Genomic DNA, 115,047 nt, shown 5'->3' with positions numbered 1-115,047 from the left:
GTCGACCGCGTGAAGGCCATGCTGGACGAGCGGAAAGTCTTGAACAACGAGATTTCTGCGCTGAAACGTGAACTTGCCAAAGCAGCTGGCGCTGGCGCCGAGGCGAAGGAGGTGAATGGCGTCAAATTCCTCGCTTTGAAAGTTGCCGGCGTGGCGGGCAAGGATTTACAGTCCTTGGTGAATGAACAGAAAGACACGCTTGGATCGGGTGCTGTGCTGATCATCTCGGACAATGATGGCAAAGTTGCTGTTGCAGCGGGTGTGACTGCGGATGCGACAGATCGTGTGTCGGCGGTTGATTTGGTAAAAGCAGCTGTGCCCGCACTTGGCGGAAAAGGCGGCGGTGGTCGACCGGAACTGGCGCAAGGCGGTGGGCAGGATTTCTCTGGCGCGGATGACGCCATTGCGTCCGCTGAGGCTGCGATCAGCGCCTGACCATATTTCGTTGCAAATTTCCAAGGGCCGCGTATCGTCACCACGATATGCGGCTTTTTCATGCAGGAGACAAAATATGCCAGCCCTTTGGATCGCCCACGTAACCGTTACAGATGAAGAAGCCTACAGCAAATATGCAGCCCTTGCCGGTCCGGCGATTGCCAAACATGGCGGGCATTTTATTGCCCGCGCCGGGCGGTATGTTCAGCTTGAGGGAAAAGACCGGCCGCGCAATGTTGTGGCGAAGTTTCCAAGCGTCGAAGCCGCTGAGGGATGTTACCGCTCGCCGGACTACCAGGAAGCGCTGAGCCATGCGCGTGGGGCATCAGAGCGTGAGTTGCTGATTGTTGAGACGAGCGAGTAGGGGGCGCTGCCCCCCTCGGGACATTGTCCCTCACCCCTTGGGATATTTTCAGAAAGAAAATGGGGGCGCAGAAAGAAAAAGGGGCCGTGTGGCCCCTTTTTTATTCCGCTTTACTGATCGGCCGAACGCGCCCGTCGTTTGCGTTCGTGCGGGTCAAGATAGCGTTTGCGCAAGCGGATCGAACTTGGCGTAACCTCGACCAGCTCGTCATTGTCGATATAGGCGATCGCCTCTTCCAGGGACAGCGTGATCGGTGTGGTCAGGCGCACAGCCTCGTCCGTGCCCGAGGCGCGTACGTTGGTAAGCTTTTTGCCCTTCAGCGGGTTCACTTCCAAGTCGTTTTCACGAGAGTGCTCGCCGATGATCATACCTTGGTACACATCAACCTGTGCGCCGATAAACATGCGGCCACGGTCTTCGAGGTTCCACAGCGCAAACGCAACTGATTGACCGTCGACCATTGAGATCAGAACGCCAGCACGACGGCCCGGGATGTTGCCTTTATGCGGGGCCCAACCGTGGAAGACGCGGTTCAGAACACCAGTGCCGCGTGTGTCGGTCAGGAACTCACCGTGATATCCGATCAGGCCACGTGATGGGACATGGGCGATGATCCGGGTTTTGCCAGCGCCGGCGGGCTTCATCTCGGTCATCTCGCCTTTGCGTACGCCTGTGATTTTCTCAATCACGGCGCCAGAGTACTCATCGTCAACGTCGATTGTAACTTCTTCGATGGGTTCGATGGTTTGGCCATCTTCTTCGCGCATCAGAACTTGAGGGCGCGAAATTGACAGCTCGAAACCTTCTCGGCGCATGTTTTCGATCAATACGCCCATCTGAAGTTCGCCGCGGCCTGCGACCTCAAAAGCGTCTCCGCCGGGTGTATCGCTGATTTTGATGGCGACGTTTGATTCTGCCTCTTTCATCAAGCGTTCGCGGATCACGCGTGACTGGACTTTCTTGCCATCACGCCCTGCCAGAGGGCTGTCATTGATCCCGAATGTGACCGAAATGGTGGGCGGGTCGATGGGTTGGGCGTCCAACGGTTCGTCAACCGCCAATGCGCAGATCGTGTCGGCAACAGTGGCTTTGGACATCCCGGCTAGTGACACGATGTCGCCAGCGACCGCTTCATCAATGTCTTGTTGGGCCAGGCCGCGGAACGCTTGGATACGCGTCACACGGAACTGTTCGATTTTTTGACCAACGCGCGACAGGGCCTGAACTGTGGCTCCCACTTTAAGGCGGCCGGTTTCCACGCGGCCCGTCAGCAGACGGCCAACAAAGGGGTCGGCGCCGAGTGTCGTCGCCAGCATGGTGAAGTCTTCGTCCTGATGGGCCAATTGGCGTGGGGCAGGGACGTGGTTTACGATCAGATTGAACAGCGCATGCAAATCCTTGCGTGGGCCATCCAGCTCGGCGTCAGCCCAACCACTGCGGCCCGAGGCGTACATATGCGGGAAATCCAGTTGGTCATCATCTGCACCAAGGCTGGCAAACAGGTCGAAGCATTCGTCCAGTGCGCGGTCCGGTTCGGCGTCAGGCTTGTCGACCTTGTTCAGCACCACGATCGGACGCAGTCCCAATGCCAGCGCTTTTGAGGTCACGAATTTCGTTTGTGGCATTGGACCTTCAGCGGCGTCTACCAAGAGAACGACACCATCAACCATCGACAGGATACGCTCAACTTCGCCACCAAAGTCGGCGTGGCCGGGCGTATCAACGATGTTGATCCGCGTGCCTTTCCATTCAACAGATGTGGGCTTGGCGAAAATGGTGATGCCGCGTTCACGCTCCAGATCGTTTGAATCCATCGCGCGCTCGGCCACGGTCTGGTTGTCCCGGAACGCGCCGGATTGTTTCAGAAGCTCATCAACAAGTGTCGTTTTGCCGTGGTCAACGTGTGCGATGATCGCGATATTGCGCAGGTCCATGGGGCCACCTTAAGGGGAGAGAGTTTTTTAACGTGTTAGAAGTTAGGGGCGCGCATAGCCCGGTTGCGGCACGAAAGCCACCCCCAAAAGTCGCGATGGGGCAAATTCGGCGGCTCTAGTGCGTGCCAGAGCGCGAATAAAGGTGAATAACCAGAATGCCGCCGATGATCATACTCAGGCCCAACACCGCAGGCAGGTCAAGTTTCTGACCAAACATGATATAGCCAATGATCGCAATCAAGACGATGCCAAGCCCCGACCAGATCGCATAGGCAATCCCGACGGGCATGAATTTCAGGGCCCAGCCAAGTAGGAAAAAGCTTATCGCGTAGGCGACAACGACAATCAGTGAAGGTCCGAGTCGCGTGAATTGCTGGCTGGCTTGGAGCGCGGTCGTCCCGATGGTTTCAGCGATGACGGCGAGGATCAGGATGAAATATGGCATGGCGTACCCGTATTTGTTTGGTTCAGGCTGGCCGTCCGGCTGCATTGGGTCAAGCGTCTAAAGCGGCAATTCGGTCGTCTCTTTCAATTCCTCCATCACGAAACTGGCCGAGACGTCGCTGAGTTCAATCTTTGATATTAGATGTTGGTAGAGGCGATCGTAGTCGGCCATATCCGCCACGCGCGCATGGATCAGGTAGTCCAGATCCCCGGTCATCCTATATGCTCCCAGTATCTCAGGCATGGTTCTGGTGGCGCGGGCGAAATCTGTCAGCCAACTGGCGGCATGTTGCGATGTTCGTATTTGTATAAAAACTGAAAGGCCAAGCCCAAGCTTCGTTGGGTCCAGTACGGCCACTCGTTTGCGAATGACACCCTTGTCGTCGAGTGCGCGAATACGACGCCAGCAGGCGTTGCGTGACAAGCCCACCCGTGCCCCAAGGTCCTCGAGGCTTAGGTCCGCGTTCTTCTGTAGTTCGCCCAGAATTTTCCGGTCTATGTTGTCAATTTCCACCATATCTAATGATTAGTGGGAAAATCTCACATATGGAAGAAAAATACGCGCAACATCGGGAAGCATTCCAACCATTCATGCTGTTTGATCGTGGTAACGCGACAGGAGACGAACATGATCAGCAAAGTATTTTTGGACCACCCGCAATCAGTTGATGAAACATATCTGGAACACGCCCGGTTTGCCGCTGGCTTTTCGTTTTGGCTGTTTGTTGCGGCCGGTGCGGCCCTTATCCATGCGGTGATCCCCATGGCTTGCGAAAAGACAGCAAGCCGGATCACAGCGCGGCTTTACAATAAAACCCACAATCGGGGTCAGTAAGGGCGTAACATATGTGCCGTTGGGCCGCTTATGCTGGGCGTCCGATCTTTCTGGATGAGATCGTGACCCGCCCGGAGCATTCGTTGATTGTACAAAGTCAATCAGCGACAGAATGCAAAACATCAACAAACGGGGACGGATTTGGGCTGGCGTGGTACGACGCGCAGCCAAATGCTGGGCATTATCGCGATATCTACCCGGCATGGTCGGACCCCAATTTGCGGTCTGTTTGCGAACAGGTGCAATCGGGGTTGTTTTTGGCCCATGTGCGGGCATCAACCGGGTCCGCCATCAGCCGCAACAATTGCCATCCGTTTACGCATGAGCGCTGGAGTTTCATGCATAACGGCCAGTTTGGCGGGTTTGAGGCCTTCCGCAAACAGGCGGATATGGCCATCCCCGACGCCCTTTACGCCAGTCGCAAAGGGGCGACTGACAGCGAAGTCCTGTTCTTGTTGGCATTGGGCGAAGGGCTCGACAATGACCCCGCAGCTGCGTTGGAGCGTGCGGCACGGAAATTGGCAGAGCAATCACGCGCGTCCGGGACATCGCCGTATATGCGCCTGTCGGTGGCAATGTCAGATGGCAAACGCCTGTGGGCCGCGCGGGCGTCAAGCGACCACATCGCGCCATCGGTTTACTATCGCTGGTCGGCCAGTCGACACGGATGGGCAGTCGTCAGCGAGCCACTAGAACACAGCGAGGAGGGCTGGATCGAACTTGCGCCCGGACATATCGCCTGTTTCGACGGTGCTGACGTCACCATCGCGCCGTTTCAGCCCTGATCCCAATCTGGTTTGCGTTTCTCGATGAAGGCTTGGATGCCTTCTTCGGTGTCGCGCATCATCATGTTCTCTACCATGTTGGCGCCAGTGAACGCATAGGCCTCCTCGAGTGACATTCCGGCTTGTTCATAGAACCCGGTTTTGCCAATTTTCACGGCGGAACCGAGTTTGGAGGCGACCGTCTGCGCCAATTCATCCGTCGCCGCGCGCAGTTCTTCCTGCGGCACGACGCGATTGACCAGCCCAACTTCAAGCGCGCGATCTGCGTCGATGAACGCGCCCGTGGTTAGCATTTCGAACGCGACCTTGCGTGGCACGTTGCGGGTCAGTGCGACCATCGGTGTTGAACAGAAAAGACCGATATTCACGCCGTTCACGCCAAATCGAGTCCCCTCGGCCGCTACGGCCATATCGCAAGTGGCCAGCAACTGGCACCCGGCGGCGGTGGCAATCCCGTGCGCCTCGGCGATGACGGGTTGGGGCAGGCGGGGGATCATGCACATGACGTCCGAGCAACGCTCAAACAGGTCTTTGAAATAGGCGGCGCCTCCATCGTCGGATGCGCGTCCTGCGGTCATCTCTTTCAGATCGTGACCGGCGCAGAACGCCTTTCCAGCGCCCGTCAGGACAATGGCCCTGATCGACGTATCTGTTGCCAAGGCCTCGAACTCTGCTTTTAGGGCGGCCAGCATCGCATCTGACAGCGCATTCAGCGCGCCGGGGTTGTTCAGCGTTAAGCGTGCAACTGACGCTGCGTCCTCTCGGATCAGAATCGGGTCTGCCATCTTGTCCTCCCATGCAGTCCAGAGCACGATAGGCGGGAAGATCTCGGGGGGAAACCATGCAATTGAAAATGTCACGCGACGAACTTCAAGCTTTTATGGAAAGCGAATTCCCGCAAGTTGCCCCCGATTTTGAGATCGCGGGTGTGGCTCCGATGCAGATCACGGTGCGCAGCCGTATTGGTGATAAAAACCTGCGGCCCGGAGGCACAGTTTCCGGCCCGACGATGTTCGCACTAGCAGACGTATCAATCTATCTTGCCATCTTAGCAATGATAGGACCTCAAGCGCTGGCCGTGACGACCAATTGTTCAATCGACTTCATGCGAAGGCCGGCTGCGAACACCGATCTTGTGGCCCATGCAAGGATACACAAGCTGGGTCGGGTCTTGGCTGTCGGTGATGTATTGATCCATTCTGAAGGGGGTGATGCCCCTGTTGCCCGCGCCAGCCTGACATACTCGATCCCGCCCAAACGCAGTTAAGTGCAAAAAAAATGGCCGGGGTTTCCCCCGGCCCAGGAAGGGGTCTTCTAAAAACGTTTCGAGATAGACTTGATACACAAGTTTGTTCGAAACGCGCACAGCACTGCTGCCTCATACTGCGTTTCGGTTTCACCCTGTCGCAGGCTAAAACTGAAACGCATAAAACGCTCTTTAGGGTTGCCAGAATGGCTTCTCGGCCTCAATTCCGGCTTCGGTCTGTGTAACGCCGATATCCTCCAACAGGTGAGGCTGCAGCGTCTTTAAAGCCTGTCGCATCTTTCGCCGTTGCGACCACTTGGTGACGGTGACGGCGACCAGCAAGGCAATTTCTGCCAATGCGGGCAAGTTGCTGCGTGTGTCGAGGAAGGCGAGCCGGTCATGCCGGTACGTGTCTCCATATTCCATCAGTATCTCCAAGATATTGTATTGATACAAATTGGCGAATGTGCCAATAATGAATTGATACAAACGACTCGCTTACGAAACAATTGGAACATTGTAATGGATACAATTTTTTCGGCAGACCTGATGGGCGGACAGGGGCCAAAATATCAGCGACTTGTCGACGGCATTACGCAAGCCATTCAAGCGAGCAAACTTGAGGAAGGGTGCAAGTTACCCCCGGTGCGAGAACTGGCTTGGACCCTTGGCATTACGCCGGGCACCGTTGCACGCGCGTACTCAATTTTGTCTGAGAAAGAGTGGGTGAAGACCGAGGTTGGACGCGGCACCTATGTGTTGGGACCACCAGCTATGCCTATTGCGCCGTCGGTGCCGCGTGCGCCTCGTCGTGCTAATGCGAGCAATCCAAATAGCGGGTTGTTGTTGCATGACGAGCCCGAGAATGACTTTTTATTCGCCCCACGCCTTCCAGATGTAGGGCAGGTCAAGATCATTCGGGATGCGATATTGGCCACCAGCGATCTGCCCGATGCCCTGCTTCTTAGGTATCCGTTCCGCACGTCACAATCGCCCCTGCGCGCGGCGATCCATGCTCATATCCCGGAAGAAGAACGGCGTGGTATCGACGCCAACAACATCATCGTGACGAACGGGGGGCAGAATGCGATCATGCTGTCACTTCAGACCTTGCTGGCCGAAAAACAGCGCGTTGTCATGGTTGAAGAAAGCTCTTACCCGGGGTTGCGCCGCGCGGTCGAGCTTTTGGGGGCCGACGTCGTGGCCGTGCCTATGGATGATGACGGAGTAGATCCTGTTGCGCTGGATGCTGTGGCGCAACAATCGGGTGCTTGTCTTCTGTTCACAATGCCCGAAGCCCACAATCCGACTTGTACCGTCACCAGTAATGAGCGCCGGTTGGAGGTTGTGCAAGTCGCGCGAAAGCGCGGTTTTCATTTGGTTCAGGATGATTGTTATCGGTTGGGGCCGGCGCGCGGTCCTAGTTATCGCACGTTATTGCCCGAGCAATCCTGGTTCATCTCGTCCTATTCCAAGACCATATCGCCGGCGTTGCGTGCGGGATATGTGGTCACGCCAGAGGGGTGGGCATGTAAGTTACGCCGGGTGATGGACGTGAATTACTTCGGTGTCTCATCGCCTTCCGCCGAAATATTACATCAAGTGCTGATCCACCCTGACACACCCGCGATGATGCAGGCCATGCGCGCTTGTAACAGGCAATATATCGAAGTCGCACTGAATGTGCTGGGCCGTTTTAAGCTGGGGTGGAGCCACGATGTGCCGTTCTTCTGGCTCCATCTTCCGCGCGGGTGGCGCGTGACGGCGTTCTGTCAAATCACCGAAGCAAAGGGCATTCGGGTCCGCCCGGGCGATGACTTTGCGCTCAGGTCGGGGCCATCGCCACAGGCCGTACGCATTTCAATCAACGGACAAATGCCCCTTCAGCGGTTCAGAACGGTGCTGGAAGACATCGCCACATTGCTGGACAACCCGCCGGAATCTATGAGCGCGTAAGCCCGGAACGGGTCATTAGTGTGGGGTAAAATGATACCGTAATTGTAAGCTGTTGTTATTGCTATATTATTTACACATAACTTCGCTTGACCGCGCGCACAAAATCACTAAAACCACCCCATCCGAAACCCAACTAGGGCTGAACAAATGAAAACCTTCTCTGCAACGCCTGCAGATATCGATAAAAAGTGGATCATCATCGACGCTGAAGGCGTTGTTCTTGGCCGCCTTGCGTCGATCATCGCAATGCGTCTTCGTGGCAAACACAAAGCCTCGTTCACACCGCATATGGACATGGGTGACAATGTCATCGTGATCAATGCGGACAAAGTTCAAATGACCGGCAAGAAGCGCACCGATAAAGTGCACTACTGGCACACCGGTTATCCAGGTGGCATCAAGTCACGCACAGCGGGTCAGATCCTTGAGGGCAAATACCCTGAGCGTCTGTTGACCAAAGCCGTGCAACGTATGCTGCCAGGCGGCCCACTGAGCCGTCAGCAAATGACAAACCTGCGCGTCTATGCAGGCACCGAGCACCCCCACGAGGCGCAAAGCCCCGAAGTGCTGGACGTCAAATCCATGAACCCTAAAAACACGCGTGAGGGCTGATCATGACTGAAGAGATCAAGACACTCGAAGACCTGAACGCAGTTGCTGAAGGCACCGAAGCTGTGGTTGAGATTGCAGCCCCTCGTGAGCCCGTCCGCGACGATCTGGGCCGTTCATACGCCACTGGCAAACGTAAAGACGCTGTTGCACGCGTTTGGATCAAGCCGGGTTCCGGCAAGGTCACCGTAAACGGCAAAGAAATGGGCGAGTATTTCGCACGTCCCGTTCTGCAGCTGATCGTTCGTCAGCCCGAGCAAATTGCCGGTGTTGAAGGCGAGTTTGATGTGGTTGCCACCGTCAAAGGCGGCGGTCTGTCCGGTCAAGCTGGTGCGGTTAAGCACGGCATTTCGAAAGCTCTGCAGCTTTACGAACCCAGCTTGCGTGGCGCCCTGAAAGCCGCAGGCTTCCTGACCCGCGATAGCCGCGTTGTGGAACGTAAGAAATACGGTAAGCGCAAAGCGCGTCGTTCGTTCCAGTTCTCGAAGCGTTAATACTTCGGTTAAGCAATTTGAATTGGGGCTGCCGTTGGGTGGCCCTTTTTCTTTTATGCGCGTGTGTTTCAAGGGTTTTTCATGTTGCGAGGGGCAGGGTGATGGCCTATATCCCGACCAGACCTAGCGTCAAAGGCACCCGTAGCTCAGCTGGATAGAGCGCTGCCCTCCGAAGGCAGAGGCCAGAGGTTCGAATCCTCTCGGGTGCGCCAACATTCTTCGGTTCGTTTTGATACAGATGTATACGCAGGTCCGCTTCCAGGCATCTCCATGGGTCCGGCATCTCGATACGTCACTGCGATCACGAATGACCCCCGCCTGTACAAGGAGGGCTGGGTGCTAGGCCTGTGATCCTGCTTGTGAGGGTTGGGGCCTTAGACACGTCGCAGCCATGACCTGATACGATCAGTCCAGGGTTGAACTCCGACACCAGTGTAACGCCCTGTAAGGTACAAAACGTCCGTTCGTGAGTATTGGACACCGCGGAGTATGTGTTCGTGATCGAGTCCGAAGCCAGCCTGCCGAAGCTCGGTCTTCACGTCGTCTATTGTACCGTGATCACGAGTATCTACGGTATTTCCTTCACTAAGGTTCCACAACTCGTTGGTGTCCGGGATGATGTCCAGAGAAAGAACCAACTTTGCACCGCGGTTGCTGTTGGCCGCCATTTGACGGATGACCGATCTGCGCATCTCAGCCGGCATGTGTTCGATTACGGATACGGAGTAAATGATGTCAAACTTGGTGCCCAAATCGACTTTGGCCATATCAGCATTGAATGACTTAATACGCGGGTCAAGTTGTGAGTAGTCTAGGTATCCCCACTCGTTCCATGTTTCCATGGGTTGTTCGTTACGAATGATCTGGTGAAGGTCCACAGTTGTCACCTGCGCCCCGAAATCGGCTAGTTTGAACGGAATACAGCTTACACCAGCCCCGACGTCCAGAGCAGCTTTACCCCGACAGTCCCTGAGATGATCGACAAACCACGGATATTCATGGGTTCGGATCACCGTAACGGGGAAGAACCCAATCTTTTCCTGACTATAGGCGATCAGGTCGGTCAGCTCGGCCCCTTCATCAGCGATCTCGTGGCCAACGGCCAGTTCGGGAATCCCGATGTCATTTAGTGAACGCCGGCTTCCAAGATTTTTTTCGATAAAATAGAGCGTTACATCGCGGTATGTCAGCAATTCTACTAGGCGCGTGACCTCGGGCTTGGAAGACAGATAGTCTTTGATGGTACTGGTATCGAACGAGATACCGTGATCACCTATCCCGCTTGTATGCGTGCTGAGGATAACGCCTTTTCTCGCAACTCGGAGCAAGTCGTCTGCAAGCGCCCTCGCATCGGCCAATGACGGCTGATGAATTAGGACATCAACACAAAGAGTATAGTCAAAACTCTCGTCTCCATACGCGGATGACGTTTTGTTTTCAAAACGTGTGGAGGGGTACTTGGACTTTGCGGTTTGGATTGCTGCCGATGATATGTCGCTGCCGGTGTAGGACGCGACAAGGAGAGGGCCGACAACCTCAAGATCGCCGCAGCCGACATCCAAAATTGTGTCCGTTCCAATCGCCTTGAAGAGCGTCCGTAGTTTATTTCGTTTCAGCTCTAGCACTTCATTTCTTGATCCAACACCACTGCCGAGTTCAGGGAACTTCTGGTAGCGGAAATCCCAGAATAACTCGTTTGAAAAGTCGTCCCGCCGCGCTGAGCTTAGCTGATTCCTCGCGACAGAAATCTGTTGGTCCAACCAGTCCAAGCCTGTGTCCATTGGCAAACCATGCGGATCAATATGTCCATGGTAGTGCAAACCCAAAATCTTTTGGCATTCGACCGGTTCTAGAAGGTCGTGCGGAAGATGAGATGGGAAGTTTTCGGCTATTGTAAGTGGTTCGACGTTCAACCCCAAATCGGCCACGGCCATTCCCATCCCGACCTGGTCGGCGTGATGAGAGAAATTTTTCATTAAGCCCGCATTATCCAGGCAGAGAGTGGAAAAGCCTCGCCACTTCTCTGCTACCTTTTCAATCATAGATCTTGGGATGACGTATAAGCCGCCGTTGTAGTTCGTACTGAAGGTTGTGTCCGACGGGCACAGTTCAAGCGGCACTTCCTCTACCTTATCTCGCAGGTTGGCCAGTTCGAACAAGGTGTCCCAGATTGTGGTGGGTGGGTTCGGAAGGTCCACAGGCTTCGCTCGAAATCTGTTTGGGACTACGAGTTCGGCTGGATCTGCCAGAAACAGAAGATCGGCATCAGACAAGATTACAAAGTCTGCTTCGATGAATGTGGGGGATTCAAGTTGCAATATCTTATTGCAATATCGTGCGTCACCGTCGCCGAATGGCCCGATCTCAACAAGAGTTGCGCCAAGGTCCTCAAACTGCTTCTTCACGCCGTCGCTGAGCGCGCCCGGACTGAAATGAACGAACGGTCTCGCAATGGAATTCGATGACTGCAACGAAAGTAGCCAGTTCCATGCTTGCAGGCGAAAATGTGGCTGATCATCAACAAAACATGAAATATGGATAACCGAATTTTCTGTTGCCGAGGATGGATTGTGCTGCATTGTCGCTTTCCGGTGTGTGATTTGGTGTGGAGTGATCAGGAAATATGCTGTGGGTTGTATGAAGCTGTATATCTCAAATTAGAACGTGGTCCAGTTGCCATTGGTCAAAGGGGTTATGACCTCCGATCTTGGCACACGATCTACGCCTCTGCGAATCCTGGTTGGACAGGTGCGACTCGTCTGGCGGCAAAGCCGGTGCCGCGGGACTATCGGTGATGTAGCCTCACAAAATTCCGCACGATCGTCGCAGGCGCATAAACATTTGCAGCGTGAACCATCTCGATCAGCGAACTCGCTTCGTCCGGAGGGAAGTATCCGTGGTGCTTGTAGATGCCGATCCGTGTTTCGAAGTTATGCGCGTCGGCTTCTGGGTGGAACTGGGTTGCATAGACATTTTTGCCGTGGCGGATCATTTGAAACCGGCAGGTGGGCGAGCTTGCCAGTTGAGTGCAGCCATTAGGCAGAAATTGAAGGGCTTCCTTGTGGCCGACGAATGCTTCGAACTTTTCCGGCACACCGTTCAGAATGGGGTCAATTTTACCAGCCTCGGTGACCTGACACTTGCTTGCGCTGACCGCTTCGCCATAGTTCGATTTTGTGACCGACCCTGGCTCTAGGTGGTGTCCAAGAATTCCGATCCCGTAGCAGCAGCCGAGAAATGGAAAGTCCTGTTGGGTGATCTGCGGCATTAGCGACAGGCACGCTGCCTCTATCCGTGCTTCGAGCGGCGATTTCTGCTCTGGTGTATCCGAGACGCAGCCGGGTCCGCCTCCGACGATGACACCGGAGTAATCCTCAAGGCACAGATCACTCGGGATATCTTGTTGATCAAGCCGGATACGATGGGTTTGCGCCTCCGTTAGCCCGCCCTTGTCTAGAAAAGCATGATATTCGTCTTCTGACGCGTCGGTCTCGGGGCGCAGTTGCAGGATCAGAAAGGGTTTCATTTGTACCTCGTTAGATATCCGGGTGACGATGTCAAACGAGATGTCGTGGGTCAATCAAATGTCGTTATGCCAACGAAAAAAGCGCCCCAAGACAGAGCGCTTTGACCAGTCAGAAGTGCGAATGGGAGGTTAGCGACCCCAAGTGCGGATCACGCCGCAATCCATATGTACAAAGTTCGACCCGGAATACTTGCCGACACCACCGCCATTGCAGGCAACAGCCGCGCGGAAGATCTGGTTGACGGACCGGGATTTCAGCCGAAGATCAGCTGCTTGCCCCTTCATATGCAACGAGTTTTTAGCCACGCCGCGCGACCGCGAGCGTAGCATCGCGTTGGTCTTGGGTGAGCGATAGCCCGACAGCATTGTGTAGGGTTCGGGCGCGTCCATCAGGCCATGCGCCGCTGCCATGATGTCGATGGTCCGGGTGTCAATCTTGGTGGCTTGGTCTACACGCCAGTCACGCATGAAATAGTTGATCTCTTTCAGAGCGTCTTTGATGTACTTGCCTTCGATCCAATAGATCATATTGATCGTTTCGCCCGTGCGGCCAGAATACATTGCCAGCCTGCGCACATCTCCGCCACCGCGCAGGAAGCCGGCGGCATTGGCGTAGATCGGAGCGGACGTCACTACTGTGGCGGCAAAAGCCCCCAGCAATCTGCGTCGTGAAATAAGAGATTTGGATGCGACCGAGTTATCGTTCGTCATAGTTTTAGCGTGTCCCATCGCTGCCTGTGTTCACCGTGCAACATGGATCGTTGTCCAGTTGGATAAACATTGTTTTCGCCTCTTCCCCAGGCCTGTCAGTCTTATGCCACAACTCGAATCGGGGGCCAAGCAAAGAATTCAACCGCTTAACAGGTTCAAGAAAAATCGGCAGAATTTTGCTGAAACCGGTGAAAATCGAGTTAACCGTGATCAAAACGCGCCAATAGGTGGAGTTCTGGACACGCTGTCGTTCTTCTCGGCGAGATTTCGTCTTTGTGAATAGACGCCGCCGGTCAGAATGTGGAATATCTGGCTTCACTACAGGTGATTTTCTATTGGGCGAGATTATGATTGCGAACGCGCTGCCACGACGTTGTACCACACAGTTTACGGCTTTATTTACTGCTATATTCGGTATTCTTCTTCTAACTTCGGGTTCAGCCGTACAGGCGCAGACCAAAGTATCGGCTTTCGCACAGGCCGTTGCAGAAGCCGCCGCGCAAGATGAAGAAATCGCAGCGTTTTATCGCACCAATGGGTATCAACCGATTTGGACGGGCACGGGCCCGCGGGACAAATCCCGCCGCGTGGCGCTGTTAAAGGCTTTGTCAAACGCCGATGATCACGGATTGCCAGATTACGATACAGCCGTTCTGAAGACGCGGTTGAAAAACGTGAACAGCGTGCGAGAGCTGGGCCGAGTTGAGGTCGAGATGTCCCGCCTGTTTGTGTCATATGCGCAAGACGTCAACAGTGGCATATTGATCCCGGCGCGTGTCGATGGCGATATCGTACGAAAAGCGCCGCGTAAAAGTGGCGACGCTCTGCTTACTGCTTTCACAAAGTCCAACCCACGCGGTTTCTTGAAGTCCTTGGCGCCACAATCTCCGGAATATGCGCGGTTGATGAAAGAGAACTTGCGATTGGAGAAGCTGGTTGCCGACGGCGGGTGGGGGCCAGCGGTGCCGGCCAAATCACTGAAGCCCGGTCAGGCAAACGCATCGGTGATTGCTCTTCGCAACCGTTTGATTCGTATGGGATATCTGAAGCGTTCTGCCAGCAAAACCTATGATGCCTCGATCCAGAAGGCAGTCCAGCTGTTTCAAGAAGATCACGGTCTGACGGCCGATGGCGTCGCCGGCGAGGGTACGATTAAGCAGATCAACGCTCCGATCGAAAAGCGTATGGCCTCGATATTGGTGGCGATGGAGCGGGAACGCTGGACCAACATGCAGCGTGGAAAGCGCCATGTATGGGTGAATCTCACGGATTTCACTGCGAAGATCATTGACCGAGGCCGTGTGACCTTTGCGACCCGATCAGTCATTGGGAAGAACAAGTCTGATCAGCGCAGCCCAGAGTTTTCGGATGTGATGGAATTCATGGTTGTGAACCCAACATGGAATGTTCCACGCTCGATTGCGACGAAAGAATATCTGCCGATGCTCAAGCGCAATCGAAATGCTGTGAGCCATCTGAAACTGATTGATCGGCGCGGCCGGGTTGTGAACCGGGCAGCGGTCGACTTTACGGCGTTTACTGAACGCAGCTTTCCATTTGCGATCAAACAGCCACCGTCAAGCCGCAACGCTCTTGGGTTGGTGAAGTTCATGTTCCCCAACAAATACAACATCTATCTGCACGATACCCCGTCAAAGAACCTGTTTGCTCGCGAAGTTCGCGCCTTCAGTCATGGGTGTATTCGCCTAAGTGATCCATTTGATTTTGCCTATGCCTTGCTTGCCAAGCAAAGCAACGACCCGGAAGGGACGTTCAAGAAAGCACTGAATTCCCGCAAGGAAACGCGGATCAATCTGGACGAACCCGTGCCGGTGCATTTGGTTTACCGGACAGCAATTGCCCCTGCGAAAGGTCGCATGAACTATCGTCGCGATATTTACGGGCGGGATGGCAAGATTTGGGCGGCACTGAAGAACGCCGGGGTGGCGCTTCCGGCCACGGACGGTTAAGTCCTTAGGAAGACACTGGGCCGTGCGTTCTGGTGTCCTTTAAGGAGGCCATATGCAGTTCACTCTTTCACAGATAGCCACCGCGCTGAACGCCGAGGCTCTTGGCGACCCCGACATCCTTTTGACAGGTGCCGCCGAGCCGTCCGATGCGGGTCCAGAGCATCTGGCACTGGCCATGGACCCGAAATATGCCGACGGTATTACTAATGGCCGTGCGCGGGCAGCGTTGTTGTGGGAAGGGGCCGATTGGCAGGCCTTGGGCCTTCGGGGCGCGATTTGCCTGAGCCGTGGCAAGACCGCGATGCCTTTGCTGACGCGAACGCTGGACCCAGGTTTGGGGATTGCCGAGGGAATACATCCATCAGCGGTCGTCGACCCAACCGCCACGATCGGAAAGGGCGCACGCATCGGACCGCTGGCGGTAATCGGTGCGGATGTGATCATTGGTGAACGAGCACAGGTTGGAGCGCACGCTTCGATTGGCTATGGCACCGTGATTGGGGATGACCTGACTTTGCACCCCGGCGCACGTATTGCGCATTTGTGTCAGATCGGGCACCGCTACATTGGCCAATCGAACTCGGTTATTGGGGGTGACGGGTTTTCATATGTCACCATGGACAAAGAAAGCGCAGTGGAAAGCCTGCGTCATGGCATGGCCGAAGGCGAGGCGCAGGCCTCGGTCGAGGGCAGTGCGCATTGGGCACGGGTGCATTCGCTTGGTGGGGTCGAGATTGGCGACGATGTCGAACTTGGCGCGACCTCAACCATTGATCGTGGCACCATCCGCGCCACCCGGATCGGACGCGGGACCAAGATCGATTGTCAGGTTCAGGTGGGTCACAACGCCGAGGTCGGCGAGGACGTGATGATGTGCGGCAATGTGGGCGTGTCAGGCTCGGCCCGGATCGGCAACCGGGTGGTGCTTGGTGGCAAAGTTGGCGTCAGCGACAACATTTTCATCGGAGACGATGTGATCGCAGGTGGCGGCACAAATATATACACTAACGTGCCCGCAGGGCGTGCAGTGTTGGGCAGCCCCGCCGTGAAGATCGAGACCGAGATGGCCATCCGCCGCGAATTGCGCCGCCTTCCACGCTTGGCTGAGACGCTGCGTGACCTTCAGAAAACTGTTTCAAAACTGGTGGACAAGGGCTAGAAAACCCGCGAAGCGCGAAAGGAAATCCCATGTCGGACGGTATCAAAAGCCGCGTCATTGAAATTCTGGCAGAACAAGCAATGCTAGAGCCTAGCGACGTCTCGCTTGATCAATCGCTTGAGGATCTGGGTATCGATAGCCTTGGGTTGGTGGAAAGCATTTTTGCGATCGAAGAGGGCTTCGATATCTCGGTGCCGTTTAATGCCAATGATCCGACCGAAAGCGATTTCGACATCTCGTCTGTTGCCGCGATAGTCCGTGCGGTCGAAGGACTGGTCGCCGAGCAGGCGGCCTGAGTGTGACCCAACACATGCGCCGCGTTGTCATTACAGGTCAAGGAACGATCAACGCCCTTGGGCGCAATGTTCCCGAGACGCTGGAGGCGATGCGCGAGGGACGATGTGGTATCGGCGATCTTGAGTTTCAGGACGTTGAGCGCTTATCGATCCGCATCGGCGCACAGATTAAAGGCTACGAGCCAGAAGATTGCTTCAACCGTCAACAGATCGCGTTATACGACAGGTTCACCCAATTTACGCTTCTGGCTGCACGCGAGGCGATCGGCCAGTCCGGGTTGAGCTTCTCAGGCGAACTTGCGACCCGCGCGGGCGTGGTGCTTGGCACGTCGGGCGGCGGAATGAACACGCTCGATGAAAACTATCGGACGGTTTATGAGGATGGCAAAAACCGGGTCCATCCCTTTGTCGTTCCCAAACTGATGAACAACGCCGCCGCCAGCCATGTATCGATGGAGTGGAACCTTAAGGGGCCGAGCTTCACAGTTGCCACCGCCTGCGCCAGCTCGAACCACGCGATGGGTCAGGCCATGCAAATGATCCGTGGCGGTATGGCCGAAGTGATGATCGCTGGCGGGTCAGAGGCAATGCTGTGCTTTGGTGGGATCAAGGCATGGGAAGGGCTGCGCGTGATGTCACGTGATGCCTGTCGTCCGTTCTCGGCAAATCGCAACGGTATGGTGCAGGGCGAGGGCGCTGCTGTTTTTGTGTTCGAAGAATATGAACACGCTCGCGCCCGTGGCGCAGAAATTTTGGCCGAGGTGGTTGGCTTTGCGATGACCTCGGATGCTGCTGATATCGTCATGCCGTCCAAGCAAGGCGCGTCGCGTGCGATCGCCGGGGCCATGAAAGACGGGGGCTTAAACCCGGAAGATGTGAGCTATGTGAATGCCCACGGCACCGGGACCACGGCCAATGACAAAACGGAATGTGCGGCGGTCGCCGATGCTTTCGGGCATCACGCTGACAACTTGATGATTTCGTCCACCAAATCCATGCACGGTCACTTGATTGGCGGTACTGGTGCGGTTGAACTGCTGGCCTGCATCATGGCGCTCCGTGAAGGCGTAATCGCGCCCACAATAGGTTATGAAGAACCCGACCCCGAATGCGCACTGGATGTTGTGCCCAATGTCGCGCGCGATGCAAAAGTGGATGCGGTGTTGTCAAATGCGTTTGCCTTTGGCGGGCTTAACGCGGTTCTTGCATTGCGATCCGCTGCTTAACACAAAGATATAATACGAAAACGCCGCCCCTTAGGACGGCGTTTTGCTGTCTTAAAGCTCGCGACTACTGCGCGGGAGTTGGAACAACCAATTCGTCATATGCGCCAGTGAAACCGGTCAAGGACATAGACAGGTTGACCTTTTGGTCGGGTGCGGCGGCCGGAACAATAGAAACGGTGGCCTTAGCTCCGCGTTTGAAATTGTCGACCTCGGCCTGAGTAAAGCCGATATTGGCCACACATCCGGGCTGTGCGCAGAACCGGAACGGATAGCGACGCCCTTGGCCACCATCGACCGAGATTGTCAGCTGCTGCGTCAAAAGGGTCTCGAGCGGTACAACAACGGTTGCGCCGGCGACGGCTTGACCGCCAGCCGGAAGGCGTCCCATCGAAATCTCGGCCACGGCGTTGCCAGTTTCATCTTTCAGAAGCTGGTACATCTGGCAGGGATCGTCACCCTGTCCTTCGGGCAGTGCGATGCATTTACTTTCCCAGTCACCGACGACCTTTTCGACATAAGTCTGACCGGGCTGGCGGCCATCTGTCACCGGTTCGCCAAGATCAACGGTAGGCTGTGCGGGGGTGGCCTCGGCCTCGGTTGTGTCGGCGGCGGGGGCCTCGGTGCTTGTTTCCTGCGCAAGTGTGGGGGACGCCAGTGCCATAAGTACAATCAACGGCACGGTTTTCATCAGCTCTGCCTTCATGTCAGTTCCTTGTTAACTGTTGAGGTCTCGTATCGCGATTGGATAACACGATGTCGCGGGGCTGTCAGGCCCCAAACCGGGCTTTAGATTGGCGCCAGGGCAGGGGTGCCGCGATTGGGCAGAAGATTGCCGAAATTGACAGAAGCGGTTTGCGGGAAGGTCCAGTATGTTACTGTTAAAAATAGAAAAGGGCCCGCAAGCAGACCCTTTTCAATGTTCTCTCCCTGCCGGACTGACCGGCTTATGGGGCAGACGCTATGTCACTTGGTCGCAGGGGTCAAGTAAATTTATGCAGGTGATTTAAGCGCAGGGTTTAGTCGTTGAAAGAAAGCTCTCGTTTTCCGGGTAAACGTGCTAATGCCCTGATCATGTTAAAAAAATACCTCGCCCGAGGGCGAGGCCAGTCTGACAGGGAGGATGTCGCCCCAAGGTCATGGACACTTGGGGTAAAACCACTCTGGCACAGACTGGTTAATTTTGTATTGTTTGCCCCAAGAGTTCTTATGGCCGGGGAGGCACGCGGATGGATGGTGCAATTTTTATTGGTGGTGGGGGTGACGAATATGGCACCAAACAAGGGCTGCTGCTGAAATATGCGAACCGCCACGGCCTTGTCGCAGGGGCCACCGGTACGGGTAAGACTGTCACGCTGCAGATCATGGCCGAGAGCTTTGCCGCGCAGGGCGTGCCAGTGTTCATGTCGGACGTAAAAGGCGATTTGGCGGGTCTGGCTAAGGCGGGATCAGATACGTTCAAACTGCATGATGCCTTCACCAGCCGCGCGCAGAAAATCGGGTTTGACGATTATCGCTACGAGGCGTTCCCAGTGACGTTCTGGGATCTGTTTGGCGAACAGGGACACCCCATTCGCACCACTGTGACCGAGATGGGACCCTTGCTTCTGGCACGTCTTTTGGAGCTGACGGACGCGCAAGAGGGCGTCCTAAACATCGCCTTCCGCGTGGCCGACGAGCAGGGTTTGCCGCTTCTTGATCTGAAGGATCTACAGGCGCTTCTGGTTTGGGTCGGTGAAAACGGAAAAGAGCTGTCGCTGCGCTATGGAAACGTATCGACCATGTCAGTGGGTGCCATCCAGCGCGCGCTTCTTGTCCTGGAAAACCAGGGTGGCCATAAGCTGTTTGGCGAGCCGGCGCTTGACCTCGCCGATATTATTCGCACCGACATTGATGGGCGTGGCCGCATTTCGATCCTTGCGTCTGACAAACTGATGGGTGCGCCGCGTCTATATGCGACATTCTTGTTATGGCTGCTCTCGGAACTGTTCGAAGAACTGCCAGAAGTCGGCGATCCCGATAAGCCGAAGCTGGTCTTTTTCTTCGACGAAGCCCATTTGTTGTTCGACGACGCACCTAAGGCGCTGGTCGATAAGGTCGAGCAGGTTGCCCGTTTGATCCGCTCCAAAGGGGTGGGCATCTATTTCATCACCCAAAACCCTGCGGATGTTCCCGAGGATATTTTGGGTCAGCTCGGGAACCGTGTGCAACACGCGCTACGCGCGTTCACTGGGAAGGATCGCAAAGAGCTGAAGCAGGCCGCCGAGACCTATCGCGACAATCCACGGTTCTCGACCGAAGATGCAATCCGCGAAGTTGGTGTTGGCGAGGCGGTGACGTCATTTCTGGAGTCCAAAGGCGCACCCGGTGTGGTCGAGCGTACGTTGATCCGCCCCCCAAGCTCTCAGCTTGGCCCAATTGATCCGGGGGAACGGAAAGCCCTGGTTGAAACGTCGCCAATCGCCGGGAAGTATGAAACGCTGCAAGACCGAGAAAGCGCCTATGAGGTGCTGACCAAACGGGCGACCGACGCTGCAAAAGAAGCAGAAGAAGCAGAGCGTCGCGAAAAGGAAACTGAGACCCTGACATTGCGCGACTTTAACAACGGGCGCAGATATACCGGCACCGAAGATCGCAAATCAACGTCGCGCAGACGGTCACGCAAGGCCGATGAGGAAGGGTTTGGTGAAGCCGTTGTGAACGTTGTGATCAAAGAGCTGAAAGGCACGACCGGCAAGCGCATTGTGCGGGGTATATTCGGATCTCTGTTCAAAGGGCGGTAAAACGCGAAGGCGCGCCATATAGAGCGCGCCTTTTCAACGATTTGGGGCTCACAGAATAGTATATGTGATCTTCGAACCATCGTTACGAATAAAGGTTGCTTTATCACCTTTGACCACAACGGTCTGACATTGAGAGCCCTTCCATTTTTCGGGCGTCACGATTGTGCGACACCATTTCCCATCGCGGATTTCCCAGGTGCCGGTCGTGTTATTGGTTCCGGTCAGACGACCATCAGCATGGGACGTATAACGTTCGTCTTCGTAGGCCAGCGTCTTGCCGGATAATGCCGCGGTAAGAGCGCTGCTCTTATCGCTCGCACTCATCGATTTCATCTCGGCAGATGTGTCGCCGCCCATCTGGCAAGCCGTGAGAAGTGTGCACAGCACACCAATCTTTAGGACCGTATATTTCATAAAATCACCTTTGAATATGTTTAAGAATAGGTGCCTTTATTAACAAACAATGCCTTTTGTTGCAATTTTGGGCACAATTCTGTGACTTCAAATGTTATTGGTGCGTAAGAAATGACAGTAGCAAGCCAGCCATCAACACACACTACAACGGTTGTATCTTAAGCTCAGCCACGCGGTTGCCTTCGCGTCTTAGAACTTCAAATCGGAAGCCGTGAAACGAAAAGACCTGTCCCTCGCTTGGGATCATTTGTGCCTCGTGAATCACCAATCCTGCGACCGTGTTGGCTTCGTCATCTGGAAGGTTCCAATCATTGGCGCGGTTCACATCGCGAATGGTGGCGGCACCATCAACGACATAGTGGCCATCGTCTGATGGCTTGATCTCAGGCTCGGATTGTACATCAAACTCGTCGACAATCTCGCCCACGATCTCTTCCAAAATATCCTCGAGCGTGATCAGCCCCTCAAGCGAGCCATATTCATCGACAACCAGCGCAAAATGCGTGTGCCGCTTCAGAAACTCGCGCATCTGGTCATCAAGTGTCGTGGTTTCCGGGATGAAATAGGGCTCCATCGCCACTTGCAGCACGTCGAACTCTTCAATGGGCTTGCCATCCGATTGGGCCGAATACATTGCTCGGCTCAGATCCTTGGCGTGCATCACACCGATGATATTCTCCGGCTCGTCGCGATAAATAGGCAGGCGGGTGTGGCGCGAGGCAAGGATTTGCTCCAACACCTCGACCGCTGGGGCTGACGCGTCGATCATCTCGATCTGGCTGCGGTGAAGCATGATCTCTTCCACCGCGCGGTCGCCAAGATCAAGCGCCCCCAGCAAGCGGTCACGATCTTCCTTCTCCACCGCTCCTTCCGAATGACCCAGCGCGATGGCGCCCATGATCTCTTCGCGAACGGCAAGGATTTGGCTATCAGGATCGGTTTTGATGCCAAAAAGACCAAGCACGCCACGGGTGATGGCCCGGACGGCTGCAACAACCGGTGAGAACAACAATATGATGATCGAGATGGGGCCAGAGGCCAACGACGCAGCATCCTCGGAATTTGTGATGGCATAGGTCTTGGGCAAGACCTCGGCAAAGATCAGAACCAGCAGTGTCATGACCAGAGTGGCAAGCGCGACCCCGCTGTCACCAAAAAGACGTGTGAATAGCGCCGTCGCCAACGAGGTCGCGAGGATGTTGACAAGGTTGTTGCCGAGCAGGACTGATCCGATCAGACGCTCGTTGTCCTCGGTGATCGACAAAGCGCGTTTCGCGCCACCGTCACCTCTATCGGCACGGTTGCGCAGCTTACCGCGAGACGCCGCAGTCAGCGCGGTTTCAGAACCCGAAAAGAAGGCCGACAGCACAAGAAGGGCAGCGATTGCCGCGCAGCTGATCCAAAACCCAGTGTCCATAATGTTCTCGTTCGCCTATTTCGTTCCTACGATAGTCTTATGTAGGGCAAAGCTGTTGCATTCAAGGGATGGGCTAGAAACGATCACCCGAGCGGACCGCAATCTGGTGCTGCAATCCGTCCGCAGGCGTTTTTCTTGTCTCAAATATCCTGGGGTGAGCGGCCGTGCCGCGAGGGGCAACGCCCCTTTATCCTTAACGTCTTTGGCTCTGGGACAAAGGACGCAACCCAAATAATTACGCCTCGTCGCCAGAACACGGCAACGAGGCGCAAATGTGATTGAATGATACCCTTCTGTTACGACGTAATATCGTAGGCCCGTTCTCCATGGACAGATAGATCAAGCCCGTTGGTCTCGGTCTCCAGATCGACGCGAAGGGGCAGGAACAGACTGACCAGCTTGATCAGAGCGACCGTGACAACGACCGTGAAGATCCCCACTATGACCAGCGCACCGAACTGCGCGACGAACGTGCCCTGACCAAGAACGGCGATCATGATGGTGCCGAAGATGCCACCGATCCCGTGCACCGCGAAGACGTCCAGCGTATCGTCGATCTTGAGCTTGTTGCGCACAAGGTTCACGGCCTCCTGACACAGAATGCCGGCGACCGCACCGATGAAAAGGGCCGCGATAGGTCCGACAAACCCGGATGCAGGCGTGATCGAGGCAAGCCCGGCAATCGTGCCCGTGACAATGCCCACAAGGCTTGCTTTGCCGTATTTGATCCGCTCCCACAGCGCCCAAGTCAGTGACGCGGTCGCAGCCGAAATATGAGTGACCGTGATCGCCATCGCGGCCCCGCCATCGGCGGCAAGTTGCGAACCGCCGTTGAAGCCAAACCAACCCACCCAGAGCATGGCTGCGCCCACAAAGACCATCCATGGCGCGTGGGGTGGGGTGGTGCGGTGTTTGCGGGGTCCAAGGAAGATCGCGATCAATAAAGCTGCGATCCCGGCGGTCTCATGCACCACGATGCCGCCTGCGAAATCGCGCGTACCGATTGGGCCGAATATGCCACCATCTGCCATCGCGCCACCGCCCCATATCCAATGGACAACAGGCGCATAGCACAACAGCATCCATAGGCCCGAGAAGACGAGGACGAAGCCAAAGCCAACGCGCTCGACATACGCACCGACGATCAGCGCGGGGGTAATAATGGCGAAGGTCATCTGAAAGGCGAAGAACAAAACTTCGGGCAGGGTACCCGACAAGCTGTCCGCAGTGACGCCCGACAGGAATGCCTTGTCTAAACTGCCAAACCAGCCATGCGTCGCGTCCCCAAATGCGATCGTGTAGCCGAAAGCCAGCCATAGAACGCTCATCAAGCAAGCAATGGCATAGACTTGCATGAAGACGCTCAGCACGTTGCGCGCGCGCACAAGCCCGCCATAGAAAAGTGCCAGCCCCGGCAATGACATAAACAGCACGAGTGCTGTCGCCGTGATGATCCAAGCGGTATCTGCCCCGTTCATAATCCCCTCCTTCGCGGGTTTGGTATTGCCCGGTTTTGTGGCTCAAGTGGGATGTGGAAGGGATGGTGCGCGCCGATTTATCAGGCATTCGCGGCCAAAAATCTCGGATTGCTCAAAAAATGATCGCGCAGAGGCGTGCTTGGTGATGATTTAGGCGACTTGAGAACTGAGTTTCAGTCAGCGCCTATGGTTCGGGCAGCTTCGATCAATCGTGTTATGGCGTGGTTTGCGGCGGCGCGCCGGACGGCGTCTCGGCCAAGTGCGCCAAATTCGATGGTCTCGGTGTGACACCCGTTTGGGCCTGCGATACCAAAGCATACCCGACCTTCGGGTTTGTGATCCGACCCGCCGGGACCAGCGACCCCGGTGATCGAGGCGGCCAGATCGGCGTTGGACCGCGCAAGCGCCCCCATCGCCATTTCACGCGCCACCTCTGGCGAGACTGCGCCATGCGCCTCAAGCGTCGTGGGGCTCACGCCCAGCATCTGGCATTTGGCGTCATTGGAGTAGGTGATGAAGCCACGTTCATACACATCCGAGCTGCCTGACACTTCGGTCAGCCATGCGCCGACCATGCCACCCGTACAGCTTTCTGCTGTGGCAATCTTCACGCCGTTGCGGCGACACAGATCAAGAAGCGTGGCGGCGTCGGTGGTCACATCAGCACCATATGCGCGCCATAGGCTGCGATGATCACAGTGACGGCGGCTGCGATGCCCGCATAGACGTCGTCCATCATCACACCCGTTGCGTCCCCGCGTCGGTCAGCCTTGCCAATCGGCCCGAACTTGGTGATGTCAAAAAACCGAAAGGTGAGGAACCCAATGATCCAGCCGGGATAGAGCTGCAGAATATCCGCGCCCATCATCTTGGCCCCAAACGAGACCGGGAATAACGCGATCCACATGCCGACCACCTCGTCGATCACGACCTCGCTTGGGTCATGATCGTCTGAGCCTGCGGTGTAAGCCTCGGTCGCTTTAAGACCGACCAGATAGGCGACAATGGTGGCACCTGTCAGCGCGATAGGTCCGCCAATCATGTGCAAAATCCAAGCGGCGGGCAGGGCGGCAAGACTGCCCCAAGTGCCTGGGGCTGGTTTCAATAACCCCACGTTGAAAAATGTCGCGATCAGCTTGGCGGTCGATTTCTGCATCATATTAGTCCTTGATCAGCGTTGCGGTGGCGATCGACGCGATCCCTTCGCCGCGGCCGGTGAAGCCCAAACGCTCTGATGTTGTCGCTTTGACCGATATGCGGTCGACCTCCAGCCCCATTATGCCCGCCAGCGCGTCGCGCATAGCGTCTGCATGGGCCCCAATCTTCGGATGTTCGCAGATGAGCGTCACGTCGGCGTTTGAGATGCGAAACCCGCGTTCGCTGGCCAGTTCCACCGCATGGCGCAGGAATATGTCACTTTCAGCGCCTTTCCATTGCGGATCCGAAGGTGGGAAATGTTGCCCGATGTCGCCCTCTGCCAACGCGCCATAGATTGCATCGGTCAGTGCATGCATCCCTACATCGGCATCCGAATGGCCTTTAAGCGTCCGATCATGCGGAATGTTTACCCCGCAGAGGATCACATGATCGCCATCTGTAAACGCGTGCACGTCAAACCCGTTACCAACGCGAATATCCATGGCCCCATCCTTTTGTCGTTCCCGAAGTAAGCGATCCGCGCGCGCGAAATCATCGGGTGTGGTAATTTTTATGTTTGCTTCATCGCCCAAGGTGATGGCGACGTCCAGCCCAGCGGCGCGGGCAACTTCGACGTCGTCGGCCGCATTGCCATTATGGTTGCGATGGGCCGCCAGGATCGGGGCGAAGTGGAATCCTTGAGGCGTTTGTGCCCTATAAAGCCCGTCTCGCGATTGCGTGCCCGACACAATCCGATCAACGCCGCGCCACAGTGCATCTGTCACCGCAAGGGCAGGGGCCGCGCCTTGCGCATGCGCCAAAGCCTTGATCACGTCGTCGATCACTTTGGCGCTGACCAATGGACGCGCAACATCATGTATCAAGACCAGGTCAGGTGCATTGGCCTCTAACGCTTCAAGCCCGGCCTGAACGCTCGCGTCTCGTGTTGCCCCGCCATGCACCAATTCGACGTCAAGTTCTCGGGCCATGTCCTGATCATCTGGGTGAATGACCAATATGCATCGCGAGATATCGGGGTGTGACTGGAACGCCGCGATTGTGTGATCGGCCACGGGGACACCTGCCACCTCTCGCCACTGTTTGGGCTTGCCCGCTCCGGCGCGGGTGCCGCGGCCTGCGGCGACGATGATGGCTGCGATTTCCATGCCCTTGTTTAGGCCGTGCTGAAATGAAGGACAATGGGGTGAGTATTTGGGCAATTGTTGCTTAAAAAATAGGCAGAAGACAAACGAGCCACTCGCACAACCCATGAAATGTTGATATTTCACAAGGCATCACCGACGCTCGCCCCATTGCACAAGGATTAGGCATGCCAGTCAACATCAAGGACATCCCACTGGAGCCGCCGGTTCTGCTGGCCCCGATGGCCGGGATCACGGATCTGCCGTTTCGCAACCTTGTTGCCAGTTTCGGTGTCGGGCTTGTTGTGTCGGAGATGGTGGCAAGTCAGGAAATGGTTCAGGCCAAGCCCGGTGTGCGTGAACGCGCTGAGCTGGGGTTTGGTCATGCCAATACCTCGGTGCAACTGGCTGCGCGTGACGTCTATTGGGCCGGTGAGGCGGCGCGTATGGTCGAACAAAACGGCGCCAAGCTGATCGACATCAATATGGGCTGCCCTGCGCGCAAAGTCGTGGGCGGCATGTCTGGCTCGGCGCTGATGCGTGATCTTGATCACGCTCTGCGATTGATCGAAGCGATCGTGGCCGCTGTGTCCATTCCTGTGACGCTGAAGACCCGGTTGGGTTGGGACGACAGTACCCTGAACGCACCAGAACTGGCGAGCTTGGCCGAGGGGGCAGGCATTCAGCTGATCACCATCCATGGTCGCACCCGGTGTCAGTTCTACAAGGGTCATGCCAACTGGGCCGCGATCCGTCCGGTGAAAGACGCGGTGTCGATCCCCGTCATCGCAAACGGCGACATCTTAGACACCGCCACAGCCAAGCGCGCGCTTAACGACAGTGGCGCAGACGGTGTAATGATCGGGCGCGCAAGTGGCGGCCAACCGTGGCTGCTGGCGCAAGTCGCTCATGATATCTGGGGCACGCCGGCGCCGGTTATCCCGCACGGGCAGGCATTGGCCAATATGGTGGTCGAACACTACCGCGCGAGCCTTGATTTCTACGGGTCCACGCTTGGGGCGCGGGTCATTCGTAAACATCTTGGCTGGTATATGGATCAGGCCGGGACGCCCCCCGATCTGCGTCGGACGATACTGTCTGGCCGCGAAACGTCTGAGGTGATCGCGATGTTGCCCGACGCCATCCTTACGGAACGGAGGGCTGCATGAACGCAGACACACATCTGTGGTCCGCTTTGCCTGTCCCTGCGCTTGAGCTGGATGAGACAGCATGCGTCCTGCGTCTGAACACAGCAGGAGAAGCGTTTCTGAATACCTCGGAACGCAGTGTAATCGGGGCCAAAGTTGATGCGGCTGTAAAGTTGTCCATCGATCTTGAGGACGCCGTCGCGCGCGTGCGGACAACGCGCGGACCGTTCTATGTGGATGGTGCAAAGCTGACATTGGCGGGCGGCGAGCTGCGCGAAGTCAATGTGCAAATCGCGCCATTGACCAATGCTGACACAGGTGCAGAGCATATTCTTATTTTGCTGCAGCCCAAAGGTGGTGCTGAACATCTTGGGATGGTGCAAGGCTCAAAAGTGGCAGCGCGGCAGGCCATCGGAATGGCCGAGATGCTGGCACACGAAATCAAGAACCCGCTGGCGGGAATCACCGGGGCGGCGCAGCTGTTGTCGATGTCTTTGCCTCCGTCGGATCAAGAAATGACCGATCTTATTGTGGCGGAAAGCCGTCGTATCGTTGCATTGCTGGATCAGGTGGAACAATTCGGTGATCTGCGTCCACCCGCCTGCGCCTCGGTCAATATCCACGATATTCTGGACCGTGCCCGTGCCACCGCTCAGATCGGATTTGCGCCGGGAATGAAGATAACCGACAGCTATGACCCGTCGCTCCCGGAGGTTTGGGTTGACGGAGACCAGATGCAGCAAGTGTTCTTGAATTTACTCAAGAACGCCGCGGAAGCCACCGGCGGAAAAGGGAAAATCGAGATACGGAGCTTTTATGAGGCTGGTCTGAGGTTGCGTCTGCCAGACGGTGGCCAAGCCAGCTTGCCCCTTCAGGTCGAGGTGATCGACAACGGCCCCGGACTGCCGCCTGACATTGCCGATCACGTCTTCGATCCCTTTGTTTCGGGGCGTGAAAACGGCACGGGTCTTGGCCTTGCTCTTGTGTCGAAGATTCTGACTGATCATGGCGCGTTGATCGCCGTCGACAGCAGGCCTGGCCGCACCGTGTTTCGCATATCTCTGCCTGTTGCCACACAACACACCCGCAAAGGAAACTGACCATGGATGGCACCGTTCTTGTTGCAGATGACGACCGCACGATCCGAACTGTGCTGACGCAGGCGTTGACCCGCGCTGGCTGTCGGGTGCACGCAACCGGGTCTATGGCGACGCTGATGCGCTGGGTGGAGGATGGGCGCGGAGATGTTGTGATCTCGGACGTTGTGATGCCCGACGGAAATGGGCTTGAGGCGTTGCCTCGTATTGCGACGCTGCGCCCCAATCTTCCGGTGATCGTGATTTCGGCGCAAAACACTATCATGACAGCCATTCAGGCCGCCGAGGCCGAGGCGTTCGATTACCTCCCGAAACCGTTTGACTTACCGGATCTTATGAAACGCACGGCGCAGGCGTTAGAGCGCAAACGGCTGCGCGCGCCTGCTCTTGATGCAGCAGAGCCAGCATCGTCGAACATGGCCACGGATTTGCCGTTGGTGGGCCGGACCCCTGCGATGCAGGACCTTTACCGTCTGGTCGCACGGGTCTTGAATGTCGATTTGCCGGTGTTGATCACCGGGGAAAGTGGTACGGGGAAGTCGCTTATTGCACAGGCGCTTCACGATTTCTCGGATCGAAGCGAGGGTCCGTATATCATCGCGACCCCCGATGACCTTGCCCCGTCCGATGGCGTCGCCGAGGTGGTGCGTCGGGCGCGTGGAGGCACAATCTTGTTTGACGGGGTTGGTGATCTGGACGGCGAGGCACAAGCGCGCCTGTCGCGGCTCTTGGACAGTTTGGAGCAGGGTGGGCCAAGGGTGCTCGCGATCTCGCAAGGTGATCTTGCCAAGGCCGCAGCGCATGGGCAATTTCGGGAAGACCTTTACTATCGTTTGGCCGGTGTGGTGATCCCGGTGCCAAGCTTGCGCGAGCGGCTTGAGGATATTCCGGCGCTGTCCGAACATTTTCTGGCCCGCGCAGCCCGCGAAGGCTTGGCCGAACGCCGCTTTTCCGGCGATGCGATGGACCGCCTGCGCGCCTTTCCCTGGCCGGGCAACGTGCGGGAGTTAGAGAACCTTGTGAACCGATTGGCCGTCACCAGTACAGAGGATGAGATCACCGCAGCAGAAGTTGACGTTGCTCTTGGTGGCGCGGCCGCCACATCAGTCATGCCCACGGATTTATCGGACGAACGTCTGTCCGACTCAGTCGCGCGCCACCTTCAGCGATACTTCGATTTGCACGGTGGAACATTGCCGCCACCGGGCCTCTATCAGCGAATTTTGCGCGAAATGGAGCTGCCTTTGCTAGAAATCGCCTTGGACGCAACCGCGGGTAATCAGGCTAAATGTGCTGATTTATTGGGAATCAACCGCAATACCTTGCGTAAAAAGCTAACCGAGCTTGAAATCGAGGTGACACGCCGCCGCAAATTGATGTAAAAGGGCAACAAGCGTGGCAAACGGGCACAAGACCCGGCCACAAAGGCGGTCGCCGCGGCAACGCGGCCTAGAGTAGTAGGGGCGAGCACAGTGGCGCGACGCGCGGTGCGGAAGTCAATGTTGGACACATATTTGTCCTCGCGCTGGTGGCGCCAATTTGGCTCCTATGGCGCGTTCGGTATGATTGTGCTGGGCCCCGTTTTGGCCATCGCAACATTTCTGGCGCTGGGGCCGTTTACCCAACGTGCCGACAGCAACACGCTGCGCCTTATCCTTCTGGCAGATGTGATCTATGTGATTATGGTGGCCGGGCTTGTCTTGGCAGGTCTCGGGCGCATGATCGTCGCGCGTCGTCAGGAAAGCGCTGGATCCCGACTTCACCTGCGGTTGACCATGGTATTCGCCGTGATTGCGCTTAGCCCGACAATCTTGGTCGCGATCTTTGCCATGCTCACCCTGAATATGGGGCTTGAGGGTTGGTTTTCGGACAGGGTGCGCACTGTGGTTGGTAATTCGCTATCCGCGGCTCAGGCCTATAAGCAGGAAAGCCAAGACGGACTTGTGCAAGATGGCGATGCCATTGCGAATTTTCTGGAACGGCAACGACGCACACAGCTTTTGGTGACAGATGCCGAACTCGGTGCGCTCCTTAAACAAGGACAATCGCGAATTCAGCGCGGCCTGCGCGAAGCTTATGTCATTGACAGTCATGGGGAAATTCGGGTCCGTGGCACCGGATCTTACCTGTTTGACTATGAAAAGCCGACGTCTGATGAGCTTGAACGCGCCTTGTCCGGCGAAACCGTGGTGATCGAGGATTGGACGACCAACGAATTTCGGGTGCTGATCAAACTTGATAACTTCTCGGATCATTTGATCCAGCTGACCCGTGATGTGAACGGGGATATTCTGGACCTCGTGGATGAAACGCAAGAAGCGGCGCTGGTTTACAATCAACTTGAAAGCCAGCGCGATCAGCGATTGTTTCAATTTGGCCTTATATATCTGGGCTTTGCGGTGATCCTGATTCTGGCAGCGATCTGGATGGGCATGTGGTTTGCCGAACGGCTTGCCCGCCCTGTGGGGCGTCTGGCTGGCGCTGCACAACGGGTCGGGGCGGGCGACCTTGATGTCCGGGTTCGCGAAGAAGAAGGCGACGACGAGATCGCCATGTTGGGCCGTTATTTCAACCAAATGACCACTCAGCTGAAGGGGCAGCGCGACCGCTTGCTGGAAAACACCGAACAGATCGAACGCCGACGCCGTTTGTTTGACAGCGTGTTGGGATCTGTCACCGGGGGCGTCATCGGTCTTAACGACGCTGGGCTGGTGACATTCGTGAACCGCGCCGCCGAGCAGTTGTTGGAAGTGAGCGACGAGAACGGACAGGAACACGAATTGTCCCTTGTCGTGCCCGAGTTCCAGCCCCTTCTTGACGAGGTAAGGGCAGGACGTCGTGAAACCGCACAGAAAGAGCTTCACCTGACGCGCGGTGGTAAACAAGAGAACCTGCTGGTCCGCATTGCTACCCGTCGTAACAACGAGGGCGGGCTTGAAGGCTATGTTGTGGCGTTTGATGACGTGACCGAGCTTGTGTCCGCCCAGCGCATGGCGGCATGGGGCGATGTGGCCCGCCGCATTGCGCATGAGATCAAGAACCCACTTACACCCATTCAGCTCTCGGCCGAGCGGATCAAACGAAAGTTCAGCAAGGTTGACGGGATCGATGTTGAAGCACTTGAGCAATATACAGAAGTGATCGTGCGCCAGACCAATGACCTGCGCCGGATCGTTGACGAGTTCTCAAAATTCGCGCGAATGCCAGAGCCGGAGCGCCGTGCAACCGACGTGGTCGGGTTGATACGAGATGCGGTGCTGTTGCAGCAGGCTGGGCAGGAAGGTGTCGACATCAAAGCCGACCTCATGGACGGCCCAATTGATCTTGAGATCGATGCGACGATGATCGGTCAGGCGTTGACCAACTTGATTAAGAACGCCGGTGAAGCCATTGAGACATTGCAAGAAAAAGGCGCACCGGCGGAACACACCCCTGAGGTGCGCGTTGCCATGCATGACGCCACTGGCGGGATCGAAATAACCATCGCCGACAACGGGATCGGCCTGCCAGAGGATCGGGCCAAACTATTCGAACCGTATGTCACCACACGCGAAAAAGGCACCGGTCTGGGGTTGCCTATTGTTAAGAAAATTATCGAAGAGCATGGCGGGCGTCTGACCCTTGAGGACGCGCCCGTCTTTCACAAGGGCGGCACACATTTCGGTGCCATGGCCCGTATCTATCTGCCGATGGAAGCAGCCTCGGCGGGACAGTCAAACAGGGGGCAACATGAGCGATATTCTGATTGTCGATGACGAACGAGACATCCGGGAACTGATCTCGGATATTTTGGTGGACGAAGGATTTACCACACGGCTGGCGGGAACGTCAGATGAGGCGGTTGCGCAGGTGAAGGCAGAGCTGCCTTCGCTTATGATCCTGGACATTTGGTTGAAAGATTCCGCGATGGACGGGATCGACATCCTGAAGATGGTAAAGCGGGAGCACCCGGAGGTGCCGGTGGTCATCATCTCGGGCCACGGCAATATCGAAATTGCCGTCGCCGCGATCAAGCAGGGTGCCTATGACTTCATCGAAAAGCCTTTCAATATCGATCAGCTGATGGTCGTGATTGGGCGTGCGATGGAGACAAGCCGCTTGCGACGTGAAAACACGGAATTGAAACGCAAGGACACGCATCCCACTGACATGATTGGATCAAGTGCGGCGTTCAAGTCATTGAAATCTCAACTTGATAAGGTAACCAAGTCCAATGGTCGGGTGCTGTTGACCGGGGCCGCCGGTGCAGGCAAGGAAATGGCTGCACGCTATGTTCATGCCAATTCCGACCGGGCGTCCGCTCCGTTTGTTGTGGTGAACTCGGCCTCGATTGATGCGGACCGGATGGAAGAGGTGTTGTTTGGGCGCGAAAGCGCAGAACGCGGGATCGAACAGGGACTTCTAGAGGAGGCCAATGGTGGCGTCCTCTACTTTGACGAAGTGGCCGACATGCCGCTTGGTACGCAGTCCAAAATCCTGCGAGTCCTCGTCGATCAGCGTTTCCAACGCGTCGGTGGATCGGACAAGGTCTCGGTTGATTTGCGGGTCATTTCCTCGACCAATCGCGAACTGCAGGAAGAAATCGACGCGGGTCGGTTCCGCGAAGAGCTTTATCACCGCCTGAACGTGGTGCCGATTGTTGTGCCGCCACTGGGCGAACGTCGCGAGGATATCCCAGAGCTTTCTGAGTATTTCCTGGAAATGTTCAACCGTGACCAAGGACTGCCACTGCGCGCGTTCGCAGAAGACGCGCTTGCGATGCTTCAGACAATGCAATGGCCGGGCAATGTCCGCCAGTTGCGCAATCTGATCGAGCGTGTGCTGATCCTTGGCGAAGGCGCTGGCGACATTCAGGCGACCGATTTGCCGGGGCAGGAAAGCACCGGCGAGGATGCCGGTGAACAAGGCGTCGTGGTCTCGGGTGCACTTGCCATGATGCCGCTGCGTGAGGCGCGCGAGGCGTTCGAGCGTGAGTACCTGCTGACCCAAATCAATCGATTTGGCGGGAATATTTCACGCACGGCGAATTTCGTAGGCATGGAGCGCTCGGCCTTGCACCGTAAGCTAAAGTCGCTGGGTGTGGTTACCGGATCGAAAGCGGGCGCGCGCGTGGCTTATGTTGCCGGTGAAGACGAAGAGATGGAAGCCGAAGCTTAAGCAACCTGTCATGCAGGGGCGTGTGCGGGCATTGACCCTGCCACGGGCTTCTGCCATGGATTTTGACGTGACATCAGGGAGAACCGGATGAAGGTCATCATTTGCGGTGCCGGTCAGGTGGGCTGGCAAATCGCACGTCACCTTTCCAGCGAAAAGAATGACGTGACGGTGGTTGATAACAACGCCGAACTTGTGGCGCGAGCAACCGACACGTTGGACGTGCAAGGGATTGCGGGGCATGCGTCCTATCCCGATGTGCTTGACCGGGCAGGCGCGCGGGACGCGGACATGATCATCGCGGCCACTCATTCGGACGAGGTCAACATGGTCACTTGTCAGGTGGCCCATTCGGTCTTCGCCATCCCGCGAAAGATTGCCCGGCTCAGGGCGCAAAGCTATCTGGATGTGATCTATTCCGACCTTTATCGCCGCGACCATTTGCCGATTGATGTTGTGATCAGCCCAGAGCGTGAGGTGGCCCAGGCGGTGTTGAAACGTTTGCAAGCGCCCTCGGCCTTTGACATCGAAAGCTTTATGGAGGCGCGCGTCCAGCTTCTAGGCATTCAGATCACCGAAGATTGCCCGGTGGTCAACACGCCGCTGCGTCAGTTGACGGACCTCTTTTCGACGCTCAGCGCGGTGGTGGTTGGCATTCGGCGCGAAGGATCATTGTTCGCACCAGAGGCGGGCGACCAACTTTTCCCCGGCGACCAGATATACGTGTTCACGAGGACCGAGGACGTGAACCGCACGCTCGAAGTGTTCGGCAGGTCAGTAAAACGGCAAGAACGTGTGGTCATTCTGGGCGGCGGCAATGTGGGTCTTGCGGTGGCGCGTGAATTGGAAAGCCGCACCGATCGTATTCGGGCCAAGGTCGTCGAATACAATCGAACTGTGGCTGAACAGGCGGCCGATGCGCTAGAGCGCACGGTTGTTCTGCACGGCGACGGGATGAACATGGAACTAATGAAAGAGGCTGGCGTCCCCCGCGCCGACGCAATTCTGTCGGTGACAGATGACGATAAGGTCAATCTTCTGGCCTCGGTCCGGGCCAAGGCTGCCGGGTGTCCCATGTCGATCTGTTTGATCAATGATCCGTCGCTTGTGAACCTGATGGAGCCTTTGGACATCGACGCCTATATCAACCCGCGCACTCAAACAGTCAGCTCGATCCTGCGCCATATTCGTCACGGCAAAGTGCGCGAGGTCTATTCGCTGGGCGATGCCGAAGCGGAAGTGATCGAAGCACAAGTGCTGTCGACCTCGCCCATTGCCGGGCAGGCTGTGCGCGACATTGATTTTCCCGAAGGCGTATTGGTCGGTGCGATCCTTAAGGGTGAAGAGGTGGTAAAGCCCACCGGTAAAACCCGCATCGACGAGGGCGATGTAATCACCCTGTTCTCGATGGCCGCAGATATTCCAGAAGTGGAGCGTCTGTTGCAGGTCACCATCGACTTTTTCTGACGCCATATCGCGCTGAAAGCTTCTGACATGATGGCTCAAATCGCCAAACTGCCGCTTCTTGTGATCCTTATGGGGATCAGTTCGCTTGCGATGCTTTTGCCGGCTGGGTTTGGTTGGATGATCGAGGAGTTCTATCCCGCCCGTGTCTTCCTGTATGGGGCGTTATTATTTGGGTTCCTGACATCGTTTCTGGCGATGGCCATGGCGGGCCGTCCCAGGTCAAACAGACATGGGCGACACTTGTTGGCGCTGTTGGGTCTGTTCGTCCTTTTGCCGCTGATGCTGGCGGTGCCGTTTCATCAGGCGGTGCGCACGACATCGTTTCTGAATGCCTATGTCGAAATGGTTTCAGCCCTGACCACCACAGGAGCCACACTGTTTGACGATCCCGACCGGTTGGCGCGGTCGGTTCATTTGTGGCGCGCACTTGTGGGCTGGATGGGTGGTTTCTTCATCTGGGTCGGTGCGATTGCGATTTTGGCTCCCATGTCTCTTGGTGGGTTTGAGGTACGCGCGCGGTTTGGTGCAAGAGGGCAAGCCGCCTCTCGCGATACGCGCTTCGGGGCGGGGGTCAGCCAGATCACCCGAGTTGCAGATTTCTCGGAACGTGTTCGGACTTATGGTGTGCGTCTCTTGCCAGTCTATGTCGGGCTGACGTTGGCCTTGTGGATTGCGCTGATCCTGGCCGGAAACTCGGCATATATTGGGCTGTGCCATGCGATGTCGACATTGGCCACCAGCGGAATATCCCCGGTGGATGGTCCGGTGGGCGGGCAGTCGGGCTATCTGGGCGAGATGTTGATCGCCGTCTTCTTTGTCTTCGCCATTTCGCGGCTGACCTTTACATCGGACATGCACGGGGCCGAGCTGCGCCGTCTGACGGACGATCCGGAAATCAGGCTGGCGTTGGTGATCGTCATTCTTCTGCCCTTGTTTTTGTTTCTGCGTCACTGGGTCGGGGCCTATGAGGTCGATGAAGAGCAGAACTGGATTGCCGGGTTGGCGTCGCTTTGGGGAAGCTTCTTTACGGTGCTATCCTTCCTGACGACCACCGGTTTCGAAAGCGAGGCATGGACCGTCAGTCGCAACTGGTCGGGCCTGCAAACACCGGGTCTGATCTTGATGGGGCTGGCCTTGATCGGCGGCGGTGTGGCGACAACGGCAGGGGGTGCCAAGCTGATGCGGGTCTATGCGCTTTATGTGCACGGGCTGCGCGAGATGGAGAAACTGGTTCATCCATCGTCAGTCGGAGGATCGGGGACAGAAGCCCGTCATATGCGGGGGCGTGGGGCCTATATGGCGTGGGTGTTTTTCATGCTTCTGGCCATGTCTGTGGCGCTTGTGATGGCGTTGTTTGCACTGATGGGGCAAGATTTTGAAAGCGCAATGACGCTGACCATCGCAGCCCTAACAACGACTGGGCCAATTGCGCTGGTCGCAGCGTCCGAGCCAATTTATTACAGCGTGTTAAGTGATCCCGCCAAAATCGTTCTGGCGGGCGCCATGGTGTTGGGACGACTTGAAACACTGGCAATTGTTGCATTGATCAGCCCGGAAATCTGGCGGCGTTGACGCTGTCGGTCCAACTCGGCCAATAACGCCTTCATAGCATCTATGTGGTTTGATCGCCATACCCCCGATTGTCGGGTGCAAAAAGGGGCTGGAAAAGGTCAAAATGGCAAGTCATAGTGTCGCTTAGGTGTAATCCTGCCGGAGGACCGGCTGCACGATACAAAAAAGGAAAAAAGCGATGGCTGCCGATAAGCAAAACCTTCAGGATGCGTTCCTGAACCATGTCCGAAAATCTAAAGTTCCTGTAACGATCTTTCTGATCAACGGCGTCAAGCTGCAGGGCGTGATTTCATGGTTCGACAATTTCTGCGTTCTTTTGCGCCGTGATGGCCAGTCGCAGCTTGTGTACAAGCACGCAATCTCGACCATTATGCCCGGCCAACCGATCAACCTTTATGATGGCGAAGAAAGCTGAGCGATCTTGTTGACCGTGGAGAGGTGCCCACGCGGGCATGGGTGCTCCACCCGGAATTAATCGCAGATCAGGACCGTCGTGCACCCGCGCCGGCCCTTGAAGAAGCCGTTTCCCTTGCCGCTGCCTTGCCCCACCTTGACGTGCTGGGGCAGGAGGTCGTTCGCCTACGCACACCCCATCCCGGCAAACTTTTTTCCAAAGGCAAGCTGGAGGATTTGGGCCAACGTCTTCACGCAGCCGAGGTTGAGCTGGTGTTGGTCGATGGGGCCGTTAGCCCTGTTCAGCAGCGCAATCTTGAGAAAGAGTGGAAGGTCAAGATCCTTGACCGCACGGGCCTGATCCTTGAAATTTTTTCGGACCGGGCACGCACTCGCGAAGGGGTTTTACAAGTCGAAATGGCGGCGCTGTCCTATCAGCGCACGCGACTGGTTCGCGCCTGGACCCACCTTGAACGCCAGCGTGGTGGTTTGGGCTTTGTCGGTGGCCCCGGCGAAACTCAGATCGAGGCCGACCGTCGCGCCATCGACGATCAGTTGAACCGTCTGCGCAAACAGCTTCAGAAGGTCGTGAAAACCCGCGAGCTGCACCGTGCCGCGCGCGCCAAGGTCCCGTTTCCGATTGTGGCCTTGGTCGGCTACACCAACGCAGGAAAATCGACACTCTTCAACCGGATGACCGGGGCGAAAGTATTGGCGAAAGACATGCTTTTTGCGACCCTCGATCCGACCATGCGGCAAATCGAATTGCCCGCGATTGGCAAGCAGCCGGATGAAGGCGGTGGTCGCAAAGTGATCTTGTCAGACACTGTGGGCTTCATCTCGGACCTACCAACGCAGCTTGTCGCCGCCTTCCGCGCCACGCTTGAGGAAGTGCTGGCCGCGGACCTGATCTTGCATGTGCGTGACATCAGTCATGATAGCACGGACGAACAAGCGCGGGATGTAGAAACCATCATGGCCACGCTTGGGGTTAGTGAAGACACGCCTCAGCTGGAAATTTGGAACAAGATGGACCAGCTGGATGCCGATGCGCGTGACGCGAGGATACGGGAAGCGGCGCGCAATGAACACGTTCTGACCTTGTCTGCTTTGACGGGCGAGGGGTTTGACGATCTGGTCGCCGCGATTGACACCGCCCTCGATGCGCCGCGACGGACGGAGGTGTTGCATCTCTCATTCTCGGACGGGCGCAAACGGGCGTGGCTTTTTGACAAGGGGATTGTCGAGGCGGAAGAGCCGGGCGAAACCGGATGGGATATCTCCGTCACGTGGACCGACCGCGAAGCGGCGGAATACGCGGCACTTTAGTTTTATTTTGGCAGCAACTGCGTTACCCCGACCGACGCCGCGCGCGCCAAGGCCGGGTCAAGCGACATGGGTGTGTATTCTCCACGCCGCCACAATTCGCCCAGATCATCATAGTGCCGCGACAGCGGATGCCCCGATTGTCCGGTCGCAATCACGAACAGCGAAGAGTTCGGATCCGCGAAGTCATAGACACCGCGATACCCGGCGCCGTGGACATTGCGAAACGGGTTCTTGCCCGTGCCCGCCGTGCGACCACGTTGCAGCGTATTGTCGCCGCCTGACGTCGACTGACGGATGTTGACGAACCATTTCAGGAACGGCACATCGCCCAGCACTGGGTGCTTGTGAACGACCTCATGATAATCCCCCCAGCGTAGGCTTTCCTGCGATCCACCTGCGTTTTCCGTAAGCCAAAGGACGGCGTCATCAAGGGCCGCGCGGGCAATGTCTGTGCAGGTTTCCTTAGGCGCAGATTGGATCACATCGCACCAAACACTTGCCCCGTCGATATCGCGAAACACACGCTCGATGAACAGGGGTTCCAGATGCGGGAAGGCATGTTCCAGGGGGCCAAGTTCGTCGCGGATCAGGCGGCTTTGCAGGGCGCGCAACCACGCCGAATAGATCAGCGGCTCGGGCATGTGCTCGTTCATCTCGCCGTTCCAGTCGGCCAGCAATTGCAAGGCCTTCTGCCTCTCACGCTCGGGCGTGCCTTCGGGGGCGGCCTCGCCAGTGAACCATAGATCAGCCCCAACGAGCGGCAATAGCGTACGTGCGGTGACCGACACTGCATCAAGTTGGGTTTCGATAAAGCTGTCACGGGTGTGAACCTCGCGCGCTTGCATAAGGCGTGTCCAACGCTGCACACGCTGGCTGTCGCCCCAATTATAGCTCATGTGATTGGGAAAGGGCCGGTCCACGATCTTGTTGTTGGTGTTGCCAACGATCCCGCCACGCGGCTGTACAAATTCGGGGTTGGCGCTGTAGCTGAGTTTGCCTTGCCAAAGGTTTTCAGACCGCCAGCCGGGGCTTGGCATACGGCCCCGGGTCTGGTTGCGCACGTCACGCTTCGGCATCGCGCCGATGACTTTCATTGCGATCTGTTCTTTGTCGGCCAATGTCAGCGTCAGGCTGGGCGCGACGTAATCTGCACCTGCGGCGATCCCCTGCATCACAGTTTTCGCGCGCATCAACCCAATGGCCGCGCTCATCGAGCGGTCATCCGCCGTCAGCAGCGTCCAGTTGACTGACATGACATGTCCGGGTGGCGTGATCAGACCCAAATCGAACAGCGTGCCCGGCAGGATCGGCCCGTTATCTGACCATTGCAGATCGAAAGTGACGGGGGCCTCGTCCTTGATCTTTACGATCGACCCGCGACTTTTCAGGCGTTTGTATCCATCAGGCGTTTTAACTTCGGCAGGGTTGTCGGGGTTTACCTGTTCAACATGCACATCCTGATCGTCCAGATAGGACGACGTGATACCCCAGCCAAACTCGTCCGAGCGTCCGGCCAGCATGGCCGGCATGCCGGGAATCGTCGCGCCAATCACCCCGCCTGTCGACAGCTCCAACCGGGCCAGATACCAAATTGCTGGTGCATTAAAGCTGAGATGCGGGTCGTTGGCCAAAAGCGACCCGCCTGCGGCGGACCTGGAAGGCGCGGCGGCCCATGCGTTAGAGGCCCCAGCGAACCCTCGTTTGGGTGCGGGCCAAAGATCAGGTGTGTCTGAAGTCGGTGAAAGATGCGCGAACTGTGGCGTGGGCACTTCAAAGAGCGACGCATAGTCGGGCAGGGCGGCCACACCAGTGCCGGGAATGTCAGGCAGCACGTCTTTCACCCGCTCTTCTGGCAAGGCGAGTGTCACGCGGGCACGCAGAACCTCGTCCTGAAGTTGTCCTGCCAGTTGAACCCCCATCAATTTCAGGACCGCCAGACTGTCCGCTGGCCGCCACGGGGATATTTCATTTGAGAACATAAAGAACTCGGGCGCGCCACGTCCAAGGGCTTCGGTGTTCACACGCGACAAATAGGCGTTCACCCCCGCGCTATAGGAATTCAGAGCGGATTTCGTGTCTTCGTCCTGAACCGCGACCGCCTCTTTGGCCAGCGCATAGATATCAAGGCGACGCATCAGCTCATCGACCTTCAGTGTCCGACGGCCAAACACCTCTGACAGGCGCCCCTGCGCGGTACGGCGCATCATCATCATCTGCCACAAGCGGTCTTGGGCATGGGCATATCCAAGGCCAAAGAAGACGTCATCGTCATTCTCGGCGAAGATATGAGGGATATTGGCGTTGTTGCGCACAATCTCGACCGGGGCTTTGATGCCAGCCGTTTGGCGCGTGACGCTATAGTCTGGCAGGGACTGCGCGGCCAGATAATAGACCAGCACAAGCGCCAGACTAGCCAGAACCAGCAAGCCCGCCACAATGCGGATCATCCAAAGAACGACCTTGCCCATAGTTTCGCCTACCATTCCATCTGTCTTTGCAAGCTCTCGTTGACCTTGCGCGTTCTTGCGGTAACTACTGTGCCACACAGGGGAATTCAACGGAAGGAAACCGTCATGGCGAAATGTGCGTTTTTGGGGCTTGGTGTCATGGGCTATCCGATGGCCGGGCATCTTGTGGCACAGGGCCACGAGGTCACAGTTTACAACCGGACCGCAACGAAGGCAGAGGCATGGGCGGCCGAACATGGCGGTGCATGGGCGAACACGCCGCGAGAAGCGGCTGAGGGCGCTGATTTCGTGATGGCCTGCGTGGGCAATGACGATGATTTGCGGTCGGTCGTTTTGGGGGATGACGGTGCGTTGGCTGGGATGTCCGACGGCGCGATTTTTGTGGACCATACGACCGTATCAGCTGCGGTGACCCGTGAACTTTATGGCGCGGCAAAGACCGCAGGCGTGTCATTCGTCGACGCTCCGGTTTCCGGCGGGCAGGCAGGCGCTGAAAACGGTGTGCTGTCAATTATGTGCGGCGGTGATGAGGCGGCGTATAGCGCGGCTGAAACCATCATGAGCGCCTATGGCCGTACCGTGAAGCGTCTGGGTGACAGTGGGGCCGGGCAATTGACCAAGATGGTCAACCAGATTTGCATCGCGGGCTTGGTGCAAGGCCTGTCCGAAGGGCTTCACTTCGCGGAAAAGGCGGGGCTTGATATTCGCGAGGTTGTTGACGTGATCCAAGGCGGCGCTGCAGGCAGCTGGCAGATGGTCAACAGGCATAAGACGATGGCGGATGATCACTTTGAGCATGGGTTTGCCGTAGACTGGATGCGTAAGGATCTGGGGATTTGTTTGGCAACTGCAGATGAGAACGGCGCGTCGCTGCCGGTCACCGCACTGGTTGATCAGTTTTATAAGGATGTACAGAAGATGGGCGGCGGTCGTTGGGACACGTCCAGCCTGCATAAACGCTTGAAGTCTTTGGGTTAAGCTATTGTAGCAAAACAAAAAAGGGCGGCAAGGCGCCGCCCTTCGAAACTTGGAAATGTGTAAAGATCAGGGAATGATCCGCGTGTATTTTGCACCCTCGACTGATGCGCCTGCGATAAGACCTGCCTGACCAAAGACCATGGCCACGACGGGTTCGGTCGCAGTGATCGTATCGGCCGAAATGCGATCCCCTTCGGTTTGGAAAACGTATTTGATATCCGCGGATGCAACCCACCCAGAGGCTTGGCGGAAGTCCTGCAAAGCTTCTTCTGTCATGAAGAACAGCACATGCGCATATTGCTGTGCCCCGATTTGAAGCCCGGCACTGGCTTGTGCCAGCAAGTAGTAGTCAACCGTTACGCCATTGATGCGCAGTGCACCGCGACCGTATGCGCCGCCCAGTCCGAAACCGGCTTCGGTAATCAACGGCATCACAAGTTGGCCAGTCGACTTCTCAGCCAATTCGCGCGCGCCCGGGTAGTTGCTGTAAAGATAGTTCAGGGTGCTGTCGACGCGAGCGTCGATCCGTTCGCCGTCGCGTGATCCCACGCCGTTGTCACAGGCTGCAAGGCTAAGACCTGCGCCGCCTGCTGCGATCATGAACCCTCTGCGGGAGAAGTTGTTTGTCTGCATTGTATCGCCTCTTGATGTGCGCCCAGAAAAACTGGGGCGCCATGGTTTGCTCGTTCGCGGCTCTTTGTCCGCGTTGCCACAAAATATAGCGGAGCGGCGGACGTCTGTCACCTACCACGCGTATAAAGTGCGGAAAATTGCCGGAAATCTGAGGGTTGGCCTAACCGTCGTTCAACATACGCGCGACGCGGGGGGCGAAATAGGTCAAGATACCATCACATCCGGCGCGTTTGAACGCCATCAGGCTTTCCATCATCACCTTGTCGCCATCAAGCCAACCATTTTGGACTGCGGCCATCAGCATCGCGTACTCACCGGACACCTGATAGGCAAATGTAGGAACGCCAAACGTGTCTTTCACCCCGCGGCAAATATCGAGATACGGCATGCCGGGTTTGACCATGATCATGTCCGCGCCCTCGGACAGGTCACGCTCGACCAGTCGCATTGCTTCGTCGGAATTGGCTGGGTCCATTTGATAGGTCTTTTTATCGCCCTTTAACGCACCTGATGCGCCAACCGCATCACGGAACGGACCATAAAACGCCGAGGCGTATTTAGCTGTGTAGCTCATGATCGTGACGTTGCGGTGGCCTGCGGCTTCCAGTGCGCGACGCATGGCTCCTATCCGTCCGTCCATCATGTCAGATGGGCCAAGAATGTCTGCGCCAGATTCAGCCTGTGCCAGCGCCATTTTTACCAGAGCTTCGACGGTTTCATCGTTCAGAATCTCGCCGTCCCGTACGATCCCATCATGGCCATTGGCGTTGTAAGGATCGAGCGCGATATCGGTCATCACGGCGATCTCTGGCACGGCGGCCTTAATGGCGCGGATGGCGCGGTTTGATAGGTTGTCGGGGTTCCAAGCTTCTTCGCACGCTTCGGTCTTCAAAGCCGGATCGGTATTCGGAAAAATACAGATCGCCGGAATGCCCAGCCCAGCGGCCTCTTGCGCGGCTTTAACCAGCAGGTCGATAGATTTGCGGGTCACACCCGGCATCGAAGAAATCTCTTCTTCGTGGTTTTCACCCTCGACTACGAAGACCGGCCAGATCAGATCGCTCACACTCATCGTATTTTCACGCACCATATCGCGCAACGCCGCACTGGAACGTGTCCGACGCAGTCGTGTCATAGGAAAGGGGGCAACGGTGGTCGAATGTGGACTGCGGCTCATCTGGCTCTCCTGTGGCTCGGTCGGCGGCTTGGCCGTACGCTTGGGCTTGAAACTTCCTGCCATGGGAATGCATCTATCACAAGTGCGCAATCTGTCCCTGTTCGGTGCATTTGCGGGGTGGTGTTAGGGCCGTGTGGCGGCTAACGTGCGCGTAGTGATCACTCGGGCTGAGCAGCCATCCGCCGCACAACGTTTCGGCAGGAAAAACCAAAGGATAAATACGTGGATTGGTATTCCACCGTTTTCGAAATCATCGACATGCGTTCGTTCTCCAACCTATGGTATTGGATTGCGCTTGCGGTGGCTTGGTCAAGTGTCAGCCACTGGGTGATGGGCGTGCCATTTGACATGATCCAACGCGCCTCACGCCAAGGGGGTGAAGCGCAAATTGATCTAGAGGATATGGTCCGCATCAACAGCAACCGGCTGCTTTATATCGCGGGTATGTCAGGGCTGTGGATGCTGGGAATATCAGCCGCCATCTTTACGTCACTGGCTATTTTGGGCTTTTGGTACAAGGTCGAATTTGCGCAAGCCGTGTTCTTGCTGTTGTTCCCGTTCTCGCTGGCTGGTCTTATGTCGCTGAACACCGCAGCGGTTATCCGTGAACGCGACCTAAGCGGGGATGATCTGCATAAGCGCCTGCACCGCCACAGGGTTCAGACGCAGTTTCTGGGCATGGCTTCCATTTTTGTGACCTCTCTTTGGGGAATGTTTCAAAACCTGAGCCTTGGCGTTTTGCGCTAACCCCGCGCTCTTGCACACGCGCTGACAGGCGGGTAACTCCCCCATATGGACAAGCTCATTCTTTCTGGTGCCCCCGAGGGCTTTGACGCGACGCTGCTGATCAAAGAGCTGGCACGCGGTGACGGACCCGTGGTGCATGTGGCGCGGGACGACAAGCGATTGGCCGCGATGGAGGCAGCCCTTCGCTTCTTCGCGCCTAGCGTCACCGTTATTCGCTTTCCTGGTTGGGATTGTCTGCCCTTTGATCGTGTGTCGCCCAACGCAGATGCGTCCGCTGCGCGCATGGCGACGCTGGCGGGCCTGGCCACTGGGCAGATCAATGGCAAGTTTGTTCTTCTGACCACGTTGAATGCGGCCACCCAGCGCATCCCAGCACGCGCGCTTTTGCAAGAAACGGCGTTCTCCGCACGGGTGGATTATCAGATCGACGTGGACGAATTGCGTGCGTTTCTGGTGCGAATGGGGTTTTCCCAAGCGCCGACCGTTATGGAACCCGGAGATTTCGCGATCCGGGGCGGCATCATCGACATTTTCCCACCGGGCGATGAGGGGCCCGTGCGCCTTGATCTGTTCGGTGACGTTCTGGACGGCGCAAGGCGCTTTGATCCGATTACACAGCGCACCACGGATACACTGAAGGGTGTCGACCTGTCACCGGTGTCCGAGGTTATTCTAGACGATGCAGCCATCACCCGGTTTCGCCAAAACTACCGGATTGAATTTGGGGCGGCGGGCACCGACGATCCTCTTTACGAGGCTGTCTCAGCTGGTCGCAAACACCAAGGGATCGAACATTGGCTTCCGTTCTTTCACGAACGGCTAGAGACGATCTTTGACTATGTGCCCGGCGCGTCGGTTGTGTTGGATGATCAACTTCCTTCGGCACGGATCAGCCGGTGGGAGGCGATCGAAGATCAGTATGAGACGCGCAAGATCGCGATGAACGCAAAAAACCGGATGGATACTGTTTATAAACCATGCCCACCGGGTCTTTTGTATTTGGATGACGCCGCATGGGACAGTGCGCTGGTTGATACCCGCGTGATCCAGCTGTCGGCTTTGCCGCAAGCAACCGGGGCAGGGGTGCTGGATGGCGGTGGTCGAATAGGGCGCAATTTCTCGCCCGAACGACAGCAAGAGAATGTGAACCTTTTCAGCGCCTTGACCGACCATATCGGGGCGAAGTCTGACACTCCGGTTGTTGTTTCATCTTATTCGGATGGTGCGCGTGAGCGATTGCAGGGGCTGTTGGCCGACGAAGGGCTAACCGAGACCACGATGATCACCGATTTCCGCGATGTGCCGGACAATATCGGTGGAGTTTTTCTGGCGGTTTGGCCGCTGGAGCACGGTTTTGAGGGACCAGACCTGACCGTTATCTCGGAGCAGGACGTGTTGGGTGATCGTCTGATCCGTGCGCCCAAGCGCAAACGCCGGGCTGAAAACTTCCTGACTGAAGCGCAGAGCCTGTCGCCGGGCGACCTTGTCGTGCATGTCGATCACGGTGTGGGCAAGTTCAACGGGCTTGAAACCGTGACAGCCATGGGCGCGCCGCATGAATGCCTCGCCTTGGAATACATGGGTGGGGATCGCCTGTTCCTGCCCGTCGAAAACATCGAGCTTTTGTCGAAGTACGGGCAAGATACAGGGCTTTTGGACAAGCTGGGCGGTGGCGCTTGGCAGGCCAAGAAAGCCAAGCTGAAAGAGCGCATTCGCGAGATCGCTGACAAGCTGATCCGCCTTGCGGCCGAGCGCGAGTTACGAAAAGCCCCCGTTCTGGACGCACCGCACCACGCGTGGGAAGAATTTTCCGCCCGGTTCCCTTATCAGGAAACAGACGATCAGCTGGGCGCGATCGAGGATGTGTTGAATGACCTGTCCTCGGGGCGCCCGATGGATCGTCTGGTCTGCGGTGATGTGGGCTTCGGCAAGACCGAAGTTGCCATGCGCGCGGCCTTTGTGGCAGCCATGTCCGGCCAACAGGTGGCCGTAATTGCTCCAACGACACTTTTGGCCCGACAGCACTATAAAAGCTTCGCGGAACGGTTCCGCGGGTTTCCCATTCAGGTTGGGCAACTCAGCCGATTTGTCGGCCAGCGCGAATCCAAACTGACCCGCGAGGGTATGTCGCGCGGCACGATGGACATCGTCGTCGGCACGCATGCGCTTTTAGCGAAAGATGTGCGGTTCAAGAACCTTGGCCTGTTGATCGTGGACGAGGAACAGCGCTTCGGGGTCGGACATAAGGAGCGGCTGAAAGAAATGCGATCAGACGTGCATGTCCTGACGCTGTCGGCCACGCCCATTCCGCGCACGTTGCAAATGTCACTGTCTGGGGTGCGGGACCTGTCGATTATTGGTACGCCACCGGTAGATCGCCTTTCGATCCGCACCTATGTGTCGGAGTTCGACAGCGTGACGATCCGCGAGGCGCTCTTGCGAGAACATTATCGCGGTGGGCAGAGCTTCTTCGTGGTGCCGCGCATTAAGGATTTGCCGGAAATTGAGGAATTCCTAACCAACCACGTCCCCGAAGTGACCTATGTAGTGGCCCATGGGCAGATGGCAGCGGGCGAGTTGGATAGCCGGATGAACGCGTTTTACGACGGCAAGTTTGATGTGCTTCTGGCCACGACGATTGTGGAAAGCGGCATCGACATTCCCACGGCGAACACGATGGTCATCCATCGCGCCGACATGTTCGGTCTGGCGCAGCTTTATCAAATTCGTGGGCGGGTCGGCCGGTCAAAAACCCGCGCCTATGCGTATCTTACAACCAAGCCCCGGTTGCGCCTGACCCCAACTGCCGAAAAACGGTTGCGCGTGCTTGGGTCACTGGATGCGCTGGGGGCGGGCTTCACGCTTGCCAGCCAAGACCTTGATATTCGTGGCGCGGGTAATCTGGTGGGCGAAGAACAATCCGGCCAAATGCGTGAAGTGGGGTACGAGCTTTATCAGCAGATGCTGGAAGAGGCGATTGCCAAGATCAAAGCGGGTGAGCTGGAGGGTCTAAGTGAGGCGGACAGCACATGGGCACCGCAAATCAATCTTGGTGTTCCTGTTCTTATTCCAGACACTTATGTCCCTGATCTTGATGTTCGTCTTGGTCTCTATCGTCGATTGTCCAGCCTCTCGACCAAAGTGGAGCTTGAGGGCTTCGCTGCTGAATTGATTGACCGGTTTGGCCCGCTTCCAAAAGAGGTCAATACGCTGATGTTGGTTGTCCGCATCAAAGGAATGTGCAAGCGCGCGGGCATCGCCAAATTGGACGGTGGTCCCAAGGGCGCGACCATTCAGTTCCACAACGACAAGTTCGCCTCGCCCGAGGGGTTGGTCGAATTCATCCATGCGCAAAACGGGCTGGCCAAGGTGCGCGACAATAAGATCGTTGTGCGGCGCGACTGGCGTAAGACTTCGGACAAGATCAAAGGGGCGTTTGCCATTGCGCAAGATCTGGCGATCAAGGTGAAAGAGGCCAAGCAGAAGGCCAAAACATCCGATAAGGGTTCAATGGCCTAACGTCACGCGACCCTAGTTCAGGTTATCTTTATCCAATCGCATAAACGCCAGCGCGGCGCCCGAGCAAAGGGTGACACCAAGTAGCAGCGGGAAAGGCGTGCCATTGAACGCAAGCCCTACTGGGGCAGCAATCGCAATTGCGACCATAGTGGGAACCGCACCGATCACTGCGCTGGCAGTCCCGGCAACGTGGCCCAAGGGTTGAATGGCCAACGCATTCAGGTTTCCAAAGCTTAGCCCATTCAGGAAAAACAGGGTGGTGGACCAGGCGCAAAAGAGCCACAGCGCGAGCGCACCGTCGGGTGCGAATAGCCACCAGATCAGCAACGTTAGGGTGGCCAACACCGTTTGAACCGCGAACCCAAACTCGGCAAGGCGGCGCATCCCAAGACGCAGGACCAATTTTGCATTCATAAAGCCTGACGCGGCAGAAAATACGGTGACCAGCGCGAAGTAGTAGGGAAACCGTGTTCCAGCCCCCAAGACGTCGACGAATATCTGCTGAGCCGAACTAATATAGGCCATGAGTTGGGCGAATGCCAACGTGATCACCGCCATATAGATCAGCGTCACTCGGGTGCTCAGCACCACGCGAAACGCGGTCAGCATTGGACGAACCGAAAGGGGTCTGCGCCGCTCGGTCGCCAAGGTCTCAGGTTGTCTGATCAAAAACCACGCCAGAATGACGGATGCTAGGATGATGTAGGCGGTGAACATCTGTCGCCAGCCAAAGCCCAACACGATCCACTGGCCAATCATTGGGGCGACGGCGGGGACGAAAACGAAAAACCCAAAGGCCATTGAGTTGACGCGCGCCATTTCGCGGCCTTCGTAAAGGTCTCGGGTCATCGCCATGCCGCAGGTGCGCGGCCCGGCGGCTCCAAGTCCTTGGACGAAGCGCCAGAACAGGAGTGCTTCGAGCGTTTGCGCCCACAAGGCGGCGAAGGCCGCGAGCATGTAAAGCAACATGCCCATGGACAAAGAAAACCGTCGCCCCATGCTATCGGATAGCGGCCCAAAAATGAGCTGCCCCAGACCAGCGCCGATCACGAACGAACTGATCAGAAGTTGGGCCGTGTTCACATTATCGGGCACCAGACGTTCAGCAATTTCCGGTAGGGCCGGCAGGATCGAGTCGATGGAAAAGGCAACCATCGAGAAAAGCGCCGCCATGAGCAGAACGTATTCTCGCAGGCGCAGAGGCTCCTGCGGTGGGAACCGCTTTGTATTCACGCGGGGTTGCTTTCGGCCAGCTGCGCGGTAATTTCGTCGATGGCGTTGGCCCAAAGATCAGTGGGCTGCGCGCCAGCAATGACATGTTGATTGGCAATCACAAATGTCGGAACCGAGCGTACACCCTTATGGCGTGCGTCGGCATCGCGGGCCTGTATATCCTCGGCATCGGCGTCCGTTTCCAACAGGCGCGCAACGACATCGCCATCCATACCGATGGATGTTGCTATTTCTATCAGCTGCGCCGCCTCGCTAATGTCTTTGCCGTCCACAAAATACGCTTTGAACAGCTGATCGACAGCAGCGTTTTGTTTTTGCTCAATCCCGGCCCAGTGAATCAGCCGATGGGCATCCAGCGTGTTTGGTGTGCGCTTGATCGCTTCAAGGTTAATCTCAAGCCCTGAAGCTTCGGCTTCTGTTGCGACCGGAAGATAAGCCTTTATTGCGGCGTCTTTTCCGCCGAACTTGCCCTCAAGGTAGGCACGACGATCCATGCCGTATTTCGGCATTTCGGGGTTCAGTTGGAATGGGTGCCACTGAACCTGAAACGGATGATCAGGGCGGGAGGCCAATGCGCGATCTAGACGGGCTTTGCCGATGTAACACCATGGGCAAATTGGGTCAGAAAAAATATCGAGGCGGATCATAACAGTCTCCCTTACGGAAAGCTCTATCGGGGATTGAGGTGGATGGGAAGTGCCGCTGATCACAGTTGCGTCAGTTTACCGGTTTCGTAAAGCCTGCGCAGTCGTGAACGCAACAGCTTGTTGTTCGCGCCGCGGGGCAAGGTGGGCACTGGGATGAACAGTCGCGGGCACTTGTAATGCGCCAATCGCGCATGGGCGTGGTCGGATAGGTTGGTGGGTATGGGGGCATTTGTCTCGGATGTATAGAAACAGGCGATGACCGTTGCGTCGTCTTTCACGGCGACCTCGGCGCAGGCCGTTTCTTGAATGGCAGGGTGCTGGGTCATGATCGCTTCAACCTCGATCGGCGAGACGCGAAAGCCGCCTGCGTTCATCATGTCGTCGGACCGCCCGTCGAAGCGGATCGAGTGGTCGGATCCCATCGTTGCTATGTCGCCCGTTAAGAACCAATCGCCATGATATCTATCCATTGTTGCCTTTTTCGCTCCGACATAGTTCAGCATCAGGCCGGGATCGCTTCGATGGATGGCAAGAACACCGGGTGTGCAGCGCGGCGTAATCCGACCATCTTCGTCCAAGATGGCAAGATGTCGCCCCGGTTGCGGGTAGCCCAGTGTATCGGTGGGCGCTGGGTGATCGGGCGCGCCTGACACGAAGGTCGAACATTCGGACATGCCAAATGCCTCAAAGATTGGGGTGTTCGTGGTGGCTGTCCAACTGGTGCGAGTTGTTGCAGGCAACTTCTCTCCTGCGGATAGACCGTGACGCAACGTGGGCTGGCTGGGCAATGGGTGGCGCAGCATTTGGCGATACACCCCCGGCGCCGCAGCAAAGATTGTGGCCTGCTCGCGCGCCAGAAGTTTGCCTAACTGATCAGGCGTGGTGCCGGCCACTGGGATCACCGCCGTCGCACCCACAGACCACGGGTCCATCAGCCCAGTGCCAAGCGTATAGGTCCAGTTGAACGCACCGGCGTGCATCACCCTGTCGTCAGAGGTCAGCCCATACCAGCCTTGCCACATCATCTGCCGCGCCCAAATTGCGCGATGTGCATGCAAGACCGCACGGGCCTGCCCGGACGTTCCGGATGTAAAGACGATATAGCCCGGCCGTTCAGGATCGCCCATGTGAAAAGGGGCTGGTCGGTGTTGGGCAAGATCATGCAAGGCGTCGGTGTCGATCACCGAGGTGGATTGACCTTCTGGCAGCGAGATCCCCGGTTCCGCTATGATCATTGCTGGCGAAACGAGGCGAGACATTTTTGTGATTTCGGCACTGGTCAATTGGGACGATGTGGGGACGGGCACCAACCCTGCCGCCAACGCACCAAGAAAAGCCAATGGGAAATCGACGCTGTTGCCCAGACGGAGCAAGATGCGATCACCGGGCGACAGGCCCAGCGACAACAATCCACCCGCCACACCACGCACGGCACGTTCCAATTGCGCATAGCTCCAATGTGTTTCATTCCGCCCATCCGGCGAGACGACTGACAGCGCTGTCTTGTCCGCCATCTTACTTGCATGGGTTAGGACATAAGCCGCCATGTTGAAGGAAGTGGGCGGAGGCGCCAAAGGCGCAGTGGGACGAAATTCGGACAGCATAAGCGAGATGTGCCAAGGGCCGCGCGAAGTTGCAAGCCCGTCCGGTTGCATCGCGCCGGTTTCGGTGTATTGAAAGGATATGACAAAGCCCTACCAACCCAGCCTTATCCGCATGGCCCGCGAAAATGGCGAGGAGATACCCGACCCCAACCCCTTGGACTTGGGTGCGCGGGTGCGCGAGCTGCGCAAGTCCCATGGCTGGACGTTGGAACAAGCTGCTGGGCAGGCGGGTCTTGCACGATCGACGCTCTCTAAAATCGAGAACGGGCAGATGTCGCCGACCTATGAGGCGCTTAAGAAGCTTGCTGTCGGGCTGGAAATATCTGTCCCGCAACTGTTCACGGCCCCAAAGGCCGCGCAGGTGTCGGGCCGAATGGCGATCACCAAAACCGGCGAGGGGGCGGCACATGCCACCACCACCTATGAACACGAACTATTGGCCGGTGCGCTAACAAAGAAAACCATGCTGCCATATCGTGCCCGCGTTCGCGCGCGGTCATTTGAAGAATTTGACGGCTGGGTGCGCCATGATGGCGAAGAGTTCCTTTATGTCCTGACCGGGTCCATCCGATTGATCACGGAGTTCTATGAACCCGTTGACATGAAACGGGGCGACAGCGCGTATTACGATGCCTCAATGGGCCACAACGTGATCTCAACCAGCGCCGATGACGCCACAATCCTGTGGGTAACGTCGTTGACATAGAGTTGTGTGATCAGCTTGGGGGATGAAAAGAAACGGCGCGACCATTTGCAGATGGCCGCGCCGGTTGCTTGTTGCTGATCAGGCGATCACTCTTCGTACCACCAGATCTCGGGCTGGAACCCAAGATAGTCGCCATACATCGGGATACGCTCTGGGAAATGAAGTTCTTTTGCGTGGGCAACCCACGAGACGTCGCGATACCAGATCGGAATGACATAGCGTCCAGCCATCAACAGACGATCCAGCGCTTTGGTGGCTGCGCGGAAGTCTTCTTGGTTCTGTGCGTTTGGTATGGCCTCGATCATCGCGTCGATGGCAGGGCTTTTTGCCCCCATTAGGTTCCGGCTCCCGGGTTCATCGGCCGCCGCGCTGCCCCAGTTGAACGCCTGTTCATTGCCGGGGGACAGGGACGCGCCGCGTTCGATATACGTCATGTCGTAGTCAAAGGCGCGGGTGCGTTCCTTATATTGTGCGGAATCAATCGACGTGATGGTGGGCGTGATCCCCATGCGGTCCAGAGCCGCGACAAAGATATCCATCGTCTGCCGTGTCTCGTCAGCGCCTTGCTGCAAGACGATCTCGAAGGTGAAGGGTTCGCCCGCCGCGTTTTTCATCACGCCGTCCTGAACGGTCCAGCCCGCTTCCTCCATCAAGGCCATGGCTTTGCGAAGACCTGCGCGGTTGCGCTCGGATCCATCGGATATCGGCAATGCATATCCTTCAAGCGCACCGGTGGGCAGGTCCGCGGCGAACGGCTCTAACAACGCGCGCACTTTTCCTTCGGCTGGTGCTCCGACTTCCATACCCAGAACCGAGTTGTCGAAATAACTTTGAATGCGTTTGCGGTCGCCGTCATTGATGGTTTGGTTGATGAACTCGAAGTTGAAAGCGTTGATCATCGCATCGCGCACGCGCAGATCAGCGAATTGAGGGCTTCGTGTGTTCATCACATAACCCCAAAGTCCGGCTGGCCGTTGGTGAGGGATTTCAGACAGAACGACATCGCCTGACTTGACCGCTGGAAAATCATATTGCGTTGCCCATTTCTGGGCGTTGAATTCGCGGTAGGTGTTGGCCTCGCCGGCTTTGAATGCCTCGAACGTAACGCCGCTGTCGCCGTAATAGTCGAACCGGATTTCATCTAGGTTGGCCTGGCCGCGCATGAATGGCACATCTTTGCCCCAATAGTCAGGATTTCGGGTCAATGTCAGATAGCGACCGGGTTCGAAATCTCCGATAGTGTACGGCCCGGACGTGATCGGAAGAACGTCAACGCCCGATTTCTCGAAATCCTTGCCCCCCCACTGCGCCTTTTTAAGGATCGGACGTAGCCCGGCCAAAAGCGCGAGTTCGCGATTGGGCTCCTTAAAGGTGAATTTCACGCTGTGGGGGCCGGTTTGCTCCATCGACGCAACCGCGTTCCAGAACCCCTGATATCGTCCATGACCCTTTGTGCCGAGCGTCTCGTAAGACCACATTACATCGTCGACTGTGACCGGCGTACCGTCAGAGAATTTAGCCTCGGGCCGCAAGGTAAATTCAACCCATGTCCGATCGTCGTCCGTCTCGACCGTTTCAGCCAGCAGGCCATAAAGGGTGAACGGTTCGTCCCAACTGCGGCCCATCAGGCTTTCAGCCAGCATGAAACGAAGCTGCCAAGGGGTCTTCCCTTTGCGGATGTAAGGATGCAGCGAATCAAATCCGCCGGCTTCGGCAAATACGATCTTGCCTCCCTTGGGCGCATCGGCATTCACATGGGGCAGGGACGTGAAGTCCGCTGGCAAAGCAGGTTCACCATACATAGCGATGCCATGTTTGGGTTCAGCATGGCCGGTTTGAGCCACAGAAAGGGTCAGCACTGCCGCCCCGATCAACATGCGTAGTTTGGGAAATGTGGATGAACTCATTGGCGCAATTTTCCTTTACGTCCCTGTTTTGTTTTCGCAGCGTTTGGCCTAACTGCTCCGACATGAAATCGAAGCGAAATGCACAGACCCTGTCTGATGTTGTAGGCAGTCCAAATTCAGTTTGTGACTCAACATGATCCTGAAGCGCTTTCGGAAACCTTAGAGGGGGAAAATAACCTTTTCAAACTTTTAGCTTGGAACACGGCGTCCGACCGCTTATAAAGAGGGCACTGCTCGATAGGTTTCTTGCCTGTATGAAACCTGCCTCAATAACTTAACGCCCGCTTCGTGCGGGCGTTTTTTTTATGGCTGAAATGCCGTTGGGGCAGATGAAAGAGCTGCGAGAGAATCGGTAAGACAACCGACTGTCACAAAACCAACCTTCTGACGGGGAAAATGGCGATTGTGAAACCACTGGTTTACCCACAGCAATTGGGTATGCTGCACTGCAACATCAGTCTCACGAGGAATGCATCTCATGGCAATCACCACATCACTGGCTGGCAAGACAGCCGTCATCACGGGTTCAAACTCCGGCATCGGATTTGGAGTGGCGCGCGAACTGGCGCGTGCAGGCGCCGATGTGGTGTTAAACTCTTATACGGATAATGACGACGACCACGCTTTGGCCAAGGGGATCGCCGACGAGTTCGGCGTAGATGCACGCTACATTCAGGCCGACATGTCCAAGGGCGATCAGTGTCGGGCTTTGATCGAGAAATCCGGTCAATGCGACATCCTTGTCAACAATGCAGGCATTCAGCACGTCGCCCCGGTCGAGGATTTCCCGTCAGCAAAGTGGGACGCAATCATTGCCATCAACATGAGTTCGACCTTTCACACAATCGCGGCAGCCTTGCCGATGATGCGCAAAGCCGGTTGGGGACGGGTGGTCAATATCGCGTCAGCGCACGGCCTGACTGCGTCGCCCTATAAGTCCGCTTATGTCACGGCTAAGCACGGTGTTGTCGGCTTGACCAAGACGATCGGGCTGGAAACTGCTCAGGAGCCGATCACGTGCAACGCGGTTTGCCCGGGTTATGTGCTGACTCCGTTGGTTGAGGCGCAAATTCCTGATCAGATGAAAACCCATGGGATGGAGCGTGAGGAGGTTATTCGTGAGGTGATGTTGGAGCGCCAACCCTCCAAAGAATTTGCCAGCGTCGAGCAACTAGGCGGCACCACAGTATTTTTGTGCTCGGATGCTGCGGCGCAAATTACCGGAACCACGATTTCGGTCGATGGCGGCTGGACGGCGCTTTAACCCGGTATGGCAAAACCTAAACGGATCAATCTGGCCCTTCAGGGCGGCGGCGCCCATGGGGCGTTTACCTGGGGCGTTCTTGACCGCCTGTTGGAAGACGAAGGGATCGAGATCGCTGCGATCTCTGGCACATCGGCGGGCGCGTTGAATGGTGCGGCACTGAAGGCCGGGCTGGTGATGGACGGAAAGGGGAAGGATCGCGACGGGGCGCGGGCATGTCTTGATGACTTGTGGCATTCCGTGGCTGGTGTAAATGATCTGCGCCTGACCTCGTGGTTTGCACAATTCGCGCCACATAACGAGCTGATCAAAACGGCGATCGAAGCCTCTCCTATGTTCACCTGGGCCGACATGGCCAGCCGTGTGGTCAGCCCCTATGCCTATGGACCGTTTTATCTGAACCCGTTGAAGCCTGTCGTGGAAGCGTTCGATTTTGGCGGGGTTTGTGCCGATATCGGCCCCAAGCTTTATGTCTCGGCCACGAATGTGCGATCGGGAAAAATTCGGGTGTTTGACGGTGAGGATATCACCACGGACGCCATCCTTGCTTCCGCATGCCTGCCGACTGTGTTTCAGGCGGTCGAGATTGATGATCCCAAAACCGGTCAGCGCGAGGCTTTCTGGGATGGGGGGTACACAGGCAACCCTGCTTTGTTTCCTTTGTTTAACCCCGCGTTGCCCGCCGATGTGGTGGTCGTGAATATCAACCCGCTTTACCGTCCCGAGGTACCCAAAACGGCGGCTGATATTCAAAACCGGGTGAACGAGATCAGCTTCAACTCGTCGCTTCTGCGAGAGCTGCGCGCGATCAACTTTGTGAAACGCCTGATCGCCGACGGTCGCTTGGCGTCCGGCCAAATGCGCGACGTGTTGGTTCACATGATCTCGGATGACGATTTGATGCGTGACCTAAGCACAGCGACGAAGCTTGTTCCTTCAGCGGTGATGATGGGGCGCTTGAAAGAAGCCGGGCGCAACGCCGCAGATCAGTTCTTGAACACGCATCGAGCGGACTTGAACATGAATAGCACGGTCGATCTGGAAGAGATGTTCGGTTAAAGTGATGCGGGACATACACGAGACACCGGTTTGCCTCCAAGCGTTCACAACATTGATGGATCATGCAGCGTTTTGGTCTCAGCCGGTCTTCGGTTGAAAACGACCCGCATTAATGGATGGCCCCGGTCACGACACCTCGGATCAGCCCCGCAGCAATTGCCCACATTGTTAGCCCGATGATCACATCCAGCACGCGCCAGGCGCTTGGTTTTTGCATGATGGGTGCCAAAAGCCGTGCGCCATATCCCAGCGTGAAGAAAAAGACGAAACTGGAGGTAACGGCGCCGGTCCCAAAGGCGATGCGTGTGGGCCAGTCAGGATACGAGGTCGAGATCGCACCGATCAGCCCCAGCGTATCAAGATAGACATGCGGGTTGGCCCATGTGAAGGCGGCAGCGATGGCAATAACAGCACCGAGAGAGCGTGATTTGCCCTCAATCTCCATCGCGTAGTCACCCTTGAGGGCCGCGAGAAATCGCATCAGACCGTAGACGACTAGAAACGCCGCGCCAGCCAGCGCCATTAAAAGGGGCAACCACGGCAGCGCCTCGACCAGAACGCCGAAACCCGCCACGCCGGCGGTGATCAACAGCGCATCTGATACGGCACAGAACAGGCACAGCCAGAACACATGCTGGCGCATTAGCCCTTGTCGCAACACAAATGCGTTTTGTGCGCCAATCGCAAGGATAAGCGAAAACCCCGTTGCAAAGCCGGTCAGCGCGGGCGCCGCGAAACCGATCATTTTCCTGTAATCTCCGCAGGTTGCGACGGGTCTTTCGCGTTGGGATAGACCAGGCCTGCGGAAATAACGAGCTTGGCGGCATCCTCGACCGTCATGTCAAGTTCGATGACCGAATGGCGCGGGACGAATAGCAAGAAGCCCGAGGTCGGGTTGGGCGTCGTGGGCAGGAAAACTGACATGATATCCTCTTCGACGGGGACGCGTGCGTCGATCTCTCCCTTCGCCTTGGTCGAGATGAACGCGATCGCCCAAATGCCCTTGCGCGGATATTCAACAAGACAGGCCTTGTCGAATTTGGTCTCGGTCGATTGGCTGAACACCGTTTCGGCGATCTGTTTGATGCCGTTGTAAAGCGAGCGAATAACCGGCATCCGGTCCACAAGGCTTTCGCCCCACGCCAGAAACGAGCGCCCGATCAAACCCTTGGTGACCCAGCCAACCAATACGGTGAACAACAAGAACACCACGACTCCAAGACCGCGAATGTTCACGCGGACATCTTCGCCAAACAGCATCTTGAACCATTCGCTGTCGCCAAACATCCAATTGATCAGCGCATCCGGGTGATAGCTTGCCGGAACAAAGGGCAGAACCCAGCTATCGATCCATCCCACAAAAGTCCAGATCATCCACATGGTCAGCGCAATAGGAACCACGACCACAAGCCCCGCAAGGAAGTTGTTGCGCAGACCTGTAAATGGGCGCAGCTTGCGCTTTGCGTGTTCGTCCTGTTCGCTCATTAAAACCACATTCCCCGGTGTTACCTCGCGGAACTTAGGCACTCGCCACCGGATCGGCAATAGCTTGCCAACTGAAAGAGCTGCAATATTAGGGGTATTTCAAGGCGTTGTGCTCAAAAAGGTCTGTGGCATCGTCGTATCAAGGCTGGACGGGCGCGAAGGCGGAGCCTATCAAAATGAAAAGATGTGTGGGGGACGCCATGCGCGCGACAGAAGAAATCACGATTGAAACCATGACCGAGGCTGACGCAAAGGCCGAATTGGAACGTTTGGCCACGCTGTTGGCCACAGCCAATACGGCCTATCACACACAGGACGCCCCAGACCTTTCTGACGCCGACTATGACGCGGCCAAACGACGTAATGCAGCGATCGAGGCCCGATTTCCGGACCTGAAGCGCGCCGACAGCCCGTCAGAGCGGGTCGGCGCTGCCCCCGCAGATGGGTTTGGCAAGATCACCCACGACGTGCGGATGTTGTCGCTTGGCAATGCGTTCACGGATGAGGACGTCACCGAGTTTGACACCCGCATCCGCTCGTTCCTGGGCAAAAGCACGGGCGACCAGATTGCATATACGGCAGAACCCAAGATCGACGGTCTGTCCCTGTCGATCCGCTATGAGAGTGGCAAGATGATCTATGCGGCAACCCGTGGTGACGGGGCAGTGGGCGAGAACGTGACCGAAAACGCTCGTACAATCATGGACATCCCCAACACGCTCACCGGTGCGCCAGATGTGCTTGAGGTGCGCGGCGAGGTCTATATGTCACACGAGGATTTCGCGGCACTCAACGAGCGCCAGACAGCGCGCGGTGGCAAGGTGTTCGCCAATCCGCGTAACGCCGCCGCTGGATCGCTTCGTCAGTTGGACGCGACAATCACCGCCGAACGGCCTTTGCGCTTCTTTGCCTATGCCTGGGGCGCCCTGTCTGCGCCGCTGTCTGACACGCAGTTGGGGGCCGTTGATCGGCTGGCCGCATTTGGGTTTCAAACCAATCCTCTGACCAAGCGGTTTGTTGATCTAAACAAGCTGATTGCGCATTACCATTCGATCGAGGAACAGCGGGCAACACTGGGCTATGACATTGATGGCGTGGTCTACAAGGTCGACGATCTTGGCTTGCAAGCGCGTCTTGGATTTCGATCAACCACCCCCCGCTGGGCCATCGCCCATAAATTTCCTGCAGAGCGCGCTTGGACCCGGTTAGAGGCGATCGACATTCAAGTGGGCCGTACCGGTGCACTCAGCCCGGTTGCACGGCTTACGCCGGTGACGGTAGGGGGTGTGGTCGTCTCGAACGCCACGCTCCACAACGAGGACTACATCGCGGGGCGTGATAACAAGGGCGATGTGATCCGCGACGGTAAAGATATCCGCGTCGGTGATTGGGTCGAGGTCTATCGCGCGGGCGATGTGATCCCCAAAATCTCGGATGTGGATTTGAAGAAACGTGAGAAGGGCGCAGAGGCATATATTTTCCCAACCATTTGCCCGGAATGCGCATCCGATGCCATCCGCGAAGAAGGCGATGCTGTCCGCCGCTGTACTGGTGGGATCATCTGTCCCGCACAAGCCGTTGAGAAGTTGAAACATTTCGTCAGTCGTGGTGCGTTCGATATCGAGGGGCTCGGGGCGAAGCAAGTCGAGATGTTCTATCACGACGAAATGCTACCGATCCGCGAACCCGCAGATATATTTACTCTGGCCAATCGCGATGCGGGGACGCTTGCGCGGTTGAAAAACCGCGATGGCTGGGGGGATAAGAGCGCAGAGAACCTGTTTGCGGCGATTGAAGAACGACGCGTAATCCCTTTGAATAAAGTGATATTCGCGCTTGGTATTCGCCATGTAGGGGAAAGCGCCGCCAATCTTCTCGCCCGTCATTATGGCACTTGGAATGCATTCGAGGCTGCGGTGACGGCAGCGCAGCCAGAGACGCCCGCGTGGGAAGAACTTGTATCGATCGATGGTGTGGGTGGCGTTATGGCCGGATCACTTGTCGCTGCGTTCTCGCAAAAGGCTGAGCGTGCATCAATTGATCGGCTGGCCGCGGAGTTGCATATTCAGCCCGTCAAAGCTCCGGCCTCAGATGGAAGCCCGGTTGCCGGGAAAACCGTGGTTTTCACCGGAAGTCTTGAAAAAATGACCCGCGCCGAGGCCAAGGCACGCGCAGAAAGCCTGGGAGCGAAAGTGTCTGGATCGGTTTCGTCCAAAACGGACTTGCTGGTTGCGGGTCCGGGGGCTGGCTCGAAAGCCAAGAAAGCCGCGGATCTTGGTATCGAAACCATCGACGAGGATGGCTGGCTGGAACTGATCGGGGACGCATGATCCATGGCAACGCGCCCCGAAATTCTATTTCCCCTTTTTGCCGATCTGGAAACTTTAGGTGGCATCGGAGGTAAGACCGCCAAAGCACTGGGAACATTGGGAATAGAGCTTCCTCGCGACCTGTTGTTTTGGCTGCCTCATGCGGGCATTGATCGCAAATTCCGCGCCTCGATCACCGAGGTTCAATCCGGAGAGATTGCGACGGTCGCAATTAATGTTTTGCAACATAAGCCCGGTCGTACGCGTTCGGCCCCTTATCGGGTCGAGGTGCAAGATGCGCTGACCGCGTTTGAACTGGTTTTTTTCCATGCAAACGGAAATTGGCTGCAAAAACAGCTTCCAGAGGGTGAAAAACGCATAATTTCGGGAAAAATCGAGGATTTTGACGGAAAATTGCAGATTGTTCACCCGGATTTCATACTTCCGGTCTCAGAAGTGGATGAAATTCCAGACTATGAGCCAGTCTATCGGCTGGCTGCGGGCGTCACTGGTCGCGTGATGATGAAAGGCGTGGGCGAGGTTTTGACGCGCCTGCCAGTATTGAAGGAATGGATCGACCCTGAGTTAAAATCACGTGAACACTGGCCTGATTGGAACGAAGCCCTGCGGACCGCCCACGCACCAGAGGGGGCGGATGACTTGTCCCCACAGTCGCCAGCACGTCGTCGTTTGGCATATGACGAGTTCTTTGCTCATCAGCTAACGCTCGCCCTTGCGCGTGCCAAAGTGCGACGGGGCAAAGGCCGCGTCAGTCTTGGGACCGGAGAGCTTCAAGCCAAGGTCATGGCGGCTTTGCCGTACACGCCGACAAACGCACAGACCCGAACGGTGGTAGAAATTACCGAGGATTTGGCCTCGGGCAAGCGTATGAACCGACTTTTGCAGGGCGACGTGGGCTCTGGCAAAACACTCGTCGCACTTTTGTCTCTTCTGGTCGCGGTAGAAGCAGGCGGGCAGGGCGTGATGATGGCGCCGACAGAGATCCTTGCCCGACAACATCTGGAAGGTCTGCGCCCACTGGCTGAAGCCGCCGGTGTAGTGGTCGAGATTCTAACCGGGCGCGATAAAGGCCGCGAACGGCGCGCTAAGTTGGAAGCACTTAAGATTGGCGACATTCATATTCTTGTGGGCACCCACGCGGTGTTCCAAAAGGATGTGGAGTTTCATGACCTGCGACTGGCGGTTGTCGATGAACAACACAGGTTCGGTGTATCGCAACGTATGGAACTGGGCGCGAAGGGACAGGCGTCGGATGTGCTGGTGATGACCGCCACCCCCATCCCGCGCAGTTTAGCACTGGCTCAGTACGGCGACATGGATGTCTCGGTGCTGGATGAAAAACCGCCGGGACGTAAGCCGATCAAGACGGTGCTCGTCTCTTCTGGTCGGATTGATGAAGTTGTCGACCGTCTTCGCAAAGTGATTGCCGACGGGGCGCAGGCCTATTGGGTCTGTCCGCTTGTTGAAGAAAGCGAGGTCATGGAACTGACCGCTGCTGAAGAACGGTTCAAACATCTGCGCGCCACGCTGGGCGAGGGTGTTGTCGGGATGGTTCACGGCCAAATGCCGCCTGCCGAAAAAGACGCCGCCATGGCCGCCTTTGTTACGGGCGAGACGAAGTTATTGGTGGCGACCACGGTGATTGAGGTCGGGGTCGACGTGCCCAATGCCTCGATCATGGTGATCGAGCGGGCTGAACATTTCGGGTTGGCGCAGTTGCACCAATTACGAGGACGCGTTGGCCGGGGGCAGGCGGCGTCGACCTGCCTTTTGATGTATCAACCACCGCTGACCCAAGGCGGCGAGAAGCGGTTGGCGGTTATGCGGGATACCGAGGATGGGTTTGTGATCTCGGAGTCAGATTTGGAAATGCGTGGCGCCGGCGACGTGCTTGGCACCGCTCAATCCGGGCTACCACGGTTTTGGGTGGGCGATCTGGAACATCAGGCTGGCCTGATGGCCGTGGCACAAAAGGACGCACGCTTGCTGTTGCACCAAGACCCCGACCTGACCACGCCAAGAGGGCACGCGGCGCGCGTGTTACTTTGGTTAATGCGGCAGGACGAAGCGATCCGTTTGATTTCAGTGGGTTAGCCTGTTTGTTCTCATAAGTTCACAAATGTTCTTAAAAAGTTCTTTACAAAGCGTTCCTATCTATGCGAACAAAAGGGCAACAAAGGTGAAGGCGACCAACAAGGTTCCACATCGACAGAGAGCAGGAGTTAGACATGTTGAAAGACGTTAAAGCCGTATTATCCCGATCCTCCGCCACCATCTGGCAAGATGCGATCGGTGGAATGTCTTTGCTTGTTGTGCTGTTTGGCGCGCTTCATCTGCCCGGGGTGATCTGACCCCAACCCAGTTTCTGCCAGCTCAGGGTTTGGACACTGCATCATGTCCCAATTTCGATGCGTCCAGACGGTTCACTGCCCGTCACCTGTCCTCGTTTCGGTGTTTTTGCCTCATTCCTGCACCGATGCGTTCCTATCCCGAGCCGCAACTTGCCGCCGCCTCCCTGCCAGGAGCGCGGCGGTTTTTTTTAGATCGCGTCGATTGCGCTGAGTGTGGCGTCGAACGGAAGAAGGATCGAGGCATGGCGGTTCTTGAACTCACGCGCTGGCAGCAGGACTTCGTAGCCTTCGAAGGGGGCTGATGGAACGGGTCCATCTTGCGCCAACATTGAATGAAGTTCATCGCGCCCGCGTTGCACGGTATCCCGGTCCAATCCAACAACGGCTTTGCCCAAGATTGAAGCTGATGCCTGACCCAATGCGCAGGCTTTTACATTCTGTGCGAATGTGCTGACCTTATCACCTTCAAGCGTCAGGCCGACAGAAACGGTCGACCCGCAAAGCGGCGAGCGCGCCTTTGCCTCGCCATGTGGCGCATCAAGCGCGCCCAAATGAGGGATCGACGCGGCCAAGGCCAGAATTTGCTTCGAATAGAGCTTGATCAGATCGCCATCGCTCATGCTTCTTACCTTTCGCAGCGCGTCATCCGGGATTACATAGGGGGATGACAGGCAATTGGAAAGGACGGGTCATGAATTTCGACGCAGGCAGCTTGAAATACGACGAAAAGGGATTGGTCCCTGCGATTGCACAAGATGCGACGACCCATGAAGTTCTTATGTTGGCGTGGATGAATGAAGAGGCGGTGCGCAGGACACTGGATACGGGTCGTGTGACTTACTGGTCTCGGTCGCGTCAGTCGTTTTGGATCAAGGGCGAAACCTCTGGCCATGTTCAGGAACTTGTTGATTTTCGCTATGATTGCGACCGCGATTGTATCTTGGTGACGGTCAATCAAACTGGCGCGGCCTGTCACACCAATCGACGCAGCTGCTTCTATACGGCAGTTCGAGATGGCGAAGATGTCGAGCTGATGAAGCCAATGGGGTAGCCGCGCCGGGGGTTTTGCACCCCCGGACCCCCGCAGGATATTTCTAACAAGAAAAGACCGGGGTTAGAGGCCGATCATTTGGCGGATATCTTCTGGGGTTTTGCCTTCTGTGCGATAGGTCGAGATGGCGCGTGCATCATCCCGTTTGGCAAGGCGTTTCCCGTTCTCGTCACGGATCAGGCGATGGTGGTGGTAGGTGGGTGTGGGGAGGTTCAAAAGCCTTTGAAGCAGGACGTGTATCTGCGTCGCGGGTTGTATGTCTTTGCCACGGATCACATGAGTGATGCCTTGGGCAGCGTCATCCAAAACAACGGAAAGATGATAAGAACCCAGAAAATCGCGACGTGACAGAACGATGTCTCCAACTTCGTTGACCATCGCGCGTGACTGGGTGCAGATTTTCGCGTCGTGACCCGAGGCGCTTTCAGTGTAGCAATATTCGGGGTGGTCGGCTGCGCTAAGAGCATCTTGCATGTCCAACCGAAGAGCCTCGGATTGCGGAAAGCGCGAGGTTCGATCGGTTTCTTCCCGGCACGTACCCGGATAGATCAATCCATCTGGTCCGAATGCAGGCTCTGCACCCTCTTGGGGCGCGCTTGTTGCGTCAGCGATATCGCGTCGCGTGCAGGTGCACGGATAGAGCAAGCAACGGTCCCAGAGTGCATGTAGCGCGCGTTGATATTCCGAAAGCCGATCTGACTGGCGCATCGGCGGCTCATCCCATGTGATGCCAAGCCATGTCAGGTCATCATAGATTTGATCCTCCCAATACGGGCGAGATCTTGTGGTATCAATGTCCTCGATCCGCAGAAGGAATTTGCCGCCCGCCGCCCGCGCCAAGTCATGGGCGAGCAATGCGGAATAGGCGTGTCCCAGATGCAAAGGGCCGGTTGGGCTGGGCGCAAATCGTGTAATGTACTCCGTCATTTACACCTCGACCTTCACGAAAAATTTGCGAGCCAGTCGGTCCATTCGGCTTTGGCGCGATCCGTATAGGCTTTGTACCGATCCTTACGCCCTCGACGCCCGCCTTTCAGCCCATCTACGGGTTGGAACAGGCCGAAATTCACATTCATCGGCTGGAAGGTCTTGGCCTCGGCACCACCAGTGATGTGGTGGATCAGCGCGCCCATGGCGGTGTCTTGTGGAACCGCGGGCAGATCATGCCCAAGGATTTCCGCGGCAGCCAGGCGACCGGCCAAAAGCCCCATGGCCGCACTTTCCACGTAACCTTCAACACCCGTCACCTGACCTGCAAACCGAAGGTTCGGACGGGATTTCAGGCGCATCTGGTTGTCCAGTAGCGTGGGGGAGTTCATGAACGTGTTGCGGTGGATGCCACCCAGTCGCGCGAAAGATGCGTTTTCCAAGCCGGGAATGGTTTTAAAGACCTCGGCTTGCGCGCCGTATTTCATCTTGGTCTGAAAACCGACGATGTTGAACAACGTCCCAAGAGCATTGTCGCGACGAAGTTGGACAACGGCGTATGCCTTTTCGTCCGGCTTATGCGCGTTGGTCAGGCCGACCGGTTTCATCGGACCAAAGCGCAAAGTTTCGCGTCCACGTTCGGCCATCACCTCAATCGGCAGACAGCCATCGAAATAGGTGGCGGTTTCGCCTTCGTGAAACTCGGTCTTGTCTGCAGCCAGAAGCGCGTCGATGAACGCCTCGTACTGATCCTTGGTCATCGGGCAGTTCAGATAAGCTTTCTGCTCTTCCTCGGTCTCGCCCTTGTCATAGCGTGACTGTGCCCAGACCACTTCCATGTTGATGCTGTCGGCATAGACGATGGGGGCGATGGCATCAAAGAAGGCTAGACGGTCGGTGCCGGTTTCACGGGCAATCGCTTCGCCAAGTGCAGGCGAAGTCAGGGGGCCGGTCGCGAAGATCCAGTTACCATCAGAGGGTAGCTCAGTGACTTCGCCATATTCCACAGACACGTTTGACAAACCGCGCAGTTTGGCGGTGACGTTTTGGGCAAAGGCCTCGCGATCCACGGCCAGAGCACCACCGGCGGGCAGGCGGTGTTTGTCAGCGCTTTCCATGATCAAACCGCCGGCTTGACGCATCTCCCAATGCAGAAGGCCCACCGCGTTTTGTTCGTCATCATCTGATCGGAAAGAGTTTGAGCATACCATTTCGGCAAAATCGCCCGATTGGTGGGCGAAAGTCTCAACGGACGGGCGCATTTCATGCAGCACCACGTCGACACCCATGCGCGCCGCTTGCCATGCTGCCTCGGATCCGGCCATGCCGCCGCCAACGATGTGTAATGTCTTATCTGTCATGCGCCGCAGATAGGCGACTGGATGGAAAAAGGGAAGAGCCGCATTAGTCTTTTGGCTGCATCAGGTCCCATGGGTTGCCGTGAAGGTCTTCGAATACGACGACGGAGCCATAGGGTTCATGACGCGGGGCTTCGCGAAACGTGACGCCGTATTGGGTCATGTGCTGGTACATTTCGTCGAAATTATCGGTGAAGAGGAAATGACCAACCCGTCCGCCAGCTTGTTTGCCGATCATATCAGCCTGATCCCCGACAGCCCGAGCAATCAGAAAGGCGGTTTGGGCGTCTTTATGGGGTGCCATGCGGACCCAACGCTTGCCGTTGCCCAAGTCGGCATCCTCCAACAACACAAAGCGAAGGGCATCGCGAAACCACGCGATTGCACGGTCATAATCGTCGGTTAGGAAGGCAACGAGGGCCAGGCTATTTTGCATTTTTCCCTTCAAGAACCGACGCAATTCTTTCCAAAGCAGCTACCTGTCTTTCCATAATGTCAAAGTTCTTTTCCATTCTTAAGGCGTGTTCCTCAGCTTGCCTGTTTGAGACTCCTAGATGCTTTTCAGAATTCTTCCGACTAGAGTGTGTTTGCCATATTGTGAGTACGGCAATCGCTGCCAAGAACAATACCCAAAAGGTAATACTGGAAATCACTCGCTCGTACCCTCTGATTCATCCTCTGAGCTTTCAACAATCCGCGCTACTGAGACGACTTCTTCGCCCTTGCCGGTGTTGAACACCTTCACCCCGCCCGCGCTGCGTGACCGGAAGCTGATCCCATCCACAGGGCAGCGGATTGATTGGCCCTTAGAGGTCGCGAGCATGATCTGGTCTTCCCGCTCAATCGGGAAACAGGCTACGATATTGCCGCCCTTCATGGCGCCCACACCTTGCCCGCCACGTCCGCTGACACGGTAGTCATGGCTTGATGTCAGGTTGCCGATACCAGTCTTGTTGATTGTGACAAGCAGGTCGTTGGCCTCAAGCATTTCCTGGTAGCGCTCTTCGGGAAGATCGCCCGAAACTTCGTCGTTGGCATCCTCGTCCGAGGGATCGCTGCCCAATTCTGTGCGGAACCGCTTGATAAAGGCGTTACGCTCATCCGGGGTGGCGTCAAAGTGGCGAATAACCGATGCCGAGATGACTTCGTCGCCTTCATTCACCAGCTTGATCCCACGCACACCTGTTGAGGCGCGCGAGTTGAACACGCGGGCGTCAGTGACCGAGAAGCGGATGGCGCGACCGCCAGACGTGACCAGCATTACATCATCGTTTTCGTCGCAAATGCGCGCGTTGATCAGGCGGGTGCCTTCGTCGTCGCCTTCGAACTTCATCGCGATCTTGCCGTTGCGCATCACATTGGTGAAATCTGACAAGCGGTTACGACGCACCGAGCCTTTTGAGGTTGCAAAGATGATTTGCAGGTCGTCCCAGTCTTTCTCGTCCCGGTCAACGGGCAGGATCGCCGCGATAGAGACGCCGGTTGGGATCGGCAGGATGTTGACGAGTGGTTTGCCTTTGGCGGTGCGTCCGCCTTGCGGCAGTTGCCAGGTCTTCAGTTTGTAGGCCATGCCGTCATCGGTGAAGAACAGCAATTGCGTGTGCGTGTTGGCGACGAAAAGCGTGGTGATCGCGTCTTCATCCTTGGTCTGCATGCCTGACAGGCCCTTGCCACCGCGCTTTTGCGCCCGGAAATCAGCCAGCGGCGTACGTTTGGCCCAGCCAGACGCCGTAATGGTTACCACCATGTCTTCGCGTTCGATCAGGTCTTCGTCGTCCATGTCACCGGACCAGTCGACGATCTCGGTGCGGCGGGGGACGGCGAAGGCTTCTCTTACTTCGGCAAGCTCGCCTGAGATGATCGACATGATCCGCTCACGTGAGCGAAGAATATCCAAGTAATCTCTGATCTTTGCAGCGAGTTCTTGAAGTTCGTCTGTGACCTCTTTCACGCCCATTGCCGTCAGACGTTGCAGGCGCAATTCAAGGATCGCGCGCGCCTGCGTTTCGGACAGGTTATAGGTCCCGTCTTCGTTCATCTTATGGGTCGGATCGTCGATCAGCTGGATGTATTCCGCAATGTCATGGGCCGGCCAGCGACGGTCCATCAGTTTGGCGCGCGCATCGGCTGGATCTGCCGAGGCACGGATCGTCGCAACGACCTCGTCCACATTGGAGACAGCCACTGCCAGACCACACAGCACATGGCTGCGTTCACGTGCTTTGCGCAGCTCATAGGCTGTGCGACGTGTGACAACTTCTTCGCGGAAGTGTAGGAAATAAGTCAGAAAATCCCGCAGTGTCAGTTGTTCAGGGCGACCGCCGTTTAGGGCCAGCATGTTGCACCCAAACGAGGTTTGCATCTGTGTGTGACGGAACAGCTGGTTCAGAACCACCTCGGGTGTCGCGTCGCGTTTCAGCTCGACCACCACACGCACACCGATCCGGTCGCTTTCGTCCTGCACACTGGAAATACCCTCCAGCTTCTTGTCGCGCACACCTTCGGCGATCCGTTCGATCAGGGTCGCTTTGTTCACCTGATATGGGATTTCATCCAACACGATGGCATAACGCTCTTTGCGGATTTCCTCGATCCGCGTCTTGGCGCGCATGATGACGCTGCCTCGACCTTCTAGATACGCCTTACGCGCGCCGGAACGTCCCAGCATGATCCCACCGGTGGGGAAATCAGGGCCCGGAACATATTCCATCAGCTCCTCTGAGCTAAGGTCAGGCTTTTCGATCAGTGCTTGCGTCGCATCAATCACTTCGCCCAGATTGTGCGGCGGAATATTGGTGGCCATACCAACAGCAATACCACCAGCGCCATTGACCAGCATGTTCGGGAAACGTGCGGGCAGGACGGTCGGCTCAAGGTCTTTGCCGTCATAGTTGTCTTGGAAATTGACAGTGTCTTTTTCGATATCGGCCAGCAGAGACGCCGCCGGTTTGTCCATCCGAACTTCGGTATAGCGCATGGCCGCCGGGTTATCACCGTCCATCGAACCAAAGTTACCCTGACCATCCAAAAGGGGTAGGGACATCGAAAAGGGCTGCGCCATCCGCACCAGCGCATCATAGATCGCGCTGTCACCATGCGGGTGGTATTTCCCCATCGTGTCGCCCACAGGCCGGGCCGACTTGCGATAAGGCTTATCGTGACCGTTATTCGTCTCGTACATCGCATAGAGGATGCGCCGGTGGACCGGCTTCAACCCATCGCGCAAATCCGGGATCGCCCGGCTGACGATCACGCTCATCGCATAATCGAGATAGGAGGTCTTCATCTCCTCTTCGATGGTGATCTGGGGGCCGTCATAGACGGGGCGCTCAGGGGGCATTTCGTCCATGTTTTCCGGGGTATCAGGAGTATCTGTCACGTTGTCCGCCGTTTTGGTGCGTTTCACACAATATATAGTTCCAGCGACTATATCATCGGCTTCGCGCAAGGGGCAACCAAAAGCACCAAAACAGCACCCTAAATCGGCGAAAAAACTCGTCTTTTTGCATGGCTTGACCCCTTGGCTTTCCAGCGTAAGTAAAGGAAGATCAGCCAAGCGATTATGAGAGAGCCAAATGTCCAAGCCCCGCAGCATTTTCGAGGACGTCAGCGACGACCAAACCAAACCCCGTAATACTCCCCAAACCGGCGCGATCGAGCGTGGGTCAGGCGGAGGAGGAGCACGCGGCATGGTGCGACTGTGGCTTATGCTGCTGTTTGCTCTGGTCGCGGCGATGGTGATTGTCGGCGGGCTGACACGACTGACGGATTCGGGGCTTTCGATCACCGAATGGGCGCCGATCACCGGAGCCATGCCGCCCATGAATGATGCAGATTGGGCCGTCGAATTCGAGAAATACCAGCAAATCCCCGAGTTCACGCTTCAAAACAAAGGCATGGACCTTGCCGCGTTCAAAAGCATCTATTGGTGGGAATGGGGGCATCGTCAGCTAGGCCGGTTCATCGGTCTGGTTTGGGCGCTTGGGTTCTTTGGCTTCCTGGCAGCCCGTAAAATCCCCAATGGCTGGACCGGACGGCTGTTGCTGCTTGGCGCATTGGGCGGGCTGCAAGGTGCGATCGGGTGGTGGATGGTCTCATCCGGCCTGTCGGGCGAGATGGTGGACGTCGCCTCTTACCGGCTTGCGATCCATCTTGGGCTGGCCTTTATCATTCTGGGCCTCATCACGTGGTATATCCTGATGCTTGGCCGGAAAGAGGCAAGCCTGATGGCCGCGCGGCGAAGCCGTGAGACAAAACTCTTCGGCATGGCGACGGGCCTTATGCATCTGGCTCTGTTGCAAATTCTTTTGGGCGCTCTGGTGGCAGGCATTGATGCAGGGCGTTCCTTCGTCGATTGGCCTTGGATGGCGGATCAGTTTTTCCCACCGGACGCGTTCGAAATCTCGCCTATCTGGCGGAACTTCTTTGAAAACGCAGGTCTGGTGCAGTTTATGCATCGCATGGTGGCCTATCTTTTGATGATCTATGTGCTTGTGGTTTGGCGCGTGTCGCGCAAGTCCGGCAACCAGTTGGTACGTTTTGGCTTTACGCTTGCGGCGATCATGGTATGTGCGCAGGCTTTGCTGGGGATCGTGACGGTTTTGAATGCCTCGCCTTTGGAGTACGCCATCACACACCAGATTGGCGCGTTGCTGACATGGGTTTTGATCCTGAACGCACGTTTCGGCGCGGGTTATCCGGCCGAACAATCCATTCGAAACAACGGGGCATAACATGACCGCTTTTGACGACCTGATGGTCTTTCAACGTGACACACAAGCCTTGGCCGAAATCGCAGGCCGTTTGGGGTGGGATCAGGAAACCGTAATGCCAGAGGCTGCAGGTCCCCAACGCGCCGAGGAAATGGCGGCGATTGAGAAGGTTCTGCATGCCCGTCGGATCGACCCAAAGGTCTCGGACTGGTTAGAGGCGATTGATGCGAAAGAGCTGACGGCCGCCGATGCCGCTCAGATACGAGAGATCAAACGCGCGCAGGCACGTGCGCTGAAGGTGCCGGTGGAATTGTCCACGGCATTGGCTCGCGTGACCTCGGCTGCGCAGGGTAAATGGGCGCAAGCGCGTGCAGCTGACGACTTCCCGGCGTTCAAACCCGTCTTGGAAGAAATCGTTGATCTGCGCCGCGAGGAGGCCAGCGCGCTGGCAGATGGCGGTGATCTGTATGATGCATTGCTGGACGACTATGAACCCGGCGCGTCTGGCGGTGACATTCAGGCGATGTTCGATGCGATGCGCCCCCGGCTGGTGAACCTGCGCGATGCGGCGCTTGGCGCGACGTACCAACCTGAGAACGTGATCGGGACCTATCCGGCCAAAAAGCAGATGAAGCTGTCGGCAAAGCTCGCCCATAAGTTCGGGTATGATTTAAGCCACGGACGGATTGATAAAGCGGTGCATCCGTTCAGTTCGGGATCGGGGCTAGATGTACGCATTACAACACGCACGAGCGCGGCAGACCCGTTCAACTGTTTTTATTCCACGATCCACGAGGTCGGGCATGCGTGCTATGAGCAGAATGTTGATCGCGCCTATTTGCTGACCCCGATTGGGCGCGGGGCTTCGATGGGCGTGCATGAAAGTCAGTCGCGAATCTATGAAAACCAACTGGGCCGCTCGCGCGCCTTTACCGGTTGGCTATATGGACAGATGGAAAGCCGGTTCGGCTATGCGCCTGCCAGCGATGCGGATGCATTTTACGGCACCGTGAACCGGCTGGAGAAGGGCTATATCCGAACCGAAGCCGACGAAGTCCAATACAACCTTCACATCATGCTGCGTTTTGACCTTGAGCGCCGTTTGATTGCCGGACAGCTGGATGTGGCTGATCTGGAAGAGGCCTGGAACACGCGGTTTGCGGCAGATTTCGGATATGAAGTCGACCGCGCCTCGAACGGTGTGCTTCAGGATGTGCATTGGGCCGTGGGTCTGTTTGGGTATTTCCCAACCTACAGCCTGGGCAACGTCTATGCAGGCTGCCTGCATGACGCTTTGCGGGCTGACATGCCGGAACTGGATGACAAGTTGGGGCAGGGAAAGGCGACCTATGCAACGGCTTGGCTCGGCAAGAATGTTCAGCAACATGGGGCGTTGTTTGAACCGGGCGAGGTTATTGAGCGTGCGACTGGCAGGCCTGTCTCAGTCGAACCGTTGCTGGCTTATCTGGAAGCAAAGTTTGCTGAGATTTACCGGTTGTAGTTTGATGATTTGAACAGTGTTTCACCGACTGATACGAAGGTATTGGAGCTAAACATCAATGTCTGCAATGCGGGACGAAGCAGTCACGCGTTGCTCGTACGTGAATGTCTGCTAAGTTCGGCCTGATTCAGAGGCACAGAGCAGTATTCAATTGGACCATCAAGAATTCAACGGTTTGTTTGATGAGGAATTCGCACATCCGCTGATGGAGAAGGGTTTCGTTTTTGTCAGAAAAACCAAATCGCTCCGATACCAGAGTGGCACGCGTGATCTTTGGATAAAGCGAATTGGTGGAAAGTGGCCACACCCTGGTGTGGCCAGGACTGTTATTTGTTTTCGCCACTGTTTTCTGAGGCCAGTGAGCAGCGACGATCCAGACAGCGCGAAACTTATCGTAAATGATTTCCCAAGAAAACTAACGTTTGAGGATTTTGATAGCTGGCTTAAGCCAAGACTTAAGTATCGTCCTGAAAACTCCGGTCGTTGGCCGACCAGCGACTTCGCCTACGGGGATCAGAATCCGAAAGCCGTCAGAAAACGTCTTCGAAAAATGAGAGATTTGGCCGAAACGAGGGTCCTGCCTTGGGTGAATTCAATAGCAGAAGACAGCGAGCTATCCCAGATCATCAAATATGGAGAACATGCTTGGTGCGAGAAACGTTGGATCGACGACTATAAATCCTTCTCTGCAGAAAATACTGCTTAGCGGACTTTCGTGCGTCTTGCAGCATCCGTTACTATGGGCTCGAACGAGACACTCGACGAACAAAGTTCCTTTGCAATATGCTCCAAGTAAGGAGGAACCCTAAATGGCAAAAGTAACCGGCATCGGCGGCGTGTTTATTAAATCCAACGGCACTGGTGCAGATCTATCCAAGTGGTACAGCGACCATCTCGGGATAGCCTTGGAGGATTTCGGGGGTGCTGTTCTGAATTGGCAGGATGATACTGCTAACGATGGCGGCCTGACGGTCTGGACCACCGCGGATCACAACAGTGAATGGTTCGCGCCGAGCGCCTCGAGCTTCATGATCAATTATCGCGTTGATGATCTGGAGGGGCTGCTGGCGCAACTAAGAACAGCGGGGGTCGAGATCGTCGCCGGGCCAGAGCGTCATGAAAACGGTGACTTCGCTTGGATCATGGACCCTGAAGGTAACAAGATTGAACTTTGGGAGCCTTGCGCTTGGGATGACAACCGTGTCAGCAAAGACTAGGCCCGAGGCCTAGCCCCGCTTCTTCACAAGCTGCTTCAACATCGCCCGGCCACGCGCCTCGGCGCGGCGGATACGAACGGCGGTCATAAAGGCCTCTTCCAGCGTGGTGGAGGAGGCCCCGATGGTTTTCTTAATCTCTTCCACCAAATCTTCGTTGCCGGTCTGCTCAACAGCTGCGAGCACCTCGATCGCCAAAGCGTCAGATACTTTCTCAAGAAGATCCATCGTCGCCTCGCTTAACGGGTGGTTTCGGTCAGGCGGCGGCGCACGTATTCATCCACGTGGTTGATCATTGTATCCATGTGATCGTCTTCAAAGAAGTGACCGGAGCCGTTGATCTCGGTATGGGTGATGGTGATGCCCTTTTGCTCGTGCAGCTTGTTGACCAAAGCATGCGTGTCAGCCGGGGGCGCCACGCGGTCGGCCGTACCATTGATGATCAGACCAGAGCTGGGGCAGGGCGCCAGAAAGCTGAAATCATACATATTGGCGGGCGGACTAACCGAGATGAAGCCCGTGATTTCCGGACGACGCATCAAAAGCTGCATGCCGATCCATGCGCCAAAGCTGAAGCCTGCGACCCAGCAATGTTTGGCGTTTTGGTTCATCGACTGAAGGTAATCCAAGGCCGAGGCCGCATCAGACAATTCACCCACGCCCTGATCATACTCGCCCTGGCTGCGCCCAACTCCGCGGAAGTTAAACCGCAATACGTTGAAACCCATGTTATGGAACGCGTAGTGCAGGTTATAGACCACCTTGTTGTTCATCGTGCCGCCAAATTGCGGATGGGGATGAAGGATGATCGCGATGGGGGCGTCTTTTTCCTTTTGGGCGTGATAGCGGCCTTCAAGACGGCCTTCGGGGCCGGGAAAAATAACTTCGGGCATTCGGTCGTGGCCTCTTTTTTCGGGTTAGATCCTGCGCGGCGCTGTCACTGCCAGCTTTCTTGACGCGTCTGGACCCGCACCATAATACGGGGGTGGTCAAATGACGGGCCCTTACACTCGTCCTTACCAGTCTTAAGTGACCTAGTGGGCATCGTCCAAAAGGTCAATGTTTTTGCAAAGGAGAGCACCATGAAGCTGTCAACCAAAGGTCGCTATGCAATGGTGGCGCTGTCCGATCTGGCGTTGCAGGACCATGATGCGCTCTTGTCGCTGACCGAGTTGGCCAAACGGCAAGACATCTCTTTGCCATATCTGGAGCAGCTTTTCGTTAAACTGCGCCGTGCCGGGCTGGTGGACAGCGTTCGCGGGCCGGGTGGTGGATACAAATTGGCGCGAGCGGCATCAGATATTCGGGTCTCTGAAGTGTTGGAAGCGGTCGACGAGACGGTATCCGCCATGCACAAAGGCGCAGGGGCGTCTGGGGCAAGCTCCGGATCGAAGGCTCAGTCGATGACCAACCGATTGTGGGAAGGCTTATCAGCGCATGTTTATGTGTTCCTGCACCAAACACGGCTGTCTGATGTGGTGAAGAACGAGCTGACCCCTTGCCCTGCCGTACCGACGCTTTTCTCGGTGGTTGATGAGGAATGAGCGGCTTTGCCGCTGCCTCCGGCGGGGATATTTTCAGAAAGAAAATGAAAGAGTGGTCCGGTGAGCCGAGTATATCTTGATTGGAATGCCACAACGCCGCTTCGTCCTGAGGCGAAGGCGGCCATGGTTGAGGCCATGGACGTGGTTGGCAATCCGTCTTCCGTACATGCCGAGGGGCGTGCCGCCAAGGGATTGATGGAGCGGGCCCGCAAGGACTTGGCAGCGGCATTGGGCGCAGAGGGCGCAGACATAATTTTTACATCGTCTGCGACAGAAGCGGCCGCGTTGGCGTTGCCGGGCAAGGGTATCACCTGTTCTGGCATCGAACATGACGCAATCCGTAGTTGGTGTGACGAGGTGCTTGGTTCGGAAATCAACGGCGCAGTTTCGGTGGTTGATCCAACCAATAGCGCGTTGCAAGTTGCCAATTCCGAGACGGGGGTCATTCAAGACCTCCCGGATGGACTGTTCTTAACGGATGCGACGCAGGCCTTTGGCAAAATTCCTTTTGCGTTTAATTGGTGCGGGGCGGGGATGGCCATCGTCTCGGCCCACAAATTGGGTGGTCCCAAGGGCATAGGAGCGCTGGTCGTCAAGCGTGGCACGGATATTGAGGCGCGGATCAAGGGCGGCGGTCAAGAGATGGGGCGGCGATCCGGCACCGAGAATGTCGTCGGCATCGCTGGCTTTGCTGCTGCGGCGAAGGCGGCGCAACGCGATCTGGAAGCGGGGACATGGGCACGGGTTGAGAAACTTAGAAAGATTCTAGAAAACACCATTGCGGAATCGGCAAATAAGACTATTTTTGTAGGGATTGATGCGAACAGGCTTCCCAACACCTCGTGTTTCATCACCCCCGGGTGGAAAGGCGAGACGCAGGTGATGGTGATGGATCTGGCAGGTTTTGCGGTTTCCGCAGGCTCGGCATGTTCATCGGGGAAGGTAAAAACCAGCGCCGCGCTTGAGGCGATGGGATTTGACCGGGACCACGCGGGATGCGCATTGCGCGTGTCACTTGGGCCGACGACGAGTGAGGAAGAGGTGCGTGCTTTTGCGAAGGCATGGACCCAGGAATACGAGAAATTCCGAGCGCGGGGCCGATAAGGTCTGCTCGGGTGAAAGGACAACATGGCCGGTGTGGATGAGCTAATCGCCAAAGAAGGCGTAGAAGAGGAAACCGTTGAGGCGGTGAAATCGCTTGCTGGAACGTATAAATACGGCTGGGAGACCGAGATCGAGATGGAATACGCCCCAAAAGGGCTGACCACTGATATCGTGCGACTGATTTCTGAAAAGAACGAAGAACCGGAGTGGATGACCGAATGGCGTCTGGAAGCATTTGCCCGTTGGCAGAAGCTTAAGGAACCCGAATGGGCCATGCTGGAATACCCCGAGATCGACTTTCAGGACCAGTATTATTATGCCCGTCCGAAATCCATGGAAGAAAAGCCAAAATCGCTGGATGATGTTGATCCCAAGCTGTTGGAAACATATCAGAAACTCGGCATTCCGCTGAAAGAACAGATGATCCTTGCGGGTGTTGAAGGTGCCGAGGATGCACCTGCTGAAGGCCGCAAAGTGGCCGTGGATGCTGTGTTTGACTCTGTGTCTGTTGGTACGACGTTCCAGGCCGAGTTGAAGAAAGCCGGTGTGATTTTCTGCTCGATTTCCGAAGCGATCCGCGAACATCCAGAGCTTGTGAAAAAGTATCTCGGCTCGGTCGTTCCTGTGTCTGACAACTATTATGCGACGCTGAATTCGGCCGTGTTCTCGGACGGGTCGTTCGTTTACATCCCACCGAACACGCGGTGCCCTATGGAGCTGTCGACTTATTTCCGCATCAATGCAGAGAACACCGGACAGTTTGAACGCACTTTGATCATTGCCGATAAAGGCAGCTATGTCAGCTACTTGGAGGGCTGTACTGCGCCACAACGCGACACCGCTCAGCTGCACGCGGCGGTTGTTGAGATCATTATCGAAGAAGACGCAGAAGTGAAATACTCCACCGTTCAGAACTGGTTCCCGGGTGACGAGAACGGCAAAGGCGGCATTTACAACTTCGTAACCAAACGCGCCGATTGCCGAGGCGATCGGTCGAAGGTGATGTGGACGCAAGTGGAGACCGGTTCTGCCGTCACTTGGAAATACCCGTCTTGTATCCTGCGCGGTGCTGAAAGCCAGGGCGAGTTCTATTCCATCGCGATCACCAACAACTATCAGCAGGCCGATACGGGCACGAAGATGGTGCATTTGGGACGCGATACCAAGTCTCGGATCGTCTCAAAAGGGATCAGCGCCGGTAAAGCGCAGAACACCTATCGTGGTCTTGTGTCAATGCACCCGAAAGCCAAGAACTCGCGCAACTATACGCAGTGCGACAGTCTGCTGATCGGCGATCAATGCGGGGCGCATACCGTTCCGTATATCGAAGTTAAGAACAACTCGTCCCGGGTTGAGCACGAGGCGACAACATCCAAGGTGGACGAGGAACAAATGTTCTATTGTCGTCAGCGCGGGATGGACGAAGAAGAGGCTGTGGCCTTGATCGTTAACGGGTTTGCCAAGGAAGTGCTGCAAGCGCTACCGATGGAATTTGCTATGGAAGCTCAACAACTTGTGGCGATCTCGCTTGAGGGGTCGGTGGGGTGATCTTGTCACAAAGGCCTATTTCCGAAACGTATCCCGATTGTTTTACCGTGACGAACTCGCTCCTGGGTGGTACGCTTAAGCCTACTCAAAAGGATATTTCAAGAGGCGGCAGTAGTGAGCAACGGAGTTCAAAAACAAAGTTTCGAAGATCGATTGGCGAAAATTGGCGCGGAGCGGGCGAGCCAGAGTACAAAGAGAAAAAAAGCAAGCGTCTGGTCAAACAATTTGGCCTATCCAGCAACCGTATTGGGCGCTTTTCTCCTTGGGCTCACCGCCGTTTTTGTATCGAGGTACATACGTTTTCATATCGGGATGGGAGGTCTCGCGGGGGACGACGCCGATATGATGATGTTAGTCGATGGCGGAATGGGAGTTGCTGTCGGAATCGCTTTGAAGCAGCTGTTCCATATGGAAGGAAAGGAATTCCAATCGGCACAGGCCGTCGGGGTGTTTGCCATGATATGTGTGATGCACAATTTTGTGCATTGGGCACCAACGTTGTTCGATCGGATTTTTTCACCTCAATGGACGGCGATGGTCATAACATCGACAGACCCAAATTCAATTTTGTTAGCGGGTACGTCGTTTGTATTGGACACAGAAACCGAACATCGAGGTGCCGCCGATGCGAGTTCCACCGGCTGGAACGAGCCGGATGGTGGAAGCGGCGAGGCGACGACACAAGTCAGGACCAGAGTAAATCAACTCCCACAGGTTCAACAACCGTAGCGGCCGAGCCGGTGACCGTAGTAACGGTCCTATCCGACGACGCTCGCTTTCAGATCTCAAAATTTCACAATACTTCACACATCGCCGCGCTGTATGCAGGCGCATGCATGAGTACTGCGCATTTGAAGAGCGTGGACCTTGACTATGAAGTGATAAACAACATGTTGATGGTGTCGGCCTCGGGCACGGCTGTCACTGTTTCGTAAGGACGATATAATGCTTAAAATCAACAATCTACACGTCAAACTTGAAGAAGAAGATAAGCGTATCCTCAAAGGTGTTGACCTTGAAGTGCCCGCTGGCTCGGTTCATGCGATCATGGGCCCGAACGGATCGGGTAAGTCGACGTTGTCATACGTTTTGTCGGGCCGCGATGGGTATGAAGTCACCGAAGGTGACGCCAGTCTGGATGGTGAAGAGCTGTTGGATATGGAACCGGAAGAGCGCGCGGCGGCTGGTCTGTTTTTGGCGTTCCAATATCCGGTGGAAATTCCCGGCGTGGGCAACATGACGTTCCTGCGCACGGCCGTGAACGCACAGCGCAAGGCACGTGGCGAGGATGAAATGTCAGCCGCAGACTTCCTGAAGTTCATTCGCGCCAAGGCGAAAGAGCTGAAAATCGACGCCGACATGCTGAAACGCCCGGTTAATGTCGGTTTCTCAGGCGGCGAGAAAAAGCGTAATGAAATCCTGCAGATGGCCATGTTAGAGCCTAAGATGTGCATCTTGGACGAGACAGATTCTGGTCTGGATGTGGATGCGATGAAGTTGGTGTCCGAAGGTGTTAATGCGCTACGCGATGAAGGGCGTGCCTTCCTTGTGATTACCCATTACCAGCGCTTGCTTGACCATATTAAACCTGACGTGGTGCACATCATGGCGGCTGGTCGCATCGTGAAATCCGGCGGGCCGGAGCTGGCTCTTGAGGTTGAGAACAACGGATATGCCGACATCTTGGCCGAGATGGAGGTCGAGGCATGACGGCTCAACCTCAACATGCAGACGCACAAATCAGTGCCGATAATCGCCCGGGATCGGGTGCGTGGGCGTCCGATGCGCGCTCGGACGCAGCGGGACGGTTGGCACAAATGGGGCTGCCAACACGTCGCGACGAGTATTGGAAATGGACACGGCCAGACAGCTTAACGTCGGCCACGCCCGAAACGGCGGAAGTCTTTGACTACGAAGGTGAACCGCCCGTCTTTCACGATATCGACCGATTGAAAATCGTCTTTGTTGACGGTGTGTTCGATGCGGATGCGTCCGACGAATTGGACGGCGAAGGGATTGAAATCGAACGCCTTTCTGAGGCGGCGGGGAAAGATATTCACTGGGCCAGAGACTTGTACGGTGTGCTTGAGACGCGTGGTCAAACACCAGTTGCCCGCCCTTTAGCAGCCTTCAACACGGCGATGGCGACTGATGGTGTCGTGATCCGCGTGACGGGCAAAGTCGATCGCCCGGTCAACTTGATCTATCGCCATGAGGACGCGCAATCAGATGTGGTTCTTCACAATGTCGTCCGCGTCGAAGAAGGTACAAAGCTGACAATGCTGGAAAACGGTGCAGCTGCAGCGCGGTTCTCTAAGGTTACCGAAGTGGATGTTGCTGACGGGGCAGAGTTTCACCACGTCCGCGCGCAAGGTCGCGACCACGAACGCCAAGCGGTCACGCATCTTTTCGCACGCTTGGGTGCTGGCTCGGCATTTAAAAGCTTCACCATGACGGTGAACGGCAAGCTAACGCGCAACGAATGTGTGATTGAGTTCCTGGGCGATGAGGCCGTCGCGCACGTGGCTGGAGCTGCGCTTGGTGACGGCGCAGATGGTGACTTTCTGCACGACGATACCGTGTTCATCACCCATGATGCTGTTGCCTGTGAAAGCCGGCAGGTTTTCAAAAAAGTGCTGAAAAACGGCGCAAAAGGCGTGTTTCAGGGAAAAATTCTGGTCAAACAGGGTGCCCAGAAGACTGATGGCTATCAAAAGTCTCAGTCATTACTGCTGGATGATGACGCGAGCTTTCAAGCCAAACCAGAGCTTGAGATCTATGCCGACGATGTCATTTGTTCGCATGGCTCAACGACCGGCGCTATCGATGAAGAGGCGCTGTTCTACCTGCGCTCGCGCGGCGTACCTGCGCATATTGCCACCGACCTTTTGGTTTTGGCCTTCCTTGCCGACGCAATCGAAGAGATCGAGGACGAGACCATCGCAGCCGAGATTAATGACCGTCTGGATGCGTGGCTTGCGCGCCACCGCACCTGATTAGGACGGGCGTATGTCGGTGGTCGAGGATGTCCTGCGAAGTTATCGCACACCCCGGTCGGTGTTTCGGCATCGGTTGGGGGATGGCGTACGCGAGGATCGCGCGCTTGCGGTCCTAATGGGTGCGTGCCTGCTGGTTTTTGCCGCCCAACTGCCTCGGCTCGCACGCCTTGCCCATGACACTGGCGATGATTTGAACATGCTTTTGGGCGGGACCCTGCTTGCATGGATCTTTATCATGCCGCTGGTCCTTTACCTGATTGGAACACTCAGCCACATCGTGTTGAAGCTTTTTGGCGGCAAGGGAACCGCCTATGGCGCACGCTTTGCGCTGTTTTGGGCGCTTCTTTGTGCGACACCGCTTTGGCTTTTGTGGGGGCTTGTTGCAGGTTTCATTGGGGACGGAATACAATTGGCCTTGACCGGCGCATTGGCCCTGTTGGCATTTCTGATGTTCTGGTCCATCAATCTGCGTGAAGCAGAACGCGGAACAAAGGGCTAGGTTATGCGGATGGAACCAGGATACCTGCTCGGAATGGCGCTCCAAACAGTGCCGCAACCCCGTAAAATCGCACGCGATTTGTTTGATCTGGGGCTGTCACGGCAAACACTCTGGACCGCATTACTGTTGGTCGTCGTCCTAAATGCCTCTCTCGGTGTTATTGCCGGTATGTTGATGCCGCTTGATGCAAAGCAAGTTGGATCCATTCTGGCCAACCCGGTCATGCTGGGCATGGTCGAAGCCGTCTTTATGTTTGGCCTGTCTTGGGGCATCTACCTGATTGGTCGCATGTTCGGCGGGCAGGGCGGTCTTTCAGATGCGATCCTTACCGTCGTCTGGATGGAGTTCATCTTTCTGATAATCCAGGCGGTGACGCTTGTGCTCACGCTGTTTGCGCCGGGTCTTGCCGCAATTGCGATGGTCACGTCGGTCTTCTTGTTTTTTTGGATTCTCAGCCACTTCACCACGGAAAGTCACGGGTTCAACTCGGTGGGTTTGGTATTCACCGCGATTGTTGGATTTTTGATTCTGACGATTTTTGCGATGTCTTTCATTTTGGTTTTGTTGGGCGTCGAACCTGTCACCATCCCCGTCACACCGCCCGCAAATTGATCGGAGCCTTCTATGTTTGACATCAACAAGGTCCGCGCGGATTTCCCGATCCTTACGCGAGAGGTCAACGGCCAACCGCTCACCTATCTCGATAACGGTGCCTCGGCCCAAAAACCCCAAGTGGTGATTGACGCTGTCACGCGCGCCTATGCCGAAGAATACTCGAACGTCCATCGTGGCCTCCACTACTTGTCCAATCTTGCGACCGAGAAATACGAGGCCGTTCGAGGCAAAGTCGCGCTGTTCCTGAACGCGGCCTCCGAAAACGAGATCATCTTCAATTCCGGCACCACAGAGGGCATCAATCTGGTGTCTTATAGCTGGGCCGCACCGCGCCTGAAGGCAGGGGACGAGATCATTCTTTCAACCATGGAGCATCACGCCAATATAGTTCCATGGCATTTCCTGCGCGAACGTCAGGGGGTGGTATTGAAATGGGTCGACCCGGAACCAGATGGAGCGCTTGATCCGCAGAAGGTGCTGGATGCGATTACGGATCGCACCAAGCTGATTGCAATCACTCAGTGTTCAAATGTCCTTGGTACGATCGTTGATGTAAAAACGATCTGCACAGGTGCGCGCGACCGGGGTGTGGCCGTGTTGGTTGACGGCTCACAAAGCGCGGTCCATATGCCCGTTGATGTGCAGGATATCGGCTGCGATTTTTTCGCCATCACAGGCCACAAACTCTACGGTCCATCTGGGTCGGGCGCGATTTATATCCGTGCCGATCGCCAAGCCGAAATGATCCCGTTCATGGGCGGTGGCGACATGATTAACGAAGTCACAAAAGATGTCGTGACCTATGCAAACCCACCGCTGAAGTTCGAGGCCGGAACACCCGGCATCGTCCAGACCATCGGATTAGGCGCGGCCTTGGACTACATGATGTCGTTGGGTATGCAGAATATCGCGGACCATGAGGCCGAGATTGCAACATACGCCGCTGAGCGCTTCGCTGGCTTGAACTGGGTCAACCTGCAAGGCACGACCAAAGGCAAAGCCGCGATCTTCTCACTCACTATGGAGGGCGCGGCGCACGCCCACGACATCTCGACCATATTGGACAAAAAAGGCATCGCGGTGCGGGCAGGGCACCACTGCGCCAAACCCCTCATGGAACATCTGGGCGTCGCGGCCACAGCCCGCGCCTCGTTCGGTCTGTACAATACGAAGGACGAAGTTGATCGACTGGTTGACGGGTTGGAGCTATGCCACAGGCTATTGGCTTAATCCCAACCTCTATTTTCTTTCAAGAAATATTCCGGGGTGAGCGCGCATCGCGCGCGAGGGGCTGGCCCCTTGCGATGCGACAAAATTAATCATCCGCCTTGATTAGTCCCAACCCGCGCAGATAAATCCCGATCCCGCTTTCCAACAATTCTTCCGGCGGGAATGGGCTTTTCTGGCCCGGGCTGCCGCGCCCAAACAGTTCGACCACGCCGTGGCTCATCGCCCAGATATGAGCACTGACCATGCGGGCGGGCGGGCGTTTGTCCTCGGGGATATTGCGCGCCAACCTGTCGGCGGCTTTTTCCAACACGCCCATGGCGCGGCCAGCCACACGGGCGAGTTCGGGCGAATGGTTGGTCGAAATGCCACTTTCAAACATCGAGATGTAGTGTCCCGGATACTTTCGTGCAAACGCCAAATAGGCGCGCCCGGTTGCCTCAAAGCTGGCAAGCGCCGATGGCTTTCCCTTGTCATAAGCATATTCCATCAGGTCCGCGAATATCTCGTAGCCCTGACGCGCAGCCTCGGCAATCAAGTCTTCCCGGCCGGCAAAGTGGCGATAGACGGCGGCAGGCGTTACGCCTGCTTGCTTGGCCGCTTCTGACAACGTGAACCCGGTCGGACCTTTCGCCTCGATCAGCTCAAGTGCGGCGTCGACAAGGGCCTGTCGCAGATTGCCATGATGGTACCCGCGCTTAGCCATCCCAGATCTCGGGGCCTCCGCAAATCCTGGCGTCTGGCGCATGCGCGACATTCCCGTCTTTCCCTTCATAGTCAACGGCTTGAAGGACGCTCCTGATCGCCGCCAATCGGGCGCGTTTCTTGTCATCAGACCGAACAATCGTCCATGGTGCACGGGTGCGGTGCGAACGATCGAAAGTCTCTTTGATGGCGCTGGAATAGGCGTCCCATCGGTTCAGACCTTCAACGTCGATCCAGCTTAACTTCCATTGTTTCAGCGGGTCTTTCTCGCGCGAGAGAAACCGCCTAAGCTGTTCAGCCCGCCCGACGTTTAACCATATCTTTACCAAATGGATGCCCTCATCGACCAACATATCCTCAAACTCAGGCAACTGTCTGAAGAACGCCTCGCGCTGTGAATCCTCGCAAAAGCCAAACACCTTTTCGACCACACCGCGATTGTACCAGCTTCGATCAAACAAGACGATTTCACCGGACGAGGGCAACTCGCGTACGTAGCGTTGAAAATACCACTCGCCGGCCTCCCGATCCGAGGGTTTGGACAGTGCCACCACCCGCGCCACGCGTGGGTTCAGGTTTTCGCGAAACCGCTTGATCGTGCCACCTTTGCCCGCTGCATCGCGGCCCTCAAACACCACAACCACGCGCTTTCCTGTGGCTTTCACATCGGCTTGAAACTTGACGAGCTCTAATTGCAGGGCCTCGATCTCGGCCTCGTAGTCATCTTTGTTCATCGGGGCGTCATAGGGATAACTGTCGGATAGAATATCCTTCTTGCTCGCCTCTTTTATTGCGGTGCGCACGGCCTGAGGTGCACTCTTTTTATAAAATTCCGATATGGCACCATCGAAGGGCAATGACATACGCAAACTCCTGATTTCACGCCATTATGGGGCGTTAACCACCACTTGGCAATCACGGCACAACAATCAATTACGGCGGTCTTTGACCGTTTCGCCAATCCGATTGATATCAAAGGGTGTGGTCAGATACATCTCGTTGATCCAGTTGGCATAAAGAAGATGCCCGTGACTGCGCCAGCGGTTCTCGGGCGGGTTTTTGGGATCTTCATCTGGATAGTAATTCATTGGGATATTGATCGGCGCGCCCTTGGCGACATCGCGATCATATTCGCCCTTGAGCGTGCCTGTATCATACTCAAAATGATTGAAGATATACAGCGCACGATGATCGGTGTCCTGGACCAAACAAGGGCCGACCTCATCCGATCCCAGCAGGGTGGTCAGACCATTGGCCGCATCAATCTCGGACTGGCGCATTTCCGTCCAACGGCTGACGGGAACCACGCAGGTGTCGGAAAATCCACGCAGATAGGGCGAGGCCGGGGCCAAGTTCTTCTGCGGGAAGCATCCGAACGCCTTAGCGTCGAGGATGTGCTTTTTCACACCATGGAAATAGTTGATCATCGCCATACCACCCCAGCAGACGCCGAAGGTGGAATGCACGTTGGTCTGGGTCCAGTCGAAAATTTGACTGATCTCACCCCAATAGGTGACATCCTCGAAGTCCATATGTTCGATCGGGGCGCCGGTGATAATGAGGCCATCAAACTTTTGATCGCGCACGTCTTCCCACGGCTGGTAGAATGCCCCGATATGGGCCTGGCTTGTGGTCTTGGATGTATGCTCGGACGGACGGATCAATGTCAGCTCAATCTGAAGGGGATGGGCCCCGATCAAACGTGCAAACTGGGTTTCCGTCTCGATTTTCTTCGGCATCAGATTCAACAGAGCAATCCGCATGGGGCGGATGTCCTGCTTGGCGGCCTGATCCTCGGACATGACCATCACGCCTTCTTCGGTCAGCACATTTGCAGCCGGGAGGGTGGATGGAATCTTGATGGGCATGTCGATGTCCTTGGATTAAGTTATCAGATTAAGATGGGGATGGTTCAGGCCGCGTCAATAGCCGCCGCGATCATCCGCTCGAAGTCCTCAGGGCTTTTGATCGCCGCCACGTCATGGGCGCACAGCGTTACCCCGTAGCGTGCCATATGTTCATAGAGCGGCTGGCGATGCGCCAGCGCACGGGCATAGGTCCAGCGGATAAAGTGATTTGGGTCAACTTCACCCTCTGAAACACTGAATTCATTAATATATTCAGGCCAAACCTTTGCAAGAAACTCGGGCTGATAGGCCATAGGTTTGGGCGCGCGGTCGAAGCGTTCGATCAGATGCTGGGTGTGTTCGTCTGTCCCTTTGAGCCACACCAGCAAACAGTGTTGGGACAGATAGGAAATCAACGGATCGTTTTCACCCAACGCCGCGTCGATCCATTCGCAAATGGATCCGCCGCTGTCACAGATAAAATGCGGATAGCGATAGATATTCTGCGCTCGGTCGATGAACTGACCGGTATCCATCAACGCGGCGGTTTCGGCCGTTTTGAACTGATCCTGTCTGCGGCGGTATTCGCTGATGGGCATGCCGCCTTTCGCCTCGTCTCCGGGTTTGCCGAGGTAAGTCGAAACAGGTGTCAGATTATCAAAGCTGATTTTCGAGGTGATGCGGATCGAATCCGACAATAGAAGATCGCGCAGGAAAGGAACCTTCATCGCCTCGGCCTTGAAGTTGTCGGCGATATGTTCGCCCATATAGCGCGTGCCGATACGGTAATCGATGGAGTAGTGAAACCAATCGCCCTGAGCTCGCAGCAGATTGGACAGATAGGTCTTGCCCAAGCCGGACATGCCAAAGAACAGCACCCGCTTATGCGGGGCGTTCAACCAGTCCTTTGCGCCTTGGTAGAGCATCGCCATGTCCTTTCACTTCCAGCCCTTGGTAAATTGATGACAGGAAAGGGTCAAATGCTTCTCGCACAAAAGAAAACGCCCCGCGCAATGGCGGGGCGTTTGTGTATCAGTCGAAGTCTGGCGGTTTAGAAACCGATGCCGACGCTCAGACCAGCAGAGAGGGCGTCACCTTCGAACGGAACACTGCCCAAGGGCGTAACAACTGCCTTTTCACTGAACTTAGTATAGCGAACGCCTGCAGAAATTTTAACGTTGCTATCCGTTGTGTAAGTTGCGCCAAGTCCGATGGACTTCGAAGCCCCTGCCGGAGCAAGGAACGTATCGCCTGATTCAGCGCCGTCGGCATAACCAAGTGTCATGGCGACTGCCCAGTTGTCGTTCAGACGGCGACCCACACCCAGCTCATAGCTTGTGACGTCGTCAACGAAGTTAACCCAATTGATCGTTCCGAACGCGCTTGTGCTGTCAAGCGAGATGCCGTCGTATTTCGCGTAACGAACCGACCCGAAAAGCAAAGTGTCTTCAGCGATCCCGGTTTGGAAATCCAGATTGAACGCTTCGGGCATAGAAACCGAACCAATTGCGGCGGAAGCGCCACCCGTTGGAAGCAGCGGGTTGGGTGGGATACTGTGCGTGCCGGTCAATACATAGTCAATGCCGCTGAAATACGTCAGCGCGACGCGCAGCGCGATTTCTGGCCGTTCATAGGCAACACCAGCTACGCCACCCCATTTGGTGTCGCTTGAAGCATCCAACAGGCCGCTGGAGCTTAGGATCTGGCCCGAGACTGATTGCGCGAATGCACCACCATGGACCGAGAAGCCATTGCCCATTTCATAACGCAAGATACCAGTGATCTGGTTGCTCTTGATAAAGGCATAACCACCTGCAGCAGGACCATCGATGTATTCGATATCCGCGCCATAAGGCTGATCCCAGATCAACGCGAAGCTCAGGTTGTCGTTGAACTGTTGCTTATATCCAAACGAGAAGTTCGAGAACGGAGTAGCTGACTGCGTCGTACCCGTCACATCACTTGTAATGCTGGGGTTTGTGGTCGCTACGCTAAATTTGAAGTAGTTACCCTCTTCAAACAGAACGCTGATATCCTGACCGGAACGGTCAATCCCTGCAAAAGCGGTGGTTGTGGTGGCCGTCAGCAACGCTGCGGTTGTGAGTGTAAGTTTGTTCATCATTCCTCCCCTGAGACACAAACTGCCCGATAAACTTGTATGACACTGAAGCTATTTGTCGCGGTTGACTTTGGTCAATCGTTACCTAGGGTCATATAACGTAGCGTCGTTTATAACGCGTTAAGCGATGTTCAAAGGACACGCTTTTTGGCCAGAAAACACCGTCAATTCTTAGTTTAGCACAAAACGCGTTGCTATTCTTGCGCGAATTTTTCGCGTGCCTCCACCCGGATGTTATAAAGGTTCGCCGCGATAATCAGCACGCTGCCCAGGATCAGCGCCAGGCCGACGGGCTCATCATAAAAGACCGCGCCGATCAACGCGATCAAGGGCAGACGGGTGAAATCGATCGGTATAACGACCGACGCAGGGGCCATAGATAATGCGATGGTCATGCATGTATGCGCCAGCAGACCTGCACAGCCAATCAAGACCAACCAAGGCAGGGTTTGCGCCGTTGGCGCCGCAAAATCACCGTCATAGCCCGCGCAAATAAAACCAAACACCAGTTGAGTGGCCGTCAACCAAATGAGGATCGTCAGGGTCGACACGCTGCGGGTCAGCTTTCGTGTAAAAAGGGCAGTAAAGGCAAAACAAATAGCGGAGAGGGCCGCGGTCACGAGACCCACAGACAGACCCGCGCCGGACCCCGGCTGCGCGATGATCAGAATACCAACAAATCCCACAAGAGCACTGAGCGCGCGGGTGGCGGTCAACCGCTCTCCCAATACCAAGGGAGCAAGCGCCGCCACCCAGAGGGGCGACGTGAACTCCAACGCGAATACCTGAGCCAAGGGGATCACAGTGATGGCGTAGAACCAGAAATTCTGACCAGCGAAGTGGGCAACGTTGCGAAAAAGTTGAAGGCGAAGGTGACCGAAGCTGATCTTGCGAACCTGCCCGGTTGTCAAAATCACAGTTGTGACGATCAAGAAACCAACACAGGAACGATAGAACATCAGTTCAAACGTATCGAGCTCGGCGCTGACCACGCGGCCTGCAATCGCCATTGTCGAGAATGAAGCAATCGCGCCCGTCATCCACGCGGCCGCCCGCAAGGTTGGCGTCACGCCGGGACCTCGGTGATTTCATACTGACGCGGAATGCCTTCAGTCACCTTTGCCCAAGGGCTCGATTTCATACGAGCCTGATGCGCATCAAAATCGGAACGCGTGGCAAATCGTTCTGATACATTGAAACGACCAGGGATGATCGGATCTACTGTGACGTCGAACTCCAAACATCCGGGTTCTTGGTGAGTTAATGCAATATGGGCTGGCAACGCCGCCGTCACCTCGTCAAGACGGTCAGGTGGAACGTCGATATATCCGGTCAATACGATGTGAATGTTGCGCGTCATTCCCACTCGATCGTGCCAGGAGGTTTCGACGTGATGTCGTAAGTGCAGCGGTTAATGCCCTTCACCTCGTTGATGATCCGGGTTGAGGTTTCGCCAAGGAATTCATGGCTGAACGGATAGTAATCCGCCGTCATGCCATCCACCGAGGTGACCGCGCGCAGGGCGCAGGCAAAATCATATGTGCGACCATCGCCCATCACGCCGACGGTACGAACCGGCAAGATCGCGACGAACGCTTGCCAGATGTCATCATACAGCCCGTGCTTGCGGATTTGGTCGATATAGACGGCATCGGCCTCTCGCAGTATCTCAAGCTTTTCACGGGTGATCTCACCGGGGCAGCGGATCGCCAGACCGGGTCCAGGGAAGGGGTGACGACCGATGAAGCTTTGCGGCAGGCCAAGCTCGCGACCCAAAGCGCGCACCTCGTCTTTGAAGAGCTCACGCAGAGGTTCGACCAGTTTCAAACCCATCTTTTCGGGCAGGCCGCCCACATTGTGGTGGGACTTGATCGTCACCGATGGGCCGCCAGAAAAGCTAACCGATTCAATCACATCTGGATAGAGCGTGCCTTGGGCAAGGAACTCTGCGCCGTCAATCGTGTCGGCGTGTTTTTGGAACACGTCGATGAAGAGCTTGCCGATGATCTTGCGCTTGGTTTCGGGGTCCGACTGGCCGTCCAGTTCCCCCAAGAACAGATCGCTTTCATCTGCGTGGATCAGTTGAATGTTATAGTTGTCGCGGAACATTCCGACGACCTCGTCGGCCTCGTTCTTGCGCAAAAGGCCGTGGTCAACGAATACGCAGGTCAGCTGATCGCCGATCGCTTCATGGAGCAAGATGGCGGCGACCGAGCTATCGACCCCACCTGACAAGCCACAGATCACGTTCTTGTCGCCAACTTGTTCGCGGATCTTGCGGATCATCTCCTCGCGATAGGCGCCCATGGTCCAATCGCCTTTGAAACCGGCCAGTTTCACGAACTGCTCATACAGTTTGGCGCCATTGGGCGTGTGGTGAACCTCGGGATGGAACTGCACCGCATAGAAGTGCCGACCCTGATCTGCGGTGATCGCATAAGGGGCGTTGGGTGAGGTGCCGTAAACCTCAAAACCCGGAGCGATTTCAGATACATGGTCGCCGTGGCTCATCCAGACTTGTTCGTCACCGTCGGCATACCAGCCGTCTAACAGATCAAGCTTCTGCGTCTGGGTTACATAGGCGCGACCGAACTCGGCAGTGCCATGCCCGCTTTCGACCTTGCCGCCCAGCTGTTGCATCATCACTTGTTGACCGTAGCAAATGCCCAAAATTGGCACGCCGTAGTCGAATATCTCTTGTGGCGCGCGGGGCGACCCTTCGCGGGTCACGCTATCGGGGCCACCGGAAAAGATCACCGCTTTGGGTCCCATTTCCCGCACGAAATCCATCGTGACCTTTTGATAGGGGTGAATTTCGCAATAGACGTTCAGCTCGCGAAGGCGGCGCGCGATAAGCTGCGTCACTTGGCTGCCGAAGTCGATGATAAGAAGGCGGTCGTGGCTCTGATCTGTCATGGCAACCGATTAGGGCAGGGACCCTGCCAACGCAAGTCCTTCGGCCCGGCCATTTGCCCTAGGGCCGGGATTTTTCCACCTTTTCCGCCACAATGTCGTTTTTGCCCCCCGAAAGCCGCTTGAGAGCGGATTTGATCCGGTCACTGCGCTATCAGCAAATCAACAGGAAATTTGGAGGACATCCATGACCGAGGCACCAGCACGTCGTCGTGGTCGCGGGGGCGGCGGATCCGCCCGCCGGGCAGAGCGCAGCGCAGTATCGTTTGAAACTGCGAAATTCATCACACGCAACATTCCCAATCTCGAGATTCTCAACGAAGAAGCGATGGAAATCATCGAATATAACGCTGAGACAGTTCTTGAAGAGATCGGCGTGAACTTCGTTGAAAACCCAGCGGCGCTTGAGCGCTGGAAAGAAGCGGGTGCAGATGTTGACGGTGAGCGCGTACGTATTCCACGTGGATTGGCGCGTGAGCTGTGCAAAACGGCTCCAAGCTCGTTCACTCAGCACGCACGAAACCCAGAGCGTTCGGTGGAAATCGGCGGAAAAAATCTGGTGCTGGCGCCGGTCTATGGCCCCCCGTTTGTGCGCGATGCAGAAGGCGGCCGCCGCTATGCCACGATGGATGATTTCCGCAAGTTCGTGAAGCTTGGCTATATGTCGAAGTGGTTGCACCATTCTGGTGGCACCGTGTGTGAGCCGACTGATGTGCCGGTGAACAAGCGCCACCTTGATATGTTGCACGCGCATATGACGCTGTCGGACAAGCCCTATATGGGGTCCGTGACCGCGCCTGAGCGTGCACAAGACAGCATCGAGATGTCCGAGATTCTGTTCGGCAAGGACTTCGTGCGTGACAACACGGTGATGACCTCGCTGATCAACATCAACTCGCCCATGCAGTTTGATGACGTGATGATGGGCGCATTGGAGGTGTTTGCGGCCAACAATCAGGCGTCAATCATTTCGCCATTCATCGTCGGCGGGGCCATGGCGCCGGTTTCTGTTGCCGGGACGCTGACACAGGTTCTGGCCGAGGTGCTGGCGGGTGTTGCCTACAGCCAGCTGATCCGCAAGGGTGCGCCGGTGATCGCCGGAACGTTTGTGTCCTCGATCGACATGAACTCGGGTGCGCCAACATTTGGAACACCGGAAGCTGCTCATGTGACTTATGGTGCTGGACAGTTGTTCCGCCGCATGGGTCTGCCGTATCGGTCTGCTGGGTCGTTCAACGGGTCCAAACTGCCCGATGCGCAAGCGGCCTATGAGACATCGAACAGCTTGAACATGGGGCTGCTTGCTGGCGTGAACTTCATGTTGCACGCTGCTGGTTGGCTTGAAGGTGGACTGGTTGCGAGTTTTGAGAAATTCGTGATGGACGCCGATCAACTGGGCACGCTTCACCATTTGGCTCAGGGCGTACAAGTTGACGAGAATGCTCAGGCCATGGACGCCATTCGCGAAGTCGGACCTGGGGGCCACTATCTTGGGTGCGCACATACACAAGCGAACTTCAAATCCGCGTTCTGGCGGTCCGATCTTCTGGACTACAAGCCGTTTGAAACATGGGAAGAAGAGGGCGCGCGCGATACACAGGCGCTGGCAACTGCGAAAGTCGCAAAGATGTTGAACGACTATCAGCAGCCCGGCCTTGATCCCGGGATCGCCGAGGGTCTTCGCGACTATGTTGCAACCAAAAAAGAATCTATGCCGGATGCATTTACCTAAGACGGATCAACGTTCCCGATCCGTTCATACCGGTTAATAAACGAGTAAGGGGGCTTAACGGCCCCCTTAACTTTTGCATCAAATAATCTCAGTTAGCGGACCTCTCGTGGTCCTTGAGGCAGCAAGCGCATCTCTGACATCAAGGCGATCAATACCTCCACATGTTGCGAGATCGAATAAGACGCGTCTCCGGTTTTGCGCGTGTCTTCTAGTCTGGCTTCCTCGGCAAGAAGCCCATCTACAGCGCGTTCTGGCGATGGCGTGGCAGGGGTTTTCATGAGCTTTTTCAAATCCCTATCCCGATTGTAGTCAACCAAACCAAATCTGGCAGCGCGAACCAGAATGCGTGGGCGCTGAAGTGCTTTGAAACAGGAGAGAGCGTCGGTCATGAGAAATCCTTTCTGTGATTCCTCGTCATCATCACTCAACCAGCGCGGGTGTTGCGTCGACCTCTTTTCGGCGTTCGCAGCCTTTAAGATTTCTTACCGACTTGGCAACAATCCTTACTGGGTATCAGCAAGGTTAACGAACCGCTAACCAATCAAATGATAGGTCTATTCGGCTCAAATTCAACCTGCGGTTGCGCGGTGGGGATATCGCGGACCCGCGAAACGCCTATTGGAAGGGGCTTGAATGCAAAACGCGACGCCATCTGGGATTGAACACAACACTGTACTGCGCTGGCTGCCCGACGAAGTTCATCTGTACCTAAAACACACCGAAAATGGTGCGTCAATCAGGTCGCTCGCGCGTGATATGGGGGTTCATGCTTCTACCGTCATGCGACAGGTGCGAAAGACCGAAGCGCGCCGTGATGACCCACTGGTCGACGCATTGCTTACGCGGCTCGGCGAAGGGGTGCGGGACGGCCAAACCAACATGACCGAGGCCACAAGCGGACCGATCGCAGACGACGATGATCCCGTATCACCACATCTGGTCCGATTGCTACGGGCTATGATGAACCCAAACGCTGTTATGGTGGTTGGACAGGGTGTAGACACGGCGGTCGTTTTGGCGGCCAACGGCAATGACGACCCGAAAACGCTGGCCAAGGGGCCGACCGAAGTGGTCGAAGTTATGGCGCTACGCGGATGGATCGAAGGCAACACCAATGCCCGGATCTGCCGCTATCACATCACGCCCGAGGGTCGGATCGCGCTAAACAAGATGCTGGCACAAATCGAAACGCGCGCGACCGGGTTTGCCGAAGCACAATCAAACTTTACGGGCGCGCCAATCAAAGGGCGGGCAGGCGATAGTCGTACGACACGCCAAAGCGCGGGGCGACCGGTTGGGGCCGACAGCCCAGTCCGGGTCCTTGGACGCGCCAAGGGAAGCCAAAAGCCGTACTTGGATCCGGATCTGGTGGCTGCCGCAGAGCGATTGAACAGGGATTTTGTTCTTGGTCAGTATGAGCTTTCGGGTTCGGCCACTTGGGAACGGATCAGGGAAGCTACGCAAAAGCACAAAACCACCGGCAACCCGGCTGATCGCAAACTGGACGCGCGCTCGCGGTTTTCGCAAGCCGTCACGGCTTTGGGGCCTGAACTGGCGCAAATTGCCTTAGCGGTATGCTGCCATGAAAAGGGGATGGAGCGGATCGAGGCCGACATGTCTATGCCCGCCCGGTCAGGAAAATACATGCTGCGGGTCGCGCTGAACTACTTGGCACGCCACTATGATCAGCTTTCAGGCGAAGATCACGATCTCATATACTGATACAGCCCGTCAGTTCGCGAAGCGCCGACGGAAGCTCGGCCAGACCGCAGACCTTGAATGACAAGCCGGGGTAAAGCTGGCGCAGCTCTCGTGTGATGATGGCAGGGTTAGGAAGGTCATCGGCCAGAATCAAATAAGTCCCGGCAAACCCGATTTCGTGCAGGGTCTGGCCAACTTCGATACAGTCCATGTCGGCGTGGAACAGTTCTGAAATCGCAACCGAGACGCCAAGTTCGGCCAGTCCAGCCTGACCCAATGCCCCGAATTGCCGATGTGACATTGGGAGTGTCCGGTACATATCGCATTGTATTTGCTTAACGAATGCATCGTTGCCCAACGCAAGCAGCAATGGCCTATCAATGCCTGTATTCGTCATCGTCCCGCCTTGGGTTTCGAGGGCGGCTCCGCCCCCTTTTGTCGCTCGAAGGTGGCCTCTGCGGGCCGGGGCCGTCATATGTGCAGCCCTGTGAAAATACACATATAAGGCGATTGCTGATTATTCAATTCCTCTTATTAGCGCTTTTGTTACATGAGTAATATTTGACGTTGCGGCGAATACGGGTCATCTCATGCGAGAACCTGTTTGATTCCAAGCAAGGACCACCCCATGGCCCGTGACGTCATAAACGCCATCCCGATCCCAGCCATGCTGGTTGGATCAGATCTTCGAATTCAAGCACAGAATCAGGCTGCACTGTCTTTGTTCGGCGCAGATTTGGTCGGGCGACATGTTGCGACGGGCATTCGACAACCGGCGATATTGGATGCGGTCGAAGCTGTAATGGCCACGGAAAATGCTCGAACCGCGCGACTGCTGTCCGGAGACGCTGGGCGTGAAAGCACATATGATGTGCATCTTGAACGGGTTGGCGATCAAGGTGTTGTGCTCCTGACATTTCTCGATGTGACCTCGCACGAGCAAGCCGGGCAGATGCGATCAGATTTCGTCGCGAATGTTAGTCACGAGTTGCGCACCCCGCTGACCGCCTTGTCCGGGTTCATCGAAACCTTGCGTGGTCCGGCGCGGGACGATCCAGACGCTCGGGCGCGTTTTCTGGACATTATGGACGCCGAGGCCAATCGAATGAATCGGCTGGTGACTGATCTATTGTCCCTCAGCAGGGTCGAAGACATGGCTGGTTTGCGCCCCAAAGATCACGTCGAGCTTGATCAAGTCGTCCAGATGGTGATGAACGCATTGACACCGACCGCCACGGCCCGCGACGTCTCTTTTGACTTTCAGGTTTCGCTGAAGCGCCCGGTCGAAGTAATCGGCGATCAAGATCAACTCACACAGGTCATGACCAATCTGATCGAAAATGCCATCAAATATGGCCGTGAAGGTGGTTCGGTGCACGTCTGTCTAACATCCGCCACGGATATTCCCGCGTTTAAGGGTACTGGAGTGAAAATCACGGTTACAGATGAAGGCGAGGGGATTGATCCCAAACATCTTGGCCGACTGACGGAACGCTTTTATCGCGTCGACAGCCATCGTTCACGCGAGATGGGCGGGACGGGGTTGGGGTTGGCGATCGTCAAGCATATCGTCAACCGTCATCGCGGACGCCTTAGAATTGAAAGCCAACCCGGCAAAGGCAGCACGTTCACAGTGGTGTTGCCAATGGTTGCATCTTCATCTAGCGACTAACGCCTTTGTACACGGGTGTCTCGTCGGGCACGGTCGATGGCGCACCGCAAAAACTCGTCTAGATCACAACAAACTTTGCGTTTGTCACATTACTTTTACAAAACCTACACAAAAGCGTTGAGCAAGAGGCCTAGGACAGCGCCATGTCGCCCAACGGGGTGATGACTTATTCAAACAGGAGATATCTATGTCCTTCGTGAAACTGACTGCTTCCACCCTGGCAATCGCTGCCGTATCCGCCACCGCCGCCAACGCGCGTGATCAGGTGCAGGTCGCAGGCTCGTCCACCGTTTTGCCCTATGCGTCCATCGTTGCCGAAGCTTTCGGCGAAAACTTCGACTTTCCGACACCGGTTGTTGAATCGGGTGGCTCGTCGGCAGGCCTGAAACGCTTCTGCGAAGGCGTGGGCGAAAACACAATCGACATTGCCAACGCATCACGCAAAATCAAGGACAGCGAAGTCAAAGCCTGCGCCGATGCCGGTGTCACTGACATCGTCGAAGTGCGCATCGGCTATGATGGCATTGTTTTCGCAAGCCAAATCGACGGCCCTGACTTCTCGGCTTTTGAACCTGCAGACATCTACAACGCCCTGGGCGCTCAGGTGATGGTCGATGGCAAGGTGGTTGATAACACATACAACACATGGTCAGAGTTCAACGCGGACCTGCCAGATGCCGAAATCGCAGCCTTCATTCCGGGCACCAAACACGGCACCCGCGAAGTCTTTGAAGTGAAGGTGATGGAAGCGGGCTGTAAGGCCACCGGCGCTTACGACGCATTCCTTGCCACAGCCGAAGGCGACAGCGAGAAAGCCAAGAAAAAGGCCGCGGCCAAGATGTGCTACAAAGTACGCACGGACGGCAAGTCAGTCGACATCGACGGTGATTACACCGAGACATTGGCCTCCATCGACTCCAACAAAGACGGGATCGGTATCTTCGGCTTGGCGTTTTACGAAAACAACACCGACAAGCTGAACGTTGCGACCATGTCGGGCGTCAGCCCGTCGACCGAGACCATCGCGACAGGCGAATACCCCGTGTCGCGCCCGCTCTATTTCTACATCAAAAAGGCCCATATCGGCGTTATCCCCGGCTTGAAAGAATTTGCTGAGTTCTTCGTCGCCGACGAAATTGCGGGCCCAGATGGACCTTTGTCTGAATACGGTCTTGTGGCTGATCCTGAGCTGGAGGCCACACAAGCTTCTGTCGCAGATGAAGCTGTTTTGACGAACTAAGATAAGGCAGTGCGGGGCCAAGTGCTCCGCACTGCACATCCCATACGCAGGTCGGGGCAAAGACTTGCACAAGATTTATTCACGAGCATGATATGTCCGCACTCTGGCTTCTTGTGATCATCCTGGCGTTTGCGCTGGTCGGCTTTTTGACAGGGCGCGCGCGCGCGTTGGCATTGGTCGGGGGGGATCGGCGCAAGCTGCATTCACTGCCGAATTATTACGGGTTCAACGTGGCGATGCTGGCATTGGTGCCGGCATTGCTGGTTTTGGCGCTTTGGGTGGTGATCCAACCGCTGGTCATCAATGCGAATGTATCGCACCACATTCCCGAGGCGCTTTATCAAGATGGCGGACAACTGAACCTGATCATGAGCGATGTTGGCCGCGTGGCCAATGGACTGGATGTGCTTGTCTCGCAAGGTGTGATGACCGCGAAAGAAGCGCTCTCAATCAATCCAGCCGAAACCGATTTGCGCACCATGCTGGGTGATGTCGGGGTTGCCGTCGGATCGGACGTGGGGCCAGAGATCACGACTGCCGCGCAAGAGCTGCGTGCGCAGGCATCGACGGGTCGTATGCTGATGACCATCATTGTTCTGGTCATTGCTGCGGGCGGGTTTGTCGCCGCTTTGCGTATGACATCCGGCAGTTTCCGCGCCCGCAATATGGTCGAATACGGGGTCAGGATGCTTCTCATCGGGGCGGCCTCGATTGCAATCCTGACCACCGTGGGCATCGTCCTGTCGCTGATCTTCAACACCATCAACTTCTTCGGCATGTTCCCGGCCAGTGACTTCCTGTTTGGTCTAACCTGGAGCCCGGAAGGGCGCGGTGGGTCCGAACATCTGGGCATCCTGCCGCTTCTATGGGGCACGATCTATATCTCGCTGGTTGCGCTGCTGGTTGCCGTGCCGATCGGATTGTTCGCAGCCATTTACCTATCTGAGTACGCGAGCCGAACCACACGGGCGTTTGCAAAGCCTCTGCTGGAAGTTTTGGCTGGCATCCCCACCATTGTTTACGGGCTTTTCGCCCTAACGGTTGTTGGCCCGATGCTTGTGGGGATTTTCGGATCTGATGGGTTTGGCTGGATGCAAGGCGCGCGGTCCGTGATGACCGCAGGTCTGGTGATGGGGATCATGTTGATCCCGTTCGTCAGCTCACTGTCCGACGACATCATCAACGCCGTGCCACAGGCCATGCGCGACGGGTCTTACGGGCTGGGTGCCACCCAATCGGAAACCGTACGGCAGGTTGTGATACCCGCAGCCCTTCCTGGAATCGTCGGTGCCATCCTTTTGGCCGCAAGCCGCGCGATAGGTGAGACGATGATTGTGGTCATGGGGGCGGGGGCCGCGGCCCGGCTTGACCTTAACCCTTTTGAAGCAATGACGACCGTTACTGCGAAGATCGTCAGCCAGTTGACCGGCGACAGCGATTTCGCCAGCCCCGAGGCGCTTGTGGCCTTCGCGCTTGGCATGACGCTTTTCATCCTGACACTCGGTCTTAATGTGCTCGCGCTCTACATCGTGCGCAAATATCGGGAGCAATACGAATGAGCCGCTCATCACTGCTGTCACTGGACGCCCGCACCAAAAAACGCAACGCGGCCGAAGCCCGGTTCCGTGCCTACGGCATCGCGGCCATCGCGATCGGTCTGGTGTTTCTGTTGGTCTTGATCACCTCGATCATCTTCAAAGGGGTGGGCGCATTTCAGCAAAGCTTTGTCACATTGAATGTCGAGCTTTTGGAAAGCAAGCTGGACAAGTCCGGCACCCGCGACCTTGAGAAAATCAAGAAGGTCACGACGTTTGGTTATAACCCGTTGATCGACACCGCGCTGAAACAGGCGATGGCGGAGGCCGGGGTCGAGAACCCGTTCAAGAAGGGCAAAGACCTGCGCAAGATGCTCAGCTCGGGCGCGGCCGCGCAAATCCGTGCCTTCGTGATCGAAAACCCGGACAAGATCGGCGAGGTCGTCACGTTCCGGCTGCTCGCGTCATCGCGCGTCGACGGTTATCTGAAAGATCGTGTGACCCGCGAAAGCCTTGCACGCGACAAGAATCTGACGCCGGTGCATTTGGACGTGATTGACGGGCTGCGCGATGCTGGCGTGGTGTCGAAGTCATTCAACATGTCCTTCATCACGGGCGCTGATGCATCCGAAAGCCGACCAGAACAGGCCGGGATTGGCGTGGCGATGCTGGGCAGCTTTTACATGATGTTGGTGGTCTTGGCCTGTGCTTTGCCAATCGGCGTCGCTGCGTCGATTTATCTGGAAGAATTCGCCCCGCAAAATGGGTTTACCGATCTGATCGAGGTGAACATCTCAAACCTCGCGGCTGTTCCCTCGATCGTGTTCGGCATCCTTGGTCTGGCTGTGTTCATTCAGTTCGCGCATCTACCACAATCTGCCCCGCTTGTTGGTGGCTTGGTCCTGACGCTAATGACGCTGCCGACCATCATCATCTCGACCCGCGCATCCTTGAAAGCCGTGCCACCCTCGATCCGCGAGGCCGCCTTGGGCATCGGTGCATCGAAAATGCAGACCGTGTTTCACCACGTCCTGCCATTGGCGATGCCCGGTATTCTGACGGGCACCATCATCGGGTTGGCGCAAGCGTTGGGTGAAACTGCGCCGCTGCTTTTGATCGGAATGGTTGGCTATATTGCCTCGAACTATCCCGATGGATTTGTCGAAGGCTTCCTGTCGCCAAACTCGGCCATGCCGGCGCAGATCTACGAATGGGCAAAACGCGCAGACCCAGCTTACTATGAACGGGCATGGGGCGGGATTATCATCCTGCTGGTGTTCCTGATGACCATGAATATCATCGCCATTATCTTGCGACGCCGGTTCGAGCGTCGCTGGTAGAAAAGGCCACATCAATGAATGTTATGACACGTACGGAAAGGGTGGCCGGTATGGCAAATGACACCAAAATCACCGCATCGGGCGTTCAGGTCCATTATGGCGATACCCACGCCATCAAGGATGTCTCGGTCGAGATCGAGGATAAGACCGTCACCGCCTTCATCGGTCCGTCAGGGTGTGGCAAGTCCACCTTCTTGCGCTGTCTGAACCGGATGAATGACACGATTGAGACCTGCCGGGTGCAAGGCGATATTCTGCTGGACGGTGAAGACATCTATGACAAACGGGTCGACCCCGTACAATTGCGCGCCAAGGTCGGCATGGTGTTTCAGAAACCCAACCCGTTTCCGAAGTCGATCTACGACAACATCGCCTACGGCCCGCGTATCCACGGGCTGGCCCGCAACAAGGCTGATCTGGACGAGATCGTCGAGAAATCCCTGCGACGCGGGGCAATCTGGGACGAGGTTAAGGACCGCCTGCAGGCACCCGGTACGGGTCTGTCCGGCGGTCAACAACAGCGTCTTTGCATCGCGCGTGCTGTGGCCACGGAACCAGAGGTTTTGTTGATGGACGAACCATGTTCGGCGCTCGATCCGATTGCGACGGCACAGGTGGAAGAGCTGATCGACGAGCTTCGTCAAAGCTATTCGGTGGTGATCGTCACTCACTCTATGCAACAGGCGGCGCGCGTCAGCCAGAAAACCGCGTTTTTCCATCTGGGCAGTCTTGTGGAATATGATGACACGACGAAGATCTTCACAAATCCAGAAGACCCGCGCACCGAAAGCTATATCACTGGCCGTATCGGCTGACGCCCGACGGCCAACATACCGCCCACAGACCGCCCAATGGGGCAGGGGAGATACCCATGATCGACCAACATATCGCATCCGCCTTCGACCGCGATCTGGAAGAAATCCAAGCTCATCTGATGAAGATGGGCGGCATGGTGGAAGACGCCATTCGTGAAGGTGCGCGTTCGTTAAAACGCCGTGACGAAGAGCTTGCGGACGAGGTTCGCAAGAACGACAAAAAGATCGACGCGCTTGATCTGCAAATTCAGGAAGAATGCGCGCGCGTGTTGGCGCTACGCCAGCCTATCGCCTCGGATTTGCGGACGGTTCTGACGGTGATGAAGGTCGCTGCAAACCTTGAGCGGATCGGGGACTATGCCAAGAACATGGCCAAACGCACCGGCGTTTTGGTGCATATGCAGCCCATCGACGGTGCATCGGGCGCGATCAAACGGATGGCCAGCGAGGTGCAGCAGATGCTGACCGATGCGCTGGACGCCTATATTCGGCGCGACGCGGTTCTGGCCGAAGATGTGCGTCATCGCGACCTCGAAGTCGACCAGATGTACAACGCCCTGTTTCGCGAGTTCCTGACCTTTATGATGGAAGACCCGCGCAACATCACGTCGTGCATGCACCTGCATTTCATCGCCAAGAATATCGAACGGATGGGAGATCACGTAACCGCAATTGCCGATCAGGTGATCTATCTGGTGAATGGTGAACTGCCCGACGAGGCGCGCCCCAAAGGCAATTCACCCAATTATGAAATTCCCACCATGGATCAGGACGAGGCATAACCATGAGTGTCGACAAGCCATGTGTGCTTTTGGTCGAAGACGAGCCGGCACAGCGTGAAATCTTGCGCTACAACCTTGGTTCTGAAGGCTATGACGTGACCATGGCCGAGAACGGCGATGATGCGCTGATCTTGGTCGAAGAGGTGATGCCTGACCTCGTTCTTTTGGATTGGATGCTGCCGGGCGTTTCTGGGATCGAGATTTGCCGCCAAATCAAGACCCGCAAGGGAACCCGCCACATTCCGGTGATTATGCTATCTGCCCGCTCGGAAGAGGTTGACCGCGTGCGCGGGCTGGAAACTGGGGCCGACGATTATGTGGTCAAACCGTTTTCCGTCAGCGAGCTGATGGCACGCATCCGCACACAACTGCGCCGCACGCGTCCGGCATCGGTCGGTCAGCGGCTTGAGTATCAGGACATCGTTCTGGATGGCGAAAGTCACCGAGTTACGCGGGCAGATACAGAGATCAAGCTTGGCCCGACGGAATTTCGTCTGCTCACCACGCTTATGGAAAAACCCGGCAGGGTCTGGAGCCGCGAACAGCTGCTGGATCGGGTTTGGGGCCGCGATGTCTATGTAGACACGCGTACCGTCGACGTCCATGTGGGACGTCTGCGCAAGGCGCTTTGCCGTCACGGTGGTGACGACCCCCTGCGCACTGTGCGTGGCACAGGTTATTCGCTGGGTTAGGGATCAGTCCTAACCGCCTACAGGTGAGAACGGCTGAATATCAACCGATTTGCCATCAAACACGCAAAAGCTGCCCGGCGGGACCTCTTCCCAACCAGATTTTAGGTTTAAGGGCTCCGATACCACGGCGTGACCCTGAAGCTCTGGCGACCACCGGTGATAGACGGTCGGATCGTTCCCATCAGACGCATAGCGCGCAACATAGAGCTTCTTACCGCAAGAGAATGCCACACTCATGTGCAGGTAAGGGGCCGTACCCTTGGCTCGGCTCAGCGTTTCCAGCTTACCCGAGGCCCGTTCCAACGCCCCTTTCGGGTCATCATCAATGCCTTCGCCCAAGGCTGTCAGGAACAGCGCCTCGCTATCGGTTGAGCCCTCGCGATAAGCGTAATGTTCCGGCAGAATGCCGGTATCGGCCTCATGTCGAAACTTGGGAAAATCACCCAGTTGGCCGTTGTGCACAAAGCTCCAACGCCCCGCCGTGAAAGGGTGACAGTTCTCGCGGCTGGTGGGGGAGGCGGTCGAGGCCCGGATATGAGAGATGAACAAGTTCGAGCTGACATGATCGGCAAGCGATCTCAGGTTTCGGTCAGACCACGCAGGATGAATGTCACGAAAGACACCCGGCAGATCCGACGCCCCATACCACGCCACTCCAAATCCGTCAGCGTTTGTCGTAAACGTACTTTGCGTCGCGTGCTGGCTTTGCGCGATAAGCGAGTGTTCGGGATGCGAAATGATGTCGCCCAAAAGTGTAGGCTGTCCGATATATGCGGCCCAACGGCACATGGTTGACCTCCTTGTGATTTATCCCGCGCAGAGCGGATACGCCTTATGACCGCGCGGTTCGGGTCCGACGGGCCAGCTTTGAATGTAAGACATAGTACACAAATACACGTCTTGATCGCAGACTACCAAGCCACCCAGCTCATTGCGGAGTCGGTTTCAGCAAGACCAAAGACCTTCATATGCACCGGTGAGAGTGGCGCAAATAGTCGTACGCCCTGCGCAAGCCATGCGTGGTCGGTGACAATCGCGATCCGCTCGAAATCCCGCATATGTCGCATTCCCAGCAGGGCATCATCCGCCATCGCATGAAGTGTGTACCCCTCGAAGTCCGGTCCAAACCGAAGCAGCAGATGCGCTTTCTCTGCCGATTTTAGGTAGTCCTCAATCGCGGGGATAAGGATTGTCTTGTAATCCCCGTCATTCAGTTTCCCGATGGCGTCGAACGCCAGAACACCGGATCGGGCCTCGTTGATCGGATTAAGCATGAACGTATCCTTTCCTGAGATGTAGTCACGTTAGGCGCATGGTCACCGGCGGGCTGTTAACCAGCTAATAGGCCTGCCAAAATATCCGACCGCGGCGTTTGGCACGTTACCACGTAAGGCCATGTCAGCACATCACGGTCGGGTCTTCCCAAACCGAACGCAGGCGATCAGGCTCAAGAATTTGGATACGACCCTGTGCATAAGTCAGTAAACCCAGCGAGCGGAGTTGACGTAAACTGATGTTCACTGTGGGGCGCGACGCCGAGACCATGCTGGCCAACCGATCCTGAGACATAGGAAGCGTCAGATGCACAGACGCGCCGTCCGTTTCGCCAAAATCCTCGCACAACTCGCTAAGCACCCGGGCAAGTCGCGTGGTCACATCATTGCACGTTAGGTCCTCTAGCTGCTGATGGCTTTGCTCAAACTTCTCTAGAACCTGACACAACACCGGCTCTAGCTGATCAGGGTTAGACAGCAACAGATGCGCGGCAGCTTTGGCGTCTAGACTGACATATTCGCAATCGGTCAGCGCCTCCAGATGATGCAGTTTCGAGCAGATGCCAACAAACCGCCAGCTATTGGTGCTCCGCGTTAGATCAGTGGTAATTTCGCGGCCGTCCTGCGTGATGCGATAGCTGCGCAACGCCCCATTCCAAAGAAAGCACAGCTCGGACTGATCAAGCTTGGCGGTCGTTATCCGAGCACCCTGAACGCATGTTTGTTTGCTGCGCAATCCAGCTTGTTTTTTTAGCATCCCATGTCCGCCTGTTTTTTTGATGCATTCGTAACGAAAGCGATGCATCAAATGTGTAAGCTGGCGAACAGATTTCAATTTAAGTTTTCTTGAGGTTGTAAAATACAACCTCGATCGGTTGGAGCGACCCTTGGTCAACTTATTGATTGTGAACGTCAATCAATCCCTTTATAGGAAACGCCATTCCATTGTCTTGGGCACTTCACCGAAAGATAACGCAACCAGAAAACTATGCGAACTTGTCCTGATATCGCAAGAAACTCACCGCATGGTTGCTCTGTGTATCAGGCCTTCGGGCAATACATACTCCTAGCCAAGGATGCCGGGAAGACGAAGCCCGTGGACGCGTGCGCAGGTCTTGGCATCTTCATAGCCAGCATCCGCGTGACGCCAAACACCCGATGCAGGGTCGTTCCACAACACGCGCTCGATCCGCTTTGCGGCCTCGGGTGTACCATCCGCACAAATTACGACGCCGGCGTGTTGAGAGAACCCCATCCCAACGCCGCCGCCATGGTGCAGGCTAACCCAAGTAGCGCCAGAGGCCGTGTTGACCAATGCGTTCAGCAAAGGCCAGTCGGACACAGCGTCAGAACCGTCCATCATCGCCTCAGTCTCTCGGTTAGGGGAGGCGACGGACCCGCTATCAAGGTGATCACGTCCTATGACGACAGGAGCTTTTAGTTCTCCGGACGCGACCATCTCATTAAACGCCAAACCGGCGCGGTGACGATCCCCAAGACCGATCCAGCATATCCGCGCGGGCAGGCCCTGAGACGCAATGCGATCGCGCGCCATATCCAGCCAATTGTGCAGATGCGTGTTCTCGGGAAACAGCTCTTTCATCTTCTGGTCAGTCTTGTAGATGTCTTCCGGATCGCCGGACAAGGCGGCCCAACGGAACGGGCCGATGCCTTTGCAGAATAGCGGGCGGATATAGGCGGGGACGAAGCCGGGGAAGACGAAGGCATCCTCTAGCCCTTCTTCCAGTGCCATCTGGCGGATGTTGTTGCCGTAATCGACAGTGGGCACGCCATCATTGTGGAAATCCACCATGGCTTTCACCTGAACCTTCATCGAGGCTCGCGCGGCTTTCTCGACCTCTTTCGGCGCGGATTCGCGTTTTTCCTTCCACTGCGCCATCGTCCAGCCCTGTGGCAGATAGCCATTCACCGGATCATGGGCCGAGGTCTGGTCGGTCACAATATCAGGGCGCACGCCACGTCTATGAAGCTCGGGGAAGATGTCGGCGGCGTTGCCCAAAAGGCCAACGGATTTTGCCTCTCCGGCGGCAGTCCAACGCGCGATCATCTCAAGCGCTTCATCAAGGCTTTCGGTCTTTTCGTCGACATAACCAGTGCGCAGACGGAAATCGATGCTGTCGGGATTGCATTCAACGGCCAAACAACACGCGCCAGCCATCACGGCCGCCAAGGGTTGCGCGCCGCCCATGCCGCCAAGCCCGCCGGTCAGAATCCACTTGCCGGTCAGGTCGCCGCCATAGTGCTGACGACCAGCCTCAGCAAAGGTTTCGTACGTGCCCTGAACAATGCCTTGCGAGCCGATGTAAATCCATGACCCAGCCGTCATCTGGCCGTACATCATCAGACCTTTTTTATCGAGCTCATTGAAGTGATCCCAATTGGCCCAATGTGGCACAAGGTTGGAGTTCGCGATCAACACACGCGGGGCATCTGAATGGGTTTTTACAATGGCAACGGGCTTGCCAGACTGCACCACGAGTGTTTCGTCAGCCTCTAGGTCCTTAAGGCTATCCACGATCAGATCGAAATCCTGCCACGTGCGCGCGGCGCGCCCGATGCCGCCATAAACCACCAGCTCATGCGGATTTTCAGCCACGTCTGGGTGCAGATTGTTCATCATCATGCGCAAAGGTGCCTCGGTCAGCCAGCTTTTGGCGTTCAACTCGGTCCCGGTGGGCGGATAGATGTCACGGGTGTTTTTGCGAGGGTCCGTCATTTGGCGTTCCTTTCGGTGGTCAATGCGCCTGAGGTGGCAAGGTCGGCGAGGGCATCTAGCATGGCTTTTAATGGCGCGCGGGCCTGATCGGCGCGGGCATTGTCATAAGACCATGGTGACGTTTCGTGCATATATGCACGTTGAGAGATTTCCATCTGGATCGCGTGGATGCCGTTGGCAGGCTGTCCGTAGTGGCGGGTTGTCCAACCGCCCTTGAAGCGGCCGTTCAGAACCGCACTCATGCCGGAAACTTGCGCGATATTATGCACTGCAGTTTCAATCAGGTGTGAGCAGGTTTCGCCGTTATTGGTGCCAGTGTTGAAGATCGGTAGCTCACCGTCGAACAGAAACGGGATGTTGGAGCGGATCGAGTGGCAATCAAACAAGATCGCGACCCCGTGCCGGGACTTCACACGCTCGATTTGTTCAGACAAAGCGGCATGATAAGGGGCGTGGTAGGCCAGCCGCCGGGCTTCGACCTCGTCATCAGAGGGGACTTGCCCAGCTTGCCAAATCGCCTCTCCATCAAAATCGGTCAGAGGCACCAGCGTCGTGGTGTTTTGGCCGGGATAGAGCGAGACACCAGCCGGATCGCGGTTGGCGTCGATCACATACCGGTGGATGTTTGAAGAAACGACGGTGGCCCCATCAAGCAGCCCATCAAGCAGCCCATCATAAAGCCGAGTGATATGCCAATCTGTGTCCGCCAACACGCGACCATTGTCGTTCAGGCGCGCGGCAATGTCATCGGGCACAAACGTCCCGCCATGAGGCTGGCCCAGAATGACGGGGCTATCGCCCTGAGTGACATTGAAAACCTGCATCAGAACAAGCTCGGGTGGTCGATATCGACCACATCGCGAATGGCGGCATCGCGGATCAGCGCACGCGCTGTTTCAAGGTCAGGGGCTAAGTAACGATCATCGCCAAGGGTTTCGACATCCTGCCTCAAGCGCGAAATTGCGGCTTGAAGCGGCGCGCTGGTCGCCAGAGGTGCACGAAACTCAACCCCTTGAGCCGCACATAACAGCTCAACCCCTAGAATATAGTCCAGATTATCGACCATTTGCTGCAAACGACGCGCGCCGTGGGCCGCCATTGAGACGTGATCTTCCTGGTTTGCCGAAGTGGGGGTGCTGTCGGTCACACATGGGTTCGCCAGATGTTTGTTTTCGCTCATCAATGCGGCTGTCGTGACCTCGGCAATCATCAGGCCGGAGTTCAGACCGGGCTCTGGTGTCAAGAAAGGTGGCAGGTCAAAACTAAGTGTTGGATCAACCATCAACGCAATACGGCGTTGTGCGATTGCGCCGATTTCTGACAGTGCCAGCGCGATCATATCTGCTGCAAAACCAACGGGTTCCGCGTGAAAGTTGCCACCGGAAACGATCAAGCCTGCTTCGGTCAAAACCAAGGGGTTATCAGTAGCGGCGTTCGCCTCAATCATCAATGTTTGTGCGGATTGGCGGAACACATCCATCGCCGCCCCCGTCACCTGCGGCTGGCAGCGGATGCAATAGGGGTCTTGAACGCGGGTGTCGCCATCGCGATGGCTTTCGCGGATCTCGGACCCGTCAAGGATGGCCCGCATGGCGCTGGCGGCTTCCATTTGGCCCCGATGACCGCGCAGGCTGTGAATTTCAGGCTGAAGCGGCGCTGTGGAACCCATGATCGCGTCCGTCGACATGGCCGATACGACAAGTGCGCTCTGCGCGGCTCGCCAACCTCGAAAAAGGCCAGCCAGCGCATATGCTGTTGAGAATTGAGTGCCGTTGATAAACGCCAAACCTTCCTTAGGGCCGAGTTCGACAGGCGCCAATCCAGCTCGGTTCAACGCTTCGCCAGCAGGCAGGATTTCGTTCTCGTATTCTGCCTCGGCCTCACCCAGTAACACGGCCGTCATATGGGCAAGGGGGGCCAGATCACCCGAGGCCCCAACCGAGCCTTGGGCCGGAACAACAGGTGTGACACCACGCGCCAACATTTGTTCCAACATTTCAACCAATTGCCACCGAACGCCAGACGCGCCGCGCCCGAATGACAGAAGCTTCAATGTCATCATCAGGCGCACCAAATGACGTGGCATTGCGTCGCCCACGCCACAACAATGCGATAAGATTAGGTTGCGTTGTAGTGTCGCCGTATCCTTGGCCGCAATCTTGATCGACGCCAGCTTGCCGAAGCCCGTGTTCACTCCGTAAACCGCCTCGGTGCCCGCTGCGGCGGCATCAATGCGGTTAGCTGCGTCCCTAACCGCAGATTCGCAATCTCGATCAAGACGGACCGGGATTTCGTGCCAAAATACCTGCGAAAGCTCAGACAGGCTGACCTGCCCAGGCGTTAGGACCAATTGCGTCAAAGCTGACCTCCGAAAATTCGCTTGTGCAGTGGGTTGAAGCCGATCCGATACGCCAGTTCACCAGGTGTCTGGACGGACCAAATCGCGAGATCGGCACGTTTGCCGGCTTCGATCGTGCCAGTGTCTTGCAAACCAAGAGCATGGGCCGCATTTCGGGTCACGCCTGCCAGTGCTTCCTCGGGCGTTAGACGAAACAGCGTGCAGCCCATATTCATGGTTAACAGAAGCGATGTCAGCGGCGATGATCCGGGATTACAATCCGTCGCAAGCGCGATGGGGACACCGGCCGTACGCAACGCGTCGACTGGAGGCGCCTGCGTTTCGCGCAATGTATAGAACGCGCCGGGCAAAACCACACCCACTGTGCCAGCCGCTGCCATCGCGTCGACACCGGTTTGGTCAAGATATTCAATATGATCAGCTGACAACGCCCCATACGAGGCAGCAAGCTTCGCGCCGCCTAAATCAGACAGCTGTTCAGCGTGGAGTTTAACCGGAAGCCCCAACTCGCGTGCAGCATCAAAAACCCGTGCGATTTGAGCAGGCTGAAAGGCAATCCCCTCACAAAAACCGTCGACGGCATCGACCAGCCCGTCGGCATGGGCCGCACGCAGTGTGGGAATGCAGACCTCATCAATATAAGCGTCGTCGCACCCCTTGTATTCCAGCGGCGTGGCATGTGCGCCAAGGAAGCTGGTGACCACGCGTACGGGGCGTTCATCGCCAATTCGCCGTGCGGCTCGGAGCATCCTAAGTTCGGTTTCGCGGTCCAGACCATAGCCTGACTTCACCTCGATCACCGTGACACCTTCCGAAATCAGCTGATCGACGCGGGGCAGGGCGGTTTCGAGCAAGACATCCTCGGACGCCCCGCGCGTCGCTTTAACCGTGGAAACAATGCCGCCTCCGGCCCGCGCGACGTCTTCATAACTGGCGCCGTTCAGGCGCATCTCGAACTCAGTTGCCCGGTTGCCGCCATGAACAATATGGGTGTGACAGTCGATCAACCCGGGCGTCAAAAGACGACCGCCGCACTCGATGTTTGTGTAGCCCTTGAAACTTGCGGGAACGTCTTGATTATGGCCCACCCAGGCAATCAAACCATCCTCAATCACAACGGCGCCTTGATCAATCAGGCCATACGGACTTGCGGAAGGAACCATCGTGGCGACGCACAGATCGGTAAGGATGTAAGCAGCCATATGTCGGAAGCCTTGATTAAGTACGTACATAATAATATTTTGACCACACAATGAAAGTCAACGGAGACTTGGCCGTGTTCAATATACATGCAAAACAAGCGCTTACGGAAAACGGCTGGCAGTCCGATGTCCAGATTTCAGTCTCGGATGATGGTCGAATCACAGCCGTGGGACCTCAAACAAGCCAAGCATCGCATACACTTGACCTTGTTTTACCTGCGCCGACAAACTTGCACAGCCACGCGTTTCAACGCGCGATGTCGGGCCTTACTGAAGGGCGCGGACCCGATCCGAAAGACAGTTTTTGGACATGGCGCAAGCTTATGTATCGGTTCTTAGATCAGCTTACCCCGGATCAGGTTGAAGCCATCGCGTCATTGGTTTTCATGGAGATGCTTGAGGCCGGATATGGCAGCGTGGTCGAGTTTCATTACTTGCATCATGATGTTGGTGGCCAAACATACGAAAATCTAGCCGAAATGTCTGAACGGATCGTTGCCGCTGCTGACCAGACTGGAATTGGGCTAACACTCCTTCCTGTGCTGTATCAATTTGGCGGTTGCGACCGACGTCCTCTGGCCGGTGGGCAGAAACGATTTAGCAACGACCCTGAGCAGTACTTACGCCTGCATGAAGCGGCTAGCGCGGCTGTGGGGCAGGGGCCGGACGACTTCAATATAGGCGTCGCGCCGCATTCCCTTCGTGCTGTAGACACCGATGGAATGGCATCTGTTATTGGTCTGGGCGATGGCCCTATTCACATGCACCTCGCGGAACAAGTAGCTGAAGTTGAAGAGGTTTTGCACCATCGTGGCGCGCGACCAACGGAATGGCTTCTCGACAACTACGATGTAAACAAAGATTGGTGTTTAATCCATTGTACCCAAATGAATTCGGACGAAACTCGAAATCTTGCAAAAACCGGTGCGGTGGCAGGCCTGTGCCCAATCACGGAAAGCAATCTTGGTGATGGGATTTTTAACGGAACAGACTTCTTGTCCTCCGGTGGAACTGTCGGCTTCGGGTCGGATTCGAATGTTCACATTTCCCTGTTTGACGAACTTCGCGTCCTGGAGTATTCGCAGCGCCTTCGCGATCGTAGCCGGGCAGCTCTGGCGACGCGTGAGAAATCGACAGGACGTGTACTTTTTGAACAAGCTACGCTCGGCGGTCGTCAGGCCGCTGGCCGGGAATGCGGCGTCGTTCGAGCAGGTGCGTTTGCTGACCTCATCGGGATTAACACATTAAATCATCGGCTTATGGGCCGCAGAAAAGATGTCGCGCTAGATACTATGATATTCGGAGGACACGGACAGACATCCATCACAGACGTTTGGAGCGCAGGTCGGCATGTGGTACGCAATAGTAAACACACAGTTCGCGAGAAAATTACAAATAGCTATGTCGAAGCGTTGGAGGCATTACAGGGCGATCTATAGTTGGCTCGCGATCACCATCACCACACCATTTAACATAATTACCATTATGCGCCTTAACACCACCTCCGGTGGTAGAGAGGAAAAGCAATATGCGAATTATTCGGAAAATGGCCCATAAAGTCAAAGAGCGTATCATTGTATCGCTCGTCACGGTCTTGGTGGCTATGTTGGGTATCACAGACCCTACGGTACAGCAAGCACTGTATACAATTGGACATGCTGTGCTGGCCGTAGTGCTTGACCCCGTGGCACTACTAACGGGTGGTAACCCGTAATGGTCTTTAGTTTGATAGCAAGCCTTGTCGGAGCTAATAAGGCCAAGAAAGAAAACGACCGAGATCGCGCATACAATGCCTTTGAGGCGCGCCGCGCCGACGAACGCACCGAAGGTATGGCGATCCGGGCGGAACGACGCGCGCAGCGACGTATCGATCCAGACATGATGCGTGCCCGCTATGAAAAAGGCGGGTTCAACCCCCTCCTCGCGGTTAGCGGGGGTATGGGGGGTGTGGGCGGTGGAGTGTCCTCCGGCCAAGCCAGCTTCGCCCCCTTTAGTGGAAACGGGGCAGCAATCGGCGGTATGATCGCGCAAGGTATCGCTGGAATCGGCGATACAATTAACGCGTCAAACCAGTTGAGCATGCAAAAGGCTCAACTTGACATGGAAGCCGACCGCCTCAATATGTTAGCGAAGAACCTATCGCTAACCCCGCCTGTGGCGGGAATTTATGGGGGCGTAAGTGGAAACACTGGTCAAAGTCGTCAAATGGTATCTGGTGGCCTGTCTGGTCAGCGGGTTGGTAATGGGCTTTCTCCTAGCGGTGGGAATGGCGCTTCTGGAACCATAGGCACAACGGCGCATGTTGCGCCGGGCAGAGAAGTGGAAAGTCAGCCGTACTCGTCAGGGTCGATGCTGACAGAAATCAGCAACAAATATACAGATATGCTGGGTGGTCCACTGGTAGTGCCGGGATCGGACGGCGAGCCGATGGGAATAGACGAAGTGTTAACGGTGGCCGTAACCGCGCCGTGGCAGCTAGCGTATCGCGCCGGTACAAAAGCGCGAGAAAATATCGATAAATATCGAAGTCGCAAACAGCAAGAGCGTGCGGAGGCTTTCTATAGGCAGCCAGCACCGCTCGGCATACCGAAGATCAGCAAACCAGAACTAAACGTCATGTCTGATCAGCGTTATAAGAATAGCCCGATTTATTGGTTGCACGAAAAGACAAAAAACGTCTGGCCGTTTAGCGCACTCCCCAAATAACGGACGGGCATCCCTGCCCCTCCGGAAAAACCCATGAAAAACATAGCCTTAAGGAAAGGAAACGCTATGAGTCTGTCAAAATATATGAAACCACGCGCTGTGCGCCGTGAGGCCCAGTCATCGGCTGGTCGCTTTCGCGGCGGTAAGCTGACCCCGGTTATGGCGACGCCATACAAGGGCAGCGAAAGTGGTGTCCACTCAGAAGTGGTTCACTTCGAGCTAGACCCAATTCCGGGCCGCTTGTTGACCAGCATTACAGCGGAAGTCGTATCGGTCTTTGTGCCGATTGCGGCATGTCATGCGCTTAAAAACCCCGAGGCCGACCTGCCGGGAAACGCCGAAGTGATCCGGCAAGAACTTCTTAGCGGTAACGCACTGTTCGGCACGGAAACCGAGGGCGAAATCTCAAAGCGTCTCGGTATTATGCCGCGATCGGTGGCTGGAACAAAGGTGGTTAGCGAGTTGGGCCGCTTGGCCCACAACGCCGCAGTGAACCACTTACGCTTGCGGAAGTATGTGAAGGCGGCACAGTTGGACGCCGCCAACACAAGCGTGACCCCTGCCCTCCTTGATCAAACGTCATTGGAGCGCATGAATGGCGTACTCGACCCCGAAGACCGCATTAACGGTGCGGTGAATCTTGAGGGCGAAATTCCAATTCGCGGGATCGGCCATGACGGTGCGGCTGCTTATCTGACACGGGCAGGTGTTCGCGAATACGAAGGCGCGGTCACTGGTGAATACACCGATACCAACGGAACGGTGTTTTATCTCCGCGAAGACCCAGACAATCCGGGGCACCCAAAAATCTTTGGAGAACTCGGCTCGTCAGGCGCTGATATCAAGTTGTCGGACTTCTATACGGCGGAAAAAAGTGATCGCCTCACACGCGAGATGCGTCAGATCGTGGATGATAACCCGGTCCATGGCGAACAAATCGTAGCGCGCTACGCGCATGGCCTGAACGTTGATCTTGGACGGCAACCGATGGTCATTTATGAGCGTCGCGTAAAATTCGGGGAAGACATGGTGCGCGGCATGGACGGTCCAAGTTTGGACGTTACGCAAACCAACTCGGCGGTCTCGGTCCCGTTTACAGTCCCTATTCCGGCAACCGAGTTTGGCGGCATTGTGATTACCTTCGCGGCTGTAAAGCCGGATGAGGTGATTGCATCGCAACCACACCCAATTCTGTCTAAGGAGTGGGTACAGCCAAACTTCGTCAAGGACGAAATGGCCGTAGATCCTGTGCCGGTGCGAGTACGCGAACTGTATGCAGATTGTGATGTTGGGGATGAAGAAACCCGCGTTATGTATCTGGGTAACAATCACCTAGAGCGCATGTACCTGAACTATGGATTCAATCGCCATCTGGATCAAACGACAGTCGAAAACAAGTCTGCTATCTGGCAGCTTGCTATTCCTCTGTCAGTGACCCCTAGCAGCGTTATCTACCCCGAAAGTCTCAGTCACTATCCCTTCGCGGATCAAAACGCGGAGGTGTGTACCTACAACGCTGAGAAAGTCGCTGTGATCAACACACCAACCATCTTCGGGCCAACACCGTTGGAAGAACTCGCCGCCATTGAAGATCAAGACATCTTTGGCGACGACGACGAATAAGCCAACACAAAAACGCATAGCTCTAGATCGGGAGCTATGCACATAACACATAGCAAGGAACACATCATGAAATACGAAGATATGAATAAGCACGTCATTTTCGCTGCGTTGGCAGGAGGTGAAATGACGGTCCACGATGAAGACGGCCAGGTGCTGTACGTCCGGGGACTACCTCCGGGGCGATATGACGCCAAGGACTTCATGAATGACATGCAGCCCGAATGGGAGGTCCAGTTTCTAGGGTCGCTCACAATCATGGAGCGGCGGAAAGGCCGTATGACGGTCGTCATGGCCGAGCCGGGACAAGTGACAACGGGTGCGAATCCAGACTTCACCCCTACTCTTGCCTCGACGATGGAAAAGCGGCTTGAGCTACAAGTCGCCCGACTGGCGAAAAAGAACAAGCGCGATATTGAGCGCAAGTTCGAAAAGCGCATGAAAAAAATGAAGGCCGAAAGCGTTGTTGACGTCGACGACAAGCCCAAGGCTGATGACAAGCCGAAGGCGGACGACAAACCGAAGGCGGACGACAAGCCCAAGGCGGACGACAAGCCTAAGTCGGACGACAAGTCTAAGGCCGCAGAATGAGGGGTCGAAAGACCCCTCCCCTTCACAGACTCAGACAGCAAAGCGCAGAAAGGGAACACAACATGACACCGCAAGAACTACGCCGCCGAGCACTGAACTGCTTATTCCCACGCACGAACATGCAGGTGGAAAAGCGCCAAACCAGCTACACCTATGTTGATGGACCGATGATGTTTCTCGGCCAGCAAATCGTTAAGGTAATGGAAGACAGCGGATATCCCGCGAAAATCTTCCAGTGCTACCGCTCCCCGGCAAGGCAGCAGGAACTGTATGATCAGGGCCGAACAAAGCCGGGAAAGCGCGTCACGAAGGCGAAACCCTTCTCGAGCGCACACCAGTACCTAGAGGCTGTGGATATCATCCACCCTTCAATAGGCTGGCCCAAGCGCGAGGACCCCTACTGGGAAGCTCTGGGGCTGTCTGACGTCAGCACCCGTTGGACAGATTTGAGGATTTGAATAGAGGAGGATTTCTGGTTCATCTTATCGATTAGGAGATCGAGATGACGAAGAAGCCGACTACATCGAAAGACGCCGCCGA

Annotated in this window: 108 protein-coding genes and 1 tRNA gene (1 of these 109 only partly in view); 61 read left to right on the top strand and 48 right to left on the bottom strand. The window is 56.2% G+C overall.

Annotation, left to right across the window (positions count from 1 at the left end; genetic code table 11):
* Together alaS and V6N04_RS03485 are read left to right on the top strand one after the other, a co-directional pair.
* Positions 1 to 435 carry the end of an alanine--tRNA ligase gene (alaS, locus tag V6N04_RS03490; RefSeq protein ID WP_371168740.1) on the top strand. 2,211 nt of this gene lie to the left of the window's left edge, so 435 of the gene's 2,646 nt are visible here — the last part of the coding sequence; the start codon falls outside the window, past its left edge; it ends in the stop codon at positions 433 to 435.
* A 76-nt stretch (positions 436 to 511) separates the two neighbouring features.
* Positions 512 to 799 (top strand): DUF1330 domain-containing protein, encoded by a 288-nt coding sequence (locus tag V6N04_RS03485; protein ID WP_371168739.1) that lies wholly within the window; start codon positions 512 to 514, stop codon positions 797 to 799.
* A gap of 110 nt (positions 800 to 909) precedes the next feature.
* Here the strand turns inward: V6N04_RS03485 and typA are convergent, their stop codons facing one another.
* The 3 genes from typA to V6N04_RS03470 form a co-directional block, all read right to left on the bottom strand.
* Complete coding sequence (gene typA / locus V6N04_RS03480) at positions 910 to 2,733, bottom strand: translational GTPase TypA (RefSeq protein WP_371168738.1); 1,824 nt, start codon at positions 2,731 to 2,733, stop codon at positions 910 to 912.
* Between the two features lie 115 nt (positions 2,734 to 2,848).
* Positions 2,849 to 3,178, bottom strand: a complete 330-nt coding sequence (locus V6N04_RS03475) for a DMT family transporter (RefSeq protein ID WP_371168737.1) — start codon at positions 3,176 to 3,178, stop codon at positions 2,849 to 2,851.
* 57 nt (positions 3,179 to 3,235) lie between these two features.
* Positions 3,236 to 3,694, bottom strand: coding sequence for an Lrp/AsnC family transcriptional regulator (locus V6N04_RS03470; protein WP_371168736.1), 459 nt, complete (start codon positions 3,692 to 3,694; stop codon positions 3,236 to 3,238).
* 111 nt (positions 3,695 to 3,805) lie between these two features.
* Here V6N04_RS03470 and V6N04_RS03465 point away from each other — a divergent pair, with 111 nt between their 5' ends.
* Positions 3,806 to 4,012 carry a DUF6356 family protein gene (locus V6N04_RS03465; protein ID WP_371168735.1) on the top strand — a complete coding sequence of 69 codons (207 nt, stop codon included), beginning with the start codon at positions 3,806 to 3,808 and terminating at the stop codon, positions 4,010 to 4,012.
* A gap of 11 nt (positions 4,013 to 4,023) precedes the next feature.
* Positions 4,024 to 4,797, top strand: a complete 774-nt coding sequence (locus tag V6N04_RS03460; protein ID WP_371168734.1) for a class II glutamine amidotransferase — start codon at positions 4,024 to 4,026, stop codon at positions 4,795 to 4,797.
* On the opposite strand, the gene V6N04_RS03455 is transcribed toward V6N04_RS03460, so the two are convergent.
* Entirely contained in the window at positions 4,788 to 5,582 is a 795-nt protein-coding gene (locus V6N04_RS03455) for an enoyl-CoA hydratase (protein WP_371168733.1), read from the bottom strand. The two genes, V6N04_RS03460 and V6N04_RS03455, sit on opposite strands and share 10 nt — an antisense overlap.
* Before the next feature lie 56 nt (positions 5,583 to 5,638).
* Here V6N04_RS03455 and V6N04_RS03450 point away from each other — a divergent pair, with 56 nt between their 5' ends.
* Entirely contained in the window at positions 5,639 to 6,064 is a 426-nt protein-coding gene (locus V6N04_RS03450) for a PaaI family thioesterase (RefSeq protein WP_371168732.1), read from the top strand.
* Positions 6,065 to 6,235: 171 nt separating this feature from the next.
* On the opposite strand, the gene V6N04_RS03445 is transcribed toward V6N04_RS03450, so the two are convergent.
* Positions 6,236 to 6,469 (bottom strand): DUF1127 domain-containing protein, encoded by a 234-nt coding sequence (locus tag V6N04_RS03445; protein ID WP_371168731.1) that lies wholly within the window; start codon positions 6,467 to 6,469, stop codon positions 6,236 to 6,238.
* Between the two features lie 96 nt (positions 6,470 to 6,565).
* Between V6N04_RS03445 and V6N04_RS03440 the strand changes: the two genes are divergently transcribed.
* The 4 genes from V6N04_RS03440 (at position 6,566) to V6N04_RS03425 (ending at position 9,314) form a co-directional block, all read left to right on the top strand.
* A complete protein-coding gene (locus tag V6N04_RS03440; protein ID WP_371168730.1) occupies positions 6,566 to 7,999 on the top strand; it encodes an aminotransferase-like domain-containing protein in 1,434 nt (477 codons plus the stop codon).
* A 147-nt stretch (positions 8,000 to 8,146) separates the two neighbouring features.
* On the top strand, positions 8,147 to 8,611 hold the full coding sequence (gene rplM / locus V6N04_RS03435) for a 50S ribosomal protein L13 (RefSeq protein ID WP_371168729.1): 465 nt from the start codon (positions 8,147 to 8,149) through the stop codon (positions 8,609 to 8,611).
* 2 nt (positions 8,612 to 8,613) lie between these two features.
* Positions 8,614 to 9,102, top strand: a complete 489-nt coding sequence (rpsI, locus tag V6N04_RS03430) for a 30S ribosomal protein S9 (protein ID WP_371168728.1) — start codon at positions 8,614 to 8,616, stop codon at positions 9,100 to 9,102.
* Between the two features lie 135 nt (positions 9,103 to 9,237).
* A tRNA-Arg gene (locus V6N04_RS03425) sits at positions 9,238 to 9,314 on the top strand.
* A gap of 162 nt (positions 9,315 to 9,476) precedes the next feature.
* On the opposite strand, the gene V6N04_RS03420 is transcribed toward V6N04_RS03425, so the two are convergent.
* The 3 genes from V6N04_RS03420 to mepK form a co-directional block, all read right to left on the bottom strand.
* A complete protein-coding gene (locus V6N04_RS03420) occupies positions 9,477 to 11,507 on the bottom strand; it encodes a class I SAM-dependent methyltransferase (protein ID WP_371168727.1) in 2,031 nt (676 codons plus the stop codon).
* A gap of 380 nt (positions 11,508 to 11,887) precedes the next feature.
* On the bottom strand, positions 11,888 to 12,628 hold the full coding sequence (locus V6N04_RS03415; RefSeq protein ID WP_371168726.1) for a glutamine amidotransferase: 741 nt from the start codon (positions 12,626 to 12,628) through the stop codon (positions 11,888 to 11,890).
* Positions 12,629 to 12,757: 129 nt separating this feature from the next.
* Positions 12,758 to 13,339 carry a peptidoglycan L,D-endopeptidase MepK gene (gene mepK, locus V6N04_RS03410; protein WP_371168725.1) on the bottom strand — a complete coding sequence of 194 codons (582 nt, stop codon included), beginning with the start codon at positions 13,337 to 13,339 and terminating at the stop codon, positions 12,758 to 12,760.
* A gap of 347 nt (positions 13,340 to 13,686) precedes the next feature.
* On the opposite strand from mepK, the gene V6N04_RS03405 reads away from it, so the two are divergent.
* The 4 genes from V6N04_RS03405 to V6N04_RS03390 are packed head-to-tail and all read left to right on the top strand — an operon-like array spanning position 13,687 to position 17,990.
* The gene (locus tag V6N04_RS03405; protein ID WP_371169161.1) at positions 13,687 to 15,309 is read left to right on the top strand and encodes a L,D-transpeptidase family protein; all 1,623 of its coding nucleotides are present in this window, start codon (positions 13,687 to 13,689) and stop codon (positions 15,307 to 15,309) included.
* Between the two features lie 52 nt (positions 15,310 to 15,361).
* Entirely contained in the window at positions 15,362 to 16,468 is a 1,107-nt protein-coding gene (locus V6N04_RS03400; protein ID WP_371168724.1) for a UDP-3-O-(3-hydroxymyristoyl)glucosamine N-acyltransferase, read from the top strand.
* A 29-nt stretch (positions 16,469 to 16,497) separates the two neighbouring features.
* Complete coding sequence (locus V6N04_RS03395) at positions 16,498 to 16,764, top strand: acyl carrier protein (protein WP_371168723.1); 267 nt, start codon at positions 16,498 to 16,500, stop codon at positions 16,762 to 16,764.
* Between the two features lie 14 nt (positions 16,765 to 16,778).
* Complete coding sequence (locus V6N04_RS03390) at positions 16,779 to 17,990, top strand: beta-ketoacyl-[acyl-carrier-protein] synthase family protein (RefSeq protein WP_371169160.1); 1,212 nt, start codon at positions 16,779 to 16,781, stop codon at positions 17,988 to 17,990.
* Between the two features lie 64 nt (positions 17,991 to 18,054).
* Here the strand turns inward: V6N04_RS03390 and V6N04_RS03385 are convergent, their stop codons facing one another.
* Complete coding sequence (locus V6N04_RS03385) at positions 18,055 to 18,693, bottom strand: invasion associated locus B family protein (RefSeq protein WP_371168722.1); 639 nt, start codon at positions 18,691 to 18,693, stop codon at positions 18,055 to 18,057.
* Positions 18,694 to 19,216: 523 nt separating this feature from the next.
* Between V6N04_RS03385 and V6N04_RS03380 the strand changes: the two genes are divergently transcribed.
* On the top strand, positions 19,217 to 20,770 hold the full coding sequence (locus V6N04_RS03380; protein WP_371168721.1) for a helicase HerA-like domain-containing protein: 1,554 nt from the start codon (positions 19,217 to 19,219) through the stop codon (positions 20,768 to 20,770).
* A gap of 48 nt (positions 20,771 to 20,818) precedes the next feature.
* On the opposite strand, the gene V6N04_RS03375 is transcribed toward V6N04_RS03380, so the two are convergent.
* From V6N04_RS03375 to V6N04_RS03350, 6 genes are all read right to left on the bottom strand, one after another.
* Complete coding sequence (locus tag V6N04_RS03375) at positions 20,819 to 21,184, bottom strand: hypothetical protein (protein WP_371168720.1); 366 nt, start codon at positions 21,182 to 21,184, stop codon at positions 20,819 to 20,821.
* Positions 21,185 to 21,326: 142 nt separating this feature from the next.
* On the bottom strand, positions 21,327 to 22,601 hold the full coding sequence (locus tag V6N04_RS03370; protein ID WP_371168719.1) for an HlyC/CorC family transporter: 1,275 nt from the start codon (positions 22,599 to 22,601) through the stop codon (positions 21,327 to 21,329).
* 296 nt (positions 22,602 to 22,897) lie between these two features.
* A complete protein-coding gene (locus tag V6N04_RS03365) occupies positions 22,898 to 24,079 on the bottom strand; it encodes an ammonium transporter (RefSeq protein WP_371168718.1) in 1,182 nt (393 codons plus the stop codon).
* 173 nt (positions 24,080 to 24,252) lie between these two features.
* A complete protein-coding gene (locus V6N04_RS03360; protein WP_371168717.1) occupies positions 24,253 to 24,738 on the bottom strand; it encodes a CinA family protein in 486 nt (161 codons plus the stop codon).
* Positions 24,735 to 25,235, bottom strand: a complete 501-nt coding sequence (locus V6N04_RS03355; protein WP_371168716.1) for a phosphatidylglycerophosphatase A family protein — start codon at positions 25,233 to 25,235, stop codon at positions 24,735 to 24,737. The genes V6N04_RS03360 and V6N04_RS03355 overlap by 4 nt, the downstream gene beginning before the upstream one ends.
* Before the next feature lie 4 nt (positions 25,236 to 25,239).
* On the bottom strand, positions 25,240 to 26,382 hold the full coding sequence (locus V6N04_RS03350) for a bifunctional 2-C-methyl-D-erythritol 4-phosphate cytidylyltransferase/2-C-methyl-D-erythritol 2,4-cyclodiphosphate synthase (RefSeq protein WP_371168715.1): 1,143 nt from the start codon (positions 26,380 to 26,382) through the stop codon (positions 25,240 to 25,242).
* Between the two features lie 164 nt (positions 26,383 to 26,546).
* Between V6N04_RS03350 and dusB the strand changes: the two genes are divergently transcribed.
* The 9 genes from dusB to hflX all read left to right on the top strand — a co-directional run bounded on the left by dusB (position 26,547) and on the right by hflX (position 38,518).
* Positions 26,547 to 27,527 (top strand): tRNA dihydrouridine synthase DusB, encoded by a 981-nt coding sequence (dusB, locus tag V6N04_RS03345; RefSeq protein WP_371168714.1) that lies wholly within the window; start codon positions 26,547 to 26,549, stop codon positions 27,525 to 27,527.
* Positions 27,524 to 28,606: a two-component system sensor histidine kinase NtrB gene (locus tag V6N04_RS03340; protein ID WP_371168713.1), complete on the top strand. Its 1,083-nt coding sequence runs from the start codon at positions 27,524 to 27,526 to the stop codon at positions 28,604 to 28,606. The genes dusB and V6N04_RS03340 overlap by 4 nt, the downstream gene beginning before the upstream one ends.
* 2 nt (positions 28,607 to 28,608) lie before the next feature.
* On the top strand, positions 28,609 to 29,985 hold the full coding sequence (locus V6N04_RS03335; RefSeq protein ID WP_371168712.1) for a response regulator: 1,377 nt from the start codon (positions 28,609 to 28,611) through the stop codon (positions 29,983 to 29,985).
* A 117-nt stretch (positions 29,986 to 30,102) separates the two neighbouring features.
* Positions 30,103 to 32,358, top strand: coding sequence for a sensor histidine kinase NtrY-like (locus V6N04_RS03330; RefSeq protein ID WP_371168711.1), 2,256 nt, complete (start codon positions 30,103 to 30,105; stop codon positions 32,356 to 32,358).
* Positions 32,333 to 33,760 (top strand): nitrogen assimilation response regulator NtrX, encoded by a 1,428-nt coding sequence (gene ntrX / locus V6N04_RS03325; RefSeq protein WP_371168710.1) that lies wholly within the window; start codon positions 32,333 to 32,335, stop codon positions 33,758 to 33,760. The genes V6N04_RS03330 and ntrX overlap by 26 nt, the downstream gene beginning before the upstream one ends.
* A gap of 87 nt (positions 33,761 to 33,847) precedes the next feature.
* Positions 33,848 to 35,224: a Trk system potassium transporter TrkA gene (gene trkA / locus V6N04_RS03320; protein ID WP_371168709.1), complete on the top strand. Its 1,377-nt coding sequence runs from the start codon at positions 33,848 to 33,850 to the stop codon at positions 35,222 to 35,224.
* Between the two features lie 27 nt (positions 35,225 to 35,251).
* Entirely contained in the window at positions 35,252 to 36,796 is a 1,545-nt protein-coding gene (locus V6N04_RS03315; RefSeq protein ID WP_371168708.1) for a TrkH family potassium uptake protein, read from the top strand.
* Positions 36,797 to 36,974: 178 nt separating this feature from the next.
* Positions 36,975 to 37,211, top strand: a complete 237-nt coding sequence (gene hfq / locus V6N04_RS03310) for an RNA chaperone Hfq (protein ID WP_133488330.1) — start codon at positions 36,975 to 36,977, stop codon at positions 37,209 to 37,211.
* 23 nt (positions 37,212 to 37,234) lie between these two features.
* Complete coding sequence (hflX, locus tag V6N04_RS03305) at positions 37,235 to 38,518, top strand: GTPase HflX (protein ID WP_371168707.1); 1,284 nt, start codon at positions 37,235 to 37,237, stop codon at positions 38,516 to 38,518.
* 2 nt (positions 38,519 to 38,520) lie between these two features.
* Here hflX and V6N04_RS03300 read toward each other — a convergent pair whose 3' ends face one another.
* Positions 38,521 to 40,986 carry a penicillin acylase family protein gene (locus V6N04_RS03300; RefSeq protein ID WP_371169159.1) on the bottom strand — a complete coding sequence of 822 codons (2,466 nt, stop codon included), beginning with the start codon at positions 40,984 to 40,986 and terminating at the stop codon, positions 38,521 to 38,523.
* Between the two features lie 105 nt (positions 40,987 to 41,091).
* Here V6N04_RS03300 and V6N04_RS03295 point away from each other — a divergent pair, with 105 nt between their 5' ends.
* Positions 41,092 to 41,964, top strand: coding sequence for an NAD(P)-dependent oxidoreductase (locus V6N04_RS03295; RefSeq protein ID WP_371168706.1), 873 nt, complete (start codon positions 41,092 to 41,094; stop codon positions 41,962 to 41,964).
* Positions 41,965 to 42,030: 66 nt separating this feature from the next.
* On the opposite strand, the gene V6N04_RS03290 is transcribed toward V6N04_RS03295, so the two are convergent.
* Positions 42,031 to 42,597, bottom strand: coding sequence for a lipid-binding SYLF domain-containing protein (locus V6N04_RS03290; protein ID WP_371168705.1), 567 nt, complete (start codon positions 42,595 to 42,597; stop codon positions 42,031 to 42,033).
* A gap of 160 nt (positions 42,598 to 42,757) precedes the next feature.
* A complete protein-coding gene (hemB, locus tag V6N04_RS03285) occupies positions 42,758 to 43,774 on the bottom strand; it encodes a porphobilinogen synthase (protein WP_371168704.1) in 1,017 nt (338 codons plus the stop codon).
* 222 nt (positions 43,775 to 43,996) lie between these two features.
* Between hemB and V6N04_RS03280 the strand changes: the two genes are divergently transcribed.
* A complete protein-coding gene (locus V6N04_RS03280) occupies positions 43,997 to 44,521 on the top strand; it encodes a component of SufBCD complex (RefSeq protein WP_371168703.1) in 525 nt (174 codons plus the stop codon).
* 45 nt (positions 44,522 to 44,566) lie between these two features.
* Positions 44,567 to 48,040 (top strand): transcription-repair coupling factor, encoded by a 3,474-nt coding sequence (gene mfd, locus V6N04_RS03275; RefSeq protein WP_371168702.1) that lies wholly within the window; start codon positions 44,567 to 44,569, stop codon positions 48,038 to 48,040.
* A 12-nt stretch (positions 48,041 to 48,052) separates the two neighbouring features.
* Here mfd and V6N04_RS03270 read toward each other — a convergent pair whose 3' ends face one another.
* Genes V6N04_RS03270 through V6N04_RS03260 form a run of 3 tightly spaced genes read right to left on the bottom strand, consistent with a single transcriptional unit; the run spans position 48,053 to position 51,524 of the window.
* Positions 48,053 to 49,273, bottom strand: coding sequence for a multidrug effflux MFS transporter (locus V6N04_RS03270; protein WP_371168701.1), 1,221 nt, complete (start codon positions 49,271 to 49,273; stop codon positions 48,053 to 48,055).
* The gene (locus V6N04_RS03265; RefSeq protein WP_371168700.1) at positions 49,270 to 49,920 is read right to left on the bottom strand and encodes a DsbA family oxidoreductase; all 651 of its coding nucleotides are present in this window, start codon (positions 49,918 to 49,920) and stop codon (positions 49,270 to 49,272) included. Before V6N04_RS03265 ends, V6N04_RS03270 begins: the two co-directional genes overlap by 4 nt.
* A gap of 59 nt (positions 49,921 to 49,979) precedes the next feature.
* Complete coding sequence (locus V6N04_RS03260; RefSeq protein WP_371169158.1) at positions 49,980 to 51,524, bottom strand: class I adenylate-forming enzyme family protein; 1,545 nt, start codon at positions 51,522 to 51,524, stop codon at positions 49,980 to 49,982.
* 79 nt (positions 51,525 to 51,603) lie between these two features.
* Here V6N04_RS03260 and V6N04_RS03255 point away from each other — a divergent pair, with 79 nt between their 5' ends.
* Positions 51,604 to 52,230: a helix-turn-helix domain-containing protein gene (locus V6N04_RS03255; RefSeq protein WP_371168699.1), complete on the top strand. Its 627-nt coding sequence runs from the start codon at positions 51,604 to 51,606 to the stop codon at positions 52,228 to 52,230.
* 86 nt (positions 52,231 to 52,316) lie between these two features.
* Here the strand turns inward: V6N04_RS03255 and V6N04_RS03250 are convergent, their stop codons facing one another.
* Positions 52,317 to 54,137 (bottom strand): extracellular solute-binding protein, encoded by a 1,821-nt coding sequence (locus V6N04_RS03250; RefSeq protein WP_371168698.1) that lies wholly within the window; start codon positions 54,135 to 54,137, stop codon positions 52,317 to 52,319.
* Between the two features lie 478 nt (positions 54,138 to 54,615).
* On the opposite strand from V6N04_RS03250, the gene V6N04_RS03245 reads away from it, so the two are divergent.
* Together V6N04_RS03245 and V6N04_RS03240 are read left to right on the top strand one after the other, a co-directional pair.
* Positions 54,616 to 55,401 carry a 3-hydroxybutyrate dehydrogenase gene (locus V6N04_RS03245; RefSeq protein WP_371168697.1) on the top strand — a complete coding sequence of 262 codons (786 nt, stop codon included), beginning with the start codon at positions 54,616 to 54,618 and terminating at the stop codon, positions 55,399 to 55,401.
* A gap of 6 nt (positions 55,402 to 55,407) precedes the next feature.
* Positions 55,408 to 56,460, top strand: coding sequence for a patatin-like phospholipase family protein (locus V6N04_RS03240; protein WP_371168696.1), 1,053 nt, complete (start codon positions 55,408 to 55,410; stop codon positions 56,458 to 56,460).
* A 109-nt stretch (positions 56,461 to 56,569) separates the two neighbouring features.
* Here the strand turns inward: V6N04_RS03240 and V6N04_RS03235 are convergent, their stop codons facing one another.
* On the bottom strand, positions 56,570 to 57,205 hold the full coding sequence (locus V6N04_RS03235; RefSeq protein WP_371168695.1) for a LysE/ArgO family amino acid transporter: 636 nt from the start codon (positions 57,203 to 57,205) through the stop codon (positions 56,570 to 56,572).
* Positions 57,202 to 57,945, bottom strand: coding sequence for a DUF502 domain-containing protein (locus tag V6N04_RS03230; RefSeq protein ID WP_371168694.1), 744 nt, complete (start codon positions 57,943 to 57,945; stop codon positions 57,202 to 57,204). Before V6N04_RS03230 ends, V6N04_RS03235 begins: the two co-directional genes overlap by 4 nt.
* Before the next feature lie 200 nt (positions 57,946 to 58,145).
* Here V6N04_RS03230 and ligA point away from each other — a divergent pair, with 200 nt between their 5' ends.
* The 3 genes from ligA to V6N04_RS03215 all read left to right on the top strand — a co-directional run bounded on the left by ligA (position 58,146) and on the right by V6N04_RS03215 (position 62,626).
* The gene (gene ligA, locus V6N04_RS03225) at positions 58,146 to 60,275 is read left to right on the top strand and encodes an NAD-dependent DNA ligase LigA (protein WP_371168693.1); all 2,130 of its coding nucleotides are present in this window, start codon (positions 58,146 to 58,148) and stop codon (positions 60,273 to 60,275) included.
* Between the two features lie 3 nt (positions 60,276 to 60,278).
* Positions 60,279 to 62,369, top strand: a complete 2,091-nt coding sequence (gene recG, locus V6N04_RS03220; protein WP_371168692.1) for an ATP-dependent DNA helicase RecG — start codon at positions 60,279 to 60,281, stop codon at positions 62,367 to 62,369.
* Between the two features lie 134 nt (positions 62,370 to 62,503).
* Positions 62,504 to 62,626, top strand: coding sequence for a hypothetical protein (locus V6N04_RS03215; RefSeq protein ID WP_371168691.1), 123 nt, complete (start codon positions 62,504 to 62,506; stop codon positions 62,624 to 62,626).
* Positions 62,627 to 62,814: 188 nt separating this feature from the next.
* On the opposite strand, the gene V6N04_RS03210 is transcribed toward V6N04_RS03215, so the two are convergent.
* A complete protein-coding gene (locus V6N04_RS03210) occupies positions 62,815 to 63,246 on the bottom strand; it encodes an iron-sulfur cluster assembly scaffold protein (protein ID WP_371168690.1) in 432 nt (143 codons plus the stop codon).
* Positions 63,247 to 63,317: 71 nt separating this feature from the next.
* Here V6N04_RS03210 and hisI point away from each other — a divergent pair, with 71 nt between their 5' ends.
* A complete protein-coding gene (gene hisI / locus V6N04_RS03205; protein ID WP_371168689.1) occupies positions 63,318 to 63,677 on the top strand; it encodes a phosphoribosyl-AMP cyclohydrolase in 360 nt (119 codons plus the stop codon).
* A gap of 63 nt (positions 63,678 to 63,740) precedes the next feature.
* Here the strand turns inward: hisI and gluQRS are convergent, their stop codons facing one another.
* The 4 genes from gluQRS to gyrA form a co-directional block, all read right to left on the bottom strand.
* Positions 63,741 to 64,604, bottom strand: coding sequence for a tRNA glutamyl-Q(34) synthetase GluQRS (gene gluQRS, locus V6N04_RS03200; protein WP_371168688.1), 864 nt, complete (start codon positions 64,602 to 64,604; stop codon positions 63,741 to 63,743).
* Between the two features lie 14 nt (positions 64,605 to 64,618).
* Entirely contained in the window at positions 64,619 to 65,965 is a 1,347-nt protein-coding gene (gene trmFO / locus V6N04_RS03195; RefSeq protein WP_371168687.1) for a methylenetetrahydrofolate--tRNA-(uracil(54)-C(5))-methyltransferase (FADH(2)-oxidizing) TrmFO, read from the bottom strand.
* A gap of 43 nt (positions 65,966 to 66,008) precedes the next feature.
* Positions 66,009 to 66,398 (bottom strand): VOC family protein, encoded by a 390-nt coding sequence (locus V6N04_RS03190; RefSeq protein WP_371168686.1) that lies wholly within the window; start codon positions 66,396 to 66,398, stop codon positions 66,009 to 66,011.
* 213 nt (positions 66,399 to 66,611) lie between these two features.
* Entirely contained in the window at positions 66,612 to 69,341 is a 2,730-nt protein-coding gene (gyrA, locus tag V6N04_RS03185; protein WP_371168685.1) for a DNA gyrase subunit A, read from the bottom strand.
* 196 nt (positions 69,342 to 69,537) lie between these two features.
* On the opposite strand from gyrA, the gene ctaA reads away from it, so the two are divergent.
* The 4 genes from ctaA (at position 69,538) to V6N04_RS03165 (ending at position 73,392) form a co-directional block, all read left to right on the top strand.
* Complete coding sequence (gene ctaA, locus V6N04_RS03180; protein ID WP_371168684.1) at positions 69,538 to 70,695, top strand: heme A synthase; 1,158 nt, start codon at positions 69,538 to 69,540, stop codon at positions 70,693 to 70,695.
* 1 nt (position 70,696) lies between these two features.
* A complete protein-coding gene (locus tag V6N04_RS03175) occupies positions 70,697 to 72,175 on the top strand; it encodes a carboxypeptidase M32 (protein WP_371168683.1) in 1,479 nt (492 codons plus the stop codon).
* 151 nt (positions 72,176 to 72,326) lie between these two features.
* Positions 72,327 to 72,881 (top strand): hypothetical protein, encoded by a 555-nt coding sequence (locus V6N04_RS03170; RefSeq protein WP_371168682.1) that lies wholly within the window; start codon positions 72,327 to 72,329, stop codon positions 72,879 to 72,881.
* Between the two features lie 103 nt (positions 72,882 to 72,984).
* Positions 72,985 to 73,392, top strand: coding sequence for a VOC family protein (locus V6N04_RS03165; RefSeq protein WP_371168681.1), 408 nt, complete (start codon positions 72,985 to 72,987; stop codon positions 73,390 to 73,392).
* 9 nt (positions 73,393 to 73,401) lie between these two features.
* Here the strand turns inward: V6N04_RS03165 and V6N04_RS03160 are convergent, their stop codons facing one another.
* Entirely contained in the window at positions 73,402 to 73,617 is a 216-nt protein-coding gene (locus tag V6N04_RS03160; RefSeq protein WP_371168680.1) for a hypothetical protein, read from the bottom strand.
* Between the two features lie 11 nt (positions 73,618 to 73,628).
* Positions 73,629 to 74,282 carry an alpha/beta hydrolase gene (locus V6N04_RS03155; RefSeq protein ID WP_371168679.1) on the bottom strand — a complete coding sequence of 218 codons (654 nt, stop codon included), beginning with the start codon at positions 74,280 to 74,282 and terminating at the stop codon, positions 73,629 to 73,631.
* Positions 74,283 to 74,471: 189 nt separating this feature from the next.
* Here V6N04_RS03155 and iscR point away from each other — a divergent pair, with 189 nt between their 5' ends.
* From iscR to V6N04_RS03110, 9 genes are all read left to right on the top strand, one after another.
* The gene (gene iscR, locus V6N04_RS03150) at positions 74,472 to 74,933 is read left to right on the top strand and encodes a Fe-S cluster assembly transcriptional regulator IscR (RefSeq protein ID WP_371168678.1); all 462 of its coding nucleotides are present in this window, start codon (positions 74,472 to 74,474) and stop codon (positions 74,931 to 74,933) included.
* A gap of 60 nt (positions 74,934 to 74,993) precedes the next feature.
* Positions 74,994 to 76,037: a cysteine desulfurase family protein gene (locus V6N04_RS03145; protein WP_371168677.1), complete on the top strand. Its 1,044-nt coding sequence runs from the start codon at positions 74,994 to 74,996 to the stop codon at positions 76,035 to 76,037.
* A 24-nt stretch (positions 76,038 to 76,061) separates the two neighbouring features.
* Positions 76,062 to 77,585, top strand: a complete 1,524-nt coding sequence (sufB, locus tag V6N04_RS03140) for a Fe-S cluster assembly protein SufB (RefSeq protein WP_371168676.1) — start codon at positions 76,062 to 76,064, stop codon at positions 77,583 to 77,585.
* Positions 77,586 to 77,699: 114 nt separating this feature from the next.
* The gene (locus V6N04_RS03135; RefSeq protein ID WP_371168675.1) at positions 77,700 to 78,314 is read left to right on the top strand and encodes a hypothetical protein; all 615 of its coding nucleotides are present in this window, start codon (positions 77,700 to 77,702) and stop codon (positions 78,312 to 78,314) included.
* 216 nt (positions 78,315 to 78,530) lie between these two features.
* Positions 78,531 to 79,295, top strand: a complete 765-nt coding sequence (gene sufC, locus V6N04_RS03130; RefSeq protein WP_371168674.1) for a Fe-S cluster assembly ATPase SufC — start codon at positions 78,531 to 78,533, stop codon at positions 79,293 to 79,295.
* On the top strand, positions 79,292 to 80,581 hold the full coding sequence (gene sufD / locus V6N04_RS03125; RefSeq protein ID WP_371168673.1) for a Fe-S cluster assembly protein SufD: 1,290 nt from the start codon (positions 79,292 to 79,294) through the stop codon (positions 80,579 to 80,581). The genes sufC and sufD overlap by 4 nt, the downstream gene beginning before the upstream one ends.
* A 13-nt stretch (positions 80,582 to 80,594) precedes the next feature.
* Positions 80,595 to 81,083 carry a YIP1 family protein gene (locus V6N04_RS03120; RefSeq protein WP_371168672.1) on the top strand — a complete coding sequence of 163 codons (489 nt, stop codon included), beginning with the start codon at positions 80,595 to 80,597 and terminating at the stop codon, positions 81,081 to 81,083.
* Positions 81,084 to 81,086: 3 nt separating this feature from the next.
* Complete coding sequence (locus V6N04_RS03115; protein ID WP_371168671.1) at positions 81,087 to 81,695, top strand: YIP1 family protein; 609 nt, start codon at positions 81,087 to 81,089, stop codon at positions 81,693 to 81,695.
* Between the two features lie 12 nt (positions 81,696 to 81,707).
* Positions 81,708 to 82,928 (top strand): cysteine desulfurase, encoded by a 1,221-nt coding sequence (locus V6N04_RS03110; RefSeq protein WP_371168670.1) that lies wholly within the window; start codon positions 81,708 to 81,710, stop codon positions 82,926 to 82,928.
* A gap of 85 nt (positions 82,929 to 83,013) precedes the next feature.
* Here V6N04_RS03110 and V6N04_RS03105 read toward each other — a convergent pair whose 3' ends face one another.
* From V6N04_RS03105 to guaA, 8 genes are all read right to left on the bottom strand, one after another.
* The gene (locus tag V6N04_RS03105) at positions 83,014 to 83,631 is read right to left on the bottom strand and encodes a TetR/AcrR family transcriptional regulator (RefSeq protein WP_371168669.1); all 618 of its coding nucleotides are present in this window, start codon (positions 83,629 to 83,631) and stop codon (positions 83,014 to 83,016) included.
* Entirely contained in the window at positions 83,624 to 84,493 is an 870-nt protein-coding gene (gene ppk2, locus V6N04_RS03100; protein ID WP_371168668.1) for a polyphosphate kinase 2, read from the bottom strand. The genes V6N04_RS03105 and ppk2 overlap by 8 nt, the downstream gene beginning before the upstream one ends.
* Before the next feature lie 66 nt (positions 84,494 to 84,559).
* On the bottom strand, positions 84,560 to 85,498 hold the full coding sequence (locus V6N04_RS03095) for a homoserine O-succinyltransferase (protein ID WP_371168667.1): 939 nt from the start codon (positions 85,496 to 85,498) through the stop codon (positions 84,560 to 84,562).
* 44 nt (positions 85,499 to 85,542) lie between these two features.
* On the bottom strand, positions 85,543 to 86,403 hold the full coding sequence (locus V6N04_RS03090) for an ATPase (protein WP_371168666.1): 861 nt from the start codon (positions 86,401 to 86,403) through the stop codon (positions 85,543 to 85,545).
* Positions 86,404 to 86,528: 125 nt separating this feature from the next.
* Positions 86,529 to 87,596 carry an OmpP1/FadL family transporter gene (locus V6N04_RS03085; RefSeq protein ID WP_371168665.1) on the bottom strand — a complete coding sequence of 356 codons (1,068 nt, stop codon included), beginning with the start codon at positions 87,594 to 87,596 and terminating at the stop codon, positions 86,529 to 86,531.
* A 194-nt stretch (positions 87,597 to 87,790) separates the two neighbouring features.
* The gene (locus V6N04_RS03080; protein ID WP_371168664.1) at positions 87,791 to 88,666 is read right to left on the bottom strand and encodes a DMT family transporter; all 876 of its coding nucleotides are present in this window, start codon (positions 88,664 to 88,666) and stop codon (positions 87,791 to 87,793) included.
* On the bottom strand, positions 88,663 to 88,956 hold the full coding sequence (locus tag V6N04_RS03075; RefSeq protein WP_371168663.1) for a putative quinol monooxygenase: 294 nt from the start codon (positions 88,954 to 88,956) through the stop codon (positions 88,663 to 88,665). Before V6N04_RS03075 ends, V6N04_RS03080 begins: the two co-directional genes overlap by 4 nt.
* A complete protein-coding gene (guaA, locus tag V6N04_RS03070) occupies positions 88,953 to 90,512 on the bottom strand; it encodes a glutamine-hydrolyzing GMP synthase (protein WP_371168662.1) in 1,560 nt (519 codons plus the stop codon). Before guaA ends, V6N04_RS03075 begins: the two co-directional genes overlap by 4 nt.
* Positions 90,513 to 90,696: 184 nt before the next feature.
* On the opposite strand from guaA, the gene V6N04_RS03065 reads away from it, so the two are divergent.
* Positions 90,697 to 92,241, top strand: coding sequence for a trimethylamine methyltransferase family protein (locus V6N04_RS03065; RefSeq protein WP_371168661.1), 1,545 nt, complete (start codon positions 90,697 to 90,699; stop codon positions 92,239 to 92,241).
* A 92-nt stretch (positions 92,242 to 92,333) separates the two neighbouring features.
* Here V6N04_RS03065 and V6N04_RS03060 read toward each other — a convergent pair whose 3' ends face one another.
* Positions 92,334 to 92,630: a DUF6477 family protein gene (locus V6N04_RS03060; protein WP_371168660.1), complete on the bottom strand. Its 297-nt coding sequence runs from the start codon at positions 92,628 to 92,630 to the stop codon at positions 92,334 to 92,336.
* Positions 92,631 to 92,874: 244 nt separating this feature from the next.
* On the opposite strand from V6N04_RS03060, the gene V6N04_RS03055 reads away from it, so the two are divergent.
* On the top strand, positions 92,875 to 93,963 hold the full coding sequence (locus V6N04_RS03055) for a DUF6456 domain-containing protein (protein ID WP_371168659.1): 1,089 nt from the start codon (positions 92,875 to 92,877) through the stop codon (positions 93,961 to 93,963).
* Here V6N04_RS03055 and V6N04_RS03050 read toward each other — a convergent pair.
* Entirely contained in the window at positions 93,953 to 94,339 is a 387-nt protein-coding gene (locus V6N04_RS03050; protein ID WP_371168658.1) for a hypothetical protein, read from the bottom strand. The genes V6N04_RS03055 and V6N04_RS03050 overlap by 11 nt on opposite strands.
* 231 nt (positions 94,340 to 94,570) lie before the next feature.
* Between V6N04_RS03050 and V6N04_RS03045 the strand changes: the two genes are divergently transcribed.
* From V6N04_RS03045 to phoB, 7 genes are all read left to right on the top strand, one after another.
* A complete protein-coding gene (locus V6N04_RS03045; RefSeq protein WP_371168657.1) occupies positions 94,571 to 95,614 on the top strand; it encodes an ATP-binding protein in 1,044 nt (347 codons plus the stop codon).
* 187 nt (positions 95,615 to 95,801) lie between these two features.
* Positions 95,802 to 96,854, top strand: coding sequence for a substrate-binding domain-containing protein (locus V6N04_RS03040; RefSeq protein ID WP_371168656.1), 1,053 nt, complete (start codon positions 95,802 to 95,804; stop codon positions 96,852 to 96,854).
* 92 nt (positions 96,855 to 96,946) lie between these two features.
* A complete protein-coding gene (gene pstC / locus V6N04_RS03035) occupies positions 96,947 to 98,413 on the top strand; it encodes a phosphate ABC transporter permease subunit PstC (protein WP_371168655.1) in 1,467 nt (488 codons plus the stop codon).
* On the top strand, positions 98,410 to 99,729 hold the full coding sequence (gene pstA, locus V6N04_RS03030; RefSeq protein WP_371168654.1) for a phosphate ABC transporter permease PstA: 1,320 nt from the start codon (positions 98,410 to 98,412) through the stop codon (positions 99,727 to 99,729). Before pstC ends, pstA begins: the two co-directional genes overlap by 4 nt.
* A 50-nt stretch (positions 99,730 to 99,779) precedes the next feature.
* On the top strand, positions 99,780 to 100,544 hold the full coding sequence (gene pstB, locus V6N04_RS03025; protein ID WP_371168653.1) for a phosphate ABC transporter ATP-binding protein PstB: 765 nt from the start codon (positions 99,780 to 99,782) through the stop codon (positions 100,542 to 100,544).
* 56 nt (positions 100,545 to 100,600) lie between these two features.
* Complete coding sequence (gene phoU / locus V6N04_RS03020) at positions 100,601 to 101,326, top strand: phosphate signaling complex protein PhoU (protein WP_371168652.1); 726 nt, start codon at positions 100,601 to 100,603, stop codon at positions 101,324 to 101,326.
* Positions 101,327 to 101,328: 2 nt separating this feature from the next.
* A complete protein-coding gene (phoB, locus tag V6N04_RS03015) occupies positions 101,329 to 102,018 on the top strand; it encodes a phosphate regulon transcriptional regulator PhoB (protein ID WP_371168651.1) in 690 nt (229 codons plus the stop codon).
* A gap of 9 nt (positions 102,019 to 102,027) precedes the next feature.
* Here the strand turns inward: phoB and V6N04_RS03010 are convergent, their stop codons facing one another.
* From V6N04_RS03010 to hutI, 7 genes are all read right to left on the bottom strand, one after another.
* Positions 102,028 to 102,807 carry a class II glutamine amidotransferase gene (locus tag V6N04_RS03010; protein WP_371168650.1) on the bottom strand — a complete coding sequence of 260 codons (780 nt, stop codon included), beginning with the start codon at positions 102,805 to 102,807 and terminating at the stop codon, positions 102,028 to 102,030.
* A gap of 122 nt (positions 102,808 to 102,929) precedes the next feature.
* Positions 102,930 to 103,292 (bottom strand): SpoIIAA family protein, encoded by a 363-nt coding sequence (locus V6N04_RS03005; RefSeq protein ID WP_371168649.1) that lies wholly within the window; start codon positions 103,290 to 103,292, stop codon positions 102,930 to 102,932.
* Between the two features lie 124 nt (positions 103,293 to 103,416).
* Positions 103,417 to 104,049 (bottom strand): Crp/Fnr family transcriptional regulator, encoded by a 633-nt coding sequence (locus tag V6N04_RS03000; protein WP_371168648.1) that lies wholly within the window; start codon positions 104,047 to 104,049, stop codon positions 103,417 to 103,419.
* A 309-nt stretch (positions 104,050 to 104,358) separates the two neighbouring features.
* The gene (gene hutU, locus V6N04_RS02995; protein WP_371168647.1) at positions 104,359 to 106,029 is read right to left on the bottom strand and encodes a urocanate hydratase; all 1,671 of its coding nucleotides are present in this window, start codon (positions 106,027 to 106,029) and stop codon (positions 104,359 to 104,361) included.
* Positions 106,026 to 106,853 (bottom strand): N-formylglutamate deformylase, encoded by an 828-nt coding sequence (gene hutG, locus V6N04_RS02990; protein WP_371168646.1) that lies wholly within the window; start codon positions 106,851 to 106,853, stop codon positions 106,026 to 106,028. The genes hutU and hutG overlap by 4 nt, the downstream gene beginning before the upstream one ends.
* Positions 106,853 to 108,388 carry a histidine ammonia-lyase gene (hutH, locus tag V6N04_RS02985; RefSeq protein ID WP_371168645.1) on the bottom strand — a complete coding sequence of 512 codons (1,536 nt, stop codon included), beginning with the start codon at positions 108,386 to 108,388 and terminating at the stop codon, positions 106,853 to 106,855. Before hutH ends, hutG begins: the two co-directional genes overlap by 1 nt.
* Complete coding sequence (gene hutI / locus V6N04_RS02980; RefSeq protein WP_371168644.1) at positions 108,385 to 109,590, bottom strand: imidazolonepropionase; 1,206 nt, start codon at positions 109,588 to 109,590, stop codon at positions 108,385 to 108,387. The genes hutH and hutI overlap by 4 nt, the downstream gene beginning before the upstream one ends.
* A 50-nt stretch (positions 109,591 to 109,640) precedes the next feature.
* Here hutI and V6N04_RS02975 point away from each other — a divergent pair, with 50 nt between their 5' ends.
* The 6 genes from V6N04_RS02975 to V6N04_RS02950 all read left to right on the top strand — a co-directional run bounded on the left by V6N04_RS02975 (position 109,641) and on the right by V6N04_RS02950 (position 114,965).
* Positions 109,641 to 111,029, top strand: coding sequence for a formimidoylglutamate deiminase (locus V6N04_RS02975; protein WP_371168643.1), 1,389 nt, complete (start codon positions 109,641 to 109,643; stop codon positions 111,027 to 111,029).
* An 89-nt stretch (positions 111,030 to 111,118) separates the two neighbouring features.
* Positions 111,119 to 111,304 (top strand): hypothetical protein, encoded by a 186-nt coding sequence (locus tag V6N04_RS02970; protein WP_371168642.1) that lies wholly within the window; start codon positions 111,119 to 111,121, stop codon positions 111,302 to 111,304.
* Between the two features lie 164 nt (positions 111,305 to 111,468).
* Complete coding sequence (locus tag V6N04_RS02965) at positions 111,469 to 112,296, top strand: hypothetical protein (protein WP_371168641.1); 828 nt, start codon at positions 111,469 to 111,471, stop codon at positions 112,294 to 112,296.
* A gap of 66 nt (positions 112,297 to 112,362) precedes the next feature.
* Positions 112,363 to 113,919, top strand: coding sequence for a hypothetical protein (locus V6N04_RS02960; RefSeq protein WP_371168640.1), 1,557 nt, complete (start codon positions 112,363 to 112,365; stop codon positions 113,917 to 113,919).
* Between the two features lie 66 nt (positions 113,920 to 113,985).
* Entirely contained in the window at positions 113,986 to 114,507 is a 522-nt protein-coding gene (locus V6N04_RS02955) for a hypothetical protein (RefSeq protein WP_371168639.1), read from the top strand.
* A gap of 62 nt (positions 114,508 to 114,569) precedes the next feature.
* Positions 114,570 to 114,965, top strand: coding sequence for a M15 family metallopeptidase (locus V6N04_RS02950; protein WP_371168638.1), 396 nt, complete (start codon positions 114,570 to 114,572; stop codon positions 114,963 to 114,965).
* The last annotated feature ends 82 nt before the right edge of the window (positions 114,966 to 115,047 follow it).

This window comes from Aliiroseovarius conchicola (genome assembly GCF_041403445.1).
In the GTDB taxonomy this organism is placed as follows: domain Bacteria; phylum Pseudomonadota; class Alphaproteobacteria; order Rhodobacterales; family Rhodobacteraceae; genus Aliiroseovarius; species Aliiroseovarius conchicola.
Note: the sequence above shows the minus strand (reverse complement) of the source record. Positions and strands in the feature narration are given on the sequence as shown.

Bases quoted from the DNA above. Each gene is read 5' to 3' on its own strand.
- V6N04_RS03485 (WP_371168739.1), top strand. From the start codon at position 512: ATGCCAGCCCTTTGGATCGCCCACGTAACCGTTACAGATGAAGAAGCC.
- typA (WP_371168738.1), bottom strand. From the start codon at position 2,733: ATGGACCTGCGCAATATCGCGATCATCGCACACGTTGACCACGGCAAA.
- V6N04_RS03475 (WP_371168737.1), bottom strand. From the start codon at position 3,178: ATGCCATATTTCATCCTGATCCTCGCCGTCATCGCTGAAACCATCGGG.
- V6N04_RS03470 (WP_371168736.1), bottom strand. From the start codon at position 3,694: ATGGTGGAAATTGACAACATAGACCGGAAAATTCTGGGCGAACTACAG.
- V6N04_RS03465 (WP_371168735.1), top strand. From the start codon at position 3,806: ATGATCAGCAAAGTATTTTTGGACCACCCGCAATCAGTTGATGAAACA.
- V6N04_RS03460 (WP_371168734.1), top strand. From the start codon at position 4,024: ATGTGCCGTTGGGCCGCTTATGCTGGGCGTCCGATCTTTCTGGATGAG.
- V6N04_RS03455 (WP_371168733.1), bottom strand. From the start codon at position 5,582: ATGGCAGACCCGATTCTGATCCGAGAGGACGCAGCGTCAGTTGCACGC.
- V6N04_RS03450 (WP_371168732.1), top strand. From the start codon at position 5,639: ATGCAATTGAAAATGTCACGCGACGAACTTCAAGCTTTTATGGAAAGC.
- V6N04_RS03445 (WP_371168731.1), bottom strand. From the start codon at position 6,469: ATGGAATATGGAGACACGTACCGGCATGACCGGCTCGCCTTCCTCGAC.
- V6N04_RS03440 (WP_371168730.1), top strand. From the start codon at position 6,566: ATGGATACAATTTTTTCGGCAGACCTGATGGGCGGACAGGGGCCAAAA.
- rplM (WP_371168729.1), top strand. From the start codon at position 8,147: ATGAAAACCTTCTCTGCAACGCCTGCAGATATCGATAAAAAGTGGATC.
- rpsI (WP_371168728.1), top strand. From the start codon at position 8,614: ATGACTGAAGAGATCAAGACACTCGAAGACCTGAACGCAGTTGCTGAA.
- V6N04_RS03415 (WP_371168726.1), bottom strand. From the start codon at position 12,628: ATGAAACCCTTTCTGATCCTGCAACTGCGCCCCGAGACCGACGCGTCA.
- mepK (WP_371168725.1), bottom strand. From the start codon at position 13,339: ATGACGAACGATAACTCGGTCGCATCCAAATCTCTTATTTCACGACGC.
- V6N04_RS03405 (WP_371169161.1), top strand. From the start codon at position 13,687: ATGATTGCGAACGCGCTGCCACGACGTTGTACCACACAGTTTACGGCT.
- V6N04_RS03400 (WP_371168724.1), top strand. From the start codon at position 15,362: ATGCAGTTCACTCTTTCACAGATAGCCACCGCGCTGAACGCCGAGGCT.
- V6N04_RS03395 (WP_371168723.1), top strand. From the start codon at position 16,498: ATGTCGGACGGTATCAAAAGCCGCGTCATTGAAATTCTGGCAGAACAA.
- V6N04_RS03390 (WP_371169160.1), top strand. From the start codon at position 16,779: ATGCGCCGCGTTGTCATTACAGGTCAAGGAACGATCAACGCCCTTGGG.
- V6N04_RS03385 (WP_371168722.1), bottom strand. From the start codon at position 18,693: ATGAAGGCAGAGCTGATGAAAACCGTGCCGTTGATTGTACTTATGGCA.
- V6N04_RS03380 (WP_371168721.1), top strand. From the start codon at position 19,217: ATGGATGGTGCAATTTTTATTGGTGGTGGGGGTGACGAATATGGCACC.
- V6N04_RS03375 (WP_371168720.1), bottom strand. From the start codon at position 21,184: ATGAAATATACGGTCCTAAAGATTGGTGTGCTGTGCACACTTCTCACG.
- V6N04_RS03370 (WP_371168719.1), bottom strand. From the start codon at position 22,601: ATGGACACTGGGTTTTGGATCAGCTGCGCGGCAATCGCTGCCCTTCTT.
- V6N04_RS03365 (WP_371168718.1), bottom strand. From the start codon at position 24,079: ATGAACGGGGCAGATACCGCTTGGATCATCACGGCGACAGCACTCGTG.
- V6N04_RS03355 (WP_371168716.1), bottom strand. From the start codon at position 25,235: ATGCAGAAATCGACCGCCAAGCTGATCGCGACATTTTTCAACGTGGGG.
- V6N04_RS03350 (WP_371168715.1), bottom strand. From the start codon at position 26,382: ATGGAAATCGCAGCCATCATCGTCGCCGCAGGCCGCGGCACCCGCGCC.
- dusB (WP_371168714.1), top strand. From the start codon at position 26,547: ATGCCAGTCAACATCAAGGACATCCCACTGGAGCCGCCGGTTCTGCTG.
- V6N04_RS03340 (WP_371168713.1), top strand. From the start codon at position 27,524: ATGAACGCAGACACACATCTGTGGTCCGCTTTGCCTGTCCCTGCGCTT.
- V6N04_RS03335 (WP_371168712.1), top strand. From the start codon at position 28,609: ATGGATGGCACCGTTCTTGTTGCAGATGACGACCGCACGATCCGAACT.
- V6N04_RS03330 (WP_371168711.1), top strand. From the start codon at position 30,103: ATGTTGGACACATATTTGTCCTCGCGCTGGTGGCGCCAATTTGGCTCC.
- ntrX (WP_371168710.1), top strand. From the start codon at position 32,333: ATGAGCGATATTCTGATTGTCGATGACGAACGAGACATCCGGGAACTG.
- trkA (WP_371168709.1), top strand. From the start codon at position 33,848: ATGAAGGTCATCATTTGCGGTGCCGGTCAGGTGGGCTGGCAAATCGCA.
- V6N04_RS03315 (WP_371168708.1), top strand. From the start codon at position 35,252: ATGATGGCTCAAATCGCCAAACTGCCGCTTCTTGTGATCCTTATGGGG.
- hfq (WP_133488330.1), top strand. From the start codon at position 36,975: ATGGCTGCCGATAAGCAAAACCTTCAGGATGCGTTCCTGAACCATGTC.
- V6N04_RS03300 (WP_371169159.1), bottom strand. From the start codon at position 40,986: ATGGGCAAGGTCGTTCTTTGGATGATCCGCATTGTGGCGGGCTTGCTG.
- V6N04_RS03295 (WP_371168706.1), top strand. From the start codon at position 41,092: ATGGCGAAATGTGCGTTTTTGGGGCTTGGTGTCATGGGCTATCCGATG.
- V6N04_RS03290 (WP_371168705.1), bottom strand. From the start codon at position 42,597: ATGCAGACAAACAACTTCTCCCGCAGAGGGTTCATGATCGCAGCAGGC.
- hemB (WP_371168704.1), bottom strand. From the start codon at position 43,774: ATGAGCCGCAGTCCACATTCGACCACCGTTGCCCCCTTTCCTATGACA.
- mfd (WP_371168702.1), top strand. From the start codon at position 44,567: ATGGACAAGCTCATTCTTTCTGGTGCCCCCGAGGGCTTTGACGCGACG.
- V6N04_RS03265 (WP_371168700.1), bottom strand. From the start codon at position 49,920: ATGATCCGCCTCGATATTTTTTCTGACCCAATTTGCCCATGGTGTTAC.
- V6N04_RS03260 (WP_371169158.1), bottom strand. From the start codon at position 51,524: ATGCTGTCCGAATTTCGTCCCACTGCGCCTTTGGCGCCTCCGCCCACT.
- V6N04_RS03255 (WP_371168699.1), top strand. From the start codon at position 51,604: ATGACAAAGCCCTACCAACCCAGCCTTATCCGCATGGCCCGCGAAAAT.
- V6N04_RS03250 (WP_371168698.1), bottom strand. From the start codon at position 54,137: ATGAGTTCATCCACATTTCCCAAACTACGCATGTTGATCGGGGCGGCA.
- V6N04_RS03245 (WP_371168697.1), top strand. From the start codon at position 54,616: ATGGCAATCACCACATCACTGGCTGGCAAGACAGCCGTCATCACGGGT.
- V6N04_RS03240 (WP_371168696.1), top strand. From the start codon at position 55,408: ATGGCAAAACCTAAACGGATCAATCTGGCCCTTCAGGGCGGCGGCGCC.
- V6N04_RS03235 (WP_371168695.1), bottom strand. From the start codon at position 57,205: ATGATCGGTTTCGCGGCGCCCGCGCTGACCGGCTTTGCAACGGGGTTT.
- V6N04_RS03230 (WP_371168694.1), bottom strand. From the start codon at position 57,945: ATGAGCGAACAGGACGAACACGCAAAGCGCAAGCTGCGCCCATTTACA.
- ligA (WP_371168693.1), top strand. From the start codon at position 58,146: ATGCGCGCGACAGAAGAAATCACGATTGAAACCATGACCGAGGCTGAC.
- recG (WP_371168692.1), top strand. From the start codon at position 60,279: ATGGCAACGCGCCCCGAAATTCTATTTCCCCTTTTTGCCGATCTGGAA.
- V6N04_RS03215 (WP_371168691.1), top strand. From the start codon at position 62,504: ATGTTGAAAGACGTTAAAGCCGTATTATCCCGATCCTCCGCCACCATC.
- V6N04_RS03210 (WP_371168690.1), bottom strand. From the start codon at position 63,246: ATGAGCGATGGCGATCTGATCAAGCTCTATTCGAAGCAAATTCTGGCC.
- hisI (WP_371168689.1), top strand. From the start codon at position 63,318: ATGAATTTCGACGCAGGCAGCTTGAAATACGACGAAAAGGGATTGGTC.
- gluQRS (WP_371168688.1), bottom strand. From the start codon at position 64,604: ATGACGGAGTACATTACACGATTTGCGCCCAGCCCAACCGGCCCTTTG.
- trmFO (WP_371168687.1), bottom strand. From the start codon at position 65,965: ATGACAGATAAGACATTACACATCGTTGGCGGCGGCATGGCCGGATCC.
- V6N04_RS03190 (WP_371168686.1), bottom strand. From the start codon at position 66,398: ATGCAAAATAGCCTGGCCCTCGTTGCCTTCCTAACCGACGATTATGAC.
- ctaA (WP_371168684.1), top strand. From the start codon at position 69,538: ATGTCCAAGCCCCGCAGCATTTTCGAGGACGTCAGCGACGACCAAACC.
- V6N04_RS03175 (WP_371168683.1), top strand. From the start codon at position 70,697: ATGACCGCTTTTGACGACCTGATGGTCTTTCAACGTGACACACAAGCC.
- V6N04_RS03165 (WP_371168681.1), top strand. From the start codon at position 72,985: ATGGCAAAAGTAACCGGCATCGGCGGCGTGTTTATTAAATCCAACGGC.
- V6N04_RS03160 (WP_371168680.1), bottom strand. From the start codon at position 73,617: ATGGATCTTCTTGAGAAAGTATCTGACGCTTTGGCGATCGAGGTGCTC.
- V6N04_RS03155 (WP_371168679.1), bottom strand. From the start codon at position 74,282: ATGCCCGAAGTTATTTTTCCCGGCCCCGAAGGCCGTCTTGAAGGCCGC.
- iscR (WP_371168678.1), top strand. From the start codon at position 74,472: ATGAAGCTGTCAACCAAAGGTCGCTATGCAATGGTGGCGCTGTCCGAT.
- sufB (WP_371168676.1), top strand. From the start codon at position 76,062: ATGGCCGGTGTGGATGAGCTAATCGCCAAAGAAGGCGTAGAAGAGGAA.
- sufC (WP_371168674.1), top strand. From the start codon at position 78,531: ATGCTTAAAATCAACAATCTACACGTCAAACTTGAAGAAGAAGATAAG.
- sufD (WP_371168673.1), top strand. From the start codon at position 79,292: ATGACGGCTCAACCTCAACATGCAGACGCACAAATCAGTGCCGATAAT.
- V6N04_RS03120 (WP_371168672.1), top strand. From the start codon at position 80,595: ATGTCGGTGGTCGAGGATGTCCTGCGAAGTTATCGCACACCCCGGTCG.
- V6N04_RS03115 (WP_371168671.1), top strand. From the start codon at position 81,087: ATGCGGATGGAACCAGGATACCTGCTCGGAATGGCGCTCCAAACAGTG.
- V6N04_RS03110 (WP_371168670.1), top strand. From the start codon at position 81,708: ATGTTTGACATCAACAAGGTCCGCGCGGATTTCCCGATCCTTACGCGA.
- V6N04_RS03105 (WP_371168669.1), bottom strand. From the start codon at position 83,631: ATGGCTAAGCGCGGGTACCATCATGGCAATCTGCGACAGGCCCTTGTC.
- ppk2 (WP_371168668.1), bottom strand. From the start codon at position 84,493: ATGTCATTGCCCTTCGATGGTGCCATATCGGAATTTTATAAAAAGAGT.
- V6N04_RS03095 (WP_371168667.1), bottom strand. From the start codon at position 85,498: ATGCCCATCAAGATTCCATCCACCCTCCCGGCTGCAAATGTGCTGACC.
- V6N04_RS03090 (WP_371168666.1), bottom strand. From the start codon at position 86,403: ATGCTCTACCAAGGCGCAAAGGACTGGTTGAACGCCCCGCATAAGCGG.
- V6N04_RS03085 (WP_371168665.1), bottom strand. From the start codon at position 87,596: ATGAACAAACTTACACTCACAACCGCAGCGTTGCTGACGGCCACCACA.
- V6N04_RS03075 (WP_371168663.1), bottom strand. From the start codon at position 88,956: ATGACGCGCAACATTCACATCGTATTGACCGGATATATCGACGTTCCA.
- guaA (WP_371168662.1), bottom strand. From the start codon at position 90,512: ATGACAGATCAGAGCCACGACCGCCTTCTTATCATCGACTTCGGCAGC.
- V6N04_RS03065 (WP_371168661.1), top strand. From the start codon at position 90,697: ATGACCGAGGCACCAGCACGTCGTCGTGGTCGCGGGGGCGGCGGATCC.
- V6N04_RS03060 (WP_371168660.1), bottom strand. From the start codon at position 92,630: ATGACCGACGCTCTCTCCTGTTTCAAAGCACTTCAGCGCCCACGCATT.
- V6N04_RS03055 (WP_371168659.1), top strand. From the start codon at position 92,875: ATGCAAAACGCGACGCCATCTGGGATTGAACACAACACTGTACTGCGC.
- V6N04_RS03050 (WP_371168658.1), bottom strand. From the start codon at position 94,339: ATGACGAATACAGGCATTGATAGGCCATTGCTGCTTGCGTTGGGCAAC.
- V6N04_RS03045 (WP_371168657.1), top strand. From the start codon at position 94,571: ATGGCCCGTGACGTCATAAACGCCATCCCGATCCCAGCCATGCTGGTT.
- V6N04_RS03040 (WP_371168656.1), top strand. From the start codon at position 95,802: ATGTCCTTCGTGAAACTGACTGCTTCCACCCTGGCAATCGCTGCCGTA.
- pstC (WP_371168655.1), top strand. From the start codon at position 96,947: ATGTCCGCACTCTGGCTTCTTGTGATCATCCTGGCGTTTGCGCTGGTC.
- pstA (WP_371168654.1), top strand. From the start codon at position 98,410: ATGAGCCGCTCATCACTGCTGTCACTGGACGCCCGCACCAAAAAACGC.
- pstB (WP_371168653.1), top strand. From the start codon at position 99,780: ATGGCAAATGACACCAAAATCACCGCATCGGGCGTTCAGGTCCATTAT.
- phoU (WP_371168652.1), top strand. From the start codon at position 100,601: ATGATCGACCAACATATCGCATCCGCCTTCGACCGCGATCTGGAAGAA.
- phoB (WP_371168651.1), top strand. From the start codon at position 101,329: ATGAGTGTCGACAAGCCATGTGTGCTTTTGGTCGAAGACGAGCCGGCA.
- V6N04_RS03010 (WP_371168650.1), bottom strand. From the start codon at position 102,807: ATGTGCCGTTGGGCCGCATATATCGGACAGCCTACACTTTTGGGCGAC.
- V6N04_RS03005 (WP_371168649.1), bottom strand. From the start codon at position 103,292: ATGCTTAATCCGATCAACGAGGCCCGATCCGGTGTTCTGGCGTTCGAC.
- V6N04_RS03000 (WP_371168648.1), bottom strand. From the start codon at position 104,049: ATGCTAAAAAAACAAGCTGGATTGCGCAGCAAACAAACATGCGTTCAG.
- hutU (WP_371168647.1), bottom strand. From the start codon at position 106,029: ATGACGGACCCTCGCAAAAACACCCGTGACATCTATCCGCCCACCGGG.
- hutG (WP_371168646.1), bottom strand. From the start codon at position 106,853: ATGCAGGTTTTCAATGTCACTCAGGGCGATAGCCCCGTCATTCTGGGC.
- hutI (WP_371168644.1), bottom strand. From the start codon at position 109,590: ATGGCTGCTTACATCCTTACCGATCTGTGCGTCGCCACGATGGTTCCT.
- V6N04_RS02975 (WP_371168643.1), top strand. From the start codon at position 109,641: ATGAAAGTCAACGGAGACTTGGCCGTGTTCAATATACATGCAAAACAA.
- V6N04_RS02970 (WP_371168642.1), top strand. From the start codon at position 111,119: ATGCGAATTATTCGGAAAATGGCCCATAAAGTCAAAGAGCGTATCATT.
- V6N04_RS02965 (WP_371168641.1), top strand. From the start codon at position 111,469: ATGATGCGTGCCCGCTATGAAAAAGGCGGGTTCAACCCCCTCCTCGCG.
- V6N04_RS02960 (WP_371168640.1), top strand. From the start codon at position 112,363: ATGAGTCTGTCAAAATATATGAAACCACGCGCTGTGCGCCGTGAGGCC.
- V6N04_RS02955 (WP_371168639.1), top strand. From the start codon at position 113,986: ATGAAATACGAAGATATGAATAAGCACGTCATTTTCGCTGCGTTGGCA.
- V6N04_RS02950 (WP_371168638.1), top strand. From the start codon at position 114,570: ATGACACCGCAAGAACTACGCCGCCGAGCACTGAACTGCTTATTCCCA.